Source organism: Barrientosiimonas endolithica (assembly GCF_030296655.1).
Lineage (GTDB): Bacteria > Actinomycetota > Actinomycetes > Actinomycetales > Dermatophilaceae > Barrientosiimonas > Barrientosiimonas humi.
Window position 1 is genome coordinate 114,176 of record NZ_AP027735.1, and the last position, 113,101, is coordinate 227,276.

Below are 113,101 nucleotides of genomic sequence, written 5' to 3' on the forward strand. Positions count from 1 at the left end.
CTACGGAGACGACTGGAAGATCCTGGGGAGCGTCGATCTGAAGGAGCAGCCGGCGTACAAGGGGCAGCCGATGTCGAAGGGGCGCGTCCTGAGCTGGAACGTGGACGGCAACGCGCTGAAGGTGAAATGGGGAACCACCGATGTCGGTCCCGTGCCCACGATCCCGTGGACCGGTCGACTGGTGCTCAAGAACGGCGAGCCGCAGCTCGTCGACGTCGCCCGTGGCGCGGAGACCACGTCGCTCTGAGTCGGACACGCGTCCGACCGACATACATCGAACGACAGGGGAGAGACCGTGAACAGCAGGACCACTCGCAGGCTGACCGCCGTTGCCGCCGTGCTGACCGTGGGGGTGCTGGCCGGGTGCCAGGACACCGGGCAGGTGCCCGGGGGCGGTTCGGCCGCCACGCCCACCTCGTCACCGAGCAAGGCGCCGTCGGGCGGTTCGACCGACGATCCGGACGGGCCGCACACCGAGACCGCGCCGCCGGGGGCGGTCGCCTCAGCCCGGCGGCTGACCCTGGAAGGGCTGAAGAGCGCCTCGCACCCGGCGATGTGCGGAAACCCGGCGGGCCAGCTGAAGGACGGCAAGGCCACGTACGGTCGCGGCAGCGTCACCGTGAACGCGCCGGGCTCGCCCGACTACAACCCGCAGGCCGCACCGACCCGCGTCGACCTCGACGGCGACGGCCAGGACGAGCTGGTCGCCGAGTTCTCCTGCGACGCCGGTGGGGTGACCTGGCCGTCGGTGGTCGTGGTCTACCGCGAGGGGTGGTTCGTCCAGGACTCGTTCAGCCTGGGTCAGCTGCCTGAGTACCAGGGCAAGACGATGACCAAGGGGCGCATCGACTCCTGGTACCGCGAGGAGAACGACCTCGTCATGAGCTGGCTGACGGCCGAGAGCGGCCCGGTGCCGAACGTCCAGTGGACCGGCCGCGTGGTGGCGACGCCGGAGGGGGCTTCCGCATCGCCCAGGTCACCGGCGGCGAGACACCGTCGGCCACCGAGAGCGACCTGCCCGACCCCGCGCACACCGACGACTCCAACCGGGAGCCGGAGCCGACCGACCCCGCGACGCCCGACGAGAGCGAGACTGCCGAGGCGACTCCGCCGGGCGAGTGACGCGACCCGGCCCGGCGCTCCGTGCGCCCGGCTGGACGGGGCCTAACCGGCGTACGTCAGCGCGGGCAGGCCGCGCACGCCGGGCTGGCAGGCGAAAAGACTTCCCGCCAAAGGCTGTTCGTCGCCGCTGAGGTTCTCGCGCGAGGTGGTGACGTAGAGCGTGTCGAGGTCGGCGCCGCCGAACGTGCAGGCCGTGACCTGTGTCGGCTCCAGCTCGATCACGGCGTCGAGCGAGCCCTCGGGGGAGTAGCGGTGCACGGCCGAGCCGCCGTACAGCGCGACCCACACCCCGCCCTCGGCGTCGACGCACAGACCGTCGGGGTTGCCCTCGACGTCGTCGCCGAGGGTGACGAACGACCGCCGCTCGGTGAGGCCGGTCTCGGCGGACCAGTCGAAGGCCGACACCGTGCGGGTGGGTGTGTCGTTGAGGTACGCCGTCCGCCCGTCGGGCGACCACCCGAGCCCGTTGGAGATGGTCAGGTCGGTGAGCACCTGCTGCGCGGGCGCCTGGTCGGCGCCGAGTCGCCAGAGCGACCCGGCGCCGGTGGTGGCGGCGTAGGCCATGGTCCCGCAGTAGAACGCGCCGGCCGGGTCGCAGGCCCCGTCGTTGAAGCGAATCCCGTTGTCGCTCCACAGGTCTGGGCCTGCGACCAGGTCGGAGAGGTCGTCGGCGCGCCCCAGCAGGAAGCCGCGCTCGCCGGCGACCACCGCGCCCCTCCTGCACGTGGTCGCAGCGTCGCCGCGACCTTGCCGACGTGGGTGCGGGTGACCGAGCCGCTCTCCCCGAGCTGCAGCACGTCACCCGCGAGCATGTCGACGTAGCGCAGGCCTCCCCACTCGGGCCACCAGACGGGGCCCTCGGCGTGATAGGCGTGCGGACGGGACAACGGCTCGGCGCGCATGCGCCCAGCCTAGGTCGCCGAGCCCCGCGTCGCTGACCCTGCGGGGCCGCTCCCCGCGTCGCGCCCGACCAGTCCGAAGTGCGCCAGCTCCGCGTCGCTCATCAGCCGCGACCGCAGCAGGAAGCGCACCCCCTCGGGCCCCTCCAGCGAGAAGCCGGACCCGCGCCCTGGCACCACGTCGACCGTGAGGTGCGTGTGCTGCCAGTACGCGTACTGCGACCCCGACATCCAGAACGGCACGTCCGGGATGCCGTCGACGACGAGGTCCTGCAGGTGCACGTCGGAGCCGCCGGTGCGGAACTCCCCGGCGGGGTAGCACATCGGTGCCGACCCGTCGCAGCACCCGCCGGACTGGTGGAACATCACCGGGCCGTGCGTCCCGACGAGGCGGCGGAGCAGGCCCGCCGCCTCGTCGGTGACCTCGACCCGGGTGGGCTCTCGGCTCATCGGCTCACCCTCGGTTGGTCGTCGAGTCCCGTTGCGGCTCAGAAGAATCCGAGCGCATCGGGGGAGTAGGACACCAGCAGGTTCTTCGTCTGCTGGTAGTGGTCGAGCATCATCTTGTGCGTCTCGCGACCGATGCCCGACTGCTTGTAGCCGCCGAAGGCCGCGTGCGCCGGATAGGCGTGGTAGCAGTTGGTCCAGACCCGGCCGGCCTTGATGCCCCGGCCCATCCGGTACGCCTGCGCCCCGTCGCGGCTCCACACCCCGGCCCCGAGGCCGTACAGCGTGTCGTTGCTGATCTTGAGCGCGTCGGCCTCGTCGTCGAACCGGGCGACCGACACGACCGGTCCGAAGATCTCCTCCTGGAAGATGCGCATCGAGTTGTCGCCCTCGAACACCGTCGGCGCGACGTAGTAGCCGCCGGCCAGGTCGCCCTCGAGCACGTTGCGCTCACCGCCGGTGAGGACCTTGGCGCCCTCCTGCCGGCCGATGTCGATGTAGGACAGGATCTTCTCGAGCTGGTCGTTGCTCGCCTGCGCGCCCATCGTGGTCTCGGTGTCGAGCGGGTTGCCCTGCACGATCTTCTCGACGCGCTCCACGCCGTCGCGCACGAACCCGTCGTAGATCGAGGACTGCACGAGCGCGCGCGACGGGCAGGTGCAGACCTCGCCCTGGTTCAGCGCGAACATCGCGAACCCTTCGAGAGCCTTGTCGTAGAAGGCGTCTCGCTCGCTGGCGACGTTGTCGAAGAAGACGTTGGGCGACTTGCCGCCGAGCTCCAGCGTGACCGGGATGATGTTCTCCGCGGCGTACTGCATGATCAGCCGGCCGGTGGTCGTCTCGCCGGTGAAGGCGACCTTGGCGACGCGCGAGCTCGACGCCAGCGGCTTGCCGGCCTCGACGCCGAAGCCGTTGACGATGTTGAGCACGCCCGGCGGCAGCAGGTCGCCGACCAGCTCGGCCACCTTGAGGATCGACCACGGCGTCTGCTCGGCCGGCTTCAGCACCACGGCGTTGCCGGCGGCCAGCGCCGGTGCGAGCTTCCACGCGGCCATCAGGATCGGGAAGTTCCACGGGATGATCTGACCGACCACACCCAGCGGCTCGTGGAAGTGGTAGGCGATGGTGTTCTCGTCGATCTCGGCGATCGAACCCTCTTGTGCCCGAAGGCAGCCCGCGAAGTAGCGGAAGTGATCGACCGCGAGCGGGATGTCGGCGGCCAGCGTCTCTCGCACGGCCTTGCCGTTGTCCCAGCTCTCGGCCACGGCGATGGCCTCGAGGTTCTGCTCCAGCCGGTCCGCGATCTTCAGGAGGACGTCCGCGCGGGCCGACGGCGCCGTCTGGCCCCACGAGTCGGCGGCGGCGTGCGCGGCGTCCAGCGCCGCCTCCACGTCGCCCTCGGTGCCGCGGGCGATCTCGGTGAACACCTGACCGGTGACCGGCGTGATGTTCTCGAAGTAGCCGCCCTTGACCGGGTCGACCCACTCTCCGCCGATGAAGTGGCCGTATCGGGTCGCGACCTCGACGGGCGAGCCCGACTGTCCAGGAGGTGTGTAGGTGGTCATGCTCTCGTGCTCCCCACGTGTCGGGTTGTTGTGACCCCGGTCACGCTAGGAAGCGGGACGTTGCAACCACGTTGCGTCCGGTCTCGATGTCAGTGCTGGGGAGCACACTGGAGCACAGCTCGGGGGGCGCCGAACCTGCGCCTGCGTCCTGAGGCGGGACGGCCTCCGCGCCGCTCGCGTCTCACGCCCCGAGCTCGCGGGTGAACCCCTCGGGGATCAGCACGTCCTCGCGCGTCAGCTCCTGCACCGAGGTGCGGCCCAGGCCGAGCATCGCCGAGCGGATGCCGCCGCTCATGATGTCGAGCACGTTCTCCACGCCGGCCTGGCCGTTGGCCGCGAGGCCCCACAGGTAGGCCCGGCCGATCATCACCGCGCGTGCCCCCAGGGCGAGCGCCTTGACCACGTCGCCGCCCCGGCGCACCCCGCTGTCGAAGAGCACCTCGACCTGGTCGCCGACCGCGTCGGCGATGCCGGGCAGCATCCGGATCGCGCCGGGGGTGCCGTCGAGGTTGTTGCCGCCGTGGGTCGACACCGAGATCGCGCTCACGCCCGCGTCGACCGCCCGCCGGGCGTCGTCGATGCGGCACACGCCCTTGAGCAGGAACGGGCCGTCCCACTGGCTGCGCAGCCAGGCGATGTCCTCCCAGGTCGGCGGCGGGGTGGTCATCCACTCGCCGTAGGCGCCGAAGAACGTCGGTCCCTTCTCGCCGCGCTCGGCCATGTTGGGGGTGGTCAGGTCGGGCAGCGCGCCCGACCGCGCGAAATCGAGGAGCCACCGCGGCTTGCGGGCGACCTCGGGGGCGAACGACAGCATCGCCTTGGGCGTCAGGGCCTCGGGGATCGTCGGGCTGCCCCAGTCGCGGCCGTGCGCGAAGGTCCAGTCGAGCGTCGCGATGATCGCCTTGGCGCCGGCCTCCTGGGCGCGCTGCAGCCGGCGCTCCATCGTGGCCCGGTCGCCGGACCAGTAGATCTGGAAGAACGTCTTGTCGTTGGCCGCCACGACCTCCTCGATCGGCTGGCTCGCGAACGAGCTGAGCCCGACCGCCGTCCCGCGGGCGGCGGCGGCCCTCGCCACGGCGACCTCGCCCTCGGGGTGCACGGCTTGCACGCCGGTGGGGGAGATGATCACCGGCAGCGCGATCTCCTGCCCGAGCACGGTCGTGCCGAGCTGCGGGTCGGCGGGCATGCCCGCGACGTGCGGGGCGAAGCCGAGCTCGCCGAACGCCTCGATGTTGTCGCGATAGGTCAGCCCGCGCTCGGATCCGGCGAGGAGCGCCTTGTAGACCGACCGCGGCAACCGCTTCTCGGCCCGGCGTTGCGCCTCTGCCACCGTCTCGAACCAGCCGCTGCTCATGGGTCCATCCCCTTCCTGGGGTGCTCGTTGTCACCGCGAGATCGCCTGCGCAGCAACGGGATCAAGGCTCCGATCGAGCGTTGCTGCACGACGCCCTGCCACAGCCCGAGGCCGTAGGCGAGGTCGTCGAGCGCGCGCAGCCCGACATAGCGCACCGGGTCGATCCCGGGGCGCACGCTGTGGTGGTCGGCGAGGCCGCCGGCCACCGCCGCCACGACGTATGCCCGCCTCGCCCGCGCCGAGAACGGCGCCAGCGCGAGGGTGAGGGGCACGTAGTGCCGGGTGACCGCCGAGGCGGTCTGCAGCAGCGTCGCCCGCAGCCCGGCCGCGGTCAGCTCGGCGGCCGCCCGCTGCGGGTGCTCGGCGAAGTCGAGCCGCCGCGCGAGGCCGCGCTGGGCGGCGAGGGTCGCGACGGTCACGACGGCAGGGCTCCAGCGCCGCTGCGCGAGGAGCCCGACGGTCACCGCGGCGGTCCACGGCGTCAGCACCGCGGGCGCGACGGCCCGGCCGTGCCGGGCGGCCAGCAGCGCAGCACCGTTGCCGTAGCAGGCTTTTCGCGCGAACCAGGAGCGGGCGGACGTGCGGTGCTCATGGCGTACGACCGCGCCCGGTTCGTAGCGGACCGCCCAGTCCCGCCCCACTCGCCACACCAGATCGACGTCCTCGGCCACGGGCATCGTCTCGTCGAAGCCGTCGCCGAGCGCCGCCCTGCGCGCCAGCAGCATCGCGCTCGGCACGTAGGCGACGCGCGCGTGCGGCTGCACCAGCGCCGGGTCGGGACCGAGGTCGAGCGAGGAGCGAGCCGCTTCGTACCTCTGCAGCGCCCCGCCGCGCTCGACCAGGCCGCGCACGCGCGGCGCCACGATGCCGACGCGCGGGTCGTCGAGGTGCCGCTGCAGCCGCACCAGCGACTCGGCCGCGAGCACGACGTCGGAGTCGACGAACGCGACGAGCGGCGTCGTCACAGCCCGCAGGCCGGTGTTGCGCGCGGCGGCCGGGCCGCGAGTCTCGTTGTGGCGCAACAGCTCTGCGCCGTGCCGACGGCAGACCACGCGGATCGCCGCGGCGTCGCGAGACCCGTCGTCGACGACGACCACCGGGTGGTCGCCGAGCGAGCGCAGCAGGCGCTCCAGCTGCACCGGCCGGTCGAGCACGGGCACGACGACGGTCAGCTCGTCGGGCGGCGCGGACGCCGCGTCACCGGGCCAGCAGGGCGTCGCGAGCCCGCGGTCGAGCAGCAGCCGCGCCAACGCCGCCGACGTCGCGTCGTGCACCCGCACGGTGCCGGCCGTGTCGAGGTGGGCCAGCGCCGCGGGCCGCAGTCGCAGGATCGTGCCCGTGCCGCCGAACAGCGTGCGCCCGTCGCCGCACCGGTGCGTCGTCGCGCCCAGCCGGACCCGATATCCCAGGGGCAGGGCGGTCGCGTCAGCCATGACCGAACCCCCGTCGGCGCGCAGCACCGCTCCGTGCAGCGCCCGCCCGGTCTGCGCCGCGAACGCGATCACCTCGGCCAGGTCGCCGGCGGGCAGGGGCTGCCGCCCCTGCATGTCCTGCGCCAGCTCGACCACGTCGTCGAGGCCGTACAGGCCGGCGGTGCGGCGCAGCATCGGGGTGTCGGTCGAGCCGGGCGCCACGCCGCACGCCGTGACCGACGTGCCGACCAGGTCGGCGGCCAGCGCGCGCACCAGCCCGACCACCGCGTGCTTCGCGACGACGTAGGCGCCGAGGCCGAACAGGCCCTGGCTGCCCGCGACGCTCCCCACCCCGACGTACGTCGGTCTCGCCTGCGCGGGCCGCTCCAGCAGGTGCGGCACGGCAGCGACCGCGAGGTTCCAGGCGGTCAGCGTGTTGGCCCGCAGCAGCGCCTCGAGCAGCGCCGGCTCGGTCTCCCAGACCCGGGCGCCGCCGGCGACCGCACCGGCGAGCGCGACCACCGCGTCGACGTGCCCGTGGGAGGCGACGACCTCGGCCACCGTGCCCGCGGTCTCGTCGGTGTCGCGCAGGTCGACCGCATGCGTCGTGACGCCCGGGATCTGCTGCAGCGCAACGCGATCGGCCTCCGAGGCCAGCGGATAGAGGTCGTCCTCCAGGCCGAACGCGTCGAGCACCGCGACCTGGTGCCCCCGCTCGGCGAGCAGCCGGGCCGTGGCCGCGCCGATGCCGCGGCCGCCCCCGGCCAGCACCGTCACGCGCCCCACCCCCGCGCTCACGGCGTCGCCTCCGTGCCCGCGCCGTCGGGGCGCAGCAGCACCCCGGCGTCGCCCACCGCGCCCGAGCGCACCTGACGCACGATGCGCTCCACGAGCACCGTCAGCAGCTCCTGGCCGTGCTCCGCCGTGGCGCCGGTCGGGTCGCCGAGCACGCCGTTGGGCGCGACCGCCGCCACGCCGGCGGAGCGCAGCCGCGGCCACAGCACCTGCACGGGCTCGGTGTTGCCCGGCTCGGCGCGCCCGACCCGCACCAGGTCAGGGGCCAGGGCGAGCACGATCGAGGTCTCGGCGAGGCCGGCGTGGGCGTCCCAGCCGGGTTCGGCGCAGGTCGTCCACGCGACGTCGCGGCTCTCCTCGCGCAGCAGCCGGCACGCCGCCGACAACGCCGGCACGTTGCCGCCGTGGCCGGAGACCAGCACCACCCGCGGGCACCAGCGGGTCGCCGACCGCACCAGCTCGACGAGCACGTGCCGCAGCGCCTCGTGACCGATCGACACCGTGCCGGCGAACCCCTCGTGCTCCCCGCTCGCGCCGAGCTCGACCACCGGGGCCACCGCGACGCACCTGCCCTGCTCCCGCAGCGTCGCCGCCACCCCGCCGCACGCGGCCTGGGCGATCAGCCCGTCGGTGCCGAGCGGCAGGTGCGGGCCGTGCTGCTCGACGGCCCCGAGCGGCACCAGCAGCAGCTCGGTGCCGTCGGCCTCGGCCGACGTGGCGTCGCCGAGCAGCAGGGCGGTCACGGGTCAGCCGCCGACGAGCGGCAGGTCCCGGGGCGACAGCGGGCTCTCGTCGCACGGCGACGGGGGCCGCCGCCCGATCGTCACGGGCACCGGGCCGCCCCGGCCGGCGCCCGACGCGCCGCGGCCACCAGTCGGCCCACCCGGCGTCGGCGCGTTGCGCACGGTGCCCTGGTGCGAGTGGTCCTGCGACGGCGCGGGGCGCGCGTCGGCCGCGTCGAGCAGACCTTCGGCGTTCCCCTTCACGCACTCCGGGTCGGGGCCGTCCAGCGGCAGCCCGGTGAAGAACTTGGCGGCCATGCACCCGCCCCGGCAGCTGTCGTACGCCGAGCACGAGGTGCACGCGCCCCCGGTCTGCGGCTCGCGCAGCGAGCGGAACAGCTCGGCCTCGCGCCACACGTGCCCGAAGCCGCCGTCGCGCACCGACCCGGCGAGGAACTCGTCGTGGATCGCGAACGGGCAGGCATAGACGTCGCCCACCGGGTCGACCAGGCAGACGACACGACCGGCGCCGCACAGGTTCAGCCCGGGCAGCGCGTCGCCGAAGGCGCTGAGGTGGAAGAACGAGTCGCCGGTGAGCACCCCTTCGCCGTGCTCGACCAGCCAGTCGTAGAGCTCGCGCTGCTGCTCGGGCAGCGGGTGCAGCTCGTGCCACACGTCGGCGCCGCGCCCCGCCGGCCGCAGCCGGGTCAGCCGCAGCTGCGCGCCGTGCTCGTCGGCGATCCGCTTGAACTCGTCCAGCTGGGGGATGTTCTCGCGGGTGCAGACCACCGACAGCTTGAAGTCGGTCATGCCGGCGTCGCGCAGGTTGGCCATCGCGCGCAGCGCGGCGTCGTACGTCCCCGCGCCCCGGATCGGGTCGTTCACCTCGGCGGTCGCCCCGTCGAGCGACACCTGCACGTCGACGTAGTCGGTCGCCGCGAGCTGCTGCGCCCGCTCGGGCGTGATGCGAAAACCGTTGGTGGAGAACTTGACTCCCACGTGGTGCTCGACGGCGTAGTCGAGCAGCTCCCAGAAGTCGGGCCGCACCGTCGGCTCGCCCCCGCCGATGTTGACGTAGAAGATCTGCATCCGCTCGAACTCGTCGATGAGCGCCTTGCACTCCTCGGTCGTGAGCTCGCGCGGGTCGCGCCGCCCGGAGCTGCTGAGGCAGTGCACGCACGCGAGGTTGCAGGCGTACGTCAGCTCCCAGGTCAGGCAGATCGGCGCGTCGAGCCCGAGCTCGAAGTGGTCGACGAGGCGGGTGGGGGCGGGGGCGAGCGCGGTCATGCGGCGGTCCTCCTGGTGATCATCTGCTGGTCGGCCAGCCGGCCCAGCGCGGCGCAGAACCGGGGCCGTTGCTCCTCGGCGACGCCGACGGCGTCGAGCGCGGCGGCCACGGTCGGGTGCTGCTCGAGCGCGCGCACCAGGTCGACCAGCGCCGGGTCCTTCAGGAAGGTGAGCCGGCGGGTGGTGAAGTCGTAGGCCAGGGCGCCGAACGGCTCGGGGCGCAGCGCCACCGAGCCGTTCAGCGACCAGGCCTCGGTCAGCATCAGTAGACGCCGCACATGCCGTCGATCGAGACGTCCTCGACGAGCTCGTCGGCGACGACCTCGTCGGTGGCGACCAGCTCGGCGGGTGCGGCGGTCTCGGGCTCCTGCGTGGCTTTCTGGACGAGTTCCTCGGCGGCCATGGCCAGCTCCTCGGGCGATAGACGGGCACGGGCCGGTCACGCCGGGCCGCGGCGCCGTGGGGCGCGTCGTCCACGCTAGGAAGCGGTGCGCGCCACCAGCACCCGCCGCTCGACCAGTCGCCACCTGTCGGGATGGACAGCCGGTCACGATTTCGGACACGTCCCACGCGGGCCCACCCCGGAGCGGCAGACTGCCCCCATGGCCGCGATCGACAGCACCGCACCCGAATCGGCCGAGCGGGGAGCCTTCGCCTCCCGCAAGGTGTTCATCCTCGCCGCGATCGGCTCCGCCGTCGGGCTGGGCAACATCTGGCGCTTCCCCTACGTCGCGTACGAGAACGGTGGCGGAGCCTTCGTCATCCCCTATCTCGTCGCGCTGCTCACCGCCGGCATCCCGTTCCTGTTCCTCGACTACGCCCTGGGCCACCGCTTCCGCGGCTCGGCGCCGCTGTCGTTCGCGCGGCTGCGCAAGGGCGCCGAGGGGCTCGGCTGGTGGCAGGTCGGGATCTGCTTCTGCATCGCGGTCTACTACGCGGCGATCATCGCCTGGGCGATCCGCTACACGATCTTCTCGTTCAGCCACGCCTGGGGCGACGACCCGGCCGCCTTCTTCACCGGCGACTTCCTGCAGGTCAGCGACCCCGGCGTCACCGCCGACTTCGTGCCCGGCGTGCTCATCCCGCTGGTGCTGGTGTGGGCGGCCCTGATCGCGGTGCTCGTGCTCGGTGTGCAGAAGGGCATCGGCGCGACCTCGGTCATCTTCATCCCGGTGCTGATCCTGGCCTTCGGCGCGCTCGTCGTGCGCTCGCTGTTCCTGCCCGGCGCGGCCGAGGGCCTCAACGCCCTGTTCACGCCCAACTGGGGGCGCTCACCGAGCCGTCGGTCTGGGCCGCGGCGTTCGGCCAGATCTTCTTCTCGCTGTCGGTGGGCTTCGGGATCATGATCACCTACGCCTCCTACGTCGACCGCAAGACCGACATGACCGGCTCCGGCCTGGTCGTCGGGTTCGCCAACTCCGGCTTCGAGCTGCTCGCCGGCATCGGCGTCTTCGCCGCGCTGGGCTTCATGGCCCAGGCGCAGGGCGTGGCCGTGAGCGAGGTCGCCGAGAGCGGGGTCGGCCTGGCCTTCATCGCCTTCCCCGCGATCATCAGCGAGGCCCCCGCGGGCGCGCTCATCGGCGTGCTGTTCTTCGGGTCGCTGGTCATCGCCGGACTCACCTCGCTGATCTCGGTCATCGAGGTCGTGATCTCCGCGGTGCGCGACAAGTTCGCCCTGTCGCGGGTGGCCGCCACGCTGGCCGTCTCGGTGCCGGCCGCGCTGATCAGCCTGGCGCTGTTCTCCTCCACCAGCGGGCTGCACGTGCTCGACATCCTCGACCACTTCATCAACCAGTTCGGCATCCTGCTCGTCGCGGTCGTCTCGATGCTGGTGATGACCTGGGGCCTGCGGGCGCTGCCGCTGCTGGCCGACCACCTCAACCGCCGCGGCACGGTCAAGCTCGGCACCTGGTGGCGCGCGCTCATCGGCGTGCTCGCCCCGATCGCCCTGATCTACGTGCTGGTCGAGGCGCTGCGCGCCGACCTGGCCGAGCCGTACGGCGGCTTCCCCACGTGGATGCTCGTCACCTTCGGCTGGGCCGCCGCTGCCGGCGTGATCGTCGTCGGCTTCGCCCTGGCCCAGCTGCCCTGGCGCGACCGTGACGCGCTGCGCGATCCCGAGCCCGAGACCGAAGGAGTCGACCGATGAACACCTCCGCCATCGTGATGATGATCGTGGCGATCCTGGTGATCTGGGGTGGCCTCGGGGTGGCGATCGTCAACCTGCGCCGCAGCCCCGAGGCGCCGCGCGAGGACGAGCTGCGCCGCGACCTGTGAGCGACCGACCTCGCCGTTCCTCACCGGACGGGTAGGCACCTCGGCTGGCTGGACGGTCAGCGAGGGGCGACCGAGCAGCCGGTGCTCGCCACCGCGGGGCCTCCCTAGCGTCGAGGTGGCCGGGTTCTTCCCGGTCCCCGCCACCGCCTCGACGAGGAGACCCCCATGCAGGTCGACGAGCTGCTCAAGCCGTTCCCCATCAAGGAGTTCCACCCCTTCCCCCGTGCCCTGATGGGCCCCGGCGCGCACGAGATGATCGGCCCGGAGGCGCTCAAGCTCGGCTTCCGCAAGACGCTCGTGATGACGTCCGGCCTGCGCGGGACCGACATCGTGCACAAGATCGTGGAGTCGATGAAGTACCACGGCCTCGACGTCGTGGTCTACGACAAGGTCGAGTCCAACCCCAAGGACTACAACGTCATGGACGCCGTGGGGATGTACCAGGACAACGAGTGCGACTCGTTCGTGTCCATCGGCGGCGGCTCCTCGCACGACGCCTGCAAGGGCGCGCGCATCTCGGTCGCGCACGACGGGCGCAACGTCAACGAGTTCGAGGGTTTCAACAAGAGCGAGAACCCCAAGAACCCGCCGCACATCGCCGTCTCGACGACCGCCGGCACCGGCTCGGAGACCTCGTGGGCGTACGTCATCACCGACACCACGACCGACCCGGACAACCCGCACAAGTACGTCGCGTTCGACGACGCCTCGGTCACCTCGCTCGCCGTCGACGACCCGGTGCTCTACTTCGACTGCCCGGTCGACTACACCGCCCAGTGCGGGTTCGACGTGCTCGCCCACGCGAGCGAGCCGTACGTCTCCCGGCTGAACTTCGAGCCCTCCTCGGCAACGCGCTGCGCGCGGTCAAGCTCACCGCCGAGAACCTGCGCGAGGCCACCTGGAACGGTCAGGACCTCGCCGGCCGCGAGGGGATGATGTACGCCCAGTACATCGCCGCGCAGGCGTTCAACTCCGGCGGCCTCGGCATCATCCACTCCATCTCGCACGCCGTGAGCGCGTTCTACGACACCCACCACGGGCTGAACAACGCGATCGCGCTGCCACGGGTGTGGGCGTTCAACATGCCCACCCACTACAAGCGGTTCGCCGAGATGGCCGAGGTCATGGGCGTCGACACCTACGGCATGTCCGACGTGCAGGCCGCCGACGCCGCGCTCGAGGCGGCCATCCGGCTGCTGCGCGACGTGGGCATCACCGAGAAGTTCACCGACGTCACCAAGGACAGCTACTCCAAGAACCGGCTCGGCGAGGGCCCGACGAAGTACTACGAGAACGCGCCGACCATCAAGGGCGACAAGGAGGACGTCGACCGGATCACCAACCACGTGCTCGGCGACGCGTGCACCCCTGGCAACCCCAAGGAGTGCACGTTCGAGACCGTGCGGCCGGTCGTCGACCACGCCATGAACGGCGACCTGGACGACCTGCTGACGTGACACCCGACCCGGACTTCGCAGGGGTGCAGGACGCCCGTGACCGCCTGCACGACGTCGGTTACCTGACCGACGATCGGCTGGCGACCACGGCGTACCTGCAGTCCGCGCTGGGCAAACCCCTGCTGCTGGAGGGGCCGGCGGGCGTCGGCAAGACGCAGCTGGCGCAGAGCGTCGCGGCGGCCACCGGCCGCCGGCTCCTGCGGCTGCAGTGCTACGAGGGCCAGGACGAGACCAAGGCGCTCTACGAGTGGGACTACGGCAAGCAGCTGCTCTACACCCAGATCCTGCGCGAGAAGATCGGCCAGGTCATCGCCGACGCGCCCGACCTGCCGGCCGCCGTCGAGCGGATCGCCGCGCAGGACAGCGTGTTCTTCTCCGAGCGCTTCCTGGCCCCCGGCCGCTGCTCGAGGCGGTGCAGTCCAGCGACCCGGTCGTGCTGCTCGTCGACGAGGTCGACCGGGCCGACGAGGCGCTGGAGGCGGTGCTGCTGGAGCTGCTCGCGGAGTATCAGGTGTCGGTGCCCGAGGTCGGCACGTTCGTCGCGCAGACCACCCCGATGGTGCTGCTGACCTCGAACAACACCCGCGACCTGTCGGCCGCGCTGAAGCGGCGCTGCCTGCACCTGTTCCTGGACTACCCGGCCGCCGAGCGCGAGCTGGAGATCATCCGGTCCAAGGACACCGGGCTGGCCGATTCGGTGGCCGAGCAGCTGGTCCAGGTCGTGCGCGGGCTGCGCGAGCTGGACCTGCGGAAGTCGCCGAGCATCTCGGAGACCATCGACTGGGCCCGCACCCTCGCGGTGCTCGGCGTCGACGAGCTCACCCCCGGCGTGCTCGCCGACACCCTCAACGTGGTCATGAAGTACGAGCGCGACCTGGCGCTCGCGGCGCGCGAGGTGCCCCGGCTGCTCGACCCCAACGCCGAGGTCCCCGAGTCGCTGCACGCCCACGACCACCACGCGCACGACCACGGGCACAGCCACTCCCACGACCACGACGACGGGCACGAGAAGGACAAGGAGGGACGGCGTACGTCGTCGGCGGCCGGGCCGGCCACCGCCGAGCCGGGCGGGTCCGAGCCGGACGGCACGGCCGTACGCCGGGAGAAGGACACCCCCGGACGGCACGGCGCGGCCTACGCCAACCGCGACGCGGACACGCCGCTGCCCCCGCGCACGGTGACGCCCGGCCAGGGCGAGCGCTCGTTCGGCCGGCGGGGCGCGCGACGGCGCCCGGTCTGACCCCGTGGACGCCACGCTGCACCGGTTCGTCCGGTTCCTGCGGCTGCACGGTCTGCGGATCAGCGTGGCCGAGGCGCTGGACGCGGTCGAGGCCGCCGCGCAGCCGGGCATCGTCGCCGACCGGGAGCTGCTGCGCTCGGCGCTCGCGGTGTCGCTGGTGAAGGACCGGCGCGACCTGGAGGTGTTCGACGACGTCTTCGACCGGCTCTTCCGGCTGCGGGCCGTGGTGCCGCAGGAAGAGGAGCACAGCCACGCGCACGACGACCTCAGCGACGAGGGCGAGCTCACCGAGTTCACCCTGTCCGAGGACCTCGGCGACACCCCGCAGCAGGGGCACTCGCACGACCGGCCCAAGGACATCCGCGACTTCTTCAAGCCCGAGGACCTGGCCCAGCAGTACAACCTGCACCAGGAGGCCAACAAGCTCGACATGGCCTCGATGACCGACGAGGTCGTGGTCTCCAAGGACGGGCAGGTCTCGCCGGGCGAGGCGGCACGGGTGCAGATCACCACCTCGCGGATGCACAACCCCGGCGCCCCCGGGAAGCTCACGAGCAACCCGGGGCTCGTGGTCGACGCCGAGCTGTCGGTGGCCGAGGAGATGGCGCTGCTGAGCTGGCTCGGCGAGCCCGACGACGAGCGCGACGACCCGGCCGCGCACCCCGACCTGGCCGAGCTGCGCGAGCGGCTCGCGCCGCTGCTGGAGGCGCTGCCCGAGGCGCTGCGGCGGCACCTGGAGCAGCTGCTGCAGGCCGAGGTCGAGAGCGAGGAGCAGATCGCCACCGCCGCGGCGCGCGCCGAGGTGGTGGAGGAGTCCGAGCGGCTGGCCTTCGAGGACTCGCTGCGCCGGCTGCTGCGCAGCCTGCGCGGGGCGCCCCGGCCGCGGCGGCACGTCACCGGTCGCGGCACGATCGACAGCCGGCGCACGATGCGCACCAACATGCGCTTCGACGGGGTGCCGTTCCGTCCGGTGCTGGTCAGCAAGCGCGAGGACCGGCCGCGCCTGGTCGTGCTGTGCGACGTCTCGCTGTCGGTGCGCGCCACGTCGGGGTTCGCGCTGCACCTGGTGCACAGCCTGCAGTCGGTCGCGTCGCAGGTGCGGTCGTTCGCGTTCGTCGCGGAGTGCGCCGAGATCACCGGTGTGTTCGCGGATCACCATGTGCAGCAAGCGCTTTCGCTGATCATGACCGGCAAGTCGGACGGCGGGAAGATCGATGTCGACGCCGACTCCGACTACGGCGCGTCGCTGCACCAGTTCCTCGACGAGTACGGCTCGGCCGTCACCCACCGCACCACCGTCGTCGTCATCGGTGACGGCCGCGGCAACGGCAAGGACCCCGCCGTCAGCACCTTCGCCGAGATCGCGCGCCGGGCCCGCTCGGTCGTCTGGCTGACCCCCGAGCCGAGGTACTCCTGGGGCCTCGGCCGGTGCGACCTGCCGCTGTACGCCGACTACTGCGACCGCGTCGAGGTGGTCCGCAACCTGCACCAGCTGCGCGACTTCTCGCACACCATGGCCGAGGCTGCGCGGTGACCGGGCTCGGCGACGTCGACCTCGACGCGTTCCGCCCGTGCCCGGGCGGGGTCTATCGCTCGGCCGGCGTGGTCGTACGCCGTCGCCGCCCCAGCGCCGGACGTCGGCTCGGCATGACGCGCACGCCGACGTTCGACGTCAGCCGCGCCGGCGACGCGCTGCTCGTGGAGCACGCGCTGACGGCCACCGACGTGAGCGACGACCTCGCCGGGCTGCTCACCCAGGAGCTGTTCGACCCCGGGTGGGTGCGCGGGGCGGAGCTGTTCGAGGAGATCTTCACCGGGGTCGTGCTGACCTGCGCCGGCGACCCGCGCGAGGCGTGGATCCGGTTCTACCGCAACACGATCCGCCGGCTCGACGACGAGATCCGCACGCCGACCGGGCGCGGGTCGATCGCGCAGTTCGCGCCGGTGCACGCGCACGTCACCGAGCTGGTGCGCGGGCCGTCGGTGCTCGAGCTCGGCAGCTGCTTCGGCTTCCAGGCGCTACGGCTGGCCGCGCGCGGGCTCGACGTGACCGCGAGCGACCTGGCCCCCGGCACGGTGGCGCTGCTCGCCGAGATGAGCGCCAGCCTGCAGGTGCCGGTGCGCACCCTCGTCGCCGACGCGTCGCGGGTGCCGCTGCCCGACCGGTGCGCCGACACGGTGCTGGTGGTCCACCTGCTCGAGCACGTGGAGCCCGACGTCGCGGTGCAGGTCGTGCGCGAGGCGTGCCGGCTGGCCCGCCGCCGGGTGGTCGTGGCGGTGCCCTTCGACCGCGAGCCGCAGGAGCAGTTCGGCCACCTGCGCTGCCTCACGCTGGCCGACGTGCGCGCCTGGGGCGAGCAGACCGACTGGGCCTGGACGGCGTACGAGCACCACGGCGGCTGGCTCGTGCTCGACCGCCCCCGCTGAGAGCCCGCCCCACGCCGCGCCGCGCACCCCCGCAGATCGTGCGTTGACGTACGAAATGCAGCGGGGCGCCGCGGGATCCCGGGGGCGGTGTCCTCAGATCGTGCGTGGACGTACGAAATGCAGCCGGGCGCCGCGGGATCCCGGGGGTGGCTTGCTCAGATCGTGCGTTGACGTACGAAATGCAGCCGGGGGCCGCACGTCTCGGCGGTCCTCCGCCCGACCGTGCGGTGGGGCGCACGTCTCGGCGGTCCTCCGGCAGAAGGTGCCCCCGCTGACCCGCGCGGGGGCCCCGCACGCCTCGGCGGTCCTCCGCCCGTCCGTGCGGTGGGCCGCACGTCTCGGCGGTCCTCCGGCGGAGCGTGCCCCGGGGAGCCCGTTCGCCACCGCTCAGATCAGCTGCTGCTTGCTGGCGGCGTAGACCGCCTCGGCGCGGCTGGACACCCCGAGCTTGCGCAGGATGTTGCCGACGTGGAACTTCGCGGTGGTCTCGCTGACGAACAGCTTGCGTCCGATCTCGCGGTTGGACATGCCGCGGGCGAGCAGGCTGAGCACCTCCTGCTCGCGCGGCGACAGCTCCTGGGCGGGTTCGGGGGCGGGGCGCTGCATGCCGCGCACCATGGCGGCGGCGCTGCGCGCGTCGAACGCCGACTCGCCCCGGCTCACGTCGTGGATCGCCCGCATGAGCGCGTCGGTGTCGACGTCCTTGACGACGTAGCCCTTGGCGCCCGCCCGCACCGCCTCCAGCACCAGCGCCTCGTCGAGGAAGGTGGTGAGCACCAGCACGGCGACCTGCGGGTGCCGCTCGGCGATCTCGCGCGCGAGGTCGAGGCCCTCGGTGTCGCTCGAGGTCGACAGCTTCAGGTCGAGCAGGACCACGTCGGGCTCGGTGCGGTCGAGCACCGTGACGCACTCGCCGCGCGAGGAGGCCTCGGCCACGACGGCGATGTGGTCGTCGCGCTCGAGGATGGAGCGCAGCCCCTGCCGCACGATCGCGTGGTCGTCGACGAGCATCACCCGGATCGTCTCGCCCTCGGGGTGCCGGCGCGTGGTGCTGGTCGGGGTCATCTCGCCTCCGCGGTGATCGTGGGGGTGGTGGGGGTCTCGGGCACGGGCAGCGGCAGGTGCAGCACGACCCGGATGCCGCCGAGCCGGGCGCGGCGGAACGCCAGCGAGCCGCCGAGCGCAGCCATCCGGTCGGCCATGTTGACCAGGCCGCGGTGCCGGCCGTCGCCGACGTCCTTGCGCTCCAGCCGCAGCATCCGGCGCAGCTCGGTGGGGTCGCCTCGGCCGTCGTCGGCGACCGAGACGGTGAGCGCCTCGGGGCGGTATCGCAGCCGCACGACCACCTTCGATGCGCGTGCGTGGGCGGCGACGTTGAACAGCGCCTCGCCGACCGACCGAGCCAGCTCGTGGCGTACGCCCTCGCCGACGTCGGTGACCCGGCCCTCCGCGACCACGCGGATGTGCAGGTGCGACCGGTGGTTCGCGGCGACCTGGTTGATCAGCTCCTCGAGCGACGTGGCGACGCCGGAGTGCTCCTGGGCGAGGGCGTAGATCGCCGACCGCAGCTGCTGCACGGCGGTCTGGGTGAGCGTCTTGGCCTCGGTCAGCTGGTCGGCGAGCGCGGTGAGCTCGCGGGCGGCCGCCTCGCCCCGGGCGAGCTCGAGCGCCATGCCGGCGGACAGGACGTACTGCGTGACGCTGTCGTGCAGCTCGCGGGCGATCCGGTGCCGCTCGTCGTCGACCAGCTCCCGCTGCAGCGCGACCGCCAGGCGCTGCTCGGAGCGCTGCAGCTGCTCGGTGCGCACCGCGAGGTCGCGCGCCTGCGCCTGCGCCTCGCGCTTGAGCCGCTGCGCGCGCCGGTGCAGCGTGACGCCCGCCTGGTACTGCTCGCTGGTGTGCAGCGACACCGCCGCCTGGTTGGCGAGGATGCGCAGCACCGCGAGGTCCTCGGGCTCCGGCTCGTGGGTGAGCCCGTGGCGGGTCGACAACGCCCCGACCTGACGGCCCTCCAGGTGCATCGCGACCCGCACCCACCCGTCGTCGCGGGCGGTGGGCGCGGCATAGCCCGAGCGCACCGCAGCCAGCTCCAGCCGTACGCCCTCGGGCAGCTCGTCCGCGTCGCTGCGCGTCTCGCCGTCGGGCCCGACCGCGACGAAGCGGGGGCGTGCGCCCTGCAGGTGCCCGTCGGAGAGGGCGAGCACGGCCCACTCGGCGTGCACGTGGCCGGCCGCCGCCCGCGCGACCTCCTCGAGCAGGCCGCGCGGCCCCTCGACCGTGCGCACCACCGCCCGCGAGATGCGGTCCATCGCCCGCACGGTCTGCTGCATCCGCTCGGTCGAGCGGACGAAGGCGGGGTAGTAGGAGTTCTTGCCCGAGCGCACCCCGGTGAGCCGGGACAGGTCGTGCGCGAGGTCGGGTCCGGCGGCCGGGTCGGTCACAGCGCGGCCCGGAAGATGCGTTCGATGTCGGCGGCGTCGGACGCGCGCGGGTTGGTGGTGAGGCACGCGTCGTCGAGCGAGTTGCGGGACAGCACCGCCAGGTGGCTCTCGTCGAGACCCAGCTCGCGCAGCGACCGCGGCACCCCGACCTGGTCGGCGAGGATGCGCACTCGCTCGGCCAGCGCGTCGGCGACCACGTCGGAGGGGACGCCGTCGGTCTTGATCCCGAATCGCGTTGCCACGTCGACGAATCGGGACGGATCGGTCTCGGCGTTGTAGCGGATCACGTGCGGCAGCAGGATCCCGTTGATCACGCCGTGCGGGGCGTCGAGGAGCCCACCGACCTGGTGGCTCATCGCGTGGGTGGCCCCGAGGATCGCGTTGGTGAACGCCAGGCCGGCGTCGAGGCTCGCCTGCGCCATGCCGCTGCGGGCCTCGACGTCGTCGGGGTCGGACATGGTCTGCACGAGGTGGCGGTCGACCAGGCCGATCGCGTTGAGCGCGTGCACGTCGGCCAGCGGGTTGTGCGCGCGCGAGACGAACGCCTCGATGCCGTGGGTCAGCGCGTCGAGTCCGGTCGCGGCGCCGAGCCACTCCGGCATCGTCATCAGCAGCCGCGGGTCGGTGAGCGAGATGTCGGGCACCAGCGCCCGGCCCATGATCGTGACCTTCACGTGGCGCGTGGTGTCGGTGACGATGCAGAACTGGCTGACGTCGGCGCCGGTGCCGGAGGTCGTCGGGATCATCAGCATCGGCGGGATCCGCTCGGCCACCTGGTCGACGCCGCGGTAGTCCAGGATCGACCCGCCGTTGCCCGCGAGGATCGCGACTCCCTTGGCGGCGTCCATCACCGAGCCACCGCCGATGCCGACGACGACGTCGCAGCCGCGCTCGGCGTACGTCATGGAGGCCGCGGCGACCTCGACCTCCTTGGGGTTGGGGGTCACCTCGGTCACGAGCACCGGCTCGAGGTGGGCGGCGCGCAGGTGCCCCAGCAGCAGGTCGGCCCAGCCGGCCTCGACGATGCCGGGGTCGGTGACCACGAGCGGGCGGCGGGCCCCGAGCCGCCGGGCGGCGTAGCCGGCCTCGGCGAGCGCGCCCGGACCGAACACGATCTCGGGGGCCTGGAACTTCACCAGGGGCGAGGGCGCCGGGCCGCTGTCGGCCGCGGGGCGCAGCACTCGCGCGTCGGTCATCGACTGCCTCCACACCGTCGGCCGGGGAGTCCCGGGCGGCTGATCGCTCAACTGTAGATCGCCCGTGCGGGTGGTGAGCCGGTATTGAGCCTGCCCGTCCGGGTAGTGCGTCCGCGGCGCCGAGGGCCGATGATCGGGAGGGACCGGACCTCAGCGGACAAGGACCGCCATGCCTCCACGCCCCGAGACCGATCCCGGCATGCGTGCCCAGATCAGCGCCTCCTGGCACCGCTCCGCCGCCCACGGCGTGCAGGTCGAGCTGGCCGAGGCCCCCATCACGCTGCCCGACGACCAGCTGCGCGCCGCCCGCGACCTGCACCCGCTCGCGCGCGTGCTGCCGCTGCTGGAGGACGTGCTCGGCCCCGCGGTGCGCGGCTGCGACGCCGTGCTCGCGGTCGGCGACGCCGACGGGCAGCTGCTGTGGGTCTCCGGCTCCTCGGCCGCGATGGGTCGCGCCGAGCGCATCGGGTTCGTGCCGGGCAGCAACTGGGACGAGCGGGTCACCGGCACCAACGCGCCCGGCACCGCGCTCGCGCTCGGCGAGACCGTCTCGGTCGACCAGCGCGAGCACTTCCGCGAATCGGTGCGCGGCTGGAGCTGTGTGGCCACCCCGATCCACGACCCGCGCACCAGCCAGGTGCTCGGCGTCCTCGACGTCACCGGCGGCGGCTCGCTGATCGTGCCGCAGACCGTGGCGATGATCCGGGCGGCGGCCCGGATGGCCGAGTCCGAGCTGGCCGGCGCCGCCCCCGCCGCGCTGCCCCCGCAGGTGCGCACCGGCAGCGTGCAGCTGGAGGCGCTGGGTCGCGACGAGGCGATCCTGCGCGGCGTCGACGGCCGCGCGGTGCGGCTGGGGGCGCGCCACAGCGAGATCGTCGTGCTGCTCGCCGCGCACCCCGAGGGCCTCACCGGCGAGGAGCTGGCGACCCTGGTCTATCCCGACGACGTGCGCCCCGCGACCGTGCGCGCCGAGCTCAACCGGCTCCGCGCGGTGCTCGGGGACGACATGGTGGGCTCGCGGCCCTACCGCCTGCTGCCGAGCGTCTCCGCGGACTGGTACGCCGTCGCCGCCCTGCTCAGCGCCGGCGACGTCGAGGGCGCGCTGCGGGGCTACCGCGGGCGGCTGCTGCTCCGCTCGCAGTCGCCCGGGGTCGCCGACCTCGCCGACGAGCTGGAGTGGTCGCTGCGCGCAGCCGTGCTCGCCAGCGGCCGCGCCGACCTCATGGCGGCCTGGACCCGCACGGCCGCGGGCGCCGACGACCTCGAGGCCTGGCAGGCGCAGGCCGCGGCGCTGCCCGCGCGCTCCCCGCTGCACCCGATGGTCGCGGCGCAGGTGGCCCGGCTCGACGCCGCGCTGCGGGCGCCCTGACCGCCCGCCCGGCCACGGACGTACGGGCACCTGGCCGGCCGGGCAGGGCGTGCCTGCCGTGCTGGCGGAGGCGCCCGGTCGCCCGCCCGCTCTAGCGTCGCGAGCACGGCGGCCCGCCGGGTCGCACCGAGCGAAGGAGCGGTCATGGGCCGTTATGTCATCGAGCGCGGGCTCCCCGGCGCGGGGCAGCTGAGCGACGAGCAGATCCACGACATCAGCGCGAAGTCGAACGAGGTGCTGTCGGGCATGCAGGGGATCTCGTGGGTGGAGAGCTACGTCACCGACGACAAGATCTACTGCGTCTACGACGCCGAGGACCCCGACCAGATCCGCGAGCACGCGCAGCGCGGCGGCTTCCCGGCCGACGCGATCAGCGAGGTACGCCGCACGATCGACCCGAGCACCGGCGCCTGACCCCCTGGGCCGGCTCCCGGCCCGGGTTCGGGGCCCGCCCGCCGTCGGGTCCGGCGCGGCCGGGTCGGACAGGGAGTGAGACCCATCCGCTCGGGCAGTTGCGACGGAGTCGCACCTGGGTGTTGCATGCCGATTAATCGATGCGATCGACCGGCGCCCCGCGCGACCGGCCCCAGGAGGCCCCCATGCACGTCCCCGACGGATTCCTCGACGTGCCGACGTCGGTCGCGACCGGCGTCGTCGCCGTCGGCGCGGTGGGCCTGGCGCTGCGCAAGGCCGCGCCCGAGATCAAGGAGTCCGGCCCCGCGCTGCCCGGCCTGGTCGCCGCCTTCGTCTTCGCCACCCAGATGGTCAACTTCCCGGTCGGCGCCGGCACCAGCGGCCACCTCATGGGCGGGGCGCTGGCCGCCGCGCTGGTCGGGCCGTGGACCGCCGTGCTCGTCATGACCGTGGTGCTGCTGATCCAGGGAGTGCTGTTCGCCGACGGCGGCCTCACCGCGCTCGGCACCAACGTCTCGGTGCTCGGCGCGGTCACCGTGCTCGCCGGATACCTCGTCATGGCGGCGCTGCTGCGCGTGCTGCCCAAGACCCGCGGGTCGGTCGTCGCGGCCAGCAGCATCGGCGCGCTGGTGTCGGTGCCCGCGGCCGCGCTGGTCTTCACCGGCCTGTACGCCCTCGGCGGCACCGTCGACATCCCGACCGGCCGGGTGGCCGCGGCCATGGTCGGCTGGCACACCCTCATCGGCATCGGCGAGGCGCTCATCACCGGCGCGGTCGTGAGCGCCGTGCTCACCACCCGCCCCGACCTGGTCTACGTCGCGCGCCACCTGCGCCGCGACCTGCAGCTGGTCGACGCGCAGGGCAACAGCCGGACCGTCGCCGCCGACGAGGTGGGCGCTCGTCCCGCCACCCGCGTCGGACGTACGCCCGTGCTGGCCTTCCTCGCCGCGAGCCTGGTCGTCGCGGGGACGGTGAGCTACTTCGCCAGCGCCAACCCGGACGGGCTGGAGACCGTCGCCGAGAAGTTCGGGTTCACCAGCCAGGACCACGCGCTGGTCGACAGCCCGACGGCCGACTACGGCATCGCCGGCATCGACAACGCGTTCCTGTCCGGTGGGCTCGCCGGCATCCTCGGGGTGCTCGTCACGGTGCTCGTCGGCGCCGGGATCGCCTGGGTGGTGCGCCGCGGTGCCCGCCGCGACGACGACCGCGCGCCCGCCGGCACCCACGACGACACCCCGGTCGGCAGCCGCTGACATGGCCGCCACCACCAGCCCCGCCCTCGTCCCCGCCACCGCCGGGGTCGACGGCCTGCTGGTGCGGCGGGAGAGCCCGGTGCACGCGCTCCCCGCGCAGGTCAAGCTCGTGGCCCTGCTCGCCTTCGTCGTCGTGGTCGTCGCCACCCCGGCGTCGGCGTGGCCCGCCTTTCTGGTCTACGCCGCGCTGCTCGTCGGCGTGGTGAGCCTGGCCCGGCTGCCGTTCGCGATGGTCGCCCGGCGGATGCTCGTCGAGACGCCGTTCGTCGTGTTCGCCCTGCTCATGCCGTTCGTCGCGACCGGCCCGCGGGTCGACGTGCTCGGCCTGGCGGTGTCGCGCTCGGGGCTCGAGGGCGGCGCGCTGCTGCTCACCCGGGGCACGCTCGGTGTCATCGCCGCGATCGTGCTGGCCGCCACCACCGCGCCGCGCGAGCTGCTCGTCGGCCTCGGCCGGCTGCGGCTGCCCGCGGTGCTCGTGGGCATCCTCGGCTTCGCGATCCGCTACCTGGCGATCGCGCGCGAGGACCTCGCCCGGGCCGAGGTGGCCCGGCTCGCCCGGGGCGGACGCGCGGGCCGCGGCGCCCGGCTCCGTTCGCTCGCCTCGGTCGCGGGATCGACCTTCGTGCGGACGTACGAACGGGGCGAGCGGGTGCACCGCGCGATGCTCGCCCGCGGACTCGACGGTCCGGTGCCAGCGCTGGCGGGGGCGGCACCGGCCCGTCGGGACTGGGCGCTCGCGCTGGCCCTGCCGGCCGCCGCGCTGCTGACGCTCGCCGTCGCGCTGGTGGCCCGGTGACCGATCTCGACCGGGGCCCCGCCGACGCGGGCCCGGGCCCCGCGCCCGCGCTCGAGGTCGAGCAGCTGGCCTTCGCCTACCCCGACGGCCGGCAGGCGCTGTTCGGCGTCGACCTGCGCGTCGAGCCCGGCGAGCGGGTCGCGCTGCTCGGGCCCAACGGTGCCGGCAAGACCACCCTCGTGCTGCACCTCGCCGGCATCCTCGGTGCGGTCGCGGGCGGCACCGGCGCCGGGGCGATCACGGTCGGCGGGGTGCGCCTCGCCCGCGACACGCTGAGCGAGGTGCGCCGCCGGGTCGGCCTGGTCTTCCAGGACCCCGACGACCAGCTGTTCATGCCGACCGTCGGCGACGACGTCGCGTTCGGGCCGGCCAACCACGGCGTCACCGGCGACGCGCTGCGCGAGCGGGTCGAGCGGGCGCTGGAGCTGGTCGGGATGAGCGGCTTCGAGGACCGCGCGCCCTATCACCTGTCGTTCGGTCAGCGGCGGCGCGTGGCGCTCGCGACGGTGCTCGCGATGGACCCCGAGGTGCTCGTGCTCGACGAGCCGTCGAGCAACCTCGACCCGGCCGCGCGGCGCGAGCTGGCCGAGATCCTGCACCGGCTCCCGGTGGCCGTGCTCATGGTCACCCACGACCTGCCGTACGCCCTCGAGCTGTGCTCGCGCTCGGCCCTGATGAGCCAGGGGCGGGTCGTCGCCGACCGGCCGACGCGCGACCTGCTCGCCGACGAGGAGCTGCTGCACGCGCACCGCCTGGAGCTGCCGTACGGCTTCCGGCTGGTGTGATCCCGCCCGGCACCTGCCGGGCGCAGCGGCTCAGACGTCTTCGGCGTCGGTGGTCGACGGGTCCCACTTGGTGATGTGGGCGGCCTCCCAGCCGCGCTGCTTGATCGCCTCGCGCGAGCGGGTGCGCACGGTCGGGGTGAGCCGCTCGACGAACAGCTTGCCGTCGAGGTGGTCGGTCTCGTGCTGCAGCGCGCGGGCGAGCAGCCCGGTGCCCTCGATCACCAGCTCGTTGCCGTCGAGGTCGGTGCCGGTGACGCGCGCCCAGTCGGCGCGGGCGGTGGGGAAGTGCTCGCCGGGGATCGACAGGCACCCCTCGCCGCCCTCCTCGCGCGGGACCTCGCCCGGCGGCACGACGCCCTTCTCGAGCACCGGGTTGAGGATCACGCCGCGGTGGTTCACCGTCTCGTCCTCGTCGTCGGGCACGTCGAACACGAACAGCCGCAGGCGAACTCCGACCTGGTTGGCCGCGAGACCCACACCGTTGGCCGCCTCCATGGTGTCGAACATGTCCTCGACCAGCGTCCGGATCTCGTCGGTCACCTCGCGCACCTTCTTGGTGGGCTGGTGCAGGGCCTTGTGGCCGATGACGGTGATGGGGCGGACAGCCATGGTGCGGTGATCTTTCGGTGGTGCGAGCGGGGATTCGCCGGTCGGCGACCGGGCTCCGACCCTATCGGCGGCGGTGCGTGCGCCCGACGGGCAGTGCCCTCAGTCCCACCAGCCGGCGTTGCGCCGCGGCACCTGCTCGTAGGGCGAGGCGTCCTCGTGGCTGACCTCCCAGCCGGGGGCGTCGTCGCCGGGGTCGGTCGCCTCGAGCGGCCCGGCGGCGGTCCGTCGCGCGGGCGCGGTCCCGGGCCGGTCGCGACGGGGCCGGCGCACCCAGCGCCGCCCGAACGACGAGCGGTCGGTCGGGGCGAGATAGCTGCCGAGTCGTTGGACGGGTACGTCGGTGTCGTGCGGGTCGCGCCGCTCGCCGCGCCGGTCGGCGGGGTCGGCTTCGTCGGCGGGTTCGCGCTCCTCGTCCGGGTCGCGCGGGTCGTCGTCGCCGTCGGGGTAGTCGCCCGACCGGTCCGGGCCGCCGGGACCACCGGGACCACCGGGCAGGTCCGGGTCGTCGGGGTCGGTGCCGCCGGCGTACGGGCCGTTCGTGCCGCCACCGGGCCAGGCGTCGGCCGGGTCGGAGCTGCCGAAGATCTCCTGGCAGATGGTGCGGTAGGTCTCGTCGGGGTCGCGGACGTAGGTGATCTCGTGCAGCGCCTGCTCCTGGCCGGCGCTCTCCAGCGTGAAGGTGCCGAAGCCGAGCAGCCGGGCGGGGACGCTGCGCGAGTAGGACATGTCGGTGACCTTCGACAGCGGCATCATCGCGACCTTCTTGGTGACGACGCCGTAGAGCAGCAGCAGCCGCTTGTTGGTGGCGATGAACCAGCTGACGTGCCACTCGACCAGCGACCACGCGGCGCGGGCGAGGAGCGCGAACCACAGCCACCACGCGACGTCCGACAGCACGCCCAGGCCGGCCGGCATCCACGCGCTGATCAGCAGCACCGCGACGAACCCGACGAGGGCGGTGACGACCGGCTCGACCTTGGCGGCCCAGTGCTCCTGCATGGCCACGCGCATCTGCTCCCCGGGGAGCAGATAGGGCTCCAGGCGAGCGACCGCCCGTGGGTCGAACTCGGCCACGGTCGGGCCTAGGAGCCCATCAGGTTGCCGAAGAACTGGCCGATGTTGCGCACGCCCTGGGCGAGGATGTCCCACAGGTTGCGGACCGTGTCGGCGGACTTGTCCGGCGACGTGATGACGGCATACACGAGGAAGGCCGCGATCACCCACGGCACGAACTGCCGAACTCTGGCCATGACGTCCCTCTGACTGGTCGGTTCCGCCGCCCGCGGCGCATGCTGCCGCGCACGAATCGTCTCGATGGTGCCACAGCTGGGGCTGCTGTGACGGGTGTGACTCGCCGGGAGAGGTCTCCCAAACAACTGTTTGACAGTTGCCGACCGCCCCGCGGATACTCCCCAACATGTCTTGGGAGGATGAGGCCCTGCAGCGGCTGAGGGCCACCGCCCACCCGGTGCGGCTGCGCATCATGTCGCTGCTCACCGGCGCCGAGCTGTCTGCGGCCGAGGTGGCGCGCGAGCTCGACCTGACCCAGGCCAACGCGAGCTATCACCTGCGGAGGCTGTCCGATGCGGGCAAGGTCGAGGTGGTCGGCACGCAGAACGTGCGGGGCGGGAAGGCGAAGAAGTACCGCTACACCGAGTTCCGCGGCTCCGACGACGGCCCGCAGCCGTGGCGCGGCGCGGAGTCCTCGCCCGGCTCGCTGCAGGCGATCCTCGAGGCGGTCGGCGTCGAGCTGCAGCGCCGAGCCGCCCAGCACGGGCACCACCCCGCGGTGCAGACCCAGCAGGTCTTCGCCGACCTGGAGACCTGGCTGCCGCCCGAGGTCTGGGCACAGGTCGTCGACCACGTCGAGCAGGCGAGCCGGCTCGCCCACGCCGCGGCCCTCCCGCCGCGCACCGAGGGGCTGTCCCGGTGTCGATCGTCGCGAGCCTGTTCACCATGCCCGGCGAGGCTGCTCGCACGGAGCGGTCGTGAAGCTCTCCGACTCCTGGGAAGCATTGCGCGACAAGGACTTCCGCTGGTTCTTCATCGCGCGCACGGTCTCCCGCACCGGCTCGTCGATGGCACCCGTCGCGCTGGCCTTCGCGGTGCTCGAGGTCGAGCAGACGGCGGTGGCGCTCGGTCTCGTGATGGCGGCGCGCACGACCGCGATGATCGTCTTCCTGCTGGTCGGCGGGGTCGTCTCCGACCGGTTCTCCCGGCGGGTCGTGCTGCAGGTGTCGCACGTGCTGACCGCGCTGACCCAGGGGGTCGTCGCCTGGCTGGTCATCACCGGCAACGCCACCGTCGCCTCGATCGTGGCCATCGAGGCGATCAACGGCGCGGTCACCGCCTTCACCATGCCGGCCATGCAGGGCCTGGTCCCGCAGCTGGTCCCGAACCGGTTGCTGCAGCAGGCCAACGCGCTGATGTCGTTCGCGATGCAGGGCACCACGGTCATCGGCCCGGCCCTCGTCGGGCTGATCGTCGCCGGCCCCGGAGCAGGCTGGGCGCTCGCGGTGGACGCGATGACGTACGCCATCGCCGTCCTGGCCCTCGCCCGCGTCACGATCCCCCCGGTCGCGCGGGCGACGACGAGCATGCTGCACGACCTGCGCGAGGGGTGGAGCGAGTTCACCTCCCGGCAGTGGCTGTGGGTCATCGTGCTCGCGTTCGGCTTCCTCAACGCGATCCATGTCGGTGCCTGGGTGGTGCTCGGTCCGTTCATCGCGACGCGGCACCCGGACCTGCTGGGCGAGCGCGGCTGGGGCCTGGTGCTGTCGGCCGAGGCGGTCGGCGCCGTGCTCATGACCGTGGTGCTCATGCGTGGCCAGCTGCGGCACCCGTTGCGCGCCGGGATGCTCGGCGTCTGCCTGGTGGTGCCTGCGCTGGTCATGCTGGGAGTCGCGCCCTCGGTCTGGCTGCTGCTGCCGGTCGCCTTCGCCGCCGGGATGGGCATGGAGGTCTTCGGCACCGGCTGGAACGTCGCGCTCATGGAGAACGTCCCGCAGCGGGCGCTGTCGCGCGTGGCGTCCTACGACGCGCTCGGCTCGTTCGTCGCGATGCCGGTGGGCGCCACGGTCTTCGGCTGGCTGGCCGCCGTGGCCGACCCGCGGTGGCTCGCGGTGATCAGCGGCGTGGCCTACCTGCTGATCAGCCTGGCGGCGCTCGCCGTGCCGAGCGTGTGGCGGCTCGGCCGTCGGCTGCCGGAACCTGCCGAGAGGGCGGCGGCGCCGGGCGTCTGACCTACTGGACGGCCACGCCGTACAGCCGGTCGCCGGCGTCGCCGAGGCCCGGCACGATGTAGCCGTTGTCGTCGAGCCGCTCGTCGATCGCCCCGGTCACGAGGGTGAACGGCACGTCCAGGTCGGCGAGCTCGCGCTCGACCGCCGCGATGCCCTCCGGGGCGCACAGCAGAGTGATCGCGGTGATGTCGTCGGCGCCGCGATCGACCAGGTAGCGCACCGACATCGCGAGCGTGCCTCCCGTCGCGAGCATCGGGTCGAGCACGTAGCACTGCCGTCCGGACAGGTCGTCGGGCAGCCGGTTGGCGTAGGTCACGGCCTCGAGCGTCTCCTCGTCGCGCGCCATGCCGAGGAAGCCGACCTCGGCGCTCGGCAGCAGCCGCACCATGCCCTCGAGCATGCCGAGGCCGGCGCGCAGGATCGGCACGATGAGCGGCTTGGGCGTCGACAGCTTGATGCCCTCGGCCGGCGCGACCGGCGTCTGGATGGTGAACGGCTCGACCCGCACCTCGCGCGTCGCCTCGTACGCCAGCAGCGTCATGAGCTCCTCGGTGAGCCGCCGGAAGGTCGGCGAGTCGGTCTCCTGCGCCCGCAGATAGGTGAGCTTGTGGGCGATGAGCGGGTGGTCGGCCACGATGACGCGCATGGGCCAGACTCTAGCCGTGAGCGACCTGCTGCCCGGCGCCCTCGCCGACCGCTACGCGGCCTGGATGACGGATGCCCTCGCCGAGGCGCGCGCGGCCCTCACCACCGGCGACGTGCCGGTCGGGGCGGTGGTGGTCGACGCCGACGGCGAGGTGGTCGGGGCGGGCCGCAACCGGCGTACGGCCGACGGCGACCCGCTCGCCCACGCCGAGGTGCTGGCGCTGCGGGCGGCGGCCGAGCGCCGCGGCGGCTGGCGGCTCGACGACTGCACGCTCGTGGTCACCCTGGAGCCGTGCGCGATGTGCGCCGGCGCGGTGGCCCAGGCGCGGCTGCAGCGGGTCGTGCTCGGGGCCTGGGACGCCAAGGCCGGGGCTGCCGGCAGCCGGTGGGATCTGTTGCGCGACACCAGAGCTCCGCACTGGGTCGAGGTCGTCGGGGGCGTGCGCCAGCAGGAGTGCGCCGCCCTGCTCACCGACTTCTTCCGCGCCCGCCGCCCCTGACCCACGCCCCCGCCCCGACGTACCCCCAACCCGGCATGAAACCGGGTTACGGCCGTTTGACCCTCATGCATTGAGGTCAAACGAACGAAACCCGGTTTCATGTGCAGGGGTTGTCCCACGGTGTGACCCAGATCTCGAAGAATGCTTGACCGCGTCCAGGCGCGGTCCTACCGTTCCGGTATTCGCAAGATATATTCCGCTAGACGGAATACATCTGACGCGAGGAGCCAGGACCGGCCGCGCCCCGCGGCCTGCAGGAGAGCAAGGAGTTCCCCATGGCCACCGACGTCCGCACCAGACCGGTCCACCCGGTCGACGAGGTGCTCCCTGCGCCCAAGCTCGCGATCTACGGCTTCCAGCACGTGCTCGCGTTCTACGCCGGCGCGGTGATCGTGCCGATCCTGCTGGCCAACGCGATCGGACTCAACACCCAGCAGCTGATCCACCTGATCAACGCCGACCTGCTCACCTGCGGCATCGCCTCGATCATCCAGTCGGTCGGCTTCTGGAAGGTCGGCGTGCGGCTGCCGCTGCTGCAGGGCGTGACCTTCACCGCCGTCTCGCCGATGATCGCGATCGGCCTCGCGGCCGGCGGGGGCACCGACGGTCTGCTCGTGATCTACGGCGCGGTCATCGTCGCCGGCCTCGCGACGTTCTTCGCCGCGCCCTACTTCAGCAAGCTGATCCGCTTCTTCCCGCCGGTGGTCACCGGCTCGGTCATCACCATCATCGGCATCGCGCTGCTGCCGGTCGCCGCGGGCGACGCGGTCGGCGGAGCCGGTGACTCGGCCGACCCCTCGAGCGGCAAGAACATGGCGTACGCCCTCGGCACCTTGTTCCTGATCGTCCTGATCCAGCGGGTGTTCAAGGGCTTCATGGCCACCGTCGCGGTGCTCATCGGACTGGTCAGCGGCACCGCGATCGCCTGGCTGCTCGGCGACGCGAAGTTCGACGCGATCGCCACCTCCGACTGGCTGGGCGTCACGACCCCGTTCTACTTCGGCTGGCCGAAGTTCTCCTTCGCGGCGATCGTCTCGATGCTCGTCGTCATGCTCATCACCGCGGTCGAGACCACCGGCGACGTGTTCGCCACCGGCGAGATCGTCAAGAAGCGGGTGGGCCGCGAGGATGTCGCACGCGCGCTGCGGGCCGACGGGCTGTCGACCACCATCGGCGGCGTCCTGAACTCCTTCCCCTACACCTGCTTCGCCGAGAACGTCGGCCTCGTGCGGCTGACCCGCGTCAAGAGCCGGTGGGTGGTCGCTTCGGCGGGCGTCTTCATGATCGTGCTGGGTCTGATCCCCAAGGCGGGAGCGCTCGTCGCCGGCATCCCCTACCCGGTGCTGGGCGGCGCGGCGCTCGCGATGTTCGCCACGGTCGCCGTCGTGGGCTTCCAGACCCTGTCGCGCGTCGACTTCCACGACCACCGCAACGTCGTCATCGTCGCGACCGCGGTCGGCCTGGCCATCTACGTCACGGTGCAGCCGGGCGTGGCGCAGGCGGTGCCCGACTGGGCCGAGATCCTGTTCGGATCGGGCATCACGCTCGGCAGCCTGACCGCGATCGTCCTCAACTTCGTCTTCCACCACATCGGCAAGGACATCGGTCCGGCCGTCGCGGGCGAGCCGGGCAACCTGATCCGCCTCGACCAGGTCAACGAGATGGAGCGCGAGGAGTTCGTCGCGACCTTCGGCGGGCTGTTCCAGGGGCCCGACTGGGTGGTCGAGCGGGCGTACGACCAGCGCCCGTTCAGCGACACCGGTGACCTGCGGCACGCGTTCCAGGAGGCGCTGTTCGCCGCCGACCCCGCGGAGCAGAACGAGCTGATCGCGGCCTACCCCGACCTCGGCGGACGCCAGGTGCAGGAGGGTGCGAGCGGGCCCGACTCGGCGCAGGAGCAGAGCGTGCACGGCCTGACCTACCTGCCCGAGGAGGAGCAGCTGGAGGTCGACCGGCTGACCGACGCCTACCGCGCGCGGTTCGACATGCCGCTGATCACCTGCGTGCGTGACGTGCAGGACGTCAAGGCGCTGGTCGCGCAGGGCTACGAGCGCCTCGACAACGCCCCGGTGCAGGAGCGCCAGACGGCCCTCATCGAGATCGCCAAGATCGCCGGCCACCGCTTCGACGTGCTGGTCGCCGACGCCAACCCGATCCACACCGCGCGGGCCCGGTGAACCCCGTGACCGCGACGCAGCAGGAGCGCATGATGGACAGCATGCAGGCCACCGTGAACGGCCAGGACGCGGACCTTTCCGGGGTCACGTCGCACACCAACGCCCTCGACTGGCTCCGGGCCCAGGGCCTCACCGGGTGCAAGGAGGGGTGCGCCGAGGGCGAGTGCGGCGCCTGCGCCGTGATGGTCGCCCGGCCCGACGGTGACGGCGGCACCCTCTGGACCTCGATCAACGCCTGCCTCATCCCGGCGGCCACGCTCGACGGCCAGGAGGTCGTCACCTCCGAGGGCCTCGACCGCGACGGCCGGCTGCACCCGGTGCAGGTCGAGATGGCCCAGCGCGGCGGGTCCCAGTGCGGTTACTGCACACCGGGATTCGTCTGCAGCATGGCCGCGGAGTTCTACCGCCCCGGCCGGGCCGAGAGCGACGAGCACGGCGCGGGGGACCACGAGCACGGGCCCAACGGGTTCGACCTGCACGCCCTGTCGGGCAACCTGTGCCGCTGCACCGGATACCGACCGATCCGCGACGCGGCGTACGCCCTGGGCAGTCCCGCCGACGACGACGCCCTGGCCGCGCGCGCCGGCTCGCCCGCGCCGGCCCCGGTCGCCACCCGGCTGGCCGGACCGGACGGCGAGTTCGTACGTCCGACAAGCCTGTCCGAGTGTCTCGACGTGCTCGCGGAGCGCGAGGACGCGCTGCTGGTCGCCGGGTCGACCGACTGGGGCGTCGACGCCAACCTCAAGGCGACGCGGGTGCCGCTGCTGGTCGCGGTCGACCGGCTCGCGGAGCTGCGCCGCGTCGAGGAGACCGACGAGGCATGGACGCTCGGCGCCGCGCTGACCCTGAGCGAGATCGAGCGGGCGCTTGGCGGCCGAATCCCGTTGCTGGCGCAGATGTTTCCGCAGTTCGCCTCTCGGCTCATCCGCAACGGCGCGACGATCGGCGGCAACCTCGGCACCGGTTCGCCGATCGGCGACACCCCGCCGGCGCTGCTCGCCCTGGACGCCGCACTGGTGCTCGCCTCGCGCGAGGGGAGCGGGAGGTGCCGCTGGCCGAGTACTTCACCGGATACCGCACCCACGTGCGCCGCAAGGACGAGCTGATCAAGGAGATCCGCATCCCCAAGCCGCTCGCCGGCACCACCGCGTTCCACAAGATCGCGAAGCGCCGGTTCGACGACATCTCTTCTGTCGCAGTCGGTTTCGCGCTCGAGATCGACGGCGGTGTGGTGCGCCGAGCCCGCATCGGGCTGGGTGGCGTCGCGGCGACGCCGCTGCGGGCGCGGGACACCGAACGCGCCCTCGAGGGGCGGCCGTGGACCCGCGAGACCGTGGTCAACGCGGCCAAGGTGATGGCCACCGAAGGAACCCCGATGGACGACCACCGGGCGTCGTCGCGCTACCGCGCGGCGATGCTCGGCACGGCGCTGCGCAAGCTCTATGCCGACGCCCCGTCCAGAGAAGAGGAATCAGCATGAGCTCCCTCTCCCAGCGACCCGACAACCCCGTCGTCGGCGTCGAGCTGCCACACGAGGCCGCGTCCCTGCACGTGACCGGCGCTGCCCTCTACACCGACGACCTGGTCGACCGCACGCCCGGCGCGCTGCACGCGTGGCCGGTGCAGTCGACGCAGGCGCACGCCCGCATCACCCGGCTCGACGTCGAGCCGGCACGCTCGGCGCCCGGCGTGGTGCGGGTGCTGACCGCCGAGGACGTGCCCGGCGTCAACGACGCCGGCGTGAAGCACGACGAGCCGCTGTTCCCCAGCGAGGTCATGTTCTTCGGCCACGCGATCTGCTGGGTGCTGGCCGAGACCCTCGAGGCGGCCCGCCAGGCCGCGGCGCTGGTCGAGGTCGACTACGAGCCGCTGCCCGCGCTGATCGACGTCAAGGAGGCCATCGACGCCGAGAGCTTCCAGGGCGGCCGGCCCAAGATGGAGCGCGGCGACGTCGACGCCGGCATCGAGCGGGCCAGCCACGTCTTCAGCGGCGAGTTCCAGTTCTCCGGGCAGGAGCACTTCTACCTCGAGACGCACGCCGCCCTCGCGCTGGTCGACGAGAACGGCCAGATCTTCGTGCAGAGCAGCACCCAGCACCCCAGCGAGACGCAGGAGATCGTCGCGCACGTGCTGGGCCTCGCCAGCCACGAGGTGACCGTGCAGTGCCTGCGCATGGGCGGCGGCTTCGGCGGCAAGGAGATGCAGCCGCACGGGTTCGCGGCCATCGCGGCCCTCGGCTCGACGCTGACCGGTCGCCCGGTCCGGTTGCGGCTCAACCGAACTCTCGACATGACCATGTCGGGCAAGCGGCACGGCTTCCACGCCGAGTGGCGGGTCGGCTTCGACGACGAGGGCCGCCTGCAGGCGCTCGACGCGACGCTCACCGCCGACGGCGGCTGGAGCCTCGACCTGTCCGAGCCGGTGCTCGCCCGGGCGCTGTGTCACATCGACAACGCCTACTGGATCCCCGACGTGCGGGTGAACGGGCGCATCGCCCAGACCCACAAGACCAGCCAGACCGCGTTCCGCGGGTTCGGCGGTCCGCAGGGCATGCTCGTCATCGAGGACATCCTCGGCCGCTGCGCGCCGATGCTCGGCATCGACGCCGAGACCCTGCGCCGGCGCAACTTCTACGCCGAGGGCCAGCCCACGCCGTACGGCCAGCCGGTGCAGCAGGCAGACCGGCTGCGCCGCACCTGGGACCAGGTGAAGGAGACCGGCGAGTGGACCGCGCGGGTCGCCGAGATCGAGGCGTTCAACGCCGAGCACGACGACGTCAAGCGCGGGCTGGCCATCACGCCGGTGAAGTTCGGGATCTCGTTCAACCTCACCGCCTTCAACCAGGCCGGGGCGCTGGTGCACGTCTACAAGGACGGCTCGGTGCTCATCAACCACGGCGGCACCGAGATGGGCCAGGGGCTGCACACCAAGATGCTGCAGGTCGCGGCCACCTCGCTCGGGGTGCCGCTGCAGACCGTGCGGCTCGCCCCCACCCGCACCGACAAGGTGCCCAACACCTCTGCCACTGCTGCGAGCTCGGGCGCCGACCTCAACGGCGGGGCGGTGAAGAACGCCTGCGAGCAGATCCGCGAGCGGCTCGCCCAGGTCGCCGCCCAGGAGCTCGGCGTGAGCGCCGCCGACATGCGCTTCGACGACGGGCGGGTCTTCGCGATCGGTCAGGAGGACAAGGCCGTCGAGTGGGCCGAGATCGTGCGCCGCGCCTACTTCCAGCGGGTGCAGCTGTGGGCCGCGGGGTTCTACCGCACCGAGGGGCTGCACTGGGACAGCACCGTCATGCAGGGCTCGCCGTTCAAGTACTTCGCGTACGGCTGCGCGGCCACCGAGGTCGAGGTCGACGGGTTCACCGGCGCCTACCGCACCCGCCGCGTCGACATCGTCCACGACGTCGGGGACAGCCTCTCGCCGCTGGTCGACATCGGGCAGGTCGAGGGCGGATTCGTCCAGGGCGCAGGGTGGCTCACGCTCGAGGACCTGCGCTGGGACGAGAGCGACCGACCCACCAGGGGGCGGCTGCTCACCCAGGCCGCGTCGACGTACAAGCTGCCGAGCTTCTCGGAGATGCCCGAGGTCTTCAACGTCGCGCTGCTCGAGCACGCGCACGAGGAAGGCGCCGTCTACGGGTCCAAGGCCGTCGGCGAGCCGCCGCTGATGCTGGCGTTCTCGGTGCGCGAGGCGCTGCGCCAGGCGTGCGCGGCGTTCGGGCCGGCCGGCACCAGCGTCGACCTCGCCTCGCCCGCGACGCCCGAGGCGGTCTTCTGGGCGCTCAGCGAGGCGCGCGAGGGCGGCCACCAGGCGCACCTGCAGCTCGACGACGGCGCGGTCTCCGACGTGCCCGAGCAGCGCCCGGCCGGCGCCACCGGCGCCCAGCCCGAGTCCGAGGCGGTGCTGGAGTCGTCCGGCACCCCGGCGCAGGTGTGACCGTGGACTGGCACCAGGCGATCGGCCGGTTGCGCGAGCAGCGCGAGCCGGCGGTGCTCGTGACGCTGTCGGAGGTGCGCGGCCACGCGCCGCGGCACGCCGGCGCGAAGATGGTGGTCTCGCCCGACCGGGTCTGGGACACCATCGGCGGCGGCAACCTCGAGGCCACGGCGGTCGAGCGGGCGCGCGCGATGCTGCGCGACGGCGCCACCGCACCCACCTCGATCTCGTTGCGGCTCAACGACAAGGCGCCCGCGGAGCACGGGCAGCAGTGCTGCGGCGGGGAGGTGACGATCCTGCTCGACCCGCTGCCGGTCGTGCCGGCCGTCGCGATCTTCGGGATGGGCCACGTGGGGTGGGAGCTCGCTCGCGTGCTCGACCGCCACCAGCTCGACCTGCACCTCGTCGACTCCCGCGCGGGACAGCTGACCGACGACCAGCTCACCGTGCTCGACGGGCCGGCTCACGTGCACGCCCACCACGCCCCGGTGCCCGAGCTGGTGCTCGGCCAGGTGCCCGCCGGCACCCACGTGCTGATCATGACCCACGACCACGGCGAGGACGCTGCGCTGTGCGACTCCGCGCTGCGCCACCCGCACCTGGGGTCGGTCGGCCTGATCGGCTCCAGCGCCAAGTGGCAGCGCTTCCGCAAGCGGCTGCTCGCCGAGGGGCACACCGCGGCCGACCTCGAGCGGATCACCACGCCCATCGGGCTGCCCGGTCTCGCCGGCAAGGAGCCCGCGGTCATCGCGGTGTCGGTCGCGGCGGCCGTGCTGCAGCAGGTGCAGGCCGAGCAGGCTCGCGAGGTGGAGGTCCGATGACCGTCTACCGAGGGTTCGTCGCCGACACGCCCGACGACCCGTTCACCGGTGCCCCGCTGCGCGCCGAGACCGACGTCGCGCTGCTCGTGCGCGATGGGGTGATCGTCGAACGTGGCTCTGCCGCAACGGTTCTCGCCGACAACCCCGGCGAAGACGTCGTCGACCTCGAGGGTGGCGTGCTCGTCCCGGGGATGGTCGACACCCACGTCCACCTGCCCCAGGTGCGCGCCATCGGCGGCCTCGGCATGCCGCTGCTCGACTGGCTCGAGCACCGCGCGCTCCCCGAGGAGGCGCGGCTCGCCGACGACGCCTACGCCAAGGGCGTCGCGACCGACTTCCTCGACGGGCTCGCGCGCGCCGGCACCACCAGCGCGCTGGTCTTCGGGGCGCACTTCTCCGGCGCGGTCGACGAGCTGTTCGCCCAGGCCGACGCGAGCGGGCTGCGCATCACCTCGGGCCTCGTGGTGTCCGACCGGATGCTGCGCGATGACCTGCACACGACGCCCGAGCGGGCGTACGCCGAGTCGGTCGAGCTGGCCCGCCGCTGGCACGGCCACGGCCGGCTGCGCTACGCCGTGACGCCGCGCTTCGCCCTGTCGACCACGCGCGAGATGCTCGACGCCTGCGAGCAGGTGGTGCGCGACGTCGAGGGGTCTGGTTCACCTCGCACCTCAACGAGAACCCCCGCGAGATCGAGACGGTCAACGAGCTGTTCGGCCCGGGCTACGACGACTACCTCGACTGCTACGACCAGCACGGTCTGCTGGGGGAGCGCTCGGTGCTCGCGCACGACGTGCACCCGACCGACCGCGAGCTGCAGCGGCTGGCCGCCACCGGCACCGTGATCAGCCACTGCCCGACGAGCAACGCCTCGCTCGGCAGCGGCCTGTTCCCGATGCGTCGCCACCTCGACGCCGGCGTACGTCTGGCGCTGGGTTCGGACGTGTGCGCCGGCACCGGATTCTCGCTGCTCAAGGAGGGCCTGCAGGCCTACTTCGCCCAGCAGCTGCTCGCCGGGGTGGGGGTGCCGCTGACCGCCGCGCACCTGCTCTGGCTCGCCACCCGCGCCGGCGCGCACGGGCTGGGGCTCGGCGACGAGGTGGGCGACCTGTCGGTCGGCAAGGCCTTCGACGCGGTCTGGGTGCGGCCCGCCGAGGGGAGCACCCTCGCCGTCAACCTGCAGCACGCCGTCGACGAACCCGACGCGGTCGCAAGGGTTTTCGCGCTCGGCACCCCGGGCGATGTCGCGCAGGTCTGGGTGGCGGGTTCGCCACTGCTGTGACGTGACCGCCCGCTCGCGGGCCAAGATGTGGTCATGGCAGACGACGCGACGACGCCGCTGTGGCGGGCTGCCCAGGCCTTCCGCGCCGCGACGCTGCTCTATGTCGCCGCGATCCAGGCCACCTCGGTCGACCAGTACTCCCGGCCGGTGCTCAGCTGGGTGCTCGTCGCGCTGCTGATCGTCTGGTCGGGCATTGCGGTGGTGGGGTTCACCCTCACCTCGCGCCGCCGGCAGCTGGTCGTCGCCGACCAGGCGCTGGCCGTCGGGTTCATGCTCAGCTCGTGGCTGGTCGCCGGGCCGGAGGTCTGGCGCACCCACCAGAGCCTGCCGACCACGCTGTGGGTGAGCAACGCCGTGCTGTCGATGGCGATCTGGCGTGGCCCCTGGTGGGGACTCGGCAGCGGGGTGCTGATGGGTCTGGTGTCGACGCTGGTCACCCGCGAGATCTCCAACCTGTGGGTCGACGCCGCCCTGCCGGTGCTCGCGGCGGTGGGCATCGCGCTGGGCCTGGCATCCTCGGCCGCCCGCCGCTCCCGCGCCGAGCTGGAGCGGGCCGTGCGCATCCAGGCCGCCACGGCCGAGCGCGAGCGGCTGGCGCGCGAGGTGCACGACAGCGTGCTGCAGGTGCTCGCGCTGATGCGCCGCCGCGGCGCGGGGGCCACCGGCGAGCTGCGCGAGCTGGCCGACCTCGCGGGTGAGCAGGAGCGGGCGCTGCGCACGCTGCTCGCCGACCGCCCGGCCGCGACCTCCGACACCGGGCTGCTCGACCTGCGCCGCGAGCTGCAGCGCGTCGTGCCCGCCGGCGTCGAGGTGTCCGCCCCGGCCGAGGCGGTGCGCGTGCCGCACGGCACCGGCGAGGCGCTGGTGGCCGCCGCGCACGCCGCGCTGACCAACGCCGAGCAGCACGCGGGCGAGGACGCCCGGGTCTTCGTGCTGCTGGAGGACCTCGGCGACGACGTCGTGGTCACCGTGCGCGACGACGGCCGCGGCATCACCGACGAGCGGCTCCGTGACGCCGAGCGCGAAGGCAGGATGGGCGTACGCCGGTCGATCGTCGGTCGGCTCGCCGACATCGGCGGGGAGGCCCGGCTGGAGACCGCCCCCGGCGAAGGAACCGAGTGGGAGCTGCGCGCGCCGCGCGACCCCGAGGCGAGGAGTGCACCATGACCGACCCCGTCGTCACCGTGATGGTCGTCGACGACCACCCGATGTGGCGCGACGGCGTGAGCCGCGACCTCGCCGAGGCCGGGTTCGACGTCGTGGCGACCGCCGACGGGGTGCGCACCGCGGCCGACCGCGCCGCCGCCACCCAGCCGCAGGTCGTGCTCATGGACATGCAGCTGACCGACGGCAACGGCGCCGAGGCGACGGCGGCGGTGCTCGAGGCTGCCGGCGCGGCCAACGTGCTCGTGCTGTCGGCCTCGTCCGAGCGCGACGACGTGCTCGAGGCGGTCAAGGCGGGCGCGAGCGGCTATCTCGTGAAGTCCGCGTCGGCCGACGAGCTGATCGCCGCCGTGCGCGCCACGGCGGACGGCCAGGCCGTCTTCACCCCGGGTCTGGCCGGGCTCGTGCTCGGCGAATACCGCCGCATGTCAACGGTTCCCGCCGACGACGGCCCGCCGCTGCCGACGCTCACCGAGCGGGAGACCGAGGTGCTGCGGCTGGTCGCCAAAGGGCTCACCGCCCGGCAGATCGGCACCCGCCTCGGGCTCAGCCACCGCACGGTCGAGAACCACGTGCAGTCGACGCTGCGCAAGCTGCAGCTGGCCAACCGGGTCGAGCTCGCCCGCTATGCCATCGAGCAGGGTCTGGACTGATCCACCCGGGCCGGGCCAGGGGTACGCCCCCTCGCCACCGCGCTGAAGTCCCCACCCGGGACGCGTGGTTCTACTCATGCCCGGCGCGCCTCGCGCCGGAAGTCTCGTGGGCATGAGCACTCCGATCTCTGACCCGAACGTCTTCGACCCCTTCGCGACCCCGCCTGCCGGCGGTCGCCCGCCCACCGGCGCCCCGTCCGCAGGTGGCCCGCCCCACGGTGGTCCACCTGTCGGTGGCCCGCCTCCGGCCCCGCCCGAGCCCCGCGTCCCGTGGTGGCAGCGCGACGGCGTCGTCAGTCGCCTCCTCGTCGGCACCGGCGTCGCCGTGACGCTCGTCGGCGTCGTGCTGTTGCTGGTCATCGCCGCGCAGAACGGCTTGCTCGGGCCGCAGGTGCGGGTCGCCGGCGGCGCACTGCTGTCGGCGGCGCTCGTCGCGGCGGGCGTGCGCGTGATGGACCGGCCGGGCGGCCGCCTCGGCGGCACGGCCCTCATGGGCACGGGCGCGGCCGGGCTCTACCTCGTCATCCTCGCGATGACCACGTTCTACGACTGGCTCCCGACCGTCGCTGGTCTCGCGCTCGCCCTGGGTGTCGTCGTCGGTGGCGCCGCCGCCGCGATGCACTGGCGGGTGCAGATGCTCGCCGTCGTGGTCAACCTCGGCTGCGCGATGCTCGCGCCGGCGCTGACCGGTGGGGCCAACGCCACCCTGGTCGCCTTCCTCGTCGTGTTCGCCCTCGTCGGGGCGGTCCCCGAGCTGCGCCACCAGTGGTCCTGGCTCGCCCCGGTGCGCACGGTGCCCGCGGTCTTCGCCGCGATGGCGGCGATCCCGTCGGGTCGGCTCGCGGCGGCCGAGCTGGTCGCGTCTTCGGTGATCCTGCTGGTCGGTCTCGGCACCGGGCTGGTCGCGGCCCGCACCCGGCCGCACGACGTGCTGGCCCTCGGCACCATGGCGATCGCGTACGTCCCCGCCCTGCTCACCGGCGCGCGTCTCGACCTGCCGCTCGCCGCGGTCTGGTGCGTGGCGATCTCGGTCGGGTCCGTGGCCGCGGGCGTGCTGGCCCGGCCGCTGGCCCGCCCCGCGCAGTCGACCCTGCTGGGGCTGGCCGCGCTGAGCCTGCTCGAGGCGACCTCGCTGCTCACCATCGAGCTCGACTCCGCGCTGCCGGTGCTGCTGCTCGCGATCGTGCTGCTCGCGGCCGACCTGACCCGCCCCGACCTGGTGGCCCAGGTGGGCGGCCAGACGGTCCTGCTCGTGGGCGTGCTGCTGCTCGGCGTGACCGCGCCGGTCGACGTGCTGGCGCTGGAGTCGCGCGCGGTGAGCGACCTGGGCGCAGCGGTCGTGCTGTCCGGTCTGGTCGCCCTCGTCGCGGCGGTGCTCGGTGGGCTGTCGGCCTGGCGGTCGCGCGAGCTCGCGGAGCTGCGCGGCACCATCGTCGGCTTCGACGTCGTGGCCGGTCTCTACGCCGCGTCGGCCGCGTTCATCGCGCTCGGCCTGCAGATCCTGCCCGGCACCGACGGGTTCGCGCTCGGTCACTTCCTCGCCACCGCCGCGTGGACGGCCACCGGCTTCGGCGCCCTGCAGGTGGGGCTGCACCGCCCGGCGTACGCCCGCGTCGCCCTCACCGCCGGCCTCGCCCTCGTTGCCGCGGCGCTCAGCAAGCTGTTCCTCTTCGACCTGGCCGCGCTGAGCGGTCTGGCCCGGGCCGGTGCCTTCCTCGTCGTCGGGGTGGCGCTGCTGGTGGCCGGCACCCGCTACGCGCGCAGCTTCGCCGACCGCGACCAGTCGCACGAGGGGTCGCCCGGGACCGCCTGACCCCGCGAAGGGAGTGCTCACTCGCGGATCAGGCCGCGCGGACCACGCGCACGGGAAGGCCGTCGGGCTCAGGGGGCCCGACGGCCTTGTCGTGCGCGAAGCCCTTCCCGCCCTACCTACCCCCGCGTAACATGTCGGCAACCCAGTGCGAGGAGACCTCATGACCACGCTGCACCACACGCGACAGGGGAGCGGCGAGCCCGTCGTGCTGATCCACGGGATCGGCCACCACGGACCCGCCTGGGGCGAGGTGACCGACCTGCTGGCACAGACGAACGACGTCGTCGTCGTCGACCTGCCGGGGCACGGCCGCTCGCCCGCGCCGACCAAGCCCCAGTCGTACGCCGTCGACAGCGTGCTCGACCAGCTCGAGGGGCTGTTCGCCGACCTCGGCCTCGGGCGGCCGCACGTCGTCGGCAACTCCCTCGGCGGCTACTTCGCGCTCGGTCTCGCCGGGCGCGGCTCGGTGGCGACGGCGACCGCGCTGTCGCCCGCGTCGTTCTGGACCGCGCTGGAGCTGTACGGCATCACCGGGCCGCAGCTGCTGACGATGAAGTTCTCGACCTACAGCCCGGAGCCGGTGCTCAAGCTGTTCGCCGACCGCGAGCCGCTGCGCAAGCTCTCGATGGCCTCGCTCTACGCCCACCCCGAGCGGCTCACGCCGGAGCGGGCGCTCGCCGACAGCCTGAACCTGCGGCGCTCGAAGGGGTTCTGGCCGTTCTTCGTGCGCGCCGCGACGCGGCCGCTGAAGCGCGAGACGCCGAAGGTGCCGGTGACGATCGGCTGGGGCGACAAGGACCGGCTGCTCATCCCCAAGCAGGCCCGCCGCGCCGCCGAGAAGCTGCCGACCGCCCGCATCGAGACGCTGCCCGGCTGCGGCCACGTGCCGATGCTCGACGACCCGCAGGCGGTGGTCGACCTGGTGCGCTCGACGATCACGGCGGTCGAGCGCACGCCGGCTGCGGTCACCGCGTGACGAACAGGTAGACCCGCACCGGCGGGCCGTGGCTGCGCGAGACCACGAAGCTGGCCTCGCGGGTGCCGGGGGCCACCGCGATGGTGGGGTCCTCGCTGAGCACCACGTGCACGGCGTTCGGGGGCGCGTTGCGGGTGCGCCTGGCCTGGTCGTCCTCGGGGTTGGGCCACCAGGTGTCGAAGTAGACGGCGCGGTTGCCCGCCACCAGGTCCGCCGTGACCGCCGGGGCGAGGCCGCCGAAGGCGGTCGTGCCGATGCCGCGGACGACGACGGCGCGGTCGGCGGGGTGGTCGGCGAGCACCGCCCGCACCTGCTGCACGGCGGTGCGGCCCGCCACCACGTCGCGGTTGTCCTCGCCCGACGGGCCGCGCTCGAACAGGCTGGTGGGGATCAGCGCGGCCGCGACCAGACCGAGGACCACCGCAGCAACGGCGACGCGCCCGGCATGACGAGTCCTGTTGCGCAGCAACCGGATTCCTGCCCACCCCGCGACTGCGACGGCCATCAGGGCGGCGGGCAGATAGATGTCGAGGTACATCAGCTGCAGCGGCGCATAGCTGCGTGCGCCGAGCAGGAGCACCGCCACGGCCGGCACCAGAGCCACCAGCGCAGCCGCGGTGAGGGCGTCGCGCTCGCGGCGCGGGCGGCGTACGAGCCGGGGCAGGTGCCGCAGGCACAGCGCGCACCCGGCGAGGGCGGTGACCGTGAGCGCCAGCTGCAGCGGCGACGCCGAGACCGGCAGGCCCTGCCGACCGGGGACCGCCATGCGCGCGAGGTTTTCCAGGGCCAGCCCCCAGCCGACGGTGCCGGTGGCCGGCGGCTCGCGCAGCGTGGCCAGCTGGCTGAGGTTGTTCGGGCGATAGGTCAGGGTGTCGACGAGCGGGGGCAGCCAGCAGACGACGGTGAGGCCCGCGGCGACCCAGCCGGGACGCTTCCACACCGGCCGGGTGGGCGCCCGGTGATAGCCGGGCACCGGCCAGACCGACCCGCGCGCCCGGCGCCAGCGCACCAGGCCGACGACCGCGAGCACCGCCGTCAGCAGGCCCATCACGGGCAGGCCGACGATGTGCGCCTGAGCGGCATAGCTGGCGACGACGACATAGACCGGCAGGGCCGCGAGCTGCCCGAGCAGCAGCCGCCAGGCCAGCATGAGAGCGGCCAGCGTGCCGAGGATCGGCGCCCACAGGTTCCACGGGTGCACGAGCAGGTCGCCGAAGTACCGCTCCGTGGTCACGACCAGGACCGCCGCCACGGCGAGGCCCGGAAGCCGCCCGGCGGCCCACGCCGAGTGCAGCACGACGCCGATCAGCGCGACGTTCAGCAGCAGCACCCCCAGCAGCAGGCCCCACGGCTGCCAGCCGCTGAGGGCGTACGCCGGGGCGAGGAGGTAGAACTGCAGCGGCCCTGGGTGGTGGGCGTAGGTCTGGGGGTCGAGCAGGCTGCTGGTCGAGCGCATCCCGAGCAGTGGCGGGTGGGTGCTGAAGACGTCGTGCGTCTTGACCGCGAGCACCGCGTCGTCGCCCTGCGGGACCCACCCGTCGAGGACCAGCCGGGCGGTCCACCAGACCAGCGGCAGCGACAGCAGCGCGGTCGCGAGCAGCCAGGCCCGGTCGGTGAGCCCCTGGCCGCGGTCGAGGTCGCGGCTCACCGACAACCGTCCGGCGCGAGCGCTGATCGCCCTCACGGCACCCCCTCGTGCAGACCGTGCGCCCACCTCCCCGTGGGCATCTGCAATGTAGGGCCGGGCCGGGCGCCGCGCACGCCGATCGGTCAGAGTCGTGACCTGGTCCGACGGGTCACGCACCCCCGCCCTGTCGGACGCAGGATCGGCCGGTTTCGGCTCTCGGTCTGGCGGTGGTGGGCTACTGTCCGCCCATCTCGCCCAGGTGCCGCCGAGCACGGGCACGGCCGTGGAAGAAGGCAGTCATGCGCCGAGCACAGCTGATCGGAGCCGCGGCCGCGCTGTCGTGCGTCGCGGCTCTCGCCGTCTCGCAGCTGCCGCAGCGAGCAGCGGGATGGGCCGGCGGTGGCGCGAGCCAGACGTGCTCGGTCGTGATCGAGGGGACCCCGGGCCGGACGACGCTGGCCGGCGGCGGGAGCCTCACCCAGGTCAGGACGGCGAGCGGCATCGTGATCGCCACCGTCCGGGGCAAGGACGGATCGTCCACGACCTCAGGGGTCGCGGCCGGCGACACGATGGAGATCACGACGGGACCCGAAGGTGTCGGGGGGACGAGGTTGGAGGTCTCGGTCACCTCGACCGGCGACCCCGAGCGGGTCTCGGCGATCGGGCGGTCGCCGGTCGTGTCAGGAATGGCCGGTGGGCTGTCGTACGACGAGGCGGTGAAGCAGTCGGCGGACCTGCGCGCCCCTGGCGAGGACGTCCCGACCAGGGCCGAGGCCGAGGAGGCCCTGCGGCCGGTGGCGGCGCCGGAGCCCGCCGGAAAGCCGAGCGCAGCGGCGCGGCAGTCCGGGACCTGCTAGGCCCCCCGGCGGTCAGGGGCGGGCACCCGCGACCGCCTCGTCCGCCGGGTCGCCGGCCAGCGCGGCCCACAGGATGCGTTGTACGTCCTCCGGCGTGACGTCGCGGGGGTTGACGTACTCACCCCCGGCCACGTCGGGGCCGACGCGGTCGAGGTCGGCGGCGGTGACGCCGAGGTCGGCCAGCGAGCGGGGCGTGCCCCACGACCAGCCGGCCGCCTGGAGAGCCTCGGCGGCCGACTCGGCAGGGCCGCCGAGCGTCTGCGCGACGGCCTCCGCGGCCAGCGGGGCGGCCTGGAGGTTGTACGCCAGCACGTAGGGGATCAGGACGGCGTGCAGCTCGGCGTGCGGCAGGTCGAGCGCTCCACCGAGCCGGTGGCACAGGGCGTGGTGCAGGCCCATCCGGGTGTCCGCGAGCGTGGCGCCGCACAGCCACGCGCCGAACAGCGCCGCGCTGCGCGCCTCGAGGTCGTCCGGGTCGTCCACGACGACCGGCAGGGCCGACAGCAGCGCCCGGATCCCGCCCTGCGCGTGCAGGTCGGTCAGCCGCGTCCGGTCGGGCGCGTAGCTGCCCTCGACGGCGTGGGCGATCGCGTTGAACCCGCTGCTCACCGACGTGCGCACCGGCAGCGACAGGGTCAGGGTGGGGTCGTAGACCACCGACACCGGGCGTACGCGCTCGTCCCGGCCGGTGCGCTTGACCCCGTCCTGGGTGAGCCCCCACACCGGCGTCATCTCCGACCCGGCGTACGTCGTCGGCACCGCCACGATCTTCGTATCCCTCTGCAGCGCAACGGCTTTGGCCAACGCGGTGCTGGAGCTGCCGCCCACCGCGACGACGATGCCGGCGCCGACGCGGTCGACCTCGCGCACGCCCTGCTCGACCGAATCGGGCGGTGCGTGCATCGCCGCGCCGGCGAGCACGGTGGCGCGTCCCGCGGGCAGCAGGTCGGCCGCGCGCTCGGCGAGACCGCGCTGACCGGGCGTGCTCACCACGAGCACCGGACCGTCACCGACCCGGTCGACCTCCTCGGCGAGCAGGTCGAGACTGCCGGGTCCGAACAGCACCCGGCGCACCTCGTCGACGACCTCCATGCGGTCGGGGCGGTCAGGACGCACGGGCGTGCTCCGGGGTCAGCACCAGCTCGATGCGGGCGTGCGGGAACGGCGTCGACAGGCCGTTCCGGGCCGCCTGCTCGCCGTCGTCGTCGGGCACGAACTCCTCGACCAGGTCGGGCGTGGCCGCGAAGACCGCGTCGGAGTCGAGATAGACGCTGCCCGCGACGAACAGGTGCGTCGTCAGCAGGGCGAAGCCCGGCGCGACGACCTGGAAGTGGATGTGGGCCGGACGGTTGGGGTGGCGCCCGGTCGCGGCGAGCAGCTCGCCCACCGGCCCGTCGGTCGGGATGGGGTAGTCGCTCGGCACGACGGTGACGAACCGGAACGACCCGTCGCCTTCGGTCGTGAAAAGCCCTCTGCCCTGGCCGATCTCGTCGCTCTCGCGCTGCACGTCGTAGTTGCCGTCGGTGTCCGACTGCCACGCGTCGACCAGCGCGCCTGCCACGGGTTCGCCGGTGACCGACAGCACCCGGCCGGTGACGAGCGCGCGCTCGCCGGGCACGCCCGCGCTGATGTCGTCGCCCTGCTCGCGCGGCGGCGACTCCACGAGGTGGAACGGCCCGAGGACCGTCTGCGGGGTGCCGCCCGGGGCGGCGTCGGCCTCCAGCTGCTCGACGAGCATCGACAGGCCCAGCACGTCCGACAGCAGCACGAACTCCTGGCGCAGGTCGTCGCAGGCCTGACCGGTGCGGGTGAGGAAGTCGACCACCTGCTCCCACTCCGCGTGCGTCAGGCGCACCTCGCGGGCGTAGTCGTGCAGGTGCTGCACCAGCGGGACCAGCAGCTCGCGCAGCCGGGGGTCGGTGCGCTCGGGGTCGAAGCTGTCCTGCACGCGGGCGGTCAGGTCGGAGTCGTCGGTCACGGGTGGAGCCTCCTGCACTGCGGGGTCGGTGCGCCGGCGTCGGGCCAGCACGCCGAACGTACGACCGGCGCGGGTGCCACGCTCGCCGCGCAGCGCGGCGACGCTCCGGATCGCGCGGTCGATGTGACCTCCGGCACAACGCGCGGCGCGATGCGGCCCGCGCCCGCGCATCGCGGATAGCGGGGGCGGCACCGGCGCCGTACGTTGCCGCGATCTTCGGGCCGAACCTGGCCCGGACCGATCCCACCGCAGGAGCAGCAATGGCCGATCTGACCACGACGACGAGCACGCCGTTCTGGCTCGCCGAGATGAGCAGCAGCGAGCTGGAGGAGCAGCTGACCGCCGACCCCTACGGCCTCTACGCCCGGCTGCGGCGCGACCACCCGATCGTGCGCGTCCCGCAGATGGGGGACGTGTGGTTCGTGACGAGGTACGACGACGTCAAGCAGGTGGGCTCCGACCGCTCCTTCCACGGGGCGTCGGACCTGGCGCACATGACGCTGTTCGAGGAGGGCAACGTGCTGTCGGCCGAGGGGGAGCCGCACCGTGAGCAGCGCGCGTTCATCGACCCGCAGCTGCGCAAGCGCAAGGTGGCGACCTACATCGACGACCTGGTGCGGCCGTACGCCCGGAAGCTGCTGGAGGACCTGCGCCCGGCCGGTCGCGCCGACATCGTCACGGAGTACCTCGAGCCGGTCAGTGTGCGCAGCCTCGGCGACCTGCTCGGGCTGGAGTCGGTCGACAGCCCGACCCTGCAGCGTTGGTTCCACGGGCTGAGCCAGGCGCTGGTCAACAAGTCGATCGACGAGAACGGTGAGCTGGTCAACAAGGCTGCGTTCGAGCACGCCGAGGGGGTCAAGGAGGAGATCCGGGCGACGGTCGGGCCGATCATCGACCGGGTCACCGCGACGCCCGACGAGTCGAGCATGTCGCACTGGGTGCACGACGCGACGAAGGGCAACCCGCGCACGGCCGACCAGCTGTGGCCGACGCTGTACGTCGTGCTCCTCGGCGCGATGCAGGAGCCCGGGCACGGGGCGGCCAACACCCTGCTCGGTCTGTTCCAGAACCCCGACCAGCTCGAGCAGGTGCGCGGCGACCGGAGCCTGCTGCCGCAGGCCATCGAGGAGGGGCTGCGCTGGATCGCGCCGATCGGCATCTTCACCCGGCGCGCGACCGAGCCCACGGTGGTGGCCGGCGAGCCGATCGCCGTCGGCGACATCGTGTTCTGCTCGATGGGCTCGGCCAACCGCGACGAGTCGCGCTGGACCGACCCCGACCGGTTCGACATCGCCCGGCCCCCGCAGCCGCACCTGGCGTTCAGCGCCGGCGCGCACACCTGCGCCGGCAGCCACTTCGGCAAGGCCGTCGAGGAGATCGCTCTGGACGAGCTGTTCGACGCCTTCCCCGACCTGCGCCAGGACGAGGAGCAGGCCGAGTCGGTGCAGGGCTGGTTCTTCCGCGCCGTGCGCGGCCTGCCGGTGCGGTGGTGACGACGATGACCCAGCTGCTGAGCGAGAAGGCCGAGATGACCCAGACGACCGACGCCCCCGAGCAGACCCTGCAGCTGGAGATCGTGGCGGTCGACCGGCTCACCGACGACGTGGTGCAGCTGCGGCTGCGTGCCCCCGACGGGTCGCCGCTGCCGGCCTGGTCGCCGGGTGCCCACCTCGACCTCGTGCTCGAGGGGTCGGGCCGCGGCAGTACTCCCTGTGCTCCGACCCGACCAAGCCGGGGGAGTGGCGGGTCGCGGTGCTGCGCGAGCCCGACGGGAGAGGCGGGTCGGCGTACGTCCATGACCGGCTCGTCCCCGGACGGTCGGTGACCGTGCAGGGCCCGCGCAACCACTTCCGGCTCGTCGAGGCGCCGCACTACACGTTCGTCGCGGGCGGCATCGGCATCACGCCGCTGCTGCCGATGATCCGCCACGCCGAGCGTGCCGGGGTGCCGTGGCGCCTGCACTACGGCGGGCGCACCCGGGCGACGATGGCGTACGTCGACGAGCTGGTCGAGCGCTACGGCGACCGAATCTCGTTGTGCCCGCAGGAGACTCACGGTCTGCTCGATCTCGCCGGCATCCTCGCCGACGCGCCGGAGGGGTCCCGGGTCTACTGCTGCGGGCCGGAGCCGCTGCTGGCCGCGCTGGAGGGGGCGTGCGCCGAGCGCGAGCTGCCCACGCCGCACGTCGAGCGGTTCGCCCCGAAGGACCTCGGCGAGACGCACGACGTCGACTTCGAGGTCGAGCTGGAGAGCACGGGCGAGGTCGTCGCCGTCCCGGCCGGCTGCTCGGTGCTGGAGGCGCTGCGCCAGCACGGGCTGGACGTGCCGTCGTCGTGCCAGGAGGGCACGTGCGGCACCTGCGAGACAGGGGTGCTCGCCGGCACCGTCGACCACCGGGACAGCCTGCTCACGGAGCAGGAGCAGGAGGCGATGGACACGATGTTCATCTGCGTCTCGCGCAGCGCCGGCGAACGCCTGACGCTCGAGCTGTGAGTCCTTAGCATGGCGCCCATCGAGCCGCTGCCCCTCTCGCGCCACCTCCTGAGCCGGACCACCGACCTGGAGGAGTTCGGGGAGCGGCTCAACGCGGTCTACTACCCCGCGCGGCTGCGGGTGCGCGGCCGGCACGGCGGGCCGGCGGTGCTGCACGCGGTGCACGGCCCCGACCTGACCGCGGGCTACGTGCAGCCCGGGCGCGACGTGCAGGTGATCCCGGTGCGGGAGTCGACCACGGCCTTCCACATCAACTTCGCCCACCGTGGGCGGCTGCTCCCGACCACCGGCGACCTGGTCGTGCCCGTGGAGGGCACGGTCGCGTCGGTGCACAACCCCGGCAGCGAGCACGCGCTGCACCACTGGGAGCCGATGACCGGGGTCGTGGGCGTGAAGCTGTCGCAGCGCGTCGTGGAGGAGGAGCTGGAGAAGCTGCTGGGGGCGCCGCTCGAGGCGCCGCTGCGGTTCGAGCCGGTGCTCGACCTGGACAGCGCGGCCGGCCGCGGCTGGCTGGCGCTGGTGCGGCTCATCCTCACCGAGCTGGACGACCCGGCGGTGCTGCGCGACGAGCGCATCCGCGACCACTACGTGCGGACCCTGGCTGTCACGACGCTGACCGTGCAGCCGCAGAATTACAGCGAGGCGCTGCGGACGGGCGGCAGCCCCGCGATGCCGCGCACGCTGCGCAGGGCGGTCGACCACATCGAGCAGCACTTCGCGTCGCCGCTCACCGTGGGCGACATCGCGGCGGCGGGCGGCACCAGCGTGCGGCGGCTGCAGGAGGTGTTCCGCGAGCGCTTCGAGGTCACCCCCATGACCTACCTGCGCAACGTGCGCCTCGACCACGCCCGCGAGCTGCTGCGCGGCGGCCAGACCGAGGTCACCGAGGCCGCGCGGGCCAGCGGCCTGTCGCACCTGGGCCGGTTCGCCGCGGCCTATCAGGAGCGGTTCGGCGAGCTGCCGTCGCAGACCCGCCGCGGCTGACCGCGGCCCGGGTGGACACCCACCCGGAGAACGACGAAGCCCCGGGCGGAACCCGGGGCTTCGTGCTGGCGGTGGCGGAGGGATTTGAACCCTCGGTGGACTTGCGCCCACAAACGCTTTCGAGGCGTTCTCCTTAGGCCGCTCGGACACGCCACCGCCGAAGAGAGTACCTGAGGTGGGGCTGCGCGCCGAATCGGCTGCCCGGGGTGTCGCCGCCGTGGGGCGTCAGGCCGGGCGCGGGTCGGCGCGCACGAGCGTCTCGGCGGTGATCTCGCCGATCGACGTCACGCCCGAGAGCGCCATCGTGAGGTCGAGCTCGGCGCGGAACCCCTCCAGCACCTGCCGTACGCCCTCCGCACCTCCCAGCGCCAGGCCGTACACCCACGGCCGGCCGATGCACACCGCGTCGGCCCCGAGCGCCAAGGCCTTGAAAGCGTCTGCGGCGCAACGGATCCCGCTGTCGAACAGCACGGTGGTGCGGCCGCCGACGCGCTCGACGACAGCCGGCAGGGCATCGAGCGACCCGACCGCGCCGTCGACCTGGCGACCGCCGTGGTTGGACACGATCACCCCGGCCGCGCCGGCCCCGACCGCGAGCTCGGCGTCGTCGGGGTGCTGGATGCCCTTGACCAGCACCGGGAGCGACGTGCGTGACGTCAGCCACTGCAGGTTCTCCCAGGTGAGGTCCTGCCGCGAGAACAGGTCGAGGAAGGTCTCGACGGCGACCCGCGGCTCCAGCGAGCGCAGGTTGTCGACGGTGCGCCCGGGATAGGTCCGCGACAGCGTCGCGAGCGAGCGCACGGCACCCGGCCGGGGCCGCGGCAGCGGCTCGCCCGGCTCGGCCGGCGGGTTCGCGACCCGCTCGGCCACCCGCTCGCGGAAGACCGGGTCGGCGGTGTACTGCGCGATCCCCATGCCGCGCGCGAACGGCAGGTAGCCGAGGTCGAGGTCCTGCGTGCGCCAGCCGAGCAGCGTGGTGTCGAGCGTCACGACGATCGCCGAGCACCCGGCTCGCTCGGCCCGCCGCACGAAGCTCTCGACGAGCGCGTCGTCGCTGGACCAGTACAGCTGGTACCACCGCTCGTGGTCGCCCAGCTCCGCCGCGATCTGCTCGGTGCTGGCCGACGCCTGCGTCGAGACGATCATCGGCACCCCGGCGTCGCGGGCCCCGCGCGCGACGGCGAGGTCGTGCTCGCCGTGCACCATCTCGGCCACCCCGATGGGGCAGGTGAGGAAGGGTGACGGCAGCCGGCGCCCGAACAGCTCCACCGACTGGTCGCGCTCCCGGGTGTCGCGCATCATCCGCGGCACGATGCGCCACCGGTCGAACGCAGCCCGGTTCGCGCGCATGGTGTCGCCGTTGCCCGCGCCGCCGTCGACGTACGCCCTCGCGGTGGTGCTCATCGCCCGAACCGCCTTCTCCCGCAAGCGATCCGGGCTGAACGGGACGCCCGGTCGGTGCCCGAGGACCCCGCGCCGGTAGATGCGCGACTGCGCGTTGCGGCCGATGGATTCGCTCATGCCGGCCATCCAACCGGACCGGCGGCGGGGATGGGTGGGGCTAGCGAATCCGCTTGGCGATCAACGGATCCGGCTCGCCCAGGTCGGGGTGCAGGATCCGCGCGAGGGCCTCGACGCCGTCGGCGAGGCGCGGCCCGGGGCGGGCGAACGAGGCGTTGGCGTCGACCGCCCAGACCGGCACGTCGGGCGGCAGGTCGTCACCGGACAGCAGCTCGTCGGTGAGGGCGCTGGCCCGCGGCAGGTCGAACCCGCACGGGGCGACGACGATCGCCTCGGGCTCCGCCGCGGCCACGCTGCGCCAGCTGGTCGGGCGCGACCGGGCGCCCGCCTCGCCGAGCACGCTGCGCCCGCCCGCGACCGAGACCATCTCGGGCACCCAGTGGCCGGGGGCGTACGGCGGCTCGGTCCACTCCAGCACCATGCAGCCCGGCCGGCGCCGGCCGGCCACCGACTCGGCGACGGCGGCGGTGCGGGTGCGCAGCGCAGCGGTGAGCCGCTCGCCCTCGGAGCGCCGCCCCGCGGCGGCGGCGATGGTCGTCACCGACTCCCACACCTCGTCGAGGCGGTGCGGGTCGGCGGTCAGCACGTCGGCGGTGCAGCCGAGGAAGTCGAGCGCGTCGTGCACCTCCTCGACGTCGACCGCGCACACCGCGCACAGGTCCTGGGTGACCACCAGGTCGGCGGCGAGGCCGCGCAGCGCGGACCGGTCGAGGCGGTAGATGTCCTCACCGGCTCCGATGAGCCGGCGCACGGCCGCGTCGATCTCGGCCGGCGTGAGCCCCTCGGGCAGCGCGGAGGTGGACACGATGCGCGCGGCCTCGCGGGCGTGCGGCGGGCTGTCGCACTCGAAGGTCACGCCGACGACCTGCTCCCCGGCGCCGACGGCGTGCAGGATCTCGGTGGCCGAGGGGAGCAGGGAGACGATGCGCATCAGCAGCTCGCGCTGGGGGTCGGGGTCGCCGAGCGGCTCGGCACGGTCGGGAACTGCTCGCCGATCGCGACGTCGACGCTGGTGCCGGTGCGCCCGTCCTGGGTCATCGTCGCGCCGGGCAGCAGCGGCTTGAGGAACCGCTCGGCGTACGCCTGGCCGGCCGTGCCGTAACGGATCTCGCCGACGCCGGACAGCTTCTTCTTGTACGGGTCGTTGCCGACGGCGCCGACGGTGAAGTCGCGCGACTTCAGCGCGTCGGAGAAGTTGTCGGCCTCGCCCGAGCGGGTCGAGGAGTTGTAGACGTTGACGGTGAACCGCGACTCCGGCGGGGTCGTCGTCGGCGACGGGGTGCAGGTGGGGCTCGCCTCGGTGCTGCCGCCGCCGGCCATGCCGGTCCAGTAGGCGAGGGCGTACGCGAAGCCGCCCAGCACCAGCAGCGCCGCGACGATCAGCACCGTCACCGAGCGTCGTCGGCGACGCCGCCGCGCCCGCTCCAGCCCCGACATCGGGGGACGTCCGTGGCTCACAGCGCCAGCACCCGTGCGTGGATGACCGGCCGCTGCTCCAGGGCCGCGCGCAGCGCGCGGTGCAGACCGTCCTCGAGGTAGAGGTCGCCCTGCCACTCCACGACGTGGGCGAACAGGTCGCCGAAGAAGGTGGAGTCCTCGTCGAGCACCCGGTCCAGGTCGAGGGTGCGCTTGGTCGTGATCAGCTCGTCCAGGCGGACCATCCGCGGCGCGACGGGGCTCCAGTCGCGCGGGGTCGTTCGACCGTGGTCGGGGTACGGGCGCCCCTCGCCGACAGCCTTGAAGATCACGGCGGCCACTGTAGTTGGCGCTCCCGTGCGCACGCCCCGTGCCGCGCGTAGTGGCGGCTATCGTCGCCCTGTGACCGACGCGAGCAGCCAACTCGAGCAGATCAAGACCGGCTACACGTTCGAGGGCGGTGCGCTGACCCTCGGGGCGGCGGTCGTCGACGGGACGGCCGACGCCAGCGCGCAGGTACGCCTGCCGCTGGCCTCGATGAACCGGCACGGCCTGGTGGCCGGCGCCACCGGCACCGGCAAGACCAAGACGCTCCAACTCATGGCCGAGCAGCTCGCCGGGCAGGGCGTGCCGGTCTTCCTCGCCGACATCAAGGGCGACCTCTCGGGCCTGGCCACGGCCGGGGAGGGCAACGACAAGGTCTCGGCCCGCGCGAAGGAGGTCGGGCAGGACTGGGCGCCGACGGCGTACCCCGTGGAGTTCTTGTCGCTCGGCGGCCAGGGAAAGGGCGTCCCGATCCGGGCGACCATCACCTCCTTCGGCCCCACGCTGCTGAGCAAGGTGCTCGGCCTCAACGCCACCCAGGAGTCCAGCCTCGGCCTGGTGTTCCACTACGCCGACAAGAACGGCCTGGCGCTGCTGGACCTGAAGGACCTGCGCGCCGTCGTGCAGTTCCTCACCTCCGACGAGGGCAAGGCCGACCTGAAGGCCCTCGGCGGCCTGTCCAGCGCGACCGCCGGCGTGATCCTGCGCCAGCTCATCGCGTTCGCCGACCAGGGCGCCGACGCGTTCTTCGGCGAGCCGGAGTTCGACACCGCCGACCTGCTGCGCACCGGGCCCGACGGCAAGGGCGTGATCTCCTGCCTGGAGCTGCCGGCGGTCAAGGACAAGCCGCAGCTGTTCTCCACCTTCCTCATGTGGCTGCTCGCCGACCTGTTCGACGACCTGCCCGAGGTCGGCGACCCCGAGAAGCCCAAGCTGGTGTTCTTCTTCGACGAGGCGCACCTGCTGTTCAAGGACGCCTCCAAGCCGTTCCTGGACTCCATCGAGCAGACCGTGCGGCTCATCCGCTCCAAGGGCGTCGGCGTCTTCTTCGTCACCCAGACGCCCAAGGACGTGCCCGAGGGGGTGCTGGCTCAGCTCGGCAACCGGGTGCAGCACGCGCTGCGCGCGTTCACCCCCGACGACGCCAAGGCGCTCAAGGCGACCGTGCGCACCTACCCCACGACGGCGTACGACCTCGAGAAGCTGCTCACCGAGCTCGGCACCGGCGAGGCCGTGGTCACCGTCCTGTCCGAGGAGGGTGCGCCCACCCCGGTCGCGTGGACGCGGATGATCGCGCCGCAGTCGCTCATGGCGCCCTCGCCCGAGGCGACGGTCGACGCGGCGATCGCCGCCTCGCCGCTGGCGCCGAAGTACGCGCAGCCGCTGGACCGTGAGTCGGCGTACGAGAAGCTCGCCGGCAAGCTCGGTGGCGCGGCGGGGCAGGGGGCGCAGGCCGGGAAGCAGGCGGCGTCGGCGGACGGTGCGCCGGCGGGGCAGGGTGCGCCGGCCCCGGGCGGGCAGCCGCCCGCCGAGCCGGCCAAGGCGGACGACCCGGGCCTGGTCGAGCAGGTGGTGAAGTCCAGCGCGTTCCGCTCGGCGCTGCGCTCGGCCGGCACCGTCATCGGCCGCGAGATCACCCGCAGCATCTTCGGCACCGCGAAGCGCCGCCGCTGAACCGGCTCTGCCACCGAGTGGTCACACGTTGCGGGTGCTCGCCCCCGGGCACCAGCGACACGTGACCACTCAGCGCGTGCGGGCGCACGATTTAGAGCCGCGCCCCTCCCTCGGGTAGCCTGTCCGCCGCCTGGAGGATTCGCATAGTGGCCTAGTGCGCACGATTGGAAATCGTGTTGGGGATGAAACCCCTCGCGGGTTCAAATCCCGCATCCTCCGCCAGACGATCCGCCCCCGGGAGCTTGCGACCGGGGGCGTTGTCGTCTGGCGAGAGGTGCGGGATGCCGGGAGGAGCGGCTCGCCCGAGCGAGGGACGAGCGCGGGAGACCGCGACGGTTCCCGCATCCTCCGCCAGACGATCCGCCCCCGGGAGCTTGCGACCGGGGGCGTTGTCGTCTCGCTTTCCCGAGAGGGAGCCGGACGCCCGCGTCCACGCACGGAAACCTGTGTTGTCGCGCACAGGTCGGCGTGGCAACCTGCAGGCCCGAGCACTCGTCACACAATCGTGACTGGCGGCTCATCACGATGTTGCCGATCGGGGTCACACTGGAGACCGGTTCGACGCGACAGACAGGGTTGAGGGACATGCAGGGCGGTCTGCGCAAGATCACGCCGCTGGTGGGAGCGGTGCTCGCGGCGTCGTTGCTCGCCGGGTGCGGCGGCAGCGCCGAGGGCCGTCAGCCGACCCCGACCAAGACCTGCCCGGCCGAGGTGCCGGCGCCCACCGCCAAGATCGCGCCGAGCACGATCTATCTCAACGTCGTCAACGCCAGCTCCAAGGGCGGCCTCGCCGCGCAGACCTCGAAGCTCCTCGGCTGGCGCGGCTTCAAGGTGCTCGAGGTCTCCAACCAGTCGGTGATGGACGACCGCCCGGCGCCCAAGGCCGCCGAGATCCGCTACGGCAAGAGCGGCCGGCAGATCGCCCTCACCGTCGCCACCCAGGTGCAGAACCCGGTGCTGGTCGAGGACGACCGCACCGACCCCACGGTCGACCTGGTGCTCGGCGACTCGTTCGCGCTGGTGCCGGTCCCGCCGCCGCCGCCCTCGCAGGTGAAGGTCAACGTCTACAACACGACCTACCGCTCGGGGCTGTCCGGCGAGGTGTCCAAGCAGCTCGAGGCGCGCGGCTTCACGGTGCTGAGCAACGGCAACGACCCGAGCAAGAGCTTCCTGCCCGACGACGTGGCGCTCATCCGGCACGGCGAGCGCGGCGAGCCCAACGCGCGGCGGGTGGCGCTGCAGTTCAAGGGCGCCCGCCTGGTGCAGGACGGCCGCGAGGGCACCGACGTCGACGTCGCCCTCGGCAACAAGTACTCCCAGCTGGTGCCCGAGGCCCAGGCCACCCCGCCGCCGACCCCGAAGCCGAGTCGTCCGCCCGGCTGCTGAGGACGTACAGTAGGCGCCGGCCCCTCACGTGGCGGTACCTCTCCGAACTCCCCCAGGGCAGGAATGCAGCAAGGGTAGGTGAGCTCTTCCGGGTGCGTGGGGGTCCTTGCGTGCCTGTGGACCGGCACGGGACGGGTGTCACCGCGCCCGGTTATCGTCCTTGCGTGAGCACCGCCCTCTATCGCCGCTACCGCCCCGAGACGTTCCAGGACGTCATCGGCCAGGAGCACGTCACCGAGCCGCTGATGCAGGCGCTGCGGTCGGGCCGCATCGGCCACGCCTACCTGTTCAGCGGCCCGCGCGGGTGCGGCAAGACGACCAGCGCGCGCATCCTGGCGCGCTGCCTCAACTGTGCGAAGGGGCCGACGCCGACCCCGTGCGGCGAGTGCGAGTCGTGCGTAGCGCTGGCGCGCGGCGGGTCGGGGTCGGTCGACGTCATCGAGATCGACGCGGCCAGCCACGGCGGTGTCGACGACGCGCGTGACCTGCGCGAGCGGGCGTCCTACGGCCCGGCGCAGAGCCGCTACAAGATCTACATCATCGACGAGGCCCACATGGTCACGCCGCAGGGCTTCAACGCCCTGCTCAAGATCGTCGAGGAGCCGCCCGAGCACGTGAAGTTCGTCTTCGCGACGACCGAGCCCGAGAAGGTCATCGGGACGATCCGCTCGCGCACCCACCACTACCCGTTCCGGCTGCTGCCGCCCGGTCTGCTCGGCGACTACCTGCAGACCCTCTGCGACGCGGAGGGCGTGCCGGTCGAGCCGGGCGTGCTGTCGTTCGTCACGCGCGCCGGCGGCGGCTCCGCGCGTGACTCGCTGTCGGTGCTCGACCAGCTCATCGCCGGGTCGGGCGAGGAGGGGCTGACGTACGCCGGCGCGGCCGCGCTGCTCGGCTTCACCGACGGTGAGCTGCTCGACGCGATCATCGACGCCTTCGCCGCCCACGACGCCGCGGCGGTGTTCCGGCAGATCGACAAGGTCGTCGAGTCGGGTCACGACCCGCGCCGGTTCGTCGAGGACCTGCTGGAGCGGCTGCGCGACCTGATCGTCGTCTCGGCGGTGGCCGACGGCGCGGCCCAGGTGCTGCGGCACGTGCCCGAGGACCAGCTGGAGCGCATGCGGCAGCAGGCCGCGGCGTTCGGCCCCGGCACGCTGTCCCGCGCGGCCGACATCGCCAACGCCGGCCTCACCGAGATGACCGGCGCGACCGCGCCCCGCCTGCAGCTGGAGCTCATCGCGGCCCGCATCCTGCTCCCCGCCGCCTCCGGCGAGCAGGGGTACGCCGCCCGCCTGGACCGCCTCGAGCGCCGCCTGGACCTGGGTGGTGGGGATCAGCCGCAGGCTGGTCGGGGAGGCGGCGAGGAACGAGCCGTTGGCGATCACGCTGGTCGAGTAGGCGGCGAGGAACGAGCCGCCGTATCGAGACCACCGGCGCCGGGACGGACCGAGTCCGGCGAGGACGTACGTCGGGAGTCGGGTGCGCAGGCACCCTCGCCCGAGCCGGGTGGCTGGCCGGACGACGGGCCGGTCGAGCCCGCCGCGTCCGAGCGCCCTTCGCCGCCGGACCGCGCGCAGCTGGATCGCGAGGCGGCCTCAGGCCGACCGGGCGAGCCGGCCCAGGGGCAGGGGTGCCCCGCCTCCGACGAGCAGGGGCCGAGCGGGACCTCCAGCGATGCCTCCCGGTCGCCGGAGCCGAGCGCACCGACCGGGTCGGGCGGCCCGGGCGGTCAGGGGGACTCGGGTGGCCGGGGCGACTCGGCCTCGGCAGAGCCGGCCCCGGCCGCCGCGCCGCAGCGGACCCCGGGCTCGATCGACACCGACGCGATCCGCCGGGCCTGGCCCGACGTGCTCGACCGGATCTTCAAGATCAAGCGGGTCACCTGGACGCTGCTGAGCCAGCACGCCCAGGTGCTCGACTACGACGGCCAGCGGCTGCTGCTCGGCACCAGCACCCAGGGCCTCACCGACGCCTTCCGGCGCGGGCAGCACCCGGAGGTGGTGCGGCAGGCGCTGATCGAGGGCATCGGGGTCGACTGCCGCATCGAGGTGACCGTGCACGACGGTCCGCCGCCGCAGGGGCGCCCGGCCCCGGGTGACGGCGGACCTAGCGGCGGCTTCGGTGGCGGCCCCGAGCAGCCGTGGGGCGGTGGCAACCAGGGTGGTGGCAGCCCGGGCGGCGGGCCGCACGGTGGCGGTGGCGCCCCGGGCGGTCCCGACCAGGGCGGTAGCGGACCGTCGGCCGGCGGCTCCGCGCCCTCCGGGGCGCAGGGTCGCTCAGGCCCGGGCGGTGGTCCGGCCGGCCCGAATGCTGGTCCAGCCGCTGGCGGCCGAGGCGGTGGTCCGGCCGGCCCGAACGATGGTCCCGGCGCTGGCGGCCGGGGCGGCGGTCCCGGTGCGGCCGGCGGTGGCCCGGGTGGTCCGCAGCCGCCGCGCCAGGCGCCCGCCCCCGGTGGTTGGGACGCCGACTCCCGCGACAGCTGGAGCTCTCCGTCAGCCGCGCCGCCCGCGTGGGCGACCGACGAGGGCGACGGCGCAGGCGACGCTGCGGCCGGTCGGCCCGGCGACGGTCCGGGCGCCGCGAGCTCCGGCGGCCTGAGCTCCGGCGCGCCGGGCCGCCCAGGCGACGCCTCGGCACCCGGTGCACCGGGCGGCCCCGAGCAGGGCGGTTCCGCCGGCGGGCCGTCGGCTCCTGCACCGGCATCGCCGACCACCGGCCCGTCGATGGCCGAGACCGCGCGCCGGGAGGACGTGCAGCCTGCGCCCGCGCCGCCGGGAGCCTCGCCCGAGACGACCCGCACCCGGCCCCCGCAGCCCGACGACGACGCGGGGCCCGACGGCCCCGGCCCGGCGTCCGGCTCCCCGGCACCCGCGCCAGGTGCGCAGCCCACGCCAGGTGCGCAGCCCACACCGGGTGCGCAGCCCGACGCCGCCTCGCAGCCCTCGCCGCGCCGCCGGGCCGAGGCGGCCGCCAAGGCCCAGGCCGCGGCGGCGGCCGACCCGCGTCGGCCCGGCGCCGACGACAGCGCCGCCACCTACGACGACGAGAGCGTCGAGGACGCGGGTGCGGTGGGCGTACCCGTCATCCAGAGCGTCCTCGGCGGAACGGTCATTGCCGAGGAAGAGGACTGAGCGCCGCACTATCGTGAGTCCGTGCTCTACCTGACCTCCCGCAAGGTGCTCGCCCCGTCCTTGCGCGCGGTCTGGCGGCCCACCGTCGAAGGCACCCGCAACGTGCCGCGCACCGGCGGCGTGATCCTCGCGAGCAACCACCTGTCGTTCGTCGACAGCATCGTCATCCCCGCGTGCGCGCCGCGGCAGGTGTTCTTCCTGGCCAAGGCCGACTACTTCACCGGCACCGGGCTCAAGGGCGCCGCGATGCGTGCCTGGATGACCTCGATGGGCATGATCCCCGTCGAGCGCGACGACACCCGCGCCGCGCAGCGCTCGCTCGAGATCGCCCTGGAGGTGCTCAGCGAGGGCAAGGCGTTCGGCATCTACCCCGAGGGCACCCGCTCGCGCGACGGCCGGCTCTACCGCGGCCGCACGGGCGTCGCCTACCTCGCGCTCGAGGCCGGCGTGCCGGTCGTCCCCGTCGGGCTGCAGGGCACCCAGGACATCCAGCCGGTCGGATCCAACCGATTCCAGCGCGCCCACGCCACGGTCCGGTTCGGCGAACCGATGCACTTCACCGAGGCGTACGCCGGCGTCCCCGCCGGGCGGGCCCGGCGCGAGGTCACCGACCAGGTCATGGCGGCCATCCACGAGCTGACCGGGCAGCCGCTCGCCGACGGCTACAACGAGCACCCTCCCGCGCAGTGACCGCCCGCGCCGCGACGGCGAGCGTCGGCCCGAGGACGTAGGCTCGGGGCCGTGTACGAAGGCGTGGTCCAGGACCTCATCGACGAGCTGACCCGGCTGCCCGGCATCGGGCCGCGCGGTGCCCAGCGCATCGCCTTCCACCTGCTGCAGGCCGACCGCGACGACGTGCAGCGGCTCACCGAGGTGCTCACCGTCGTGCGCGAGAAGGTGCGCTTCTGCGAGCTGTGCTTCAACGTGGCCGAGGGCGAGCGCTGCCGCATCTGCCTCGACCCGCAGCGGGGCGACACCCAGCTGTGCGTGGTCGAGGACCCCAAGGACGTCAACGCGATCGAGCGCACCCACGAGTTCAAGGGCCGCTACCACGTGCTCGGCGGCGCGATCAGCCCGATCGACGGCGTGGGCCCCGACGACCTGCGCATCACCGAGCTGGTGTCGCGGCTGTCCGACGGGCGCATCACCGAGCTGATCATCGCGACCAACCCGAACCTGACGGGAGAGGCGACGGCGTCGTACCTCAACCGCCTGGTCGGGCCGATGGGGCTCACCGTGAGCCGGCTCGCGTCGGGCCTGCCGGTGGGCGGTGACCTGGAGTACGCCGACGAGGTGACCCTCGGGCGGGCGTTCGAAGGAAGGCGGATGATGCATGCCTGAGCAGCAGCCCGACGACCTCGGGGCGCTGGCCGCCGAGACCGCGGCCGACGTGCGCAGCTTCACCGCCGCGGTGCGTGAGCTCGCCGCGGGCGCAGCCCCCGACACGGCGATCCCGCTGCTCCTGCTGCTGGTCGCCCAGCTGCAGGTGACCGGCGCGCGGCTCGGCGCGATCCAGGACGTCGTGCCCGACGAGCGGTTCGAGCCCGACCCCGGCCCGGAGTCCGACCAGGACGCGCTGCGGGTGTCCCTGGCCAACCTGCTCGAGGGCATCGACGACTACTCCGACGTCGTCGACCCGCTCACCTCGCTGGAGCTGTCGCGCGCGGCGCTGTCCGACGACCTCGCCACGATCGTCGCGAGCCTCGAGCACGGCCTCGCCCACCACGACCGCGGCCGCCCGGTCGAGGCGATGTGGTGGTGGCAGTTCGGCTACCTGTCCGACTGGGGCACTCGGTCCTCGGCCGCGCTGCGCGTGCTGCAGACGATCCTCGGCCACCTGCGCCTCGACGCCGACGAGGACACCGTCGCCGAGGCGGAGTTCGACGCCCTGCACCCCTGACCGCCGGGACGGCCGAGCCGCGCGTCAGGCGAACTCCGGCATGACCTGCTCGGCCACCATCCGCAGCTGCGTGTCGACGTCGGCGACGCCGTCGATGTCGCGGCCCATGAAGGTCTTCACCAGGGTGGCGTCGGTGACGGCCAGGATCGCGTGGTTCACGCCCGCCGACTCGATGACCTTCAGCTTCTCGACGCACTCCTTCGGGCTGCCGGCGACCGACAGGGTCTCGCCGATCTCGGGGGTGGTCGCGTCGATCGAGCCGGCCAGGTCACCGGCGCCGAGGCGCTCGACGATCGGCTTCATCGCGGCCGGGTCGATGCCGTTGCGCTGCAGCTGCTCGTCGGGCATCGAGGAGGCGTAGAGCCCGACCATCGAGCGCGCGGCGTCCTTGGCGATCGCGGAGTCGTCGCCGGTCGCGAACACCACCCACGCGCCGATGTCGAGGTCCTGCACGTTCTTGCCGGCCCGCTCGGCCCCGATGGTCATGTGCTCGACCATGTAGTCGTAGGCCTCCTTGGTGTAGGACAGCGCGTGGTGGCAGCCGTCGGAGAACTCGGCCGCGGCCTCGAACGACTTCGGCCCGCGCATCGCGCCCATCTTCACCGGCACCCGCTCGGCCACCGGCCGGGCGAAGGTGAACAGGCCCTCGTAGTCGTAGAACTCCCCGTCGTACGTGATCGCGCCCTCGTCGAGGAGCGTCCGGATCACGTGCACGGCCTCCTTCACCCGGGTCAGCGGCTTCTGCTTGGACCAGTCCATGCCGTACTGCGCGAGCAGGCCGAAGTTGCCCGAGGACAGCACGACCTCGGCGCGCCCGCCGGTGAGCTCGTCGAGCGTGGCGGTGGCCTGCGCGATGAGGCTCGGCTCGCGCAGCACCACCGACGACACCGACGGCCCCATGCGGATGTTCTCGGTCTGCGCCGCGGCCGCCGCGAACAGCAGCCACAGGTCCTTGTGCCAGGTCTCGTCGGCGGCGTAGACGGCGTGGAAGCCGAGCTCGTCGGCGAGCTTGATCGAGGCGAGGGAGTCGGTGAGCGGGTAGTCGGGCAGCATCACGTAGCTGAACTTCATCGGTCAGTCCTTCGTGGGTGGGGTGGGTGGTGCCGTGCCCGCGGCGACGCGGGCGCTCGCGGTGGGGATGGCGTCGCCCGCGGGGGCGTCGCTGCGCAGGTCGGGCCGGCCGAGGAACAGGTAGAGCAGGCCGAGCCCGACGACGACGGCGGCGCCGAGCGCCACCACGTAGTTGTCGTACCAGGCGACGTCGGGCGTGCGCGGCCAGGCGATGTTGAGCATCGCGAGCACGCCGTACGCCAGTGCCAGCGCGTTGATCGGCAGCCCCCAGGCGCCGAGCCGGAACGGTCCGGACGGCTGCCAGCCGCGCAGCCGGGCGTGCAGCGCGGCCAGCACGACCATCTGGAAACCGAGGTAGATGCCCAGGGTCGCGAACGAGATGATCTTGGTCAGCGCGTCGGTCGACAGCGCCGACGTCAGCACGATCACCGCGGGCACCAGCGTCGCGACGACCATGGCGTAGGGCGGCACGTGCTGGCGCGGGAGGAACCGGCGCAGCACCGACGAGCCGACGATCATGCCGTCGCGGGCGTAGGAGTACATCAGCCGGCTGGCGGCGGCCATCAGGCTGAGCACGCAGGACAGGAACGACAGCAGCACCACGGCGAGCACGACGCGGGTGCCGGTGACGCCGAACGCCTGGTTGAGGATCGAGGTGACCGGGTCGGGGTCGTCCCCGCCGATGACGGCGGCGTAGTCCTCGACCGCGAGGATCAGCGACAGGCAGACGAACATCGCCGCGGCGCCACCGACGTAGATCGTCATCCGCATCGCCTTGGGGATGCGGCGGGTCGGGTCGGGCACCTCCTCGGCCACGTCGCCGCACGCCTCGAACCCGTAGTACTGGAAGATCCCGATGAGGCCGGCGGCGAGGAACGCCGACAGGTAGGAGCCCTCCGAGCCGGCGCCGAAGCTGTCGAACAGCACGCCGAGGCCGTGGTGCCGCTCGCTGAGCAGCAGCCAGCCGCCCACCACCAGCGCCCCGAGCAGCTCGGCGGAGAAGCCGATGATCGCGGCGTACCCCAGCCACCGGGTGCCCATCATGTTGATGGCGAAGGCGAGCGCGAGCAGGATCAGCGCGCAGGTGATGGTGGTGCCGGTGCCGGGCGTGAAGTCGAGCAGCTGCCCGAGGTAGGGCCCGGCGCCGTAGGCGACGCCGGCGATCGTGGCGAGCAGCGCGAACATGTAGACCCACCCGGTCAACCACGCCCAGCGCCTGCCCCACAGCCGCCTCGCCCACGGGTAGACGCCGCCGGCGACGGGGTACTGCGAGACGATCTCGCCGAAGATCAGCGCGACGAGGAACTGCCCGACGCCGACGATGACCAGCGACCAGAACATCGGCGGCCCGCCGGTGGCGAGCGACACCGCGAACAGCGTGTAGATGCCGACGACGGGGGACAGGTAGGTGAAGCCGAGGGCGAAGTTGGCCCACGGCGACATCTCGCGCCGGAACTCCGAGGTGTAGCCGAGCCGCGCGAGCGCGGCGTCGTCGCTCTCCTGCTCGGACGCCGAGGGGTCGGCGGTGCGGTCGGTCACGACGGGCGTACGCCGTCGTCGGGCTGGTCGGTCGAGCTCGCCTCGACCTCGTCGAGCAGCTCGGACCCGGTGACGACCCGGTCGGCGAAGTGCCGGTGCATCCAGGCCAGGTGGTCGTGCCGGGCGTTCATGATGCGCAGCGAGTCCCAGTTGGGGAACTCCTGCTGCAGCACCCAGCGCTCCATCAGCCGCGGGTCGACCTCGAACAGGTCCTCGTAGGTCGTCACGGCCACGTCGCTGACCGCGCGGGCGGGCGGCGGGGTCACCTGCTCGGCGCGCACGTAGCGCCCCGGGGTGGGGACCGGGCCGGTGGGGGTCTCCTCGGTCATCGCGCTCTCCTCTCGATGAGGCGATCAGGTGTCGCGCAGCTGCTGCAGCGCGGCCTCGGCGTCGCCGGCGTAGGCGAGGTCGAGGTGGTACTTCCCCGGGTTCATCACGTTGTGCGGGTCGAGCATCCGCTTCAGGTCGAGCATCACCTCGAAGCCGCGGCCGAGCTCGCTCGGTACCAGGTCGACCTCGCCCTCGCGGCAGGAGCCGTGGCAGGCGCTGATCGAGCCGCCGTGCTCGAGCGCGGCGCGCGCGATGTCGCGCTTGGCCTGCACCCACAGGGCCCACGCCTCGTCGTCGAGGCGCTGCTCCCAGATGCCCACGTCGATCTCGGTGAGGTAGTCGACGCCGGTGTCGGCGGAGGTGTAGGCGAACATCCCCCAGTCGTCGAACACGTCGGTCTTGCGCCGCAGGTCGGCGATGATCGCGTGCCAGGCCCGCGACACGGCGGGCAGCTGGGTGTAGTTGACCGCGGCGTCCTCGCAGTGCCACGACATCGGGACGACCTGGCCGGCCTTGGTCCGCCCGTGCAGCGGGGTGGCGTAGCGGTCGTGCCGGGCGGCCCAGTCGCCCTCGGAGATCTCGTCGCCGAGGTAGCGCGCGCCGTGCTCCTTCGCGATCCGGAACAGCCGCCGACCGGCCGGGCGCACCTCGTCCTCGTAGCCGTACATCACCGCGCAGACGAGCGCGCGCACGTCGGACGGTTGCGGGATGTACGCCTCGTCGTCGCGCCGCAGGTAGGCCACCTTGTACTCGTCGAACAGCACGGCGCCGGCGAAGGTGGCAACCCCGGCGCGGGCGAGCGCGCCGACGCAGCGGTAGGCGTCGTCGTAGTTGTCGAACGCCCAGAACGGCGACAGCTCCGCCTCGGGCTTGGGGTAGAGCTTCAGCGTGGCCCGGGTGGCGATGCCGAGCGTGCCCTGGTGGCCCATGAACAGGTGCTTGAGCTGGTAGCCGCTGGAGGACTTGGAGATCTGGCGACCGATGCCGTCGCCGACGTGGATCACGTCACCGGTCGGCAGCACGTGGTCGAAGGAGAGCACCAGGTCGCGGGTGTGGCCGTAGCGCGACCCGATCAGCGACCAGCCGGAGGTGCCGATGCGCCCGCCGACGAGCGAGCAGGGGTAGGACGCGGGGTCGTCGGGATAGATGAGGCCGTGCCTGCCGAGCTGCTCGTTGAGCTTGAGCATGTTGATGCCGGTGCCGACGGTGACGGTGCGGTTGTCCAGGTCGAGCTCGTGCACCTGGTTGAGCCGCTTGACGTCGACCACGATGCCGCCGTGCAGCGGCACCGCGCCGTCGGTGAGCCCGGTGCCGCCGTCGCGCGGGACCACGGGCACGCGCAGCTCGTTGGCGATGCGCACCACGGCCGCCACCTCGTCGGTGGACTCGGGCAGCACCGCCAGGTCGGGCAGCCGCTCGCGCCAGCGGTGCACGGGGAACGGTGCGGGCACCCGCGCCCGGTTGAGCCGGTCGGTCTTGGAGGTGAGCACCTGGTCCTCGCGCAGCACCGTGCGCAGCCGGTCGGCGACGGTGTCGACCTGGTCGGTGCTGAGCCGCTCGGGCGTGAGGGTCATCGGTCGGCCCCCGGCTGCCGCCGACGGTGATGCCGAGCGACTCGGCGAGCAGCTCGTGGATGTCGACCACGTCGATCGCCTCGGCCTCGCCCGCGGCGGTGAGCGGCCGCTCCGACCACGGGCAGGCGCTGACCAGCGTGTCGACCGGCGCGTCGAGCGCCTTGGCCTTCTCGATGCGCGAGGCGCTGATCGCCGCGGTGAGCTCGGGCTTCTCGATCGGCAGCCCGCCGCCCCCGCCGGAGCAGTACGACCACTGGGTCACCCGGTCGACGTCCTCGAACGTCAGCCCCGGGATCGAGCGCAGGATCTCGCGCGGCTCGGCCCAGATGCCCTTGCGCTTGTTGAGCCGGCACGGGTCGTGGTACGTGATCGTGCGCTCCACCGGGACGCTCGGCGTGAGCCGGCCCTCGCGGATCAGCTCGGCGAACAGCTCGACGACGAGCACCACCTCGATGTCGTAGTCGTCGCCGAAGTACTTCGGGTAGTCCTCGGTGAAGCTGATGTAGTCGTGCGGGTCGAGCACGAGCACGCGCGTGGTGCCGGTGGAGCGCCAGTTGTCGAGGTTGTGCTGGGCGAACCGCTTGGCCTGGTCGACGTAGCCCATCTCGGCGGCCGGGCCGCCGCAGCACCACTGCTCGCCCATCAGCCCGAACTCGACCCCGGCCTGCTGCAGGATCTGCGCGACCGCCCGCGGGACCGACGTGCGGTAGAACGCCGCCTCGCAGTCGACGAACAGGATCGTGTCGCCGCCGATCGGGATGTCGAGGCCGTCGGCCCAGTCGCGCACCTTGTCCTGGCTGACCCCCTCGGCCCCGAGCACCGGCTCGTGGGTGCGCTCGTCGGTGCGGGCGTTCCAGCTGCGCCACTCGGGCTGGTGCACCCCCTCGTCGACGGCGAGCGCGCGCACGGCCTTGACCACGTCGACCGTGCGGGTGCGGAAGCGATAGAAGTCGCCGGTGAAAAGCGTGTTGGGACAACGCAGCTCGCACGCGCCGCACTGCGTGCAGTTGACGTAGTCGGACGCGACGTCGGCGACCTCGAGCTCGCCCTTCTCCATCGCCACGACGTTGGCGTGGAAGGCGGTCGGGGTCCACGACTCGTTGCGCGTCACCTGCATGACCGGGCAGACCTCGCGGCAGAACTTGTGGCCCGAGGAGAAGCAGTTGTACGACGCGTTGTGCCACTCCTCGACGAACTCGCGGGTGCGCGGGTCGGGCAGGTCGACCGGTTCGGGACCGGCCACGGTGTCGGGCATCTCGGCCAGCGCCGGGTCCTGGTCGCGCATGCCGGGCGTGAACGGCGCATCGAGCGCGTCGCCGCCGGGGCGGGGCTGGATCTGGGTCATCGGCACTCCCTTGTGCGTGTGATGCAGATCACGAACCCTTGAAAACATATGGGACCATAGGTCTAGGGGCAAGCGGTTCGTCCAGATCGGCCGGCGCGGGGGCCGGTGGGCGGGGTTAGCCTCGCCAGGCGACGGAAGGAGACCGGGTGCGCGTCCCGATCGGCGATGCCCGCAAGGCGGTGTTCGGCCCGCTCGACGACGGGGCCGGACGCAGCGCCGCGGTCGTGCGACGCCTCGGCAGCGCGATCGCGCTCGGCATCGTCGAGGACGGCGAGCGGCTGCCCTCGGAGGCGCGGCTGGCCGAGTCGCTGGGCGTCGCGACGGTCACCCTGCGCGAGGCCCTGGCCGAGCTGCGCTCGCGCGGGCTCGTCGACACCCGGCGCGGGCGGGGCGGCGGCAACTTCGTGCGGGCCGACGAGACCGCCCTGGCCGAGCTGGCCCGGGGCCGCCTCGAGGAGCTCGGCACGGCCGACCTGCGCGAGCTCGGCGACGTGCGGGCCGCGGTGTCGGGCACCGCGGCCCGGCTGGGGGCGGCGCGCGCGAGCGACGCCCAGCTCGACCGGCTCGAGGAGCTCATCGACCGGGTCGGGCAGGCCGAGACCGCCACCGCCCAGCTGCGCGCCGAGGGGCGCTTCCACATCGCGCTGGCCTCGGCCGCCCAGTCGGTGCGCCTCGCCATGCAGGAGATCGAGCTGCAGACCGAGCTCGGCCAGGTCGCCTGGGGCGTCAGCCGCTCCCCGGGCCAGCTGCGCACCGACCTGCGGGCGCACCGGGCGACGGTCGCGGCCATGCGCGAGCGGGACGGGGAGCGGGCACGCGCCCTGGTGGAGCGTCAGATCGGCGTGCTGACGCGGCGGCTCGTCGACGCCCACGTCGCGCTCACCCGGGCCGGGCGGTCGGGCGACGCCGGCGAGCAGGTCGGGTGAGCCCGTGACGCGCGCACCCGGCACCGACGTACGCCGTCGCGGACGCGTCGACGCGGCCGCCGTCATCCGCGCGGCCGTCGCCGACGTCTTCGGCACCATCGGCGAGCTGGGCCGCCGCCTGCGCGACACCCACGCCGCGGCCCGGGAGCGCGGCGAGCCGTGGCGGGCGAGCGACGTGGCCGCGCTGCGCGAACCGGTCGTCGAGCTGCTGGCGGCTCCCGGCGCCGTGCCGGTCGGGATGGGCGCGATCCTGGCTCCCGACGTGCTGGCCGACGCGCCGCTGCAGCTGGAGTGGTGGCAGGTGCCGGCCGGGGCCGCCCGCCCGACCCGGCTCGAGGTCGACCTGAACCCCTCGAGCCTGGGGTTCTACGACTACCTCGCCGCCGAGTGGTTCGACGTGCCGCTGCGCACCGGGCGGCGGCACGTGGTGGGCCCCTACGTCGACGTGCACGGCACCGACCTCTACGTGCTCACCCTCACCGAGCCGGTGCACGTCGACGGCGAGTTCGTCGGTGTGGTGGGCGCCGACGTGCCGAGCGCGCGGCTGGAGGGGATGCTCCTCCCGCGGCTCGGCGACCCCTCGGACCAGGTGCTGGTGCTCGACGACGACGGGCGCGTCGTGCTCTCGACCAGCGGCCGCTGGCTGGTCGGCTCGCTCGTCCAGCGCGCACCGGCGCGGTGGGCGCACCAGCGCCTGCTCGACCTGCCGTGGACGGTGCTGACGCCGGGCGGTCTCGATACGCCGCTCGGCTAGCGCCTCGCGGCTACTCGACCAGCGCGGGGAGGCGGGTTCGGCATGTGGGCGAGGCGTCTTGGCCGGTGGACGCTTCGTAGACTGGAGGCTCCGCCAGCCGCAGCAGCGAGAGTGAACCGTGAGTCTGATCGTCCAGAAGTACGGCGGGTCGTCCCTGTCCGACGCCGACAGCATCAAGCGTGTCGCCCGCCGGATCGTCGACACCCGCAAGGCCGGCAACTCGGTGTGCGTCGTGGTCTCGGCGATGGGCGACACGACCGACGAGCTGCTCGACCTCGCCAGCGAGGTCAGCCCCGCGCCGCCCGAGCGCGAGATGGACATGCTGCTCACCGCCGGCGAGCGGATGTCGATGGCGCTGGTGAGCATGGCCATCGCCAACCTGGGCGACTCCGCGCGCAGCTTCACCGGCTCGCAGGCCGGGGTGATCACCGACGACACGCACGGCAAGGCGCGGATCATCGACGTCACGCCGGGCCGGATCCAGGGCGCGCTCGACGCCGGCCACATCGTGATCGTGGCGGGGTTCCAGGGCGTCAGCCAGGGCACCAAGGAGATCACGACGCTCGGCCGCGGCGGCTCCGACACCACGGCGGTCGCGCTCGCGGCCGCGCTCGGCGCCGACGTGTGCGAGATCTACACCGACGTCGACGGCATCTTCACCGCCGACCCGCGCATCGTGCCGACCGCGCGCAAGGTCGACCGCATCTCCAACGAGGAGATGCAGGAGATGGCCGCCTCCGGCGCGAAGGTGCTGATGCTGCGCTGCGTCGAGTACGCCCGCCGCTTCGACCTGCCGATCCACGTGCGGTCCTCGTTCAGCCAGCACCAGGGCACCTGGGTGGTGCCGCCTTCCGATTCCGAAGGAGACCAGATGGAAGCGCCGATCATCGCCGGGGTCGCCCACGACCGCAGCGAGGCCAAGATCACGGTGGTCGGCGTCGCCGACTCGCCCGGCAAGGCGGCCCAGGTCTTCAACGCCGTCGCCGCGGCCCAGATCAACATCGACATGATCGTGCAGAACGTCTCGGCGGCGCAGACCGGCAAGACCGACATCTCCTTCACCTGCCCCAAGGACGACGCGCAGCGCGCCGTGCAGACGCTGCAGGCCGCCAAGCCCGAGATCGGGTTCGACTCGCTGCAGTTCGACGACCAGATCGGCAAGCTGTCGCTGGTCGGCTCGGGCATGCGCAGCCACCCCGGCGTCAGCGCCACCCTGTTCCAAGCGCTCGCCGACGCCGGCATCAACATCGAGATGATCTCGACCTCGGAGATCCGGGTCTCGGTCGTCACCCGTGACGACCAGCTCGACGAGGCCGTGCGCGCGGTGCACTCCGCGTTCGGGCTCGACTCCACCGAGGGCGAGGCCGTGGTCTACGGAGGGACCGGACGATGAGCACCACCACCAGCACCGTCAACGTCGGCGTCGTGGGCGCCACCGGCCAGGTCGGCGCCGTCGTGCTGCGCCTGCTCGACGAGCGCGACTTCCCGGTCGGCGACCTGCGCCTGTTCGCCTCGGCCCGCTCGGCCGGCAAGACCGTCACCTGGCGCGACCGCGAGATCACGGTCGAGGACGCCGACACGGCCGACCCGAGCGGCCTGGACATCGCGATCTTCTCTGCGGGCGGGGCCACCTCGAAGCGGCTGGCTCCGGTCTTCGCCGAGGCCGGCGTGACCGTGATCGACAACTCCTCGGCCTGGCGTCGCGACCCCGAGGTGCCGCTCGTGGTGTCGGAGGTCAACCCCGGCGCCCTGGCCGACCGGCCCAAGGGCATCGTCGCCAACCCCAACTGCACCACCATGGCCGCGATGCCGGTGCTCAAGCCGCTGGCCGACGCCGCGGGCCTCGAGCGGCTCACCGTCGCGACCTACCAGGCCGTCTCCGGCTCCGGCCTCGCCGGCGTCGACGAGCTCGCCGGCCAGGTGCGCAAGGGCGCCGACTCGATGGAGGCGCTGGCCCACGACGGCAGCGCGGTCGACCTGGGCGAGCCGGCGAAGTACGTCGCGCCGATCGCCTTCAACGTGCTGCCGATGGCCGGGTCGGTCGTCGACGACGGCTCGGGCGAGACCGACGAGGAGCAGAAGCTGCGCAACGAGTCGCGCAAGATCCTCGGGCTGCCCGACCTGCCCGTCGCCGGCACCTGCGTGCGGGTGCCGGTCTTCACCGGCCACTCGCTGGCGATCCACGCCGAGTTCGGGCAGCCCATCACGCCCGAGCAGGCGCGCGAGGTGCTCGCCTCGGCGCCCGGGGTCGAGCTGGCCGACGTGCCCACCCCGCTGCGGGCGGCCGGGTCCGACCCGTCGTACGTCGGGCGCATCCGGGTCGACCAGTCCGTCCCCGACGGCAAGGGCCTGGTGCTGTTCGTGAGCGGCGACAACCTGCGCAAGGGTGCCGCGCTCAACACCGTGCAGATCGCCGAGGCGCTGGCTGCGGTGAGCTGAGTCATGGGGCGCACGCTCGTCGTCGTCGGGGCCACGGGAGCCGTGGGTCGGGCCGTGCTGCAGACCCTGGGCACGCGCAGCGTGGTCTGGGACGAGCTGCGTCTCGCAGCCTCGAACCGCCATGCGGGAGAAGCGGTCTCGGCGTACGGCCAGCAGCTGCTGGTGCAGCAGGTCTCGCCGCAGCTGTTCGCCGGCGCCGACGTCGCGATCGTCGCGCTGCCCGAGGAGGCCGCCCGGGTCGCCGCCGCGATGGCGGGCGACGCGGGGGTGCCGGTGGTCGACTGCTCGCCGGTGTTCCGGGCCGAGCCGGACGTGCCGCTGGTCATCCCCGAGATCAACCCGGCCCAGGTCAACAACCGCCCGCGGGGCATCGTCGCGAGCCCCAGCGCGTCGTCCACGGCGATGCTGACCGCGCTCGGGCCGCTGCACCAGGGGTGGGGTCTGGAGTCGGTCGTCGTCACCGCCATGCAGGCCGTCTCCGGCCGCGGCGACGCCGGCGTCGAGCGGCTCGTCGCCGAGGCCGAGTCGCTGGTGGGCCAGCGCTCGATCGGGCTGTCGCCCGGCGACGTACGCCGGTTGCTGGACCTGCCCGACCACTCGCCCTTTCCCGCGCCCGTCGCGGCCAACGTCGTGCCGGTGACCAGCGACCTCGACGCCGAGGGCTGGTCGATGCAGGAGGCGCGCATGCGCCGCGAGGCCCGCAAGGTGCTCGGGTTGCCCGACCTCAAGGTCGCCGCGACCACGGTGTGGGTGCCGGTGATGACCGCGCACTCGCTGTCGGTGCACGCGACGTTCGGCTCCAAGATCACCGCCGACCGGGCCCGTCAGGCGCTCGTCGAGGGGTCGAACTCCGTCGTCGTGCTCGACGACCCGGAGAACGAGGACTGGCCGAACCCGGTCGACGTCGCGGGCTCGGAGCCGACGTTCGTCGGCCGCATCCGCAGCTCGCCGGACTTCCCGCGCTCGCTCGAGGTGTTCGTCTGCACCGACAACCTGCGCAAGGGCGCGGCGCTGAACATGGTGCAGATCGCCGAGACCATCGTCGGTGAGGACCCGTTCGCCGCGCTGTGAGCGCGGAGGACGGGGCGCGCCTCGGCTGGTCATGGTCGCTCGTCGACGGCTTTACTCTGGGGCGTGTGGTGCGCCACCCGCCGGCGCGGCTCAGCGCACTGGCGCACGAGGTGCCCCAGAGTAAAGCGCCCCACGGCGACACCTCGGGCTGGCGCCTCGCTGGCCTTCGGGCACGGAAAGTCCGCCATCGACGACGCCGCGTTCCTAGGCTGGTCGGGTGAGCACGGAACCGACCGCCCCCGCCGTCCCCGCCCCCACGGACGCCGAGCAGACGCCCACGGGCCTGGTCTCGACGACGCCCCTGACGCCGCTGTCCTACCTCGAACGCTCCGGCCGAGTGTGGGCCGACAAGCTGGCGGTGATCGACGGGGAGGCGCGGTGGACGTACGCCGAGCTGGCCGCCGACGTGCAGCGGATGGCGAAGGCGCTGGGCCGGGCCGGGGTCGAGCCCGGCGACCGGGTCGCGTTCGTGCTGCCGAACGTGTCGGAGATGCTCATGGCGCACTTCGCGGTGCCGCTCGCCCAGGGCGTGCTCGTCGCGGTCAACACCCGCCTCGCGCCGCCCGAGGTGCGGCACATCCTCGAGCACTCCGGCGCGCGGGTCGTCGTGGCCTGGCCGGGCACGGCCGACCTCGTCGAGAGCGCGACCGAGGGCCTGAAGGGCCTGACCCGGGTGATGCTGCGCGAGCCGCGGGCAGGGTGGACGAGCCTGGGCGAGCTGGCCGACGACGACGCGCCCGACCTGTCGTGGCGGGTCGAGGACGAGCTCGCCCCGATCTCGCTCAACTACACCTCCGGCACGACCGGCCGACCCAAGGGCGTGCTCTACAGCCACCGCGGCGCCCACCTCAACGCGCTCAGCGAGCTGCTGCACTCGCGGCACTCGCCGCGGTCGGTCTATCTGTGGACGCTGCCGATGTTCCACTGCAACGGCTGGTGCACCCCGTGGGCGATCACCGCGATCGGGGGCACCCACGTGTGCCTGCCCGAGGTGCGCGGCGACGCGATCTGGGAGGCGATCCGCGAGCACGGCGTCACCCACCTCAACGCGGCCCCCACCGTCGTCACCACGATGCTCAACACGCCCGGTGCGGGCGGGCTGGAGCGGCCGGTCGTCATCACCACCGCGGGCGCGCCGCCGAGCCCGACGACGCTCGGGCAGATGGCCGACATGGGCTTCGAGGTCGTGCACGTCTACGGCCTGACCGAGACCTACGGGCCGTACACCGTGTGCGAGGTGCAGCCCGGCTGGGCCGAGCTCGAGCCGGGCGAGCGGGCCCGGCTGCTGGCCCGCCAGGGCGTCGGCATGATCACGGCCGAGCGCGCCCGGGTGGTCGACGCCGAGATGAACGACGTGCCCGCCGACGGCGAGACGCTCGGCGAGATCGTCATGCGCGGCGACAACGTGATGCTCGGCTACTACCGCGACGAGGAGGCCACCGCCACGGCGTTCGCCGGCGGCTGGTTCCACTCCGGCGACGTGGCCGTGATGCACCCCGACGGCTACGTCGAGATCCGCGACCGAGCCAAGGACGTCGTGATCTCCGGCGGCGAGAACATCTCCACCGTCGAGGTCGAGCAGGCCCTGATGAGCCACCCGTCGGTGCTCGAGGTCGCGGTCGTCGGCGTGCCCGACGAGAAGTGGGGCGAGCGGCCCAAGGCGTTCGTCACCACCAAGGGCGGCGCCGGCGTCGACGAGGCCGAGCTCATCGAGCACGTGCGCGGCCAGATCGCGCACTACAAGGCGCCCCGCGAGGTCGAGGTCGTCGAGGAGCTGCCGAAGACCTCGACGGGCAAGATCCAGAAGTTCAGGCTGCGCGACGCCGAGTGGGCCGGCCGCGACAGCAGGGTGCAGGGCTGAGCCCGTGCGTCCTCGCGGGGCGAGGGCGCACGGGCTCGGGTGCGAAGGACGTACGGCGCTCGGCTCAGCCGGCGGTCTCGACCTCCAGGTCGCCGTCGGCGTAGCGCTGCCGCAGCACCTTCTTGTCGAACTTGCCCACGCTGGTCTTGGGGACCTCGTCGATGACCGCCCACCGCTCGGGGATCTGCCACTTGGCGATCTTGTCGGCGAGGAAGTCGCGCAGCTCCTCCATCGTGACCTGCTCGCCCTCCTTGACGACCACGGTCGCGAGCGGCCGCTCGCCCCACTTGTCGTCGGGCACCCCGACGACCGAGGCCTCGGCGATGGCGGGGTGGGACATGATCTGGTTCTCCAGGTCGACCGAGCTGATCCACTCGCCGCCGGACTTGATGACGTCCTTGGAGCGGTCGGTCAGGATGATGTAGCCGTCGTCGGTCATCGCGCCGACGTCACCGGTGCGCAGCCAGCCGTCGTCGAACTTGGCGGCCATGTCGTCCAGCTCGCCCTGCGGCTCGGAGCCGTTGGAGTAGTAGCTCGCGGTGATCCACGGGCCGCGCACCTCGACCTCGCCGACGGCCTCGCCGTCGCGCGGCTGCTCCTCGCCGTCGGGGCCGATGAGCCGGGCCTCGACGCCGGCGATGATCCGGCCCTGCGAGGCGCGGTATCGCCAGTACTCCTCGGACCCGACCTCGGCCTGCGGCGGCGCGAAGGCCAGGCTCGCGACCGGGGAGGTCTCGGTCATGCCCCAGCCGTGGATGATCTCGATGTCGTAGCGCTCCTGGAACGCCTTCATCAGCGACGGCGGCGCGGCCGAGCCGCCGACCATCAGCATCCGGCAGGTGGACATGTCGCCGCCGTTGGCGTCGAGGTGCTGCAGCAGGCCGTTCCAGATCGTCGGCACGCCAGAGCCGCTGGTGACGCCGAGCTGCTCGATCATCTGGGCGAGCGGCTCGGGCTGCAGGAACCGGTCGGGCATGACCAGGGAGTTGCCCGACACCATCGCGACGTAGGGGAAGCCCCAGGCGTTGGCGTGGAACAGCGGCACGACGACCAGCGTCTGGTCGGCCGGGGTCAGCTGCAGGGTGAGCGCGCACCCGGTGGCGTGGGTGTAGTTGCTGCGGTGGGAGTAGGCGACACCCTTGGGGTTGCCGGTCGTGCCGGAGGTGTAGCACATCGACGAGGCGTCGTTCTCGTCCAGGTCGCGCGGCCACTCGAACTCGGTCGGCTCGCCGGCGATGAGGTCGGCGAAGTCGTGCACCTGCTCGACGTGCTCGGGCGCACCCAGCGCCTCGCGCACCTCGTCGGACACCTCGCCGTTGACGATGACGTGCCGGATGCCCGGCAGGTGCTCGACGAGCTTGGCGAACGGCTCGGCCAGGGTGTTGTCGACGATGGCGATCTCGCTGCCGCCGTGCCGGGCGGTGTAGATCAGCTGCTCGGGGAAGAGGCGGATGTTCAGCGCGTGCAGCACCGCACCCATCGAGGGCACCGCGAGGTAGGTGACCAGGTGCTCGGCGTTGTTCCACATGAAGGTGGCGACGCGCTGGTCGCCGTCGATGCCCAGCTTGCGCAGGGCGTGGGCGAGCTGCGCGGCCTGCTGGCCGATCTCGCCGTACGTCGTCGTCCGGCCGCCGTCGGGCGTCCAGGTCGTGACCGTGCTCTTGGCGTGAACCGTCGTGCCGTAGCGCAGCAGGTCCGAGATGAGGAGGGGCGGCGACTGCATGGTGCTCTTCATGTGAGCAGGGTCTCATTACTCGGCCGTACGCGACCGGGATTCGGGACGGGTGCGTCGCAGGTTCCCGCCGTTCGGTCACTGCCCGGCGCTGATGGGGAGCACCATGGGAGGAGCACGTGCAGGGGAGGGGAGAGCCCATGACACGGGATGTGCTGGCGACGGCGCTGGTCGTCGTCGCGGTCGCGCTGAGCGTGGTGCTGGTGCTGGTCCAGCGTCGGCGGGAGCGCGGCTCCGAACGATTCGTGGGAGTGGCGCCCGGGGTGCTGCTGCCCGGCCCGCAGCGCGAGCAGCTGGACCGCGAGCGTGGCCCGGGGGCCGACGAGGACGTGCGCACGGCGCCGGTGCGCGAGCACCCGCCGGAGCGCACCCGGCCGGGCGACGTCGGTCTGCTGCTGTCGGGTTCGGTGCGCTATCGCGACCTGGCCGCGACCGTGGTCGACCTGGTCGTCCGGGGGCTGCTCGTGGTCGAGCCGTCGGGTCGCTCCGGGCGCCCGGTGCTGCGCCCCGGCGCCCCCGGTCCGGAGGCCGACGGCACCCGCTCGCTCACCGCGCCCGAGCGTGCCCTCGTGCAGGCGGTGGCCCGACGGCAGGCCGGCGTGCCCGTCACGCAGCTGCGCGCCGAGCTCGGACCGGAGCTGCAGGGCCTCGCCAAGGGCGTCGTGCAGCGCGCCTGGTGGCGCAAGCTGTACGTCCGTGGCAGCCGTGCGCCGTGGTGGGTGCTGCTCCCCGGGCCGGTGCTCGCGCTGGTCGCGGCGTGGCTGAACACCTGGGCGCTGCTCATCGCGGTCGTCCTGGCGCTGGTGCTGCCGCGCCTCGGCTCCACCGGCCCGCACCGCTCGGCCGAGGGCACGGCGCTCGCGGTGCAGACGGTGGGTTATCGGCAGTTCCTTGCCGGAGACGGACGCGGTGGCGACTCGGATCCCGTTGCGGCGCAGACCATCCCGTGGCTCGTCACGTTCGGGCTGGAGGGCGAGAGCGCTGCGGTGCGGCAGGCGTACGGCGGGGTGGTGCCGCAGATCTGCGCGGCGCTCGACGACGCCCGGCCGCCGGCCGGCGGTCAGCCGGCGGAGCCGACCACCGCGGCGCTGGACCCCGCGCCGATGAACGTGAGCCTGCTGGCCGGGGCGGTGTCGGTCGCGGCGCTCACCGGTCTCGACCGGCCCGTGGCCGACGTGCCGAACGTCGACGACGCGTTCGGGGCCACGGGCGGCACGCTCGCCGACTCGCTCAGCGGCATCTCGACCGACGCCGGGGCGTCCGGCGGGTGGGGCGACGGCGGTGGGAGCGGCAGCGACGGCGGAGGCAGCGGTGGGGGAGACTCCGGTCCGTGAACCGAGGTTTCCTGACCGCCGAGCTGCTGGTGCCGCTCGCGCTGCTGACCACGGCGGTGCTGGTGCTGCTGCAGCGGTTCCTCACCCGCCCGGCGCCGTCGGTCGACACCGGCGTCGAGGTGCGGCCGCAGCCGCCGGAGGACGTGCGACCGGTCGACGCCGGGGTGCTGCTGACCGGCCGGGTGCAGGACCGTGACGTCGCCGCCGTCGTCGTCGACCTGCTGGTGCGCGGCGCGCTGCGGGTCGAGGACCGCGCCGACGGGCCGGTGCTGCACGCGGGCGACACGCAGACGCCGGAGCTCACGGTCGGCGAGCACGTGCTGGCGCTCGACGTGCAGCAGCGTCCTGCCGGCGTGCCGATGGCCGACGTCGGGACCGAGCTCGCGACGTACGTGCAGCGGCTCGGCGCCGAGGTGGTCGACCGGGCGCGGGTGCGGGGGTGGTTCGCGCCGGCGAGCCCGTGCCCGCCGTGGGTCTGGCTGCCCGGACAGGTGCTCGCAGCCGGGGTGCTGTTCTCCGGGTCGTTCCTGCTCGCGGTGATCACCGGGTGGGGCGTCGTCGCCGGCGCCCGCCGGTTCGGGGCCAGCCCGTTCCGCCGGACGGCGCGGGGCGAGCAGGCGGCCGCGCAGCTGAACGCCTTCCGCCGCTTCCTCGAGACCGAGCGCCGGACCAACCCCGGCGGCACCGCGCGACACCTGCCATGGCTGGTCGCCCTCGGGCTCGAGGACGACTGGGGCTCCTGGACGTTCGGCACGAGCGGGCTGCCCGACGTGCAGAGCGTGCTGAGCCGCTGAGGCGGGGCTCAGCGGCCGGCGGGGCTGGTGCGGACGGCTCTTCAGCGCGTGGCGGGGGTGGCCGGGCCGGTCGGCACCGCGGTGACCAGCCGGTTCTGCTCGTAGTGGCGGGTCACCGGGTCGAACCGGCCGCTGCAGGTGATCAGCAGCAGCCGCGCGGGCACCCGCTGGTCGAACGCCGCGCTGCCCGGCAGCCGGGTCTTGGGGAGGTCGCGCACGTCGCTGATGCGGAACTGCTGCTGAGATCCGTTGCCGGACAACGTGACTCGGTCACCGGCGCGCGCGGTCAGCAGGCGCGCGAACAGCTCGCGCCCGCCCTCGACCGTGTCGACGTGGCCGACCAGCACGACCGTCCCGTACGCCGCGCCCGGCCGCGCGCCGCCCCGCCACCAGCCGACCTGGCCGGTGCCGGGCACGCGCAGCGCACCCTGCGCGTCGGTCGCGACCGGGCGCACGGGCGTGCCGGCGGCGTCACCGGCGAGCCGGATCTCGTTGGGGTCGAACGTGATTCGTTGGCTGGCGGCGGTGCGCGCGGCGCGGGCGGGATCCCCGGCGCCGCTCGCGCTCGGCCGCGGTGATCCCGCTCGGGAGGCCGGTGCGGCCTCCGGCAGGCTCAGGGCACCGCTCGGGACGGCCGGGCTCAGCGTGGCGACGGCGCTCGCCGGGGCCGGCGAGGGCGTACGGCGGGAGGGCGGGGGTTCGCCGCCGCAGCCGGCGAGGACGGCGGCCAGCGACCAGCCCAGCGCCAGGGCGAGGGGAGTCCGGCCGCGCGGCACGGGTCAGCGGCGCGCGGCGCTGCGGCCGGTGCGCACGCGTCGCGCGCCCACGAGCAGCAGCAGTCCGGCGCCCAGCGCGAGCGGTGCGGCGCCCGTGCCGTCGCGCCGGCTCTGGGCCGAGGTCGGGACGGTGGTCGAGAGCCCGGCCGATCCGGCGTCGACCCGGCGCGGCGGGGTGCCGCCCGTGCCGCGCAGCGGCAGCTCGTGCACGACGGCGTCCATCGTGCCGGCCGAGGCGACGCCGATGGCGAACACCCGCGTCAGGGTGCCGGCCTTGACCGGCAGGTCGACCGGGCCGAGCACCGAGGGGCCGGAGGTGGCCGTGGGCACGATCTCGACCGGATAGGTCGCGGCCGGGACGGTCAGCGACAGCTCCTCGCCGTTGGCGACGTTGGCGAACAGCACCTTGTCGCGCACCCGGATGTCGGCGGGGCCGACGGCCGCGGTGTGGGCGACGGTGAGCCGCGCGCTGTCCGCGGGGACGGGGGACAGGTCGTTGACGTACGTCGTCAGCACCGGCCGCGCACCCGCGTCGGCCGTGCGGTGCACGACGGCGTCGGTGCTGGAGCCGGCGGCGACGTCGATCGTGGCGGTGACGTCGGAGGCGGTGCCGGGCGCGTCGGCGACGACCGTGTGCTTGCCGGGGGTGAGGCGCAGCGGGCCGACAACCGATTTCGCGGCCGCCGAGGCGCTCACGACGCGGCCGTCGACGCGCAGGGTCATCGTGCTGCCCGCGACGCCCTGGACGACGTAGACGGTCGCCGGCGCGGTGGCAGCCGGCGCAGGGGCGGCCTGCGCGGTGCCGGCGAGCGAGCCGCCGAGGGCGAGCGTGACGGCCGCGGCGGCCAGCGCCGACGAGCGGGGAGTGTGCGCATGGTCGTTGCCTCTCCTGGTGCCGGCGACATCGGCCGGAACTGTGGCGCACGCTACAAGAACACTGTTCACTGTTCGCAGCGTTTGCTTGAAATCTGGAGGACGAGGGGCATGGACGAGGCGGTGCTGCGGCGGTGGGTCGGCCTCGTCGTGGCCGTGCTGTGCTTCGTCGCCGCCGTGGCGGCCGTGCGTTCCGGGTCGGCGGCCGAGGGCGTCGCTGCGACCGAATCTGCAACGACGGCAGGGCCGTTCGCCGCATCGACCCCGCCCCCTGCGGCCCCCGACCCGGCCGTCGAGAGCCCGCGGCCGACGGTCGCCGACAGCCGGTCGGCGTCGCAGCCGTCGTCGGGCTCGTCCGCTCCGTCCTCCTCCGCCAGCCCGGCCGGCGCCCGGACCGCCGGGGTCGGGCTGACCCGCACCGGGACGGTCCTGCGCGCCAGCCCGACGCCCAGCGGTGACCTCGAGGTGGTCGAGCGGGTGCGCTTCGCCGCACCCGTGACCAGCGTGCGGCTCGAGCTGCGCGCCAGCCCGGCGCCCGCGCTCGCCGGCGTGCGCCCGCAGGTGCGCGACCTGCAGATCCAGGCCGGGGCCACCCCCGTCGTCGCGCCGGCGACGGGTCCGGCCGAAGCCCCCGTCGTCGTACGACTCCCGGCCACCGGCGAGCTGACCCTGCGCTACCGGCTCGGCTCGAGCGCGGTGCGCAGCAACCCCGCCCCCGTCGGGCGGGTGCTGCTCGCGGTGGCACCGATCGTCGCGCCGTCGGCGACGTCCGGACCGGTCGTGCTCGACGTCTTCGGCTCCGGGGTGCGCAACCTGGTCTGCCCGGCCCTGCCGCAGCGGGAGCAGACCTGCGGCGCGCGGCGGGGCGCCGCCTGGACGGCCGGTCCGGTGCCCGCCCGCGACGCGACGTTCGTCGCTCAGGTCGACCTGCCCGACCCCGGTGCCCCGTGATCGCGCTGGTGACGCTCGCCGAGGCGGAGCCCGGCCTGCAGACCGTGCTGCTCGGGACGGCGCGGGTCGCGAGCTACCTCGGGCTCGTGCTGCTGGTCGGCACCAGCTTCTTCATGACGTGGCTGTGGCCGGAGGGTCGCACGGTGCGCACGTTCAGCCGGCTGCTCGTGGCCGGCGCCGTGCTCACCGTCACCGCCTCGCTGGCCGTGCCGCTGCTCGCGCACGGGCTGGCCTGGGGCAGCTTCGGCGGGCGCGAGGGCGCGTGCGCGCTGGCGCGGATCGGGCTGGTCGCGCTGGCCGGGGCGTTCGGCAGCGACGTGGTGCGCTCGGCCCGCTCCTGGCGCGTCCCGATCTCGCTGTGGCAGCTGGCGCTGGTGCAGACGTACGTCCTCGCGTCCAACGCGGTCGGCGGTCCCTGGGAGATCGTGAAGGTCGTGGCGACCACCGGCCACCTCGTCGCGACGGCGGCCTGGCTGGGCGGGCTGGTGACGCTGGCGTCGGTGCTGGTCCCGAGCACCGACCTGAAGCCGCTGCACTCGGTGCTGCCGCGCTTCTCCCTGGTCGCGATCGCGAGCGTCGCGACGCTGTTCGTCAGCGGCACCCTGCACGCGCTGGCGATCGCCGGCGGGGTGCGCCCGCTGCTGCGCACCGACTACGGCGTCGCGCTCGGCCTCAAGGTGCTCGTCGTCGTGCTCATGCTGCTGCTCGGCGACCGGGGCCGGCGCTACGCCGAGCAGGTGGGCCGGCGCAAGCTCGCCGAGCTCGACGACAGCGCCCCGCCGGAGAGCGTGCAGGCGTTCGCGGTGGCGATCGGTGCCGAGCTCGCGCTCGGGCTCGGTGTGCTCGCGGCCACGGCGGCCCTGGTGCACGTCGCGCCGACCTAGCCGCCGGATAACCTCCTCCAATGCGAACGATCAGTGCGCGTGCCGTGTCGGCGCTCGCCGCCCTGCTGGTCGCGGCCGCGTCGCTGCTCGGGCTCGCGGTGCCGGCGTCCGCCGCGCAGGGCGAGCCGGCGGCCGCACCCGGCGCGCTGCCGCAGGTGCTGCGGGTCGGCACGGAGGGCGTCTACCCACCCTTCAGCTACGCCGGCCCCGACGGCCTCACCGGGTTCGACGTCGAGTACATGCGCGCCCTCGGCAACAAGCTCGGCGTGCAGGTGCAGTTCGTCCAGGTGCCGTGGGACGGCATGTTCGCCGCGCTCAGCGCCGGCCGCATCGACGTGGTGGCCAACCAGGTGACCCGCAACCCCGAGCGAGCGGCGCTGTACGACCTGAGCCAGCCGTACGTCGAGAGCACGGGCGTCGTGGTCGTCGCCGACGACAACACGACGATCAAGGGCCTGGGCGACATCCGCGGCAAGCGCGCCGGCGAGAACCTCACGAGCAACTGGGCGGACGTCGCGCGCAGCAACGGCGCGCAGGTGGTCGGCGTCGACAGCATGGACCTCGCGATCCAGAACCTGCGCCAGGGCAGCGTCGACGTGGTGGTCAACGACAAGCTCGCGGTGCGCAACTTCCTTGCGAGCCAGACGAATCCGGGCGTGAAGATCGTCGCCGAGACCAACGACCGGTCGCAGTCGGTGCTGGCTGCGCGCAAGAACTCCGGATATCTCCCGCAGCTCGACCAGGGCATCGCGGCGCTGCGCGCGGACGGCACCCAGCAGCGGCTCTACGACAAGTACTTCACCCCCGAGAGCACGACCCCGAGCGACTGGCAGCTGATCAAGGACAACGCGTGGCCCATGCTGCGCGCGACGCTGCTCGTGACGATCCCGCTCACGGCCGTCGCGTTCGTCGTGGGCCTGGTGCTGGCGATGGGCGTCGCGATGGCACGCATGTCGACCAACCGGCTCGCCTCGGCGCCGGCCCGGCTGTTCATCTCGCTGATGCGCGGCATCCCGGTGCTGGTGCTGCTGTTCCTGATCTACTACGGCCTCCCGCAGTTCGGCATCGAGCTGCGGCCGTTCGTCGCGGCGGCGATCGGCCTGAGCCTGTACGTCGCCGGCTACGCCGCCGAGACGATCCGCGGCGCGATCCAGGCGGTCCCGCGCGGGCAGTGGGAGGCCGCGCAGACGATCGGCATGAACCATTCCACCGCCCTGCGCCGGATCGTCGTGCCGCAGGCGGCGCGCACGGCGGTCCCGCCGCTGTCGAACACGCTCATCGGGCTGCTCAAGGACACCTCGCTCGCCGCGCCGATCCTGGTCGTCGAGCTGTTCCGTCAGGCGCAGGTCGCCGCGGCGCCCACCTTCCGCTTCGCCACGCTGTACGGCCTCGCCGCCCTCTACTACTGGCTCGCCTGCGTGGCGCTGACCTTCCTCCAGTCCCGCGTGGAGTCGCGAGTGAGCAGGTTCGTCGCATGAGCCCGATCGTCAGCGCGCAGCACCTGCGCAAGAGCTTCGGCGACCACGAGGTCATCAAGGACGTCTCGTTCGCGGTGGCCGAGGGCAGCGTGACGGCCATCCTGGGGCCGTCCGGCTCGGGCAAGACCACGCTCCTGCGTTCGCTCAACGGGCTCGAGCTGCCCGACTCCGGCGTCGTCGAGATCGCTGACGCGAGAGTCGATTTCGCCGAGGTGACCCCCAACAAGCGGGGCCGCCTCCCGCGCGAGCAGCGGGCGGCGCTGGCGCGGCTGGGGGCGCAGAGCGGCTTCGTCTTCCAGTCCCACCACCTGTTCCCGCACAAGACCGCGGTGCAGAACGTCACCGAGGGGCCGATCGTCGTGCAGGGCGTCGACCCGGCCGCCGCCGACGCCGCAGGGCGCGAGCTGCTCGACAAGGTCGGGCTCGCGGCGCACGCCGACAAGTTCCCCTTCCAGCTGTCCGGCGGCCAGCAGCAGCGGGTGGGCATCGCGCGGGCCCTCGCGCTGCAGCCGCGGGTCGTGCTGTTCGACGAGCCGACCTCGGCGCTCGACCCCGAGCTCGTGGGCGAGGTGCTGCGGGTGATCCGCGACCTCGCGACCGAGGGGTGGTCGATGGTCATCGTGACCCACGAGGTGCGCTTCGCCCAGCAGGTCGCCGACCACGTGCTGTTCATCGACGGCGGCCTCGTCGTCGAGGAGGGCCCGCCGTCGGAGGTCATCGCCGACCCCCGCAACCCGCGCACCCGCGAGTTCCTGCGGCGGATCCTCGACCCGATCTGACCGTGTCCGCCGAGGCTGCGGCGAGGTGCCGGGTCGAGCCCGGCGAGGGCGTACGGGCTAGGCTCGCTCACGATTCCGGCAGGGGGAACGCGGCATCCGCATGCTGCGTCGGAGTGACCAGCGCGACCGGTCCTGTGCCGGGGTCGCACCGTCACCAGCTCCGAAGGGATCCCGATGAACCTCGCACGCCGCATGGGCGCCACCGCCCTCCTGCTCACCCTGCCCCTCGGCCTCACGGCCTGTGGCGGCGGCAAGCCGTCGAAGGAGGAGGTGCAGGCGGGTTACGCCAAGCTGCTGGAGTCCAACGGTGGCGGGCAGATCCCGCAGGCGCAGATCGACAGCATCGCCAAGTGCGTCACCGACAAGGCCTACGACAACGTCTCCGGCGACACCCTCGACAAGATCGCCAAGGGCGAGAACGCCCGCGCGGACAACGACGACGTCAGCAAGCTCACCGGCTACGCCGGCCAGTGCAGCTCCGACGCCTTCAAGACGTCGGCGCCGTGACGTCCTGACCCGACCGCCGAGACCCACCGCCCGCCCCGCGCGCGGTGGGTCTCGCGCGTTCGGCTGTCGTGGTAGAAGGGCGCATGGACACGTCAACCGCAGAGCAGCAGAAGCGCTACTCCCTCATGCAGGTCGGCGTCAGCGCCGTCATCGGTCTGATCGCGCTCGGCGCAGCCCTCGTCTCCCGCGACTCGCAGCTGCTGTTCTGGGTCATGGTGATCCTGGCCGTCGTGAGCCTCGTCGAGGTCGTCTGGCACGGCTGGAAGTACCTGCAGCTGCGTCGCGAGAGCGCGTGAGGTGCGACCCCGACGTTGCTGACACACCCGTGCGTTGTTGACACGAACCCCTGCTGCAGCAGCCGGTTCTGTCAGTTCCGTACGTCTATGTCAGGAACGTCGACGCGGCGCTGGCGTCGCAGGGTTGAGGCCACGCCGCCCGGGCTGCATCGGTGACTCGGATCGGTGACGAACCGTGCGCCCTGCCGCACGTTTCCTCACCGATGCAGGTCACCGATGCAGCCAGCGAGGGCGTACGTCGGCGCAGCCGCCCCTCCGCCCTCGGCCCGGCGTCTCCTCCCAGCATCCCGTCCACGACGAAGCCGGGCCCGGTGTCTCGACTCCGTCGATCCACCGGGCCCGGCTGATGTCGGGGTGACAGGATTTGAACCTGCGACCTCTTCGTCCCGAACGAAGCGCGCTACCAAGCTGCGCCACACCCCGTGGTCGGTCTGCGAGCGACCGACGCGAGAGGAAACGATACCGGCCGCTCCGGCGCCGGCGAAATCGGGTTCCCCGCGGGCTCGGCGAGCGGGGTGTCAGCGCGGCACGAGGGTCAGCAGCGAGGCCTCGGGGCGGCAGGCGAAGCGCACCGGGGCGTACTTGCTGTGGCCCAGTCCGGCCGACACGTTGAGCCACGCGGCGCCGGCGGGCGCGTGCCGCGACGGGATGCCGTTCGCGCCCGGCCACCAGCGCGAGACGCCCTTGGCGCGCCGGGTGTCCAGGTCGCAGTTGGTGGCGAGCGCGCCGTAGAACGGCACGTCGACCTGACCGCCGTGCGTGTGCCCGGCGAGGATCAGCCCCGCACCGTCGGCGGCCATCGGGTCCAGCACGTGGGTGTACGGCGCGTGCACCACTCCCATCGTCAGCGCCACGTCGGTGGCGGCCGGGGCGGTGACGTCGGCGTAGCGGTCCAGGCCGATGTGCGGGTCGTCGACGCCGACCAGCTCCAGCTCGACCCCACCGACCGACATCCGGGTGCGCACGTTGTCCAGGTCGGTCCACCCTTGGGAGAGCCCCGCGACCAGCTCGGCCGTCGGCAGCTCGGGGGCGCCCAGGTCGCGGCCCTTCGGGTGGCCGACCGTGAGGTACTTCAGCGGGTTCTTCGGCTTCGGCCCGTAGTAGTCGTTGCTGCCCAGCACGAACACCCCCGGGCGCTCCAGCAGCGGCTCCAGCGCGCGCAGCACGGCCGGCACCGCCGCCAGGTCGGAGCAGTTGTCGCCGGTGTTGACGACCAGGTCGGGCTCGAGCGCCGCGAGGTCGCGCACCCACTGGATGCGTCGCTCCTGCCGCGGCACCAGGTGCAGGTCCGAGAGGTGCAGCACCCGGATCGAGCGCGACCCGGGGGCCAGCACCGGCAGCGTCGCGCGGCGCAGGGCGTACCAATGACGCTCGACCAGCGACGCCCACGCGAGCGCCCCGGCGCCGGCGCCGACGGTGGCGAGCGCGGTGTTGCGCAGGACAGGCATGGGGCCGATCTTTTCAGGTACGCCTGCGCCCGGCCCGGGTGGGAGGATGTCGCCCATGAGCGACCTCAAGGCCCGGCTGCGCAGCGACCTGACCGACGCGATCCGTGCGCGCGACACGCTGCGCACCAACACCCTGCGGATGACCCTCTCGGCGATCGGCAACGCCGAGGTCGCCGGCAGCGAGGCCCGCGAGCTGAGCGACGACGACGTGCTCAAGGTGATCGGCAAGGAGGCCAAGAAGCGCCGCGAGGCGGCCGAGGCGTACGACGGCGCCGGCCGCGACGAACTCGCCGCCACCGAGCGCTCCGAGCTGGTGGTGCTGGAGGACTACCTCCCCAAGCAGCTCGACGACGCCCAGATCGACGCCATCGTCGCCGAGGCCGTCCAGGAGACCGGCGCCACCGGCATGGCCCAGATGGGGCAGGTCATGAAGGTCGTGCAGCCCAAGGTCGCCGGTCAGGCCGAGGGCGGCCGGGTGGCCGCCGCCGTCAAGCGCGCCCTCGCGGGCTGACCCGCCCCTCACCGACCGGCCGGGCCGGCCCAGGGCGAGCCCGGCGTACGCCTGGGGTCGATATCGACCCGATGTGCCCGCTTCGGTGGGCGTAGGCGTGCCGTTTGGGGTCGGTATCGACCCGATGTGCCCGCTGGGATGCCCGAGCCCGGCGTACGCCTGGGGCCGGCCTAGCCGAAGTCCTCCGGGCCGGCGGACAGGCGCGGCTTGCCCGGCTTGGGCTTGTCCTTCCCCTTGCCCTTGCCCGGCTCGGGCTCGGCCGTCGCGCTCGGGCTCGGCCGGGGGCCGTGCTCGGCGCCGGCGCCGGCTTCGAGCTGGTGCTCGGCTTCGGGCTCGGGCTGGACGTGCTCTTGCTCGCGCTCGGCTTCGGGCTGGGCCGCGGGCTCGGCTTGGCCGCCACGACCGCCGCGCGCGGCGGCTCGGGCTGCGCGGGCGTGGTGTCGCGCACCGGCGAGGAGCCGGTCTGCAGGCGCACCGTCGAACCCTTCGCGACCTGGCTGCCCGACCCGGGTGAGGTGCCGGTGATCGTGCCGGTCGTCGGGCCGGAGGGCACCAGGCCGGCGTCGGACAGCTTGGCCCGCGCCTCCTCGGCGGTCATCCCGACGACCGAGGGGACCGTGACCTGCTCGCCGTTGCTCATCGACGACGGCGGCTTGTCGAACGCGACCTTCGGCACGCCCTTCAGCGCCTGGTCCATGATCGACTTCCACATCGGCGCCGCGAGGGTTCCGCCGTAGATGAAGCCGCTGTAGAACTTGTCGCCCAGGCGCAGGTCGCGCAGCGGCTTCTGGTCGTTGGCGCGGCCGACGAACACGGCCGTGGTCAGCTGCGGGGTGGACCCGACGAACCAGGTCGCGATGGCGTTGTTGACCGTTCCGGTCTTGCCGATCGCGGCTCGTCCGTCGGCCAGCTTGGCGTTCTTGGCGCTGCCCTTCTCGTGCTGCAGCGACGCGGTGAGGATCTGCGCGGTGCCGGCGGCGACGTCGGGCGAGATGACCTGCTTGCACTCGGCGGTCGAGATCGGCAGCGTCTTGCCGTTGGCCTCCTTGATCGAGACCACCGGGCGCGGCTCGCAGTACTTCCCGCCGGCGGCGACCGTGGCGTAGGCGTTGGCCAGGTCCAGCGGGGTGCTGCTGTCACTGCCGAGCACGATGTTGGAGGGCGTGGGGCGGATCGGGTCGCCGTCGGGCTGGGTCAGCCCCATCGAGGTCATCGTCTTGCGCACGTTGCACGCACCCAGCTCACCGACGAGCTCGGCGAACGCGGTGTTGATCGACTGCCCGGTGGCGTCGTAGAGCTTCATCGGGCCGGGCGGGGCCTGGGCCTCGTTGCCGACGACCCACGGCTCGCGACCGAGACCGCAGTCGTCGTTGAACAGGTCCTTGGTGAACACCGCGGCGGGCGACCCACCCTTGGTTCGGCCCGTCATCCGCGGGACGTCGATGGTCGAGTCGATCGGGCGGCCCTGCTTCAGCGCCTCGACGATCGCGAACATCTTGATCGAGGAGCCGACGGGGAAGCCGGCCGACGCCGCGCCGGAGGGGGCGGCGTAGTTCACCGACGTCTTGCCCGGGCCGCCGACGTTGCTGTACGTCGTGTTCTGGCCCATGGCCTGCACCAGGCCGGTGCCCGGCTGGACCATGATCGCCGAGGCCTGCACGTCGGCCTCGTTGCCGACCGGCACCTTGGCCTTGATCTGCTTGTCGATGATCGCCATCTTCTTGGGGTCCAGCGAGGTCTGGATCGTCAGGCCGCCGCTGCGCAGCCGCTGCAGGCGCTCCTTCGGGGTCTTCCCGAGCGAGGGCTGCTGCATCAGCCAGTCCTGCACGTAGTAGCAGAAGTAGGCGTACTTCGAGCTCGCGCACGACTGGTCGGAGCGGGTGACGTTGAGGCCCAGCGGCGAGGCCTTGGCGCTGGCCGCCTCCTCGGGCGTGACCATCTTCTGCTCGAGCATCCGCTGGATCACGGTGTTGCGGCGCGACTTCGCGGCCTCGGGGTTGTTGACCGGGTCGGTGGCGCCCGGGCGCTGCACGACACCGGCGAGCATCGCGGCCTGCTGCAGGTTCAGCTTCGAGGCGGGGATGCCGTAGTAGTGCTGCGCGGCGGCCTCGACGCCGTACTGCTGGTCGCCCATGTAGACCGTGTTGAGGTAGCCCTCGAGGATCTGGTTCTTGGTCATCTTCTGCTCGAGCGAGACCGAGTACTTCAGCTGCTGCAGCTTGCGCAGGTATCCTCGGTGCCGGAGCGGGAGACCGCCGACGCCGCGGCCTCCTTGTCGCCGCGCTTGAGCGCGGCGTCCTGCAGCACGACCTTGACGTACTGCTGGGTGAGCGTCGAGGCGCCCTGGGTGCTGCCGCTCACCGTGTTGGAGACGAGCGCGCGGGCGAGGCCCTGCGGGTCGACGCCGCCGTGCTCGTAGAAGCGCTTGTCCTCGATCGCGACCTGCGCCTTCTGCATGATCGGCGCGATCTTGCTCAGCGGCACCACGATGCGGTTCTCGTCGTACGGCGTCGCGATGACCGAGCCGTCGGTGGCGAGGATGCGGGACTGCTGGTTGAGCGGGTTGACCTCCAGCTCACCGGGCAGGCCCTCGAAGAGCGCCACGCTCTGCTTGGCGGCCTGGCCGGACGCGCCGACGGCCGGCAGCACCAGACCGGCGCCGAGGAGTCCGAGGACCACCGCTGTCGCGACGAACGCACCCAGCAGGCTGAGCACGTTGGCCACACGTGTAGCACGGTTCGCAGAGGGCATGCTCGCCAGCGTAACCGCCGAACCTGTGCCGGCCGCGCAGCCGCGGGCGGCGAGCGTACGCCCGGTGCCGCGGGCGACATCGCGGTGACATAGTCCTGAAGGACTAGAAACAATTAGTCCCGGAGAGGCCTGGCGACGCCGCCCCTCCCTTCGTAGGGTCACGGGGACGCCAAGGGGGTTGGCGTCGCCCCGTAACCCGTGCGGGGCAGGAGGTCAACGGAGGCCATCACATGACAGTCACGTCCGAGGCCGTCATCTGGGACACCAACTGGGCCGCACGCGCGGTCTGCCGCACAGGGTGTCCCGACGAGCTGTTCGCCAAGGGGGCCGCGCAGCAGTCTGCGAAGGTCATCTGCCAGCGCTGTCCCGTCGTCGCCGAGTGTCTTGCCGACGCTCTCGACAACCGCACCGAGTACGGCGTCTGGGGAGGGATGACCGAGCGTGAGCGGCGGGCCCTGCTGCGTCGCCGGCCGGAGGTCCGTTCGTGGGCGTCGTTGTTCAAGGCCGCCCGCGCCGACGAGATGGCTCAGCAGGCCTGAGCCGAGAGCAAGAGAAACGACCTGGCCGCCCCTCGGGGGCGGCCAGGTCGTTTCTCGTTGCCGTGCTCGCGTCAGGTCGTGCTCACTGGCCGGCGAGGTAGTCGCCGATCTCGCGCAGCTCCTGCACGTCGTTGACGTCGTGCGCCCCGGCGGGCACCTGCACCAGCGCGATGTCGGGGTGGGCCGCGACGAACCGGCCGATGGCGGCGGCGTGCCGGGTGCCCTGCTCGTCGAGGTCGGCGTGCACCCGCAGCAGCCCCGCCGAGTCGGCGCGGGTCCACGGCTGCTGCGGCTCGGCCGGCTCGGCCTCCAGCTGCTCGGCCGCCGCCAGCGCCCGCGCCCCGCTCAGCGACGGGACGTAGGTCATCTGCACCCGGTTGGCCACCAGGCCCGCGAGCGGCATGTCCTCCTCGGCGAGCCGGTCGATGAAGTAGGACGCCTCGCGCAGCGCGTCGCGCTCGGGCGTTGCCACGACGACGAACGCCGTGCCGGGCGCCTTGAGCAGGGCGTACGTCTGCTCGGCCCGCTCGCGGAAGCCGCCGAACATGGTGTCCAGCGCAGCCACGAACGTCTGCATGTCTTGCAGGAACTGCGCGCCGAGGATCTTGCTCATCGCCGAGGTGACCGCGCCCATCCCGACCGACACGACCTTGACGTAGGCCTTGCCGCCGACCCGCGCCGGCGCCAGCAGCAGCCGGATGAAACGACCGTCGAGGAAGGACCCGAGGCGCTTCGGCGCGTCGAGGAAGTCCAGCGCCGAGCGCGACGGCGGGGTGTCGACGACGATGAGGTCCCAGCGCGGGCGGCCGTCGACCTCCTCGCCGATCAGCTGTCCCAGCCGCTCCATCGCCATGTACTCCTGCGTGCCGGCGAACGAGCTGGAGACCGCTTGGTAGAAGGGGTTGGCGAGGATCTGCTCGACCTTGTCGGGGGCCGCGTGCGTCACCACGACCTCGTCGAAGGTGCGCTTCATGTCGAGCATCATCGCGTCGAGCGAGCCGCCGCCGGACGTGTCGATCGTCGGCACCGCGACGGGCTCGTTGCCCATCTCCTCCAGGCCGAGCGCCTGCGCCAGCCGGCGCGCCGGGTCGATGGTCAGCACCGCGACGCGGCGCCCCGCCTCGGCGGCGCGCACCGCGATCGAGGCGGCGGTCGTCGTCTTGCCGACGCCGCCCGCCCCGCAGCACACGACGGTGCGCACGGTGGGGTCGGCGATGATGGCGTCGACGTCGAGCACGGGCGGTTCGCCGGTCATACGGCTCCCTGGTCGTGAAGGGCGGTCGCGAGCTCGCGCAGGCCGCCGGCATCGAGGCCCTGCGGCAGCAGCGGCAGGTCATGCGTCGGCAGCCCCACCGCGGACAGCGCCCCTCGCTCCTCGGTCTCGAGGGCGACCCGCGCGCCGAGGTCGCGGCCGGCCTGCACGAGGCCGTCGACCAGCACCGGGCCGACCCGCAGCCCGGCCTCGCCGAGGTGGGCCTCCAGCGGAGCCGGGTCGAGGTCGTCGAGCCGGGCCAGGGCCGCGTCGGACAGCGGGCTCTCGCGCACCTGGTTGACGACGATGCTGCCGACCCGCATGCCGAGGTCGCTGATCTGCTCGACGGCCTCGAGGGTCTCCTGCACCGGCATCTCCTCGAGCAGGGTGACCAGGTGCACCACGGTCTGCGGCGAGCGCAGCAGCTCGGTGATCGAGTCGGCCTGCTGGCGCACGGGTCCGACCTTGGCCAGGTCGGCGACCTCGTGGTTGACGTTGAGGAAGCGGCCGATGCGCCCCGTGGGCGGCGCGTCGAGCACGACCGCGTCGTAGGTGTCGCCGCGCTTCTTGCCCGGGGTGCGGCCGACGGCCTCGTAGACCTTGCCGATGAGCAGCACGTCGCGCACGCCGGGGGCGATCGTCGTGGCGAAGTCGACGACGCCGAAGCGCTCGAGCAGCCCGCCGGCCCGGCCGAGCTTGTAGAAGAGCTGGAGGTACTCCATGAGGGCGGCCTTGGCGTCGACGCTCAGCCCGACGACCTCGCCGCCGCCGAGACCGCGGGCGACCTTGGTCTCCTCCTCGCCGAGGCGGGGAACGTCGAACGCCTGGCTGATGCCCTGGCGGCCCTCGACCTCGCACAGCAGCACCCGCTGACCCGCGCCCGCGAGGGCCATGGCCATCGCCGCCGCGACGGTGGTCTTGCCGGTGCCGCCCTTGCCGCTGATGACGTGCAGCCGCGGAGCGGCGCTGGCGGTGGGACTCACGAGGAAGACCCTAACCGGGGGCTCACCGCGTCCAGCACTTCACCAACTCGGGTGAAGGCCGCGCTGGTCGGGTCGATCAGGGCGAAGTGGTCGACGCCGGGGAGCATGCCGAGCGCGGTGTCGCCGCCGACCTCCTCGAGATAGCTGGTCGAGACCTCCAGCGGCACCCGGTCGTCGGCCTCGCCGTGCAGGATGCGCACCGGGCGAGGGGCGCGCCCAGCCGCGCGGGGTCGGCGGCGTCCCACGCCTGCGGATCGTCCTCGGGCGGGACGCCCAGCAGCGCGAGCGCGGCGTCGCCGTCGAGCTCGAGGCGGTGCACCAGGTGCAGGTCGGCGCACGGAGCGAGCGCGACCGTGCCGGCCAGCGCCGGGCGTACGGCGGGGTGGTGCTGCAGCCACAGCACGAGGTGACCGCCCGCGGAGTGGCCGACCAGCACCACCGGGTCGGGCAGCCCCTCGTCGGCGACGACGGCCGCCGCTGCCGCCGTGACGTCGTCTCGCAGGTCCGGCCAGCCGCCCTCGGCGGCCCGACGATATTCGATCGTCGCGACGTGAAAACCGTTGGCGGCCAAGGCTTCCGACTGACCGGTCGCGTGCGCACGGTCGTACGCCGGGCGCCAGAACCCGCCGTGCACGACGAGCGCCGTCACGCCGCGGGCAGCCCCGCTCGGGGCGCGCACGTCGTAGACCTGGTCGGGGTGGGAGCCGTACGCCGTCGTGCGGTCGACCGGGGTCGTCGCCGTGGCGAGCCGGGTGAGCACGGAGGTCACGAGCACGACCGTACTCGCGCGTAGCCCCTCCCCGTGGCACGGTGCGAGAAGCGCTGTGGGACGGTGCGAGAAGCACACGTTTTCCCGGACAACGAGGTCCGGATCAGGAGGGTCTGCATGAGTCAGCTGGAACGCGTCCGCCCGGTCTCGGGGTCGGGTCGCCCGCACGTCGTCGTCGTCGGTGGCGGGATGGTCGGACTGTCGACCGCCTGGTTCCTCCAGGAGCACGACATGGACGTGACCGTCGTCGAGCGCAGCGGCATCGCCGCCGGCTCCTCGTGGGGCAACGCCGGCTGGATCTCGCCGGGGCTCGCCGTGCCGCTGTCGGACCCGTCGGTGCTGAAGTACGGCCTCAAGGCCGTCCTCGACCCCGACTCCCCGCTCTACCTGCCGCTCACGCCCGACCCGCAGCTCGCGCGCTTCCTCGTCGGGTTCGCTCGCCGCTGCACGCCGGGTCAGTGGATGGCGACCATGCGCAAGTACGTGCCGATCAACCGGCGCTCGCTGGCGGCGTACGACGTCCTCGAGGCCGGCGGGGTCAAGGCGATCGCGCACGAGGCGCCGATCATGGCGGCGTTCCTGCGCGCCGCCGACGCCAAGGGCCTGGAGCACGAGGTCGAGCTCATCCACGAGGCCGGTCTCGACCTCGACACCCGCGAGGTCGGCAACGCCGAGCTGCGGGCCGAGCTGCCGATCGTCAGCGACCAGGTCGAGCGGGCGATCCGCATCGGCGGCCAGCGGTTCATCGACCCCGGCGCCTATGTCGCCGCGCTCGGCGACGCGGTGCGCGACCGCGGCGGCCGGCTGGTCATCGGCTCCAACGTGCGGGCGCTGCGGCACGGCCACGAGGGCGTCACGCTCGAGATGTTCAGCGGCGAGCCGATCAGCGGCGACGCGGTCGTGCTCGCGACCGGCGCCTGGCTGCCCGACCTGGCCAAGGCGTGCGGCGTGCGGGTGCCGATGCGCGCCGGCCGCGGATACTCCTTCTCGGTCGCGGTCACCGACCCGGCGAACCGCCCGGTGCCGAGCCCGGTCTACTTCCCCTACGAGCGCGTCGCCTGCACGCCCTACGGCGACCGGCTGCGCGTCGGCGGCACGATGGCGTTCGAGGACACCGACGCCCCGCTCAACATCGAGCGCGTCGACGCGATCGTCAAGTCGGCCCGCCCGCTGCTCAGCGGCGTCGACTGGGACGACCGCGAGGACGTCTGGGTCGGCTCGCGCCCGGTCACCGTCGACGGGCTGCCGTTCATCGGCGCCACCAAGGTGCCCCGGGTCTACGTCAACGGCGGCCACGGCATGTGGGGCATCACCCTCGGCCCGCTGTCGGGCCAGCTGCTCGCGCAGGCGATGGCGACCGGCGAGGTGCCGCCGGAGCTGGCGCCCTTCGACCCGACCCGCTGACCGGGTCCGGACGCAATACCGTGGTGGCCATGACTTCCTGGGAGTACGCCACCGTCCCCCTCATGATTCACGCGACCAAGCAGATCCTCGACCAGTGGGGCGAGGACGGCTGGGAGCTGGTGCAGGTCGTGCCAGGTCCCGACGGCAACGGCCTGGTCGCCTACCTGAAGCGACCGAAGGAGAGCTGATCGATGTCGACCGTCGAAGACAACCTGGCCGCCCTGGGCCTGTCGGTGCCCGACGTGGCCGCGCCCGCGGGGTCGTACGTCCCCGCGCTGCGGCACGGCAACCTCGTCTACACCTCCGGCCAGATCCCGGCGGTGGGCGGCGAGCTGCAGGCCGTCGGCAAGGTCGGCGCCGAGGTGTCGGCCGAGGAGGCGCAGGCCTGCGCCCAGACGTGCGTGCTCAACGCGCTCGCCGCGGTCAAGGACGTCGTCGGTGACCTCGACAAGGTGACCCAGGTCGTGAAGGTGCTCGGCTTCGTCGCCTCCGACCCGGCGTTCGACGGGCAGCCCGGCGTCATCAACGGCGCCAGCGACCTGCTCGGCAAGGCCTTCGGCGACAAGGGCGCGCACGCCCGCTCGGCGGTCGGCGTGGCCGTGCTGCCGAAGAACGTCCCGGTCGAGGTCGAGATCGTCGTCGCCGTCGAGGACTGACCCCGATGGCCCCTGAGCCGGTGACCCGCCCGCGCGACTTCCGGGTCGGGCGCCGGCTCGGCGAGCACGCGCTCGCCATGCTCGAGGGCGCGTCGCCGAGTCCGACGTGCCGCGGCCCAGGCTGGCCGCCACGGTGCTGCTCGTGCGCGACGCCCCGACCGCACCCGACCCGCGGAACGCGGTGCAGGTGTTCATGATCCGCCGGGTCCCCACGATGGAGTTCGCCCCGTCGATGTGGGTCTTCCCCGGCGGCGGCGTCGACCAGCGCGACGCCGCCACCGACGTGCCGTGGGCCGGTCCGTCGCCCGCCGAGTGGGCCGAGCGCATCGGCGTCGACGAGGCCACCGCGCGCGAGCTCGTCATCGCCGCCGTGCGCGAGGTGTTCGAGGAGTGCGGGGTGCTGCTCGCCGGCCCCGACGACGCCTCCGTGGTCGGCGACGTCTCCGGCGACGCGTGGGGCCAGGAGCGCGCCGCGCTGCTGTCGCGCGAGCAGTCCTTCGCCCAGCTGCTCTCCCGCCGCGGCCTGGTGCTGCGCTCCGACCTGCTCACGCTGCGCGACCACTGGGTCACGCCGCCGTTCGAGCCGAAGCGTTACGACACCTACTTCTTCGCGGCGTTGCTGCCCGTCGGCCAGATCCCCGACGACGCCACCACCGAGGCCGACCTGTCGGTCTGGGTCGACCCCGACGCGCTGCTCGACGAGGTCGCCGCGGGCGAGCAGCGGATGATGCCGCCCACCGTCGTCAACGTCGAGCGCGTCGCCCGGGCCCGCTCGGCTGCGGATTTCGTCGCCGAGCGACCCCCGGTCGTGCGGGTGATGCCCGAGCCGGTGCGCGAGCAGGACCGGGTGGTGCTGCGCGCGCACCTGCCGAGCGAGGACCTGCCGAGCGAGGACCTGCCGAGCGGGCAGGACTAGGCGAGACCGGCGTACGCCGGGGGCGGGGTGGTCGACCGGGCGGGCTCAGCCCGTGGCCAGCACCCGGAGCCGGGTGAGGTCGCCGTTGAACGTGTCCTGGTCGATGGGCGTGTCGCTGTACTGCCAGAACGTGTAGTAGCCCCAGCCGGCGGGCAGCTCGCCGGGGGTGCTGGCGTAGCGCGCGATCCACAGCGGGTTGGTCGCGCCGAACCGGGTCGTGCTGCCCGTGCAGGTCTTCCACCAGTCGGTGGTCGTGTAGATCACCGCGTCGCGGCCGGTGAGCTGCTTGTAGCGGGTGGTGAAGCTGCTGATCCAGCTGACCATCGCGGTCTGGCTGAGGCCGTAGCACGATGCGCCGTAGGGGTTGTACTCGATGTCGAGCACGCCGGGCAGGGTCTTGCCGTCGCGCGACCAGCCGCCGCCGTTGCGCGCGAAGAACTCCGCCTGCGCGGCGCCGGTCGAGCGGTCCGGCAGCGCGAAGTGGTAGGAGCCGCGGATCATGCCGACGTCGTAGGAGCCGGTGTACTGCTGGGCGAAGTAGCTGTTCCGGAAGCCGGTGCCCTCGGTCGCCTTGACGTAGGCGAAGCGCTTGCCGAGGTTCCACTGGCCCTGCCAGTCGACGTTGCCCTGCCAGCCGGACACGTCGATGCCGGGCACGCCGCCGGTGGCCTGCGGCTGGGGCGTGGCGCGCGGGCTCGGGGTCTTCCATCCCATGTAGGCCTCACCGGGTTTGACGATGCCGGCCGAGCGGGCGCCCGGCGTCGGCTGGGGCGGGGTGGCGGCGTCGGCGGGCGGGGCGGCCAGTGCGACGCCGACGAGGGCGGCGCAGGCCGAGGCGAGCAGGAGACGGGCGTGGCGGAGGGGTTCATCGTGGAGACCTCGGGGCGGAGGGGAGAGGGGGCAGGTCGGACGCTACGGAAGGGCAGGTCAAGAGTGGGCAAACCGCGGCGGTCGATCGGGCGGATACCGTGACGGCATGGTGACGCCCCCTGGCGCGGCGACGCGGGCCCTCGGGTCACGGCGCTGCTGGCGCCCAACCCCGGCCCGATGACCCTCGACGGCACCAACACGTGGGTGCTCGGCGACGCGCGCAGCGACGAGGTGGTCGTGGTCGACCCCGGCCCGCTCGACGAGGCCCACCTGCAGGCGGTGCTCGACCACGCCGCCGGTCTCGGGGCGCGCGTGGCGCTCACGCTGCTGACCCACCACCACGCCGACCACACCGAGGCGGCGCAGCGCTGGGCCGCGATCACCGGCGCACCGGTGCGCGGCGCCGGTCGCGGGGAGCCGCTGCGCGACGGCGAGCAGCTCGAGGTCGGGGAGTGCGCCTCACCGTGCTCGCCACCCCGGGCCACACCAGCGACTCGGTGTCGTTCCACCTGCCCGACGACGACGTGCTGCTGACCGGCGACATGGTCCTGGGGAGGGGTACGTCCGTGGTCACCCACCCCGACGGCGACGTCGGGGCCTACCTGGACTCCTTGGACCGGATGGCCGGGCTCGGGGTGGCGGTGATCGCGCCCGGTCACGGCCCGGTCGTCGACGACCCGGCGGCTCTGCTGGCCTACTACCGCGACCACCGGCTGGAGCGGCTGCGCCAGGTGCAGGCCGCGCTCGACGACGGTGCTGCGGACGCAGGTGACGAGGACGCGGTGGTCGAGGCGGTCGTACAGCGGGTGTATGCCGACGTCCCGCGCGACGTGTGGCCCGCGGCGCGCCAGACCGTCAAGGCCCAGCTGGCGTACCTGCGCGCGACGCCCTGAGCCAGGATCCCGGCCGGCTGGGGGAGAGCCGACCGCCCGCCGGACGACGGCGGCCCAGAAAGTACGACGGCGGCACAGAAAAGATCTGTGCCGCCGTCGTGGTATCTGTGCCGCCGTTCTTCAGATCAGCGGCTCACGGTTCGGCGACGATGCCACGGTTCGGCGACGATGCCGACAGGCGCGCAGCGCAGCAAGCGGCTGGCGGAGGAGGAGCCGAACCCAGAAGGAACTACCGCGCGCGGCGCTGGAGGCGGTCGACGTCCAGGAGCAGGACCGCGCGCGCCTCGAGCTTGAGCCAGCCGCGGCCGGCGAAGTCGGCGAGCGCCTTGTTGACCGTCTCGCGGGAGGCGCCGACCAGCTGGGCCAGCTCCTCCTGGGTGAGGTCGTGGGCGACGAGGACGCCCTCGTCGCTCTGCCGGCCGAAGCGGGCGGCCAGGTCGAGCAGGGCCTTGGCGACGCGGCCGGGGACGTCGGTGAAGATCAGGTCGCCGAGGGCCTCGTTGGTGCGGCGCAGCCGGCGGGCCAAGGCGCTGAGCATGGTGACCGCGACCTCGGGACGCTGCTTGAGGAAGGCGGTCAGGTCGTCGTGGCCGAGGCCGACCAGCTCGGAGTCGGCGACCGCGGTGGCGGTGGCGGTGCGGGCGCCGGGGTCGAACAGCGACAGCTCGCCGAACATCTCGCCGGGGCCGAGGATCGCCAGCAGGCTCTCGCGGCCGTCGCTGGAGGTGCGGCCGAGCTTGATCTTGCCGTCGGTGATGACGAACAGCCGGTCACCGGGTTCGCCCTCGCGGAACAGCTCTTCGCCACGCGCGGCCCGGGCGCGCGTGGTCGAGGCGAGCAACGCCTCGACGTCGGCGTCGTCGAGCGAGGAGAACAAGGGGAGTTGCGCAGCACGTCGAGATCCACGTCACACATCCTGCCACGCTGCCTCGGGCCGGTCGGTGGCGCATCGCCCGTCGGTGCCGCGGCCTATCGTCGGGGGCGTGAAGCCCCTGGACATCTCCCACGAGACGCCGGTCGGTCTGAAGCGTCGCGCGCGCAAGACCTACCGCGTGCTGCAGGAGACCTATCCCTATGCCCGCGCCGAGCTGGACTTCGAGACGCCGCTGCAGCTGCTCGTCGCGACGATCCTGTCGGCGCAGACCACCGACGTGGGCGTCAACAAGGTCACGCCCGAGCTGTTCCGGCGCTTCCCCGACGCCGCGGCGCTCGCGGGGGCCGACCGCACCGAGATGGAGGAGCTGCTGCGGCCCACCGGGTTCTACCGCGCGAAGACCAACTCGGTGATCAACCTGGGCGCCGCGCTGGTCGAGCGGTTCGACGGCGAGGTGCCGGGCCGGCTGAAGGACCTCGTCACGCTGCCCGGCGTGGGCCGCAAGACCGCGAACGTCGTGCTGGGCAACGCCTTCGGCGTGCCGGGCATCACCGTCGACACCCACTTCGGCCGGCTGGTGCGCCGCTTCGGGTGGACCGAGCTGACCGACCCGGTCGAGGTCGAGCACGCCGTCGGCGAGCTGTTCCCGCGCAAGGACTGGACGATGCTCAGCCACGTGGTGATCTTCCACGGGCGGCGCATCTGCCATGCCAAGCGCCCGGCGTGCGGCGCCTGCCCGATCGCCCGCTGGTGCCCGTCGTACGGCATCGGCGAGACCGACCCGGCGCTCGCCGAGAAGCTGCTCAAGTTCGAGAAGGCGCCCGGCGCCGCGCCGTTCCCCGGCACCGAGGCGGCGGGCGCCGCGACCCCGGCGGCGACCCGGCCGGCCCCGGGGCGCGGGGATGAGCCGCACCGGTCCGCCGGTGCCCGCCTGGCTCCAGCTGGTCGCCGACACCTCCCACGACGACATGGAGCTGGTGCAGCGCACCGCCCACCTGCCGGGCGGTCGCGAGTCGGCGGTGCTCATGCTGTTCGGGCCGGCGCCCGAGGGCGTGGAGCGCATCGGTAACTCCGGCGGCGCCACCCTGGTGCTCACCGAGCGGGCGCACACGCTGCGCTCGCACCCGGGCCAGGTGTCCTTCCCCGGCGGGCGCGTCGACCCGACCGACGACGGGCCGGTCGACGCCGCCCTGCGCGAGGCCGAGGAGGAGATCGGGGCGCTGCGCAGCGGGATCGACGTGGTCGGCATGCTGCCGCAGCTGCCGCTCAGCGTCACCGGCTTCTCGGTCACCCCGGTGCTGGGCTGGTGGCGGGAGCCGATGCCGGTGGGTGTCGTCGACCCGGCCGAGGTCGCGCGCGTCGTGGTGGTGCCGGTCGAGGAGCTCACCGACCCGGCCAACCGGTTCATGGCGGTGCACCCCGCGCGGGCGTTCGCGGCGCCGGCCTTCGAGGTGCAGGGTCTCTACGTCTGGGGGTTCACCGCGATCCTGATCGCGGAGTTCCTCGACCTCGCCGGGCTGACCCGGCCGTGGGACACGAGCGACGAACGTCCCGTGCCCGCCCGCTTCCTGGTGCGCTGAGACCGCGCTCGCGCACCCGGGGCGGCGCTGCACGGGTCAGCGCTGCGCGACCCCGGGGAGCCAGTCGAGCAGGATGCGGGTCGCCTCGTCCGGCGCCTGCTCGGGCACGAAGTGGCCCACGCCGGGGAGCCGCTCCTCGCGGTAACCGCCACGGCAGTACGCCTGCGAGCCGCGCGTCGACTCGGTGAGCACGCAGCCGTCGGCGGCGCCGTGCACCAGCAGCGCCGGCACCGGCACCGGCTGGGAGAGCCGGTTGACCATCCGGCGCCCGTCGCTGCGCAGCACCGAGCGCACCACCCAGCGGTAGTACTCCGCCGCCGAGTGCGCGACGAACGGCAGGGTCAGCGCCCCGGCGTAGCGCTCGACCAGCGCGGCGTCGGGCCAGGCGTCGTCGCCGGACCAGGCGCGCATGAGCTTGCGGGTGTATCGCGGCCCCGAGCTCATCGCCCGCTCGGGCAGGAACGGCGTCTGCATCGACCACAGATAACCGTTGGCGCGGATCTGTCGCGGGTCGGTGCGGGAGGCCTGGCGCAGGACCAGCGGGTGCGGCATCCCGAACGCCGCGACGCCCTGGGTCACGTCGGGCTGCATGGTCGCCATCGCCCAGGCGATCCAGCCGCCCCAGCCGTGCCCGGCCACCACGGCGCTGCGCACACCGAGGCAGCGCACGACCGCGGCGGCGTCGGCCGCGAGGGTGAAGGTGTCGTAGCCCTGCGGCGGCTTGTCGGACGCGCCGTAGCCGCGCAGGTCCATCGCGACGACCCGGTAACCGGCGTCGGCGAGGGCGGGGATCTGGTGGCGCCAGGCCCACCAGAACTCCGGGAAGCCGTGCAGCAGCAGCACCAGCGGGCCCTCGGAGTCGCGGCCGGCCTCGACCACGTGGAAACGGGCGCCGTTGGCCGCGAGCATCCGGTGGGTCCACGGACCGTCGATCAGGACGCTCGACACGTCGTCAGCCATGCTCACCCCCGCACGTTCTCGGCCTCGGCATGCGTGCGGGGCGGTCCCGGTCGCCACCGGTCCGCCCCGCACGTCAGGCGTGACGTCAGCCCTTGGAGGGCTTGATCGCCTGCACGGTCTTCTGCGCGTTGGCGATGGTCTTCTTCGGCCCGCCCTGCATCTTCTTCAGCTGGCTGCGACCGACCAGCGCCAGGACCAGCGCGACGACCCCCAGCACCAGCGCCACGATCAGGAAGCTCAGCCAGCGCGACAGGCCCGCGGCGTACAGCCCCCAGGCCCCGGCCGTGAGCAGGAAGCCGAGCATGTAGAGCGCGACCACGCCGGCCGCGGCCAGCATGGCGCCGCCCTTGCCGGCCTTCTGCGCCTCGGCCTTCATCTCGACCTTGACCAGGTCGATCTCGCCGCGCACGATGCCCGACATGTCGGTCGTGGCGTCAGCGACCAGCTGGCCGAGCGTACGTTCGGAGCCGTTGGTGCGGTCTGCCATCGCGTCCTCCTGTGACAAAGCCTTCATGTGACCGGGACGGTGCGTCCCGGCTGGCCCGTGCGGGCCACCTGACCAGCCACCCTACCGACAGGTTGGCTCGGCCTCACGCGCCGCCGGGTGCCTTCTGGTAGACGTCGGGGATCCCGTCGGCATCGGTGTCGAGTGTCTCGGACTCCTGGATGCGGCGATACACCTTGTTGCGCGTACGCAGCACGAGCGCTGCGAGCAGCGCCGACAGCAGCGAACCGGTGAGCACACCGATCTTCACGTGCTCGTCGGCGTCGGAGCCGGCGCCGAACGCCAGCTCGCCGATCAGCAGCGACACGGTGAAGCCGATCCCGGCCAGCAGGCTGAGCCCGACCACGTCGGCCCAGGCGAGGTCGTCGTCCAGCTCGGCCCGGGTGAACTTGGACATGAAGAACGTCGCGCCGAGCACGCCGATGACCTTGCCGAGCACCAGACCGGCGACGATGCCGAGGGTGATCGGGTCGCGGAACGCCGCGGCCAGGCCGCCGCCGACGACGGTCACGCCGGCGGCGAAGAACGCGAAGACCGGCACGCACAGGCCGGCCGACAGCGGCCGCACGCGGTGCTCGAAACGGGTGCACAGCGACGGCTCGCCCTCGGCGAGCGGCCGCACCGGCACGAGCAGGCCGAGCACGACGCCGGCGATGGTGGCGTGCACGCCGGACTTGTAGACCAGCACCCAGGTGATGATGCCGATCGGGATCAGCAGCCACGGCGAGCGGACCCCGCGGCGCACGAGCAGCCAGAAGACGATCATCGGCAGCACGCCGAGGCCGAGGTAGACCAGGTTCAGGTCGCTGGTGAAGAAGATCGCGATGATCGTGATGGCGATCAGGTCGTCGACGACCGCCAGGGTCAGCAGGAACGAGCGCAGCGCCGACGGGAGGTACTGCCCGAGCACGGCGAGCACGGCCAGCGCGAACGCGATGTCGGTGGCGCTCGGGATCGCCCAGCCGGTGAGGTTGCCGTCGCCGATGCTGTTGACCAGCACGTAGATCAGGGCGGGCATGGCGACGCCGCAGACGGCGGCGACGATCGGCACGGCGGCCTTCGCGCGGTCGCGCAGGTCGCCGACGACGAACTCGTGCTTGAGCTCCAGACCGACCACGAAGAAGAAGATCGCGAGCAGGCCGTCGGAGGCCCAGTGGGCCAGGCTCATCTCGAGGCCGAGCGAGGCCGGCCCGACCTTCAGGTCGCGCAGGCCGGTGTAGCCGTCACGCCACGGCGAGTTGGCCCACACCAGGGCGGCGACGGCGGCCAGCAGCAGCAGCGCGCCACCGACGGTCTCGGCGCGCAGCACATCGGCGACGCGCTTGGCCTCGGGCCACTCGCCCCGGCTGAACAGGCGGGGCTTGGAGGAAGGAGGTTGGACACGAACGGGCCTCCTGGGGGAGTCGACGGGGTGTTTTCACCCCGTGCCGCCAGGACCGGTCGGCCGGGGTGGCCGACCAGACTTCCCGGCTCACCGGGTCCCAGCCTACCGACGTTCTTGACGCGTCCTTGACGGCGTCCGGGAGCCGGAAGCCCCGGGCCGCCCCGAGGACGGGACGCGGCAGGCGCCGCCGGGCACGACGAGGGCCGGGTGACCGCTGTCGGTCACCCGGCCCCGGTCGTACGTCGGATCAGTCCTTGGAGTCGGCGGTCATGCCGTCCTTGATCAGGTTCATCACCGAGTCGTCGGCGAGGGTGGTGACGTCACCGACCTCACGGTTCTCGGCGACGTCCTTGAGCAGGCGACGCATGATCTTGCCGGAGCGGGTCTTGGGCAGCTCGGGCACGATCATCACCTGGCGCGGCTTGGCGATCGGGCCGATCTCCTGACCGACGTGGTTGCGCAGCTCCTGGACGAGGTCGTCGCCCTCGCCCTTCTCGTCGGCCTCCTTCTTGGCGTCCTCGCGCAGGATGACGAACGCGCAGACCGCCTGACCGGTGGTCTCGTCGGCCGCACCCACGACCGCCGCCTCGGCGACCTTCGGGTGCGACACCAGGGCCGACTCGATCTCGGCCGTCGAGAGCCGGTGACCGGAGACGTTCATGACGTCGTCGACCCGGCCGAGCAGCCAGATGTTGCCCTTGTCGTCGTACTTCGCGCCGTCGCCGGCGAAGTAGTACTTGTCGCCGAACCGGCTCCAGTAGGTCTCCTTGTAGCGCTCCTCGTCGCCCCAGATGCCGCGCAGCATCGCCGGCCACGGCTTGGTCAGCACCAGGTAGCCGACCGCCTCGGGGTCGGTGAGCGGCTGGCCCTCGTCGTCGAGGATCTCGGCGCTGATGCCGGGGATCGGCTTCTGCGCCGAACCGGGCTCGAGCTCGGTGACGCCGGGCAGCGGGCTGATCATGATCGCGCCGGTCTCGGTCTGCCACCAGGTGTCGACGATCGGGGCGGTGCCGCCGCCGATGTGCTCGCGGTACCACCGCCACGCCTCGGGGTTGATCGGCTCGCCGACGCTGCCGAGGACCCGGATCGAGGACAGGTCGTACTTCGCCGGGATGTCGTCGCCCCACTTCATGAACGTGCGGATCGCGGTGGGGGCGGTGTAGAGGATGGTCACGCCGTACTTCTGCACGATCTCCCACCAGCGGCCCTGGTGCGGGGTGTCGGGCGTGCCCTCGTAGACGACCTGGGTCGCGCCGTTGGCCAGCGGTCCGTAGACCATGTAGGAGTGGCCGGTGACCCAGCCGACGTCGGCGGTGCACCAGTAGACGTCGGTGTCGGGGTGCACGTCGTGCACGACCGCGTTGGTGTAGGCGCACTGGGTGAGGTAGCCGCCGCTGGTGTGGAAGATCCCCTTCGGCTTCCCCGTGGTGCCGGAGGTGTAGAGGATGAACAGCGGGTGCTCGGAGTCCATCGGCTCGGCCGTGTGCTCCTCGCTCTGGGAGTCGACCACGTCGCTCCACCACTGGTCGCGGCCCTCGACCCACTCGACGTCGGTGCCGGTGCGGTTGACGACCAGCACCGTCTCGACCGGGGTGTCGGGCTCGCCGTCCTTCGGCGCGAGCGCGGCGTCGACGGTCGCCTTGAGCGGGGCGGGCTTGCCGCGGCGCCACTGCCCGTCGGTCGTGACGACGACCTTGGCGTCGGCGTCGATGATCCGGGTGCGCAGCGCGTCGGCGGCGAACCCGCCGAAGATCACCGAGTGCGGCGCGCCGAGCCGGGCGCAGGCCAGCATCGTGAAGATCGTCTCGGGGATCATCGGCATGTAGATCGCGACGCGGTCGCCCTTGGCGACACCCAACGAGGCGAGCGCGTTGGCCGTCTTGCTGACCTCCTTCTGGAGGTCGGCGTACGTGATCGTGCGGGTGTCGCCCTGGTCGCCCTCGAAGTGGATCGCGACGCGGTCGCCGTTGCCGGCCTCGACGTGCCGGTCGACGCAGTTGTGCGCGACGTTGAGCTCGCCGCCGACGAACCACTTCGCGAACGGCGCGTTGCTCCAGTCGAGCGTCTGGTCGAAGTCGGTGCTCCAGGTGATCCGGTCGCGGGCCTGCTGCGCCCAGAACTCCTCCGGGTCGGCCTCCGCCGCGGCGTACATCTGCGCCGTGCCGTTGGCCTGCTCCGCGAACTGCGGGTCGGGGGCGTACGTCTCCTGGGCGGTGCTCTCGTCGGTCACCACGACCTCCTCGTCGTCTCAGGGGCTCCTGCTGGTCAAGCCAACCGCGCGAACGGGCGCGCGGCAACCTACCCAGGGGTTCATTCCGCCGGGCGGTCCACCTCTCCGGTCGGCCAGGTGCGGAAACCGCGCTGCAGCGCCCTGACCCGGTTACGACCTGGTCGGGGCGCCAGAACCGCGTTCCGGCGGAGGGCGTACGTCGGTGGTCAGTCGCGCCGGGCGTAGCGGCGCTCGGGGCGGCCGACCCGGCCGTACTGCTGGCGGGCGGTGGCCGCGCCCGTCTCGACGAAGTGCTCGAGGTAGCGCCGGGCGGTGACCCGCGCGAGGCCCAGCTGCTCGGCGCACTCGCCGGCCGACAGCTCGCCCTCTGCCAGCGCGGCGAGCACCAGGTCGCCGGTCTGCCGGTTGAGCCCCTTGGGCAGCGCGGCGCCGCCCGCCTCGGCCCGCACGCCGAAGACCTGGTCGATGTCGGACTGCTCGGCGGCCTGCTCGCCCGCGGACGCCAGCGCGCTGAGGTGACTCCGCGCCCGACGTACGTCCGCGAGCCGGGCGCGCAGGTCGTCGCGGGTGAACGGCTTGACGAGGTAGCCGACGGCGCCGGCCGCCCGCGCCTGCTGCACCGCGTCGACGTCGCGCTCGGCGGTCACCATCAGCACGTCGCTGGTGACCCCGGCCGCGCGCATCCGGCGCAGGACCTCCAGGCCGGACAGGTCGGGCAGGTGCACGTCGAGCAGCACCACGTCGGGACGCTCGCGCTCGGCCAGCCGCAGCGCCTCGGCGCCGTCGCGGGCGGACCCGACGACGGTGAATCCCTCGACCTGCTCGACGAACCCGGTGTGCACCTTGGCGACCAGGAAGTCGTCGTCGACGACCAGCACGCGCAGCGGCGAGGTGGGTTCGGCGGGCATGACGGCGACGTTACCGAGCCTGGGGCGTCAGCGGGACGCCCCGACGACGGCGGTGAGCACCGCCCCGTGGTCGCCGTTGGTCGCCTCGACGCTGCCGCCGCCGCGCTGGCAGATCGCCTGCACCAGCGCCAGGCCGACGCCGCGCCCGGTCGCGTCGGCGGGCTTGGTCGACCAGCCGCGCACGAACACGTCGCTCAGGTGCTCGGGGTCGATGCCCGGGCCGGTGTCGGCGACGCGCACGGTCGCCCGGCCGTCGGCGTACGTCATCCGCACGGAGATCTCCCGGCCGTGCCCGCGCGTGGCGTCGAGGGCGTTGTCGACGAGGTTGCCGAGCACGGTGAGCACGTCGGCGGCGTGCTCGGCGGGGAGCCGCGGCAGCCGCGTCTCGGGCTCGACGTGCAGCTCGATCCCCGCCTCGGCGGCGGCGCTGGTCTTGGCGACCAGCAGCGCGGCGACGCGCGGGTCCGCGACGACGCGGGTGACCGCCGAGCTGATCTCGCTGCGCTGGCGGGACAGCTCGTCGACGAAGGCGACGGCGTCGGCGTACTCCCCGAGCTGGAGCAGCCCGGACACGGTGTGCAGCCGGTTGTCGAACTCGTGCGTCTGCGCGCGCAGCGTCTCGGTGATGCTGGTCTGCGCCGCGACCTGGCTCTCCAGCGCCATCAGGTCGCTGCGGTCGACGAACGTCGTGACCGTGCCGACGAAGCGGCCGCGGTCGAGCGCGCGGCGCCGGTTGAGCACCAGCGCGCGCCCCTCGAGCACGATCAGCGTGCTGGAGCTGTCGTCGGGCCGGAGCACGAAATCCTCGATGGCGCAAGGGAGTCCGTGACCGGCGACCGGGGTGCCGACGGCGTCGGTGGACAGGTCGAGCAGCTCGCCGGCGGTGTCGTTGACGACGGTGAACTGGCCGGCCGGGTTGACCCCGACCACGCCTTCGTGGATGCCGCGCAGCAGGGCTTCCTGGTGGTCGGCGAGGCCCGCGATCGCGCTCGGCTCCAGGCCGCGGGTCTGGCGCCGGATGAGCCGGGAGATCGCGAGCGAGCCGAGCATCCCGAGCAGTGCGGCCACGCCGAGGAAGAGCAGCAGGTCGGGCGCGGCGCCGGCGAGCCTGCTCCACAGCGACGGATAGGCCTCGGCCACCAGCACGGCGCCCACGACGCGCCCGCGGTCGTCGAGCACGGGCGCCTGGGCCGCCAAGGACGTCCGCCCGTCGAGCGTGACGTCGCCCGTCCAGGACCGGCCCAGGCGCACCGGGATCCCGCTCGGGGCGGGGTCGCCGGGGTTGCCCTCGGAGGAGGCGACGGTCGCGCCGGAGCTGTCGACGACGTACACCTGCTGGGCGCCGGACAACGAGGTGGCGCGGGCGATCTCGGCGCGCAGCGCCCAGGTGTCGATGCCGCCGTCGGTGAGCTGGGCGCGCACCAGCCCGGTCGAGCCGAGGTTCTCCGCCACGGCGAGCACGCGCGTGCCGCGGGTGGCGCGGAAGTCCTCGGTCGACTGCTGCACGGTGATCAGCGCGACCGCGGCCAGGACCATGCCGAGCACGACGGTCTGGAGCAGCAGGAACTGCCCGGCGATGGTCCGGGGGACCGCGCGCTGCCAGACCGAAATGACCGAAACCTCCGTTGCGTCCACAAGCGTGACCTGCGCCACCGCCCCGGCCAGTATCGGCCCAGCGCGGCGTCTCGAGCTCACCGGCCGCGCAGGAAGCGAGGTAGGTCGGATGCCACCCACCCCCACCCGGCGCAGCGTGCTGCTCGGGAGCCTGGGTGCCCTGGCGGCGCTGCCCCTGGTCAGCGCGTGCGGGGTCACCCGCGGCGAGCAGTCGGGCAACAACCGGCTGCGGATGATGATCCCCAACAGCCCCGGCGGCGGCTACGACCTCACCGGCCGCGCCGCGGTGCGGGTCATGGAGGAGCAGGAGATCACCGGCCGGTTCGAGGTCTTCAACGTCATCGGCGCCAGCGGCACCGTCGCGATGGCGCGGCTGATGAACGAGCGCGGCAACGAGGACCTGATGATGTCGATGGGCCTCGGCGTCGTCGGTGCGACCTACACCAACAAGTCCGACGCCCGGGTCACCGGCGCGACGCCGCTCGCCCGCCTCATCGAGGAGTCCGAGGGCGTCATCGTGCCGCGCAGCTCGCCGTTCCGCACCATCGACGACCTGCTCGCCGCGTGGAAGAAGGACCCGCGCGGCCTGTCGGTCGGCGGCGGGTCGGCGCCCGGCGGCCCCGACCACCTGTTCCCGATGGAGCTGGCCCGCGCGACCGGGATCTCCCCGCGCAGCGTCAACTTCGTGTCGTACGACGGTGGCGGCGACCTGCTCTCCGCGCTGCTCGGCAGCAAGGTCGGGTTCGGCACGAGCGGGCTCGGGGAGTACAAGTCGCAGATCCAGAGCGGGTCGCTGCGGGTGCTCGCCGTCTCGGGCGAGAAGCGCACCACCGGCGTCAACGCCCCGACGCTGCAGGAGGCGGGCATCGACCTGACCTTCATCAACTGGCGCGGCGTCCTCGCCCCGCCCGGGATCGGCGGCGAGCGGCGCAGCCAGCTCATCGGGCTGCTGGAGCAGATGCACGAGACGCAGGCGTGGAAGGACGTGCTCAAGGACAACGACTGGACCGACGCCTGGATGACCGGAGACGCGTTCACCGGGTTCCTGCGCTCGCAGGACCAGCGCGTGGCGCGCACCCTGAAGGAGCTGGGGCTGATATGAGCCACGTCGACGACGGCCGCCTCGACCACGACGACCCGCAGCGTCCGGTCCCCGCGCACGACTGGAGCCAGCTCGGCCTCGCCGCCGGCCTGGTCGTGCTCGCGGTCGTGATCCTGGTCGACGCCTCCGGGCTGCGCGAGGACTTCGCCCAGATCGACCCGATCGGCCCGCGGGTCTTCCCGCAGTTCGTCGCGGCCGGCCTGCTCGTGCTCGCCGTGCTCCTGGTGGTCGCGACCTTCCGCGGGTCGGTGCCCGAGGGCGCCGAGGGCGAGGACGTCGACCTGTCGAACCCGCCGGACTGGAAGACGCTCGCCGCGCTGTTCTTCTCGTTCCTGTTCCTCGTCGCGACCGTGAACGTGCTCGGCTGGACGATCTCGTCGGCGCTGTTCTTCACCGCCACGACGTACGTCCTCGGCAGCCGCACCTGGGTGCGCAACCTGATCATCGGCACCGCTCTGGGCCTGATCACCTTCTACGGCTTCTACTCCGGCCTGGGCGTCCCGCTCCCGGCCGGAATCCTGGACGGGATCCTCTGATGGGCAACCTCGGAAACCTGCTCGACGGGTTCGCCTCGGCGATCACGCCGATGAACCTGCTGTTCGCCTGCCTGGGCGTGCTGCTCGGCACGGCGGTGGGTGTGCTGCCGGGCATCGGCCCGGCGATGACGGTCGCGCTGCTGCTGCCGATCACGTACAACGTCGACGCCTCGAGCGCGTTCATCATGTTCGCCGGCATCTTCTACGGCGGGATGTACGGCGGGTCGACCACCTCGATCCTGCTCAACACCCCGGGCGAGTCCTCCTCGGTCATCACCGCCCTCGAGGGCAACAAGATGGCGCGGCGGGGACGGGCCGCGCAGGCGCTCGCCACGGCGGCGATCGGGTCGTTCATCGCGGGGGCGATCGGCACCGCGCTGCTCGCGCTGTTCGCCCCGACCATCGCGACGCAGGCGGTCAAGCTCGGCGACCCGTCCTACCTCGCGATCATGGTGCTCGCGCTGGTCGCGGTGACCGCGGTGCTCGGCGCCTCGAAGCTGCGCGGGTTCGTCTCGCTGTTCCTCGGCCTGGCCATCGGGCTGGTCGGCATCGACAGCCTCACCGGCCAGAACCGCCTGACCTTCGGGATGCCGCTGCTGTCCGACGGCATCGACATCGTGGTGCTCGCCGTCGCGATCTTCGCGGTCGGCGAGGCGCTGTGGGTCGCGGCCCACCTGCGGCGCCGGCCGCTGGAGGTCATCCCGGTCGGCCGGCCGTGGATGGGCCGCGACGACTGGCGCCGGTCGTGGAAGCCGTGGCTGCGTGGCACCGCCTTCGGCTTCCCGTTCGGCGCGGTGCCCGCCGGCGGAGCCGAGCTGCCGACCTTCCTGTCCTACGTCACCGAGCGCAAGCTGACCAAGCACCCGGAGGAGTTCGGCCAGGGCGCCATCGAGGGCGTCGCCGGCCCCGAGGCCGCCAACAACGCCTCCGCCTCGGGCACGCTCGTGCCGATGCTCGCGCTCGGCCTGCCGACCAACGCGACCGCCGCGGTGATGCTCGCCGCGATGGTGGGCTACGGCATCGACCCCGGCCCGTCGCTGTTCGAGGAGCAGGGTCCGCTGGTCTGGACGCTGATCGCCAGCCTGTTCATCGGCAACTTCCTGCTGCTCGTGCTCAACCTGCCGCTCGCGCCGGTGTGGGCCAAGCTGCTGCAGGTGCCGCGGCCCTATCTCTACGCCGGCATCCTGTTCTTCGCCGCACTCGGCGCGCTCGCGGTCAACCTGCAGTGGTTCGACCTGGCGCTGCTGCTCGTCTTCGGTGCTCTCGGGTTCGGCATGCGCCGCTGGGGGCTGCCCGTGCTCCCGCTGATCATCGGCGTCATCCTCGGGCCCCGCGTCGAGCTGCAGCTGCGGCGCGCCCTGCAGGGTGCGGGCGGCGAGTGGTCGGGCCTGCTCAGCGAGCCGGTCGCGGTCCTGGTGTACGTCATCATCGGCCTGGGTGCGATCGTCATGATCGGTCAGTCGATCCGCAAGAGGCGCTCCGTCGCCGGACAGGAGACTCACGCATGACCATTCTCGTCGCCTACGCCCCCGACGCCGCCGGGGAGGCCGCGCTCGCCGCGGGCATCGAGCAGGCGCGCGAGCGCCGGGAGGGTGTCGTCGTCGTCAACGGCACCCGCGGCGACGCGCTCGTGGACCCCGGTTCAGCCCGGCGCGCACCTGGGAGCAGGTGCGCGCCGAGCTGGAGGAGTCGGGGCTGGACTTCGAGCTGCGTCAGCCGATGGGCCCCGACGTCGCCGACCTGGTGCTCGAGGCGGCCGACGAGGTCGCGGCGACGATGATCGTCGTCGGCCTGCGACGGCGTACGCCCGTGGGCAAGCTGATCCTCGGCTCCACCTCGCAGCGGATCCTGCTCGACGCCCGCTGCCCGGTGCTCGCGGTCAAGCCCTGAGCGCGGCGGCGGTGGCCGCACGGAGCCGCGGTGCTCCGCCGGGTGGTGCGCTGGGGCGCACTGGTTGACGGAGCACCGCCGAACCGTGCGGTGGTCACGGAGCCGCGGTGCTCCGCCGGGGGTGCGCTGGGGCGCACTGGTTGACGGAGCACCGGCGAACCGTGTGCTACTTCTCCCAGGTGAGCGTCACGCGGCGGTTCTTGGCGCGACCGTCGGGGTTGTCCTTGCCGTCGGGCGTCACGTTGGCGGCGACCGGCTCGGTCTCACCGGCGCTGCTCACCTCGAGCGTGGCGCCGGGCACCTGACGGCGCAGCTCGTTCGCGACCGCCGTCGCCCGGCGCTGGCCCAGCTGCTGGTTGTACGCCATCGTCCCCTTGCTGTCGGTGTGCCCGACGACCTTGACGGTCTTGCCCTCCACGTCCTGGCGGATGGTGCGCGCGGCGCTCGCGACGACCGCGCGGCCGGCCGGGGTGAGGCGGTCGCTGTCGAACTCGAAGAGCACGTCGGAGAACAGGTCCATGCTCGCGGTGCTGCCGACGTTGCAGACGGTGTAGCGCCCGGCCAGCGTGTTCGCGGTCGGTGACTTGCCGACCGTGACCCGCTCGCCGTCCCGATCGGTGTAGAACGCGCCGCTCGTGCTCGCCGCGGCCCGGCTGCCGTCGCTGCCGACGAACTGCAGGCCCTGGCTGTTGGCGCAGGTCACGCTCCCGTCGGGCGTGACGACGATGGCCCCGGTGCGGTCGGCCACCGCGCCCGCCCCTGCGGGTTGACCGTCGTGACCGCGCTGCCCTGGGTCCAGGTCGCGCTGCCGCCCTTGATCACCAGCACGCCGTTCGCCG

General features: G+C 73.1%; 105 protein-coding genes, 3 tRNA genes, 1 other RNA gene and 7 pseudogenes (2 of these 116 cut by a window edge). 67 read left to right on the top strand and 49 right to left on the bottom strand.

Going from position 1 to position 113,101, the window contains the following annotated elements:
- Positions 1-247 carry the end of a hypothetical protein gene (locus tag QUE40_RS00540; RefSeq protein ID WP_289231995.1) on the top strand. It extends 440 nt beyond the left edge of the window, so the window shows 247 of its 687 coding nt (coding positions 441-687); the start codon falls outside the window, past its left edge; the stop codon is at positions 245-247.
- A 48-nt stretch (positions 248-295) separates the two neighbouring features.
- Positions 296-1,168 (top strand): hypothetical protein, encoded by an 873-nt coding sequence (locus QUE40_RS00545; RefSeq protein ID WP_289231996.1) that lies wholly within the window; start codon positions 296-298, stop codon positions 1,166-1,168.
- Here QUE40_RS00545 and QUE40_RS00550 read toward each other — a convergent pair.
- The 9 genes from QUE40_RS00550 to mftA form a co-directional block, all read right to left on the bottom strand.
- The gene (locus QUE40_RS00550; protein ID WP_350227024.1) at positions 1,165-1,830 is read right to left on the bottom strand and encodes an SMP-30/gluconolactonase/LRE family protein; all 666 of its coding nucleotides are present in this window, start codon (positions 1,828-1,830) and stop codon (positions 1,165-1,167) included. The two genes, QUE40_RS00545 and QUE40_RS00550, sit on opposite strands and share 4 nt — an antisense overlap.
- 203 nt (positions 1,831-2,033) lie before the next feature.
- Positions 2,034-2,471, bottom strand: a complete 438-nt coding sequence (locus tag QUE40_RS00555) for a DUF779 domain-containing protein (RefSeq protein ID WP_289231997.1) — start codon at positions 2,469-2,471, stop codon at positions 2,034-2,036.
- 38 nt (positions 2,472-2,509) lie between these two features.
- The gene (gene exaC / locus QUE40_RS00560) at positions 2,510-4,033 is read right to left on the bottom strand and encodes an acetaldehyde dehydrogenase ExaC (protein ID WP_142007750.1); all 1,524 of its coding nucleotides are present in this window, start codon (positions 4,031-4,033) and stop codon (positions 2,510-2,512) included.
- Between the two features lie 181 nt (positions 4,034-4,214).
- A complete protein-coding gene (gene mftD, locus QUE40_RS00565; protein ID WP_289231998.1) occupies positions 4,215-5,387 on the bottom strand; it encodes a pre-mycofactocin synthase MftD in 1,173 nt (390 codons plus the stop codon).
- Positions 5,384-7,597, bottom strand: coding sequence for a mycofactocin biosynthesis glycosyltransferase MftF (mftF, locus tag QUE40_RS00570; RefSeq protein ID WP_289231999.1), 2,214 nt, complete (start codon positions 7,595-7,597; stop codon positions 5,384-5,386). Before mftF ends, mftD begins: the two co-directional genes overlap by 4 nt.
- On the bottom strand, positions 7,594-8,337 hold the full coding sequence (mftE, locus tag QUE40_RS00575; protein WP_289232000.1) for a mycofactocin biosynthesis peptidyl-dipeptidase MftE: 744 nt from the start codon (positions 8,335-8,337) through the stop codon (positions 7,594-7,596). Before mftE ends, mftF begins: the two co-directional genes overlap by 4 nt.
- A gap of 3 nt (positions 8,338-8,340) precedes the next feature.
- Positions 8,341-9,603: a mycofactocin radical SAM maturase gene (mftC, locus tag QUE40_RS00580; protein WP_289232001.1), complete on the bottom strand. Its 1,263-nt coding sequence runs from the start codon at positions 9,601-9,603 to the stop codon at positions 8,341-8,343.
- Positions 9,600-9,866 carry a mycofactocin biosynthesis chaperone MftB gene (mftB, locus tag QUE40_RS00585; protein WP_142007755.1) on the bottom strand — a complete coding sequence of 89 codons (267 nt, stop codon included), beginning with the start codon at positions 9,864-9,866 and terminating at the stop codon, positions 9,600-9,602. Before mftB ends, mftC begins: the two co-directional genes overlap by 4 nt.
- Complete coding sequence (mftA, locus tag QUE40_RS00590) at positions 9,866-10,006, bottom strand: mycofactocin precursor MftA (RefSeq protein ID WP_289232002.1); 141 nt, start codon at positions 10,004-10,006, stop codon at positions 9,866-9,868. The genes mftB and mftA overlap by 1 nt, the downstream gene beginning before the upstream one ends.
- A 199-nt stretch (positions 10,007-10,205) precedes the next feature.
- Here mftA and QUE40_RS00595 point away from each other — a divergent pair.
- The 7 genes and pseudogenes from QUE40_RS00595 (at position 10,206) to mftM (ending at position 17,004) form a co-directional block, all read left to right on the top strand.
- Positions 10,206-11,752: pseudogene (locus QUE40_RS00595) on the top strand (sodium-dependent transporter).
- Positions 11,749-11,880, top strand: a complete 132-nt coding sequence (locus QUE40_RS00600; protein ID WP_142007758.1) for a methionine/alanine import family NSS transporter small subunit — start codon at positions 11,749-11,751, stop codon at positions 11,878-11,880. Before QUE40_RS00595 ends, QUE40_RS00600 begins: the two are co-directional and overlap by 4 nt.
- A gap of 165 nt (positions 11,881-12,045) precedes the next feature.
- Positions 12,046-12,816 carry an iron-containing alcohol dehydrogenase gene (locus QUE40_RS18675; protein WP_350227025.1) on the top strand — a complete coding sequence of 257 codons (771 nt, stop codon included), beginning with the start codon at positions 12,046-12,048 and terminating at the stop codon, positions 12,814-12,816.
- Positions 12,765-13,337 (top strand): dehydroquinate synthase/iron-containing alcohol dehydrogenase family protein, encoded by a 573-nt coding sequence (locus tag QUE40_RS18680; protein WP_350227182.1) that lies wholly within the window; start codon positions 12,765-12,767, stop codon positions 13,335-13,337. Before QUE40_RS18675 ends, QUE40_RS18680 begins: the two co-directional genes overlap by 52 nt.
- Positions 13,334-13,906 (top strand): AAA family ATPase, encoded by a 573-nt coding sequence (locus QUE40_RS18685; protein WP_350227026.1) that lies wholly within the window; start codon positions 13,334-13,336, stop codon positions 13,904-13,906. The genes QUE40_RS18680 and QUE40_RS18685 overlap by 4 nt, the downstream gene beginning before the upstream one ends.
- Positions 13,907-14,581: 675 nt before the next feature.
- Positions 14,582-16,111, top strand: a complete 1,530-nt coding sequence (locus tag QUE40_RS00620) for a VWA domain-containing protein (RefSeq protein ID WP_289232004.1) — start codon at positions 14,582-14,584, stop codon at positions 16,109-16,111.
- Positions 16,108-17,004, top strand: a complete 897-nt coding sequence (mftM, locus tag QUE40_RS00625; protein WP_289232005.1) for a mycofactocin oligosaccharide methyltransferase MftM — start codon at positions 16,108-16,110, stop codon at positions 17,002-17,004. Before QUE40_RS00620 ends, mftM begins: the two co-directional genes overlap by 4 nt.
- A 387-nt stretch (positions 17,005-17,391) precedes the next feature.
- Here the strand turns inward: mftM and QUE40_RS00630 are convergent, their stop codons facing one another.
- From QUE40_RS00630 to QUE40_RS00640, 3 genes are read right to left on the bottom strand one after another with little or no spacing between them, the layout of a single operon-like run.
- Entirely contained in the window at positions 17,392-18,069 is a 678-nt protein-coding gene (locus tag QUE40_RS00630; RefSeq protein ID WP_289232006.1) for a MadR family response regulator transcription factor, read from the bottom strand.
- Positions 18,066-19,445, bottom strand: coding sequence for a MadS family sensor histidine kinase (locus tag QUE40_RS00635; RefSeq protein WP_236022183.1), 1,380 nt, complete (start codon positions 19,443-19,445; stop codon positions 18,066-18,068). The genes QUE40_RS00630 and QUE40_RS00635 overlap by 4 nt, the downstream gene beginning before the upstream one ends.
- On the bottom strand, positions 19,442-20,641 hold the full coding sequence (locus QUE40_RS00640; RefSeq protein WP_289232007.1) for an iron-containing alcohol dehydrogenase: 1,200 nt from the start codon (positions 20,639-20,641) through the stop codon (positions 19,442-19,444). Before QUE40_RS00640 ends, QUE40_RS00635 begins: the two co-directional genes overlap by 4 nt.
- 169 nt (positions 20,642-20,810) lie before the next feature.
- Here QUE40_RS00640 and QUE40_RS00645 point away from each other — a divergent pair, with 169 nt between their 5' ends.
- The 5 genes from QUE40_RS00645 (at position 20,811) to QUE40_RS00665 (ending at position 25,261) form a co-directional block, all read left to right on the top strand.
- Positions 20,811-22,010 (top strand): helix-turn-helix domain-containing protein, encoded by a 1,200-nt coding sequence (locus QUE40_RS00645; RefSeq protein ID WP_289232008.1) that lies wholly within the window; start codon positions 20,811-20,813, stop codon positions 22,008-22,010.
- Between the two features lie 144 nt (positions 22,011-22,154).
- Positions 22,155-22,424: a DUF4242 domain-containing protein gene (locus QUE40_RS00650; protein ID WP_142007766.1), complete on the top strand. Its 270-nt coding sequence runs from the start codon at positions 22,155-22,157 to the stop codon at positions 22,422-22,424.
- 185 nt (positions 22,425-22,609) lie between these two features.
- On the top strand, positions 22,610-23,680 hold the full coding sequence (locus tag QUE40_RS00655; RefSeq protein WP_142007767.1) for an energy-coupling factor ABC transporter permease: 1,071 nt from the start codon (positions 22,610-22,612) through the stop codon (positions 23,678-23,680).
- A 1-nt stretch (position 23,681) separates the two neighbouring features.
- Positions 23,682-24,476: a cobalt ECF transporter T component CbiQ gene (gene cbiQ, locus QUE40_RS00660; protein ID WP_289232009.1), complete on the top strand. Its 795-nt coding sequence runs from the start codon at positions 23,682-23,684 to the stop codon at positions 24,474-24,476.
- Positions 24,473-25,261 carry an energy-coupling factor ABC transporter ATP-binding protein gene (locus QUE40_RS00665; protein ID WP_142007769.1) on the top strand — a complete coding sequence of 263 codons (789 nt, stop codon included), beginning with the start codon at positions 24,473-24,475 and terminating at the stop codon, positions 25,259-25,261. Before cbiQ ends, QUE40_RS00665 begins: the two co-directional genes overlap by 4 nt.
- Positions 25,262-25,291: 30 nt before the next feature.
- Here QUE40_RS00665 and def read toward each other — a convergent pair whose 3' ends face one another.
- The 3 genes from def to QUE40_RS00680 form a co-directional block, all read right to left on the bottom strand.
- Positions 25,292-25,870 (bottom strand): peptide deformylase, encoded by a 579-nt coding sequence (gene def, locus QUE40_RS00670; protein WP_142007770.1) that lies wholly within the window; start codon positions 25,868-25,870, stop codon positions 25,292-25,294.
- Positions 25,871-25,969: 99 nt separating this feature from the next.
- A complete protein-coding gene (locus tag QUE40_RS00675) occupies positions 25,970-26,944 on the bottom strand; it encodes a PH domain-containing protein (RefSeq protein ID WP_289232010.1) in 975 nt (324 codons plus the stop codon).
- A gap of 8 nt (positions 26,945-26,952) precedes the next feature.
- Positions 26,953-27,120, bottom strand: coding sequence for a hypothetical protein (locus QUE40_RS00680; protein ID WP_170206952.1), 168 nt, complete (start codon positions 27,118-27,120; stop codon positions 26,953-26,955).
- A 233-nt stretch (positions 27,121-27,353) separates the two neighbouring features.
- Here QUE40_RS00680 and QUE40_RS00685 point away from each other — a divergent pair.
- Together QUE40_RS00685 and QUE40_RS00690 are read left to right on the top strand one after the other, a co-directional pair.
- Positions 27,354-27,413: pseudogene (locus QUE40_RS00685) on the top strand (hypothetical protein); the annotation flags it as partial.
- Between the two features lie 445 nt (positions 27,414-27,858).
- On the top strand, positions 27,859-29,112 hold the full coding sequence (locus tag QUE40_RS00690) for an MFS transporter (protein WP_289232011.1): 1,254 nt from the start codon (positions 27,859-27,861) through the stop codon (positions 29,110-29,112).
- A 1-nt stretch (position 29,113) separates the two neighbouring features.
- On the opposite strand, the gene upp is transcribed toward QUE40_RS00690, so the two are convergent.
- Positions 29,114-29,758 carry a uracil phosphoribosyltransferase gene (gene upp, locus QUE40_RS00695; protein WP_289232012.1) on the bottom strand — a complete coding sequence of 215 codons (645 nt, stop codon included), beginning with the start codon at positions 29,756-29,758 and terminating at the stop codon, positions 29,114-29,116.
- Between the two features lie 64 nt (positions 29,759-29,822).
- Between upp and tadA the strand changes: the two genes are divergently transcribed.
- The 11 genes and pseudogenes from tadA to QUE40_RS00750 all read left to right on the top strand — a co-directional run bounded on the left by tadA (position 29,823) and on the right by QUE40_RS00750 (position 43,082).
- A complete protein-coding gene (gene tadA, locus QUE40_RS00700; protein WP_236022419.1) occupies positions 29,823-30,257 on the top strand; it encodes a tRNA adenosine(34) deaminase TadA in 435 nt (144 codons plus the stop codon).
- 275 nt (positions 30,258-30,532) lie between these two features.
- Positions 30,533-32,434, top strand: coding sequence for a 2-oxo-4-hydroxy-4-carboxy-5-ureidoimidazoline decarboxylase (uraD, locus tag QUE40_RS00705; RefSeq protein ID WP_289232013.1), 1,902 nt, complete (start codon positions 30,533-30,535; stop codon positions 32,432-32,434).
- Positions 32,435-32,466: 32 nt separating this feature from the next.
- Positions 32,467-33,914 (top strand): annotated as a pseudogene (locus QUE40_RS00710) (xanthine dehydrogenase small subunit).
- A complete protein-coding gene (gene xdhB / locus QUE40_RS00715) occupies positions 33,911-36,373 on the top strand; it encodes a xanthine dehydrogenase molybdopterin binding subunit (RefSeq protein WP_289232014.1) in 2,463 nt (820 codons plus the stop codon). The pseudogene QUE40_RS00710 and the gene xdhB overlap by 4 nt, the downstream one beginning before the upstream one ends.
- A 2-nt stretch (positions 36,374-36,375) precedes the next feature.
- Positions 36,376-37,194 (top strand): xanthine dehydrogenase accessory protein XdhC, encoded by an 819-nt coding sequence (gene xdhC, locus QUE40_RS00720; RefSeq protein ID WP_289232015.1) that lies wholly within the window; start codon positions 36,376-36,378, stop codon positions 37,192-37,194.
- A 191-nt stretch (positions 37,195-37,385) separates the two neighbouring features.
- Positions 37,386-37,769 (top strand): annotated as a pseudogene (locus tag QUE40_RS00725) (amidohydrolase family protein); the annotation flags it as partial.
- A gap of 116 nt (positions 37,770-37,885) precedes the next feature.
- Positions 37,886-38,476, top strand: coding sequence for an amidohydrolase family protein (locus tag QUE40_RS00730; RefSeq protein ID WP_289233130.1), 591 nt, complete (start codon positions 37,886-37,888; stop codon positions 38,474-38,476).
- 33 nt (positions 38,477-38,509) lie between these two features.
- On the top strand, positions 38,510-39,643 hold the full coding sequence (gene macS / locus QUE40_RS00735; RefSeq protein WP_289232016.1) for a MacS family sensor histidine kinase: 1,134 nt from the start codon (positions 38,510-38,512) through the stop codon (positions 39,641-39,643).
- Complete coding sequence (locus QUE40_RS00740; protein WP_142007780.1) at positions 39,640-40,293, top strand: response regulator; 654 nt, start codon at positions 39,640-39,642, stop codon at positions 40,291-40,293. Before macS ends, QUE40_RS00740 begins: the two co-directional genes overlap by 4 nt.
- A 325-nt stretch (positions 40,294-40,618) precedes the next feature.
- The gene (locus QUE40_RS00745; protein WP_433997029.1) at positions 40,619-42,106 is read left to right on the top strand and encodes a DUF2339 domain-containing protein; all 1,488 of its coding nucleotides are present in this window, start codon (positions 40,619-40,621) and stop codon (positions 42,104-42,106) included.
- Positions 42,107-42,266: 160 nt separating this feature from the next.
- Complete coding sequence (locus QUE40_RS00750) at positions 42,267-43,082, top strand: alpha/beta fold hydrolase (RefSeq protein ID WP_289232018.1); 816 nt, start codon at positions 42,267-42,269, stop codon at positions 43,080-43,082.
- Here the strand turns inward: QUE40_RS00750 and QUE40_RS00755 are convergent.
- Complete coding sequence (locus tag QUE40_RS00755) at positions 43,072-44,730, bottom strand: hypothetical protein (protein WP_289232019.1); 1,659 nt, start codon at positions 44,728-44,730, stop codon at positions 43,072-43,074. The genes QUE40_RS00750 and QUE40_RS00755 overlap by 11 nt on opposite strands.
- A 278-nt stretch (positions 44,731-45,008) precedes the next feature.
- Between QUE40_RS00755 and QUE40_RS00760 the strand changes: the two genes are divergently transcribed.
- On the top strand, positions 45,009-45,566 hold the full coding sequence (locus QUE40_RS00760) for a hypothetical protein (RefSeq protein ID WP_289232020.1): 558 nt from the start codon (positions 45,009-45,011) through the stop codon (positions 45,564-45,566).
- 12 nt (positions 45,567-45,578) lie between these two features.
- Here QUE40_RS00760 and QUE40_RS00765 read toward each other — a convergent pair whose 3' ends face one another.
- Together QUE40_RS00765 and QUE40_RS00770 are read right to left on the bottom strand one after the other, a co-directional pair.
- Complete coding sequence (locus QUE40_RS00765; protein ID WP_289232021.1) at positions 45,579-46,682, bottom strand: maleylacetate reductase; 1,104 nt, start codon at positions 46,680-46,682, stop codon at positions 45,579-45,581.
- Entirely contained in the window at positions 46,672-47,544 is an 873-nt protein-coding gene (locus tag QUE40_RS00770; protein ID WP_289232022.1) for a dioxygenase family protein, read from the bottom strand. Before QUE40_RS00770 ends, QUE40_RS00765 begins: the two co-directional genes overlap by 11 nt.
- Positions 47,545-47,804: 260 nt before the next feature.
- Here QUE40_RS00770 and QUE40_RS00775 point away from each other — a divergent pair, with 260 nt between their 5' ends.
- Genes QUE40_RS00775 through QUE40_RS00790 form a run of 4 tightly spaced genes read left to right on the top strand, consistent with a single transcriptional unit; the run spans position 47,805 to position 51,021 of the window.
- Positions 47,805-49,037 (top strand): cytochrome P450, encoded by a 1,233-nt coding sequence (locus QUE40_RS00775; protein ID WP_289232023.1) that lies wholly within the window; start codon positions 47,805-47,807, stop codon positions 49,035-49,037.
- A gap of 5 nt (positions 49,038-49,042) precedes the next feature.
- Entirely contained in the window at positions 49,043-49,369 is a 327-nt protein-coding gene (locus QUE40_RS00780; RefSeq protein ID WP_289232024.1) for a hypothetical protein, read from the top strand.
- Positions 49,366-50,037 carry a PDR/VanB family oxidoreductase gene (locus QUE40_RS00785; protein WP_289232025.1) on the top strand — a complete coding sequence of 224 codons (672 nt, stop codon included), beginning with the start codon at positions 49,366-49,368 and terminating at the stop codon, positions 50,035-50,037. The genes QUE40_RS00780 and QUE40_RS00785 overlap by 4 nt, the downstream gene beginning before the upstream one ends.
- 9 nt (positions 50,038-50,046) lie before the next feature.
- Entirely contained in the window at positions 50,047-51,021 is a 975-nt protein-coding gene (locus QUE40_RS00790; protein ID WP_289232026.1) for a helix-turn-helix transcriptional regulator, read from the top strand.
- A 66-nt stretch (positions 51,022-51,087) separates the two neighbouring features.
- Here QUE40_RS00790 and QUE40_RS00795 read toward each other — a convergent pair.
- From QUE40_RS00795 to QUE40_RS00815, 5 genes are all read right to left on the bottom strand, one after another.
- Positions 51,088-51,177 (bottom strand) — tRNA-Ser (locus QUE40_RS00795).
- A 69-nt stretch (positions 51,178-51,246) separates the two neighbouring features.
- Positions 51,247-52,542, bottom strand: coding sequence for a lactate 2-monooxygenase (locus tag QUE40_RS00800; protein WP_350227027.1), 1,296 nt, complete (start codon positions 52,540-52,542; stop codon positions 51,247-51,249).
- Positions 52,543-52,582: 40 nt separating this feature from the next.
- Positions 52,583-53,473 (bottom strand): ABC transporter substrate-binding protein, encoded by an 891-nt coding sequence (locus QUE40_RS00805; protein WP_289232028.1) that lies wholly within the window; start codon positions 53,471-53,473, stop codon positions 52,583-52,585.
- Positions 53,473-53,979: a LytR C-terminal domain-containing protein gene (locus QUE40_RS00810; protein ID WP_142007788.1), complete on the bottom strand. Its 507-nt coding sequence runs from the start codon at positions 53,977-53,979 to the stop codon at positions 53,473-53,475. The genes QUE40_RS00805 and QUE40_RS00810 overlap by 1 nt, the downstream gene beginning before the upstream one ends.
- Positions 53,980-53,996: 17 nt before the next feature.
- On the bottom strand, positions 53,997-54,290 hold the full coding sequence (locus QUE40_RS00815; protein WP_142007789.1) for a type II toxin-antitoxin system VapB family antitoxin: 294 nt from the start codon (positions 54,288-54,290) through the stop codon (positions 53,997-53,999).
- Between the two features lie 70 nt (positions 54,291-54,360).
- On the opposite strand from QUE40_RS00815, the gene QUE40_RS00820 reads away from it, so the two are divergent.
- From QUE40_RS00820 to QUE40_RS00855, 8 genes are all read left to right on the top strand, one after another.
- Positions 54,361-55,956: a helicase HerA-like domain-containing protein gene (locus QUE40_RS00820; RefSeq protein WP_289232029.1), complete on the top strand. Its 1,596-nt coding sequence runs from the start codon at positions 54,361-54,363 to the stop codon at positions 55,954-55,956.
- A 132-nt stretch (positions 55,957-56,088) separates the two neighbouring features.
- Positions 56,089-56,178: transfer RNA gene (locus QUE40_RS00825), tRNA-Ser, on the top strand.
- Between the two features lie 363 nt (positions 56,179-56,541).
- Positions 56,542-57,342 (top strand): LytR C-terminal domain-containing protein, encoded by an 801-nt coding sequence (locus tag QUE40_RS00830; RefSeq protein WP_142007791.1) that lies wholly within the window; start codon positions 56,542-56,544, stop codon positions 57,340-57,342.
- Between the two features lie 15 nt (positions 57,343-57,357).
- Positions 57,358-57,454: signal recognition particle sRNA small type (gene ffs / locus QUE40_RS00835), an RNA gene on the top strand.
- Positions 57,455-57,506: 52 nt separating this feature from the next.
- Entirely contained in the window at positions 57,507-60,473 is a 2,967-nt protein-coding gene (locus QUE40_RS00840; protein ID WP_289232030.1) for a DNA polymerase III subunit gamma and tau, read from the top strand.
- 21 nt (positions 60,474-60,494) lie between these two features.
- Entirely contained in the window at positions 60,495-61,163 is a 669-nt protein-coding gene (locus QUE40_RS00845) for a lysophospholipid acyltransferase family protein (RefSeq protein WP_142007793.1), read from the top strand.
- Positions 61,164-61,214: 51 nt separating this feature from the next.
- Positions 61,215-61,814, top strand: coding sequence for a recombination mediator RecR (recR, locus tag QUE40_RS00850; RefSeq protein ID WP_142007794.1), 600 nt, complete (start codon positions 61,215-61,217; stop codon positions 61,812-61,814).
- The gene (locus QUE40_RS00855) at positions 61,807-62,373 is read left to right on the top strand and encodes a DUF5063 domain-containing protein (RefSeq protein WP_142007795.1); all 567 of its coding nucleotides are present in this window, start codon (positions 61,807-61,809) and stop codon (positions 62,371-62,373) included. Before recR ends, QUE40_RS00855 begins: the two co-directional genes overlap by 8 nt.
- 24 nt (positions 62,374-62,397) lie before the next feature.
- Here the strand turns inward: QUE40_RS00855 and QUE40_RS00860 are convergent, their stop codons facing one another.
- From QUE40_RS00860 to QUE40_RS18690, 5 genes and pseudogenes are all read right to left on the bottom strand, one after another.
- Positions 62,398-63,444, bottom strand: a complete 1,047-nt coding sequence (locus QUE40_RS00860; protein WP_289232031.1) for an LLM class flavin-dependent oxidoreductase — start codon at positions 63,442-63,444, stop codon at positions 62,398-62,400.
- A gap of 3 nt (positions 63,445-63,447) precedes the next feature.
- Entirely contained in the window at positions 63,448-64,983 is a 1,536-nt protein-coding gene (locus QUE40_RS00865; protein ID WP_289232032.1) for an APC family permease, read from the bottom strand.
- Complete coding sequence (locus QUE40_RS00870) at positions 64,980-65,312, bottom strand: hypothetical protein (protein ID WP_289232033.1); 333 nt, start codon at positions 65,310-65,312, stop codon at positions 64,980-64,982. The genes QUE40_RS00865 and QUE40_RS00870 overlap by 4 nt, the downstream gene beginning before the upstream one ends.
- 24 nt (positions 65,313-65,336) lie before the next feature.
- Positions 65,337-66,887 carry an FAD-binding oxidoreductase gene (locus tag QUE40_RS00875; protein ID WP_289232034.1) on the bottom strand — a complete coding sequence of 517 codons (1,551 nt, stop codon included), beginning with the start codon at positions 66,885-66,887 and terminating at the stop codon, positions 65,337-65,339.
- Between the two features lie 178 nt (positions 66,888-67,065).
- Positions 67,066-68,280, bottom strand: a pseudogene (locus QUE40_RS18690) ((Fe-S)-binding protein); the annotation flags it as partial.
- Between the two features lie 98 nt (positions 68,281-68,378).
- Here QUE40_RS18690 and QUE40_RS00890 point away from each other — a divergent pair.
- From QUE40_RS00890 to QUE40_RS00915, 6 genes are all read left to right on the top strand, one after another.
- The gene (locus QUE40_RS00890) at positions 68,379-69,158 is read left to right on the top strand and encodes a FadR/GntR family transcriptional regulator (protein WP_142007799.1); all 780 of its coding nucleotides are present in this window, start codon (positions 68,379-68,381) and stop codon (positions 69,156-69,158) included.
- A 4-nt stretch (positions 69,159-69,162) separates the two neighbouring features.
- Positions 69,163-69,912: a cache domain-containing protein gene (locus tag QUE40_RS00895; RefSeq protein WP_289232037.1), complete on the top strand. Its 750-nt coding sequence runs from the start codon at positions 69,163-69,165 to the stop codon at positions 69,910-69,912.
- Positions 69,913-70,030: 118 nt separating this feature from the next.
- Positions 70,031-71,305 carry an aspartate kinase gene (locus tag QUE40_RS00900; RefSeq protein WP_289232038.1) on the top strand — a complete coding sequence of 425 codons (1,275 nt, stop codon included), beginning with the start codon at positions 70,031-70,033 and terminating at the stop codon, positions 71,303-71,305.
- A complete protein-coding gene (locus QUE40_RS00905; protein WP_289232039.1) occupies positions 71,302-72,351 on the top strand; it encodes an aspartate-semialdehyde dehydrogenase in 1,050 nt (349 codons plus the stop codon). Before QUE40_RS00900 ends, QUE40_RS00905 begins: the two co-directional genes overlap by 4 nt.
- A gap of 3 nt (positions 72,352-72,354) precedes the next feature.
- Positions 72,355-73,422 carry an aspartate-semialdehyde dehydrogenase gene (locus tag QUE40_RS00910; RefSeq protein ID WP_289232040.1) on the top strand — a complete coding sequence of 356 codons (1,068 nt, stop codon included), beginning with the start codon at positions 72,355-72,357 and terminating at the stop codon, positions 73,420-73,422.
- Positions 73,423-73,705: 283 nt separating this feature from the next.
- Entirely contained in the window at positions 73,706-75,283 is a 1,578-nt protein-coding gene (locus QUE40_RS00915) for an AMP-binding protein (protein WP_289232972.1), read from the top strand.
- A gap of 64 nt (positions 75,284-75,347) precedes the next feature.
- Here QUE40_RS00915 and QUE40_RS00920 read toward each other — a convergent pair whose 3' ends face one another.
- A complete protein-coding gene (locus QUE40_RS00920) occupies positions 75,348-77,018 on the bottom strand; it encodes a long-chain fatty acid--CoA ligase (RefSeq protein ID WP_142007804.1) in 1,671 nt (556 codons plus the stop codon).
- Between the two features lie 137 nt (positions 77,019-77,155).
- Here QUE40_RS00920 and QUE40_RS00925 point away from each other — a divergent pair, with 137 nt between their 5' ends.
- On the top strand, positions 77,156-78,349 hold the full coding sequence (locus QUE40_RS00925) for a DUF2207 domain-containing protein (RefSeq protein ID WP_289232041.1): 1,194 nt from the start codon (positions 77,156-77,158) through the stop codon (positions 78,347-78,349).
- Positions 78,346-79,143 (top strand): DUF2207 family protein, encoded by a 798-nt coding sequence (locus tag QUE40_RS00930; RefSeq protein WP_289232042.1) that lies wholly within the window; start codon positions 78,346-78,348, stop codon positions 79,141-79,143. The genes QUE40_RS00925 and QUE40_RS00930 overlap by 4 nt, the downstream gene beginning before the upstream one ends.
- A gap of 41 nt (positions 79,144-79,184) precedes the next feature.
- On the opposite strand, the gene QUE40_RS00935 is transcribed toward QUE40_RS00930, so the two are convergent.
- Together QUE40_RS00935 and QUE40_RS00940 are read right to left on the bottom strand one after the other, a co-directional pair.
- A complete protein-coding gene (locus tag QUE40_RS00935) occupies positions 79,185-79,919 on the bottom strand; it encodes a class F sortase (RefSeq protein WP_289232043.1) in 735 nt (244 codons plus the stop codon).
- A 3-nt stretch (positions 79,920-79,922) separates the two neighbouring features.
- Positions 79,923-80,864, bottom strand: coding sequence for a DUF4397 domain-containing protein (locus tag QUE40_RS00940; RefSeq protein WP_289232044.1), 942 nt, complete (start codon positions 80,862-80,864; stop codon positions 79,923-79,925).
- A 39-nt stretch (positions 80,865-80,903) separates the two neighbouring features.
- Between QUE40_RS00940 and QUE40_RS00945 the strand changes: the two genes are divergently transcribed.
- The 6 genes from QUE40_RS00945 to QUE40_RS00975 all read left to right on the top strand — a co-directional run bounded on the left by QUE40_RS00945 (position 80,904) and on the right by QUE40_RS00975 (position 85,687).
- Positions 80,904-81,743, top strand: a complete 840-nt coding sequence (locus QUE40_RS00945) for a hypothetical protein (RefSeq protein WP_289232045.1) — start codon at positions 80,904-80,906, stop codon at positions 81,741-81,743.
- Positions 81,740-82,627: a CopD family protein gene (locus QUE40_RS00950; protein ID WP_289232046.1), complete on the top strand. Its 888-nt coding sequence runs from the start codon at positions 81,740-81,742 to the stop codon at positions 82,625-82,627. Before QUE40_RS00945 ends, QUE40_RS00950 begins: the two co-directional genes overlap by 4 nt.
- A gap of 20 nt (positions 82,628-82,647) precedes the next feature.
- Positions 82,648-84,105 carry an ABC transporter substrate-binding protein/permease gene (locus QUE40_RS18695; protein WP_142007811.1) on the top strand — a complete coding sequence of 486 codons (1,458 nt, stop codon included), beginning with the start codon at positions 82,648-82,650 and terminating at the stop codon, positions 84,103-84,105.
- On the top strand, positions 84,102-84,884 hold the full coding sequence (locus tag QUE40_RS00965; protein ID WP_289232047.1) for an amino acid ABC transporter ATP-binding protein: 783 nt from the start codon (positions 84,102-84,104) through the stop codon (positions 84,882-84,884). The genes QUE40_RS18695 and QUE40_RS00965 overlap by 4 nt, the downstream gene beginning before the upstream one ends.
- A gap of 174 nt (positions 84,885-85,058) precedes the next feature.
- Positions 85,059-85,391 carry a hypothetical protein gene (locus tag QUE40_RS00970; RefSeq protein WP_142007813.1) on the top strand — a complete coding sequence of 111 codons (333 nt, stop codon included), beginning with the start codon at positions 85,059-85,061 and terminating at the stop codon, positions 85,389-85,391.
- A gap of 83 nt (positions 85,392-85,474) precedes the next feature.
- On the top strand, positions 85,475-85,687 hold the full coding sequence (locus tag QUE40_RS00975; protein ID WP_289232048.1) for a hypothetical protein: 213 nt from the start codon (positions 85,475-85,477) through the stop codon (positions 85,685-85,687).
- A 349-nt stretch (positions 85,688-86,036) separates the two neighbouring features.
- On the opposite strand, the gene QUE40_RS00980 is transcribed toward QUE40_RS00975, so the two are convergent.
- Together QUE40_RS00980 and QUE40_RS00985 are read right to left on the bottom strand one after the other, a co-directional pair.
- Positions 86,037-86,110: transfer RNA gene (locus tag QUE40_RS00980), tRNA-Pro, on the bottom strand.
- Positions 86,111-86,205: 95 nt separating this feature from the next.
- On the bottom strand, positions 86,206-87,135 hold the full coding sequence (locus QUE40_RS00985; protein WP_289232049.1) for a metallophosphoesterase: 930 nt from the start codon (positions 87,133-87,135) through the stop codon (positions 86,206-86,208).
- Between the two features lie 55 nt (positions 87,136-87,190).
- Here QUE40_RS00985 and QUE40_RS00990 point away from each other — a divergent pair, with 55 nt between their 5' ends.
- Entirely contained in the window at positions 87,191-87,646 is a 456-nt protein-coding gene (locus QUE40_RS00990; protein WP_289232050.1) for a GatB/YqeY domain-containing protein, read from the top strand.
- On the opposite strand, the gene QUE40_RS00995 is transcribed toward QUE40_RS00990, so the two are convergent.
- Together QUE40_RS00995 and QUE40_RS01000 are read right to left on the bottom strand one after the other, a co-directional pair.
- Complete coding sequence (locus tag QUE40_RS00995; RefSeq protein WP_289232051.1) at positions 87,624-89,825, bottom strand: penicillin-binding protein; 2,202 nt, start codon at positions 89,823-89,825, stop codon at positions 87,624-87,626. The genes QUE40_RS00990 and QUE40_RS00995 overlap by 23 nt on opposite strands.
- Positions 89,826-89,851: 26 nt before the next feature.
- On the bottom strand, positions 89,852-90,397 hold the full coding sequence (locus QUE40_RS01000; RefSeq protein WP_289232052.1) for a transglycosylase domain-containing protein: 546 nt from the start codon (positions 90,395-90,397) through the stop codon (positions 89,852-89,854).
- 230 nt (positions 90,398-90,627) lie between these two features.
- Here QUE40_RS01000 and QUE40_RS01005 point away from each other — a divergent pair, with 230 nt between their 5' ends.
- The gene (locus QUE40_RS01005) at positions 90,628-90,936 is read left to right on the top strand and encodes a WhiB family transcriptional regulator (RefSeq protein ID WP_211344702.1); all 309 of its coding nucleotides are present in this window, start codon (positions 90,628-90,630) and stop codon (positions 90,934-90,936) included.
- A gap of 82 nt (positions 90,937-91,018) precedes the next feature.
- Here QUE40_RS01005 and bagB read toward each other — a convergent pair whose 3' ends face one another.
- The 3 genes from bagB to QUE40_RS01020 all read right to left on the bottom strand — a co-directional run bounded on the left by bagB (position 91,019) and on the right by QUE40_RS01020 (position 93,940).
- On the bottom strand, positions 91,019-92,191 hold the full coding sequence (gene bagB / locus QUE40_RS01010) for an ArsA family ATPase (RefSeq protein WP_289232053.1): 1,173 nt from the start codon (positions 92,189-92,191) through the stop codon (positions 91,019-91,021).
- Positions 92,188-93,171, bottom strand: coding sequence for an ATPase BagA (bagA, locus tag QUE40_RS01015; protein ID WP_289232054.1), 984 nt, complete (start codon positions 93,169-93,171; stop codon positions 92,188-92,190). Before bagA ends, bagB begins: the two co-directional genes overlap by 4 nt.
- 76 nt (positions 93,172-93,247) lie before the next feature.
- Positions 93,248-93,940, bottom strand: a complete 693-nt coding sequence (locus tag QUE40_RS01020) for an alpha/beta hydrolase (RefSeq protein ID WP_289232055.1) — start codon at positions 93,938-93,940, stop codon at positions 93,248-93,250.
- Between the two features lie 117 nt (positions 93,941-94,057).
- Between QUE40_RS01020 and QUE40_RS01025 the strand changes: the two genes are divergently transcribed.
- The 4 genes from QUE40_RS01025 to QUE40_RS01040 all read left to right on the top strand — a co-directional run bounded on the left by QUE40_RS01025 (position 94,058) and on the right by QUE40_RS01040 (position 96,916).
- A complete protein-coding gene (locus tag QUE40_RS01025; protein WP_289232056.1) occupies positions 94,058-95,344 on the top strand; it encodes an NAD(P)/FAD-dependent oxidoreductase in 1,287 nt (428 codons plus the stop codon).
- Positions 95,345-95,373: 29 nt separating this feature from the next.
- Positions 95,374-95,532 carry a Sp36 family protein gene (sp36, locus tag QUE40_RS01030; RefSeq protein WP_142007821.1) on the top strand — a complete coding sequence of 53 codons (159 nt, stop codon included), beginning with the start codon at positions 95,374-95,376 and terminating at the stop codon, positions 95,530-95,532.
- A 3-nt stretch (positions 95,533-95,535) separates the two neighbouring features.
- Complete coding sequence (locus tag QUE40_RS01035; protein ID WP_142007822.1) at positions 95,536-96,000, top strand: RidA family protein; 465 nt, start codon at positions 95,536-95,538, stop codon at positions 95,998-96,000.
- A gap of 106 nt (positions 96,001-96,106) precedes the next feature.
- Positions 96,107-96,916, top strand: a complete 810-nt coding sequence (locus QUE40_RS01040) for an NUDIX hydrolase (RefSeq protein WP_289232057.1) — start codon at positions 96,107-96,109, stop codon at positions 96,914-96,916.
- A 45-nt stretch (positions 96,917-96,961) separates the two neighbouring features.
- Here QUE40_RS01040 and QUE40_RS01045 read toward each other — a convergent pair whose 3' ends face one another.
- A complete protein-coding gene (locus tag QUE40_RS01045) occupies positions 96,962-97,630 on the bottom strand; it encodes a lysozyme (protein WP_289232058.1) in 669 nt (222 codons plus the stop codon).
- A 333-nt stretch (positions 97,631-97,963) separates the two neighbouring features.
- Between QUE40_RS01045 and QUE40_RS19575 the strand changes: the two are divergent.
- Positions 97,964-98,679: pseudogene (locus tag QUE40_RS19575) on the top strand (MBL fold metallo-hydrolase).
- A gap of 229 nt (positions 98,680-98,908) precedes the next feature.
- Here the strand turns inward: QUE40_RS19575 and QUE40_RS01060 are convergent.
- Entirely contained in the window at positions 98,909-99,556 is a 648-nt protein-coding gene (locus QUE40_RS01060; RefSeq protein ID WP_289232059.1) for a Crp/Fnr family transcriptional regulator, read from the bottom strand.
- A 106-nt stretch (positions 99,557-99,662) separates the two neighbouring features.
- Between QUE40_RS01060 and nth the strand changes: the two are divergent.
- Both nth and QUE40_RS01070 read left to right on the top strand, forming a co-directional pair.
- Positions 99,663-100,394: pseudogene (gene nth, locus QUE40_RS01065) on the top strand (endonuclease III); the annotation flags it as partial.
- Positions 100,395-100,578: 184 nt separating this feature from the next.
- A complete protein-coding gene (locus QUE40_RS01070) occupies positions 100,579-101,133 on the top strand; it encodes an NUDIX hydrolase (protein ID WP_289232060.1) in 555 nt (184 codons plus the stop codon).
- Positions 101,134-101,169: 36 nt separating this feature from the next.
- Here QUE40_RS01070 and QUE40_RS01075 read toward each other — a convergent pair whose 3' ends face one another.
- The 6 genes from QUE40_RS01075 to QUE40_RS01100 form a co-directional block, all read right to left on the bottom strand.
- The gene (locus QUE40_RS01075) at positions 101,170-102,093 is read right to left on the bottom strand and encodes an alpha/beta fold hydrolase (protein WP_289232974.1); all 924 of its coding nucleotides are present in this window, start codon (positions 102,091-102,093) and stop codon (positions 101,170-101,172) included.
- Positions 102,094-102,178: 85 nt separating this feature from the next.
- Positions 102,179-102,580 (bottom strand): phage holin family protein, encoded by a 402-nt coding sequence (locus QUE40_RS01080; protein WP_142007829.1) that lies wholly within the window; start codon positions 102,578-102,580, stop codon positions 102,179-102,181.
- Between the two features lie 103 nt (positions 102,581-102,683).
- The gene (gene nhaA / locus QUE40_RS01085; protein WP_350227030.1) at positions 102,684-103,907 is read right to left on the bottom strand and encodes a Na+/H+ antiporter NhaA; all 1,224 of its coding nucleotides are present in this window, start codon (positions 103,905-103,907) and stop codon (positions 102,684-102,686) included.
- A 322-nt stretch (positions 103,908-104,229) separates the two neighbouring features.
- Positions 104,230-106,212, bottom strand: a complete 1,983-nt coding sequence (gene acs, locus QUE40_RS01090) for an acetate--CoA ligase (RefSeq protein WP_289232061.1) — start codon at positions 106,210-106,212, stop codon at positions 104,230-104,232.
- Between the two features lie 206 nt (positions 106,213-106,418).
- Positions 106,419-107,120 (bottom strand): response regulator, encoded by a 702-nt coding sequence (locus QUE40_RS01095; protein WP_289232062.1) that lies wholly within the window; start codon positions 107,118-107,120, stop codon positions 106,419-106,421.
- Between the two features lie 27 nt (positions 107,121-107,147).
- Complete coding sequence (locus tag QUE40_RS01100) at positions 107,148-108,755, bottom strand: sensor histidine kinase (protein ID WP_289232063.1); 1,608 nt, start codon at positions 108,753-108,755, stop codon at positions 107,148-107,150.
- Between the two features lie 88 nt (positions 108,756-108,843).
- On the opposite strand from QUE40_RS01100, the gene QUE40_RS01105 reads away from it, so the two are divergent.
- From QUE40_RS01105 to QUE40_RS01120, 4 genes are all read left to right on the top strand, one after another.
- Positions 108,844-109,836: a Bug family tripartite tricarboxylate transporter substrate binding protein gene (locus QUE40_RS01105; RefSeq protein WP_289232064.1), complete on the top strand. Its 993-nt coding sequence runs from the start codon at positions 108,844-108,846 to the stop codon at positions 109,834-109,836.
- Positions 109,833-110,372, top strand: coding sequence for a tripartite tricarboxylate transporter TctB family protein (locus QUE40_RS01110; RefSeq protein WP_289232065.1), 540 nt, complete (start codon positions 109,833-109,835; stop codon positions 110,370-110,372). The genes QUE40_RS01105 and QUE40_RS01110 overlap by 4 nt, the downstream gene beginning before the upstream one ends.
- A complete protein-coding gene (locus QUE40_RS01115) occupies positions 110,372-111,880 on the top strand; it encodes a tripartite tricarboxylate transporter permease (RefSeq protein WP_289232066.1) in 1,509 nt (502 codons plus the stop codon). The genes QUE40_RS01110 and QUE40_RS01115 overlap by 1 nt, the downstream gene beginning before the upstream one ends.
- 160 nt (positions 111,881-112,040) lie before the next feature.
- A complete protein-coding gene (locus tag QUE40_RS01120) occupies positions 112,041-112,262 on the top strand; it encodes a universal stress protein (protein WP_289232067.1) in 222 nt (73 codons plus the stop codon).
- Positions 112,263-112,428: 166 nt separating this feature from the next.
- Here QUE40_RS01120 and QUE40_RS01125 read toward each other — a convergent pair whose 3' ends face one another.
- Positions 112,429-113,010, bottom strand: a complete 582-nt coding sequence (locus QUE40_RS01125; RefSeq protein ID WP_289232068.1) for an OmpA family protein — start codon at positions 113,008-113,010, stop codon at positions 112,429-112,431.
- A protein-coding gene (locus tag QUE40_RS01130) for a hypothetical protein (RefSeq protein ID WP_289232069.1) crosses the window boundary here: on the bottom strand, positions 112,962-113,101 show its end. 316 nt of this gene lie beyond the right edge of the window; the window shows 140 of its 456 coding nt (coding positions 317-456); the start codon falls outside the window, past its right edge — the gene reads right to left on this strand; its stop codon occupies positions 112,962-112,964. The genes QUE40_RS01125 and QUE40_RS01130 overlap by 49 nt, the downstream gene beginning before the upstream one ends.

Bases quoted from the DNA above. Each gene is read 5' to 3' on its own strand.
- QUE40_RS00555 (WP_289231997.1), bottom strand. From the start codon at position 2,471: ATGAGCCGAGAGCCCACCCGGGTCGAGGTCACCGACGAGGCGGCGGGC.
- exaC (WP_142007750.1), bottom strand. From the start codon at position 4,033: ATGACCACCTACACACCTCCTGGACAGTCGGGCTCGCCCGTCGAGGTC.
- mftD (WP_289231998.1), bottom strand. From the start codon at position 5,387: ATGAGCAGCGGCTGGTTCGAGACGGTGGCAGAGGCGCAACGCCGGGCC.
- mftC (WP_289232001.1), bottom strand. From the start codon at position 9,603: ATGACCGCGCTCGCCCCCGCCCCCACCCGCCTCGTCGACCACTTCGAG.
- mftB (WP_142007755.1), bottom strand. From the start codon at position 9,866: ATGCTGACCGAGGCCTGGTCGCTGAACGGCTCGGTGGCGCTGCGCCCC.
- mftA (WP_289232002.1), bottom strand. From the start codon at position 10,006: ATGGCCGCCGAGGAACTCGTCCAGAAAGCCACGCAGGAGCCCGAGACC.
- QUE40_RS00600 (WP_142007758.1), top strand. From the start codon at position 11,749: ATGAACACCTCCGCCATCGTGATGATGATCGTGGCGATCCTGGTGATC.
- QUE40_RS18675 (WP_350227025.1), top strand. From the start codon at position 12,046: ATGCAGGTCGACGAGCTGCTCAAGCCGTTCCCCATCAAGGAGTTCCAC.
- QUE40_RS00630 (WP_289232006.1), bottom strand. From the start codon at position 18,069: ATGACCCCGACCAGCACCACGCGCCGGCACCCCGAGGGCGAGACGATC.
- QUE40_RS00640 (WP_289232007.1), bottom strand. From the start codon at position 20,641: ATGACCGACGCGCGAGTGCTGCGCCCCGCGGCCGACAGCGGCCCGGCG.
- QUE40_RS00645 (WP_289232008.1), top strand. From the start codon at position 20,811: ATGCCTCCACGCCCCGAGACCGATCCCGGCATGCGTGCCCAGATCAGC.
- QUE40_RS00650 (WP_142007766.1), top strand. From the start codon at position 22,155: ATGGGCCGTTATGTCATCGAGCGCGGGCTCCCCGGCGCGGGGCAGCTG.
- QUE40_RS00655 (WP_142007767.1), top strand. From the start codon at position 22,610: ATGCACGTCCCCGACGGATTCCTCGACGTGCCGACGTCGGTCGCGACC.
- cbiQ (WP_289232009.1), top strand. From the start codon at position 23,682: ATGGCCGCCACCACCAGCCCCGCCCTCGTCCCCGCCACCGCCGGGGTC.
- def (WP_142007770.1), bottom strand. From the start codon at position 25,870: ATGGCTGTCCGCCCCATCACCGTCATCGGCCACAAGGCCCTGCACCAG.
- QUE40_RS00680 (WP_170206952.1), bottom strand. From the start codon at position 27,120: ATGGCCAGAGTTCGGCAGTTCGTGCCGTGGGTGATCGCGGCCTTCCTC.
- upp (WP_289232012.1), bottom strand. From the start codon at position 29,758: ATGCGCGTCATCGTGGCCGACCACCCGCTCATCGCCCACAAGCTCACC.
- tadA (WP_236022419.1), top strand. From the start codon at position 29,823: ATGACGGATGCCCTCGCCGAGGCGCGCGCGGCCCTCACCACCGGCGAC.
- uraD (WP_289232013.1), top strand. From the start codon at position 30,533: ATGGCCACCGACGTCCGCACCAGACCGGTCCACCCGGTCGACGAGGTG.
- xdhB (WP_289232014.1), top strand. From the start codon at position 33,911: ATGAGCTCCCTCTCCCAGCGACCCGACAACCCCGTCGTCGGCGTCGAG.
- macS (WP_289232016.1), top strand. From the start codon at position 38,510: ATGGCAGACGACGCGACGACGCCGCTGTGGCGGGCTGCCCAGGCCTTC.
- QUE40_RS00740 (WP_142007780.1), top strand. From the start codon at position 39,640: ATGACCGACCCCGTCGTCACCGTGATGGTCGTCGACGACCACCCGATG.
- QUE40_RS00750 (WP_289232018.1), top strand. From the start codon at position 42,267: ATGACCACGCTGCACCACACGCGACAGGGGAGCGGCGAGCCCGTCGTG.
- QUE40_RS00760 (WP_289232020.1), top strand. From the start codon at position 45,009: ATGCGCCGAGCACAGCTGATCGGAGCCGCGGCCGCGCTGTCGTGCGTC.
- QUE40_RS00775 (WP_289232023.1), top strand. From the start codon at position 47,805: ATGGCCGATCTGACCACGACGACGAGCACGCCGTTCTGGCTCGCCGAG.
- QUE40_RS00780 (WP_289232024.1), top strand. From the start codon at position 49,043: ATGACCCAGCTGCTGAGCGAGAAGGCCGAGATGACCCAGACGACCGAC.
- QUE40_RS00790 (WP_289232026.1), top strand. From the start codon at position 50,047: ATGGCGCCCATCGAGCCGCTGCCCCTCTCGCGCCACCTCCTGAGCCGG.
- QUE40_RS00800 (WP_350227027.1), bottom strand. From the start codon at position 52,542: ATGAGCGAATCCATCGGCCGCAACGCGCAGTCGCGCATCTACCGGCGC.
- QUE40_RS00805 (WP_289232028.1), bottom strand. From the start codon at position 53,473: ATGCGCATCGTCTCCCTGCTCCCCTCGGCCACCGAGATCCTGCACGCC.
- QUE40_RS00810 (WP_142007788.1), bottom strand. From the start codon at position 53,979: ATGTCGGGGCTGGAGCGGGCGCGGCGGCGTCGCCGACGACGCTCGGTG.
- QUE40_RS00830 (WP_142007791.1), top strand. From the start codon at position 56,542: ATGCAGGGCGGTCTGCGCAAGATCACGCCGCTGGTGGGAGCGGTGCTC.
- QUE40_RS00855 (WP_142007795.1), top strand. From the start codon at position 61,807: ATGCCTGAGCAGCAGCCCGACGACCTCGGGGCGCTGGCCGCCGAGACC.
- QUE40_RS00860 (WP_289232031.1), bottom strand. From the start codon at position 63,444: ATGAAGTTCAGCTACGTGATGCTGCCCGACTACCCGCTCACCGACTCC.
- QUE40_RS00870 (WP_289232033.1), bottom strand. From the start codon at position 65,312: ATGACCGAGGAGACCCCCACCGGCCCGGTCCCCACCCCGGGGCGCTAC.
- QUE40_RS00875 (WP_289232034.1), bottom strand. From the start codon at position 66,887: ATGACCCTCACGCCCGAGCGGCTCAGCACCGACCAGGTCGACACCGTC.
- QUE40_RS00905 (WP_289232039.1), top strand. From the start codon at position 71,302: ATGAGCACCACCACCAGCACCGTCAACGTCGGCGTCGTGGGCGCCACC.
- QUE40_RS00910 (WP_289232040.1), top strand. From the start codon at position 72,355: ATGGGGCGCACGCTCGTCGTCGTCGGGGCCACGGGAGCCGTGGGTCGG.
- QUE40_RS00920 (WP_142007804.1), bottom strand. From the start codon at position 77,018: ATGAAGAGCACCATGCAGTCGCCGCCCCTCCTCATCTCGGACCTGCTG.
- QUE40_RS00925 (WP_289232041.1), top strand. From the start codon at position 77,156: ATGACACGGGATGTGCTGGCGACGGCGCTGGTCGTCGTCGCGGTCGCG.
- QUE40_RS00945 (WP_289232045.1), top strand. From the start codon at position 80,904: ATGGACGAGGCGGTGCTGCGGCGGTGGGTCGGCCTCGTCGTGGCCGTG.
- QUE40_RS18695 (WP_142007811.1), top strand. From the start codon at position 82,648: ATGCGAACGATCAGTGCGCGTGCCGTGTCGGCGCTCGCCGCCCTGCTG.
- QUE40_RS00965 (WP_289232047.1), top strand. From the start codon at position 84,102: ATGAGCCCGATCGTCAGCGCGCAGCACCTGCGCAAGAGCTTCGGCGAC.
- QUE40_RS00970 (WP_142007813.1), top strand. From the start codon at position 85,059: ATGAACCTCGCACGCCGCATGGGCGCCACCGCCCTCCTGCTCACCCTG.
- QUE40_RS00975 (WP_289232048.1), top strand. From the start codon at position 85,475: ATGGACACGTCAACCGCAGAGCAGCAGAAGCGCTACTCCCTCATGCAG.
- QUE40_RS00985 (WP_289232049.1), bottom strand. From the start codon at position 87,135: ATGCCTGTCCTGCGCAACACCGCGCTCGCCACCGTCGGCGCCGGCGCC.
- QUE40_RS00990 (WP_289232050.1), top strand. From the start codon at position 87,191: ATGAGCGACCTCAAGGCCCGGCTGCGCAGCGACCTGACCGACGCGATC.
- QUE40_RS00995 (WP_289232051.1), bottom strand. From the start codon at position 89,825: ATGACCAAGAACCAGATCCTCGAGGGCTACCTCAACACGGTCTACATG.
- QUE40_RS01000 (WP_289232052.1), bottom strand. From the start codon at position 90,397: ATGCCCTCTGCGAACCGTGCTACACGTGTGGCCAACGTGCTCAGCCTG.
- QUE40_RS01005 (WP_211344702.1), top strand. From the start codon at position 90,628: ATGACAGTCACGTCCGAGGCCGTCATCTGGGACACCAACTGGGCCGCA.
- bagB (WP_289232053.1), bottom strand. From the start codon at position 92,191: ATGACCGGCGAACCGCCCGTGCTCGACGTCGACGCCATCATCGCCGAC.
- QUE40_RS01025 (WP_289232056.1), top strand. From the start codon at position 94,058: ATGAGTCAGCTGGAACGCGTCCGCCCGGTCTCGGGGTCGGGTCGCCCG.
- sp36 (WP_142007821.1), top strand. From the start codon at position 95,374: ATGACTTCCTGGGAGTACGCCACCGTCCCCCTCATGATTCACGCGACC.
- QUE40_RS01035 (WP_142007822.1), top strand. From the start codon at position 95,536: ATGTCGACCGTCGAAGACAACCTGGCCGCCCTGGGCCTGTCGGTGCCC.
- QUE40_RS01045 (WP_289232058.1), bottom strand. From the start codon at position 97,630: ATGGGATGGAAGACCCCGAGCCCGCGCGCCACGCCCCAGCCGCAGGCC.
- QUE40_RS01070 (WP_289232060.1), top strand. From the start codon at position 100,579: ATGCTGTTCGGGCCGGCGCCCGAGGGCGTGGAGCGCATCGGTAACTCC.
- QUE40_RS01075 (WP_289232974.1), bottom strand. From the start codon at position 102,093: ATGGCTGACGACGTGTCGAGCGTCCTGATCGACGGTCCGTGGACCCAC.
- QUE40_RS01080 (WP_142007829.1), bottom strand. From the start codon at position 102,580: ATGGCAGACCGCACCAACGGCTCCGAACGTACGCTCGGCCAGCTGGTC.
- QUE40_RS01095 (WP_289232062.1), bottom strand. From the start codon at position 107,120: ATGCCCGCCGAACCCACCTCGCCGCTGCGCGTGCTGGTCGTCGACGAC.
- QUE40_RS01105 (WP_289232064.1), top strand. From the start codon at position 108,844: ATGCCACCCACCCCCACCCGGCGCAGCGTGCTGCTCGGGAGCCTGGGT.
- QUE40_RS01110 (WP_289232065.1), top strand. From the start codon at position 109,833: ATGAGCCACGTCGACGACGGCCGCCTCGACCACGACGACCCGCAGCGT.
- QUE40_RS01115 (WP_289232066.1), top strand. From the start codon at position 110,372: ATGGGCAACCTCGGAAACCTGCTCGACGGGTTCGCCTCGGCGATCACG.